Genomic DNA, 115,343 nt, shown 5'->3' with positions numbered 1-115,343 from the left:
TTGATGGTATCGCGTAAAATCAGACGGAATTCTTCCTGTTTTTCAACGGCATCAAAGGGTAAGGGTTTTCCCAGATAGTAGTCCCGGTTGATTAAAGGCAACTGTTGGGCTTTCTTTTGAAAAAAGTCTTTCTTGATGCTTTCATCCCATTTGATGCTGTCTAAAATGCGAATTTTACGTTGCGCTTCCACCAGCCTTCTGGAGATATCCTGAATTATTTCTGACTCATTGGTTTCCATAGACATACGGGTCAACCTCAATAGTTGGCCGCTCCTTGGCTGCTTTATTCAATCTTAGCAGATGGCGGCTCAATACTCACATTGGCTTTCTTATCCTGAGCGGGTAAATCATAAAAATGGCTGACATTGTCACTGGTCAGCGGCGATGGCACCACAAGGCCTGGTCCATTGCGGCTCTGCAGGTATTTCTGCTCGCTGTTGTTTTTAAAATGCGAACACCCGCTGGCAATCAAGGCTAAAAAAACGATAAAACTGACTTTCTTCACAACAAACCTCTTCATTATATCAATTGTAATTTTTGTAATACCTGCTCAAGTTCAGGCTGATGCGATTCACTCAAACACGTCATGGGCAGGCGTAATTCACTGCTGATTAAGCCCATTTTACTCAATGCCCATTTGGTAGGAATGGGATTGGACTCGATAAACAACAACTTGTGCAAGGGCGCTAACTGGTCATTGAGACGCAGGGTACCGGCCTGGTCATCATCAAAGGCCGCATCACAAAGCTTGGCCATCTGCCGGGCAGCCACATTGGCTGTGACGGAAATGACCCCTTTGGCTCCAGCTAAAAGCCATTGCGCCGCGGTTTCGTCGTCCCCGCTGTACACATCAATGCTGTCACCGCACAGCCTTAAAATCTGCTGCAGGCGCGACATATTACCCGTTGCTTCCTTAATGCCGATGATATTGGAAATTCTGGCAAGACGAGCCACGGTTTCCGGCAATAAATCACAGGCTGTTCTGCCCGGAACATTGTATAGAATAATGGGAATAGCCACGGCAGAGGCAATCCGGCTGTAGTGCTGATAAAGTCCTTCCTGAGTGGGTTTAATGTAGGCTGGCGTCATGATGAGCGCTGCATGGGCCCCGCATTCCATGGCCATCTGGGTTAAATGGATGCACTCTTTCGTCGCATTGGCGGCGGTACCGGCAATGACAGGAATGCGTTCACGCGCCTGGTCAATCACGGTCTTGATCACCAGCATTTTTTCATCGCGGTTTAATGTGCCGGCCTCCCCCGTTGTTCCGGCAGCGACAATGGCATGCGTGCCAGCGCTGATGTGAAACTCCACCAGTTCCCGCAAACGCTTCACATCCACTTTGTCATCCAGTAACGGCGTGACCAAAGCCACAATGCTGCCACGAAACATAACCACCCCTGATTCACGTTTGAATAACCCAATACTACTGGTGCCCCGATAATTTCTCAAGTTCGAATCCACAAGACCACAAAAACAAATAATGTACAATTTGATTTAATTTGTACTAATATGACTAATGAAGGAACAAAAAGAGAGGAACTTTACCATGAAAAAAACACTCCCTATAGTACTCTTTATAGGATTATCAACAACTATCCTTGGTGGATGCACCTCAACACAGGTAGGGACAGCCGCAGGCGCAGGTATTGGCGCTGGCGTAGGTTATGCCGTGTCTGGTGGTGACGCCCTGGGTACTGCCATTGGCGCAGGCGCTGGTGCATTGATCGGCAACCAAATCGGCCAACAGGAAGACAGACGCCGTTACTATCGTTACTATTATTACTGATAGTCATTTTTGCCTCAATCCTTAATCAGGATGTGTTGAGGCAAAATAAAAATTCATTGCTATACTGATTCTGTTACTGGTTTAATCGATAGGATAACGGAATAAATTCCAACCTGAAAAACCCACGGGTTTGTTCAGGTTGACGTATTGACAGCCGCTTTAAAGGGGCGCTTGATAAGAACGATAACAACAAGGAATGTTAGTATGCAATTAAAAAACAAAGTGTCTGTGGTCACAGGGGCTGCCAGCGGCATTGGCCGGGAAATTGCGCATCGTTATGCCCGCGAAGGCAGCAAGGTCGCCATCGCTGATTTAAATCTGAACCAGGCCCAGGCTGTGGCCGATGAAATTAATGCCAAAGGCGGCCAGGCCATGGCTGTCGCCATGAATGTAACCGATGAAGTACAGGTCAATAACGGCATTGATGCCGTCGCTGATCAGTTTGGCGGCATCGATGTGCTGGTCAGTAATGCCGGTATTCAGATCATTGAGTCCGTGGACAAACTGTCTTTTTCTGACTGGAAAAAAATGCTGGCCATTCATCTCGACGGCGCCTTTTTAACCACTCGCGCGGCGTTGAAATACATGTACCGAGCCAACGGCGGCAGCATTATCTACATGGGCTCTGTCCATTCCAAGGAAGCCTCCCTGTTAAAAGCCCCTTATGTGACTGCCAAGCACGGTCTTTTAGGCCTGTGCCGCGTTGTAGCCAAAGAAGGCGCTGCGCATGGCGTACGCGCCAATGTCATTTGCCCGGGTTTTGTCCGTACTCCGCTGGTTGACAAACAAATCCCCGAACAGGCCAAAGAATTAGGCATCTCCGAGGATGATGTGATTAAAAAAGTGATGTTGAAAGAAACCGTGGACGGTGAATTCACCACGACCGATGACGTGGCCGAGACCGCTTTGTTTTTTGCCTCTTTTAAATCCAATGCACTCACAGGCCAATCGCTTATCGTCAGTCACGGCTGGGTAATGGAATAGTGGCTGCGCGGCTTAGACCAAACCGCCAGCACGATTATCTGGCGTGTTCGTTACAGGGAGGCGGCGCCCTTGGCACTTATCAGGTGGGTGTCTTAAAGGCGCTGCAGGAAGCCAATTATTTTCCGGACTGGTTTGTCGGGACATCCATTGGTGCGATCAATGCTGCGCTGGCCGCAGGCAATCCGCCAGAGGACCGTTTCCAGAAAATGCTGTCGTTTTGGGAAAGTGTCACCACCCCCACCTTTTTTGATGTGGATGCCTGGCACAACGATCATGCCGGACGACGCTGGGAACATTTCATGTCCGCCCAATCCGCTTTATGGTTCGGGCAACCAGGGTTTTTTACGCCGCGCTACCCCCAGCCGGAATTGAGCCTGGAAAATGCCATTGACAAAATCAGCTATTACGATACTTCCACGCTGAAAGGAACCCTGGAGCGGTTGATTGATTTTGATCGCATCAATGCGGGTGAAACGCGATTGAGCGTCGGTGCGGTTGAAGTCTGCTCAGGCGCCGTGGTTTACTTTGATTCGGCGAAAGAAACCCTTGGCCCTGAACACATCATGGCCAGCGGCGCCCTGCCCCCCGGTTTCCCTGCCATTGAAATTGAAGGCAAATTCTATTGGGACGGCGGCATTTCCAGCAACTCGCCAATCAGTTATGTATTGAGCCAGAATCCCTCTAAAACCCTGTTGTGTTTTATGGTTCACCTGTTTAACTCACTGGAGTTAAAGCCTTCCTCCATGGATGAAGTGCTCAAGCGTAAAAAAGACATCGAGTATTCGAGCCGCTTTGTTGAAATTGTCAACATGCACAAAGAAATCCACTCGCTGAAATACCGCATTAAATTGCTGTCTGAATTTATTCCTGAACAGGCCAAAGAGAAAAATCCCGAAGTGGAGGACTGCTTAAGCTGCGGCTGTGATAAAACGGTCGCGCTGGTACGTTTCCTTTACCCCGGAGACGACACAGATTTAGCATCGAAGGATTATGAATTCTCCCGCAAATCAGTGATGGAGCGCATCGCCGCCGGCTACCGAGATGGCCGCCGCGGCCTTGAAAAATCACCCTGGCTTGCGGAAATACCCGAACTGTCTGGCATTGAAGTCTATGATATGGCGGTCACACCCACTCACCTCACAGGAGTTTTATCATGAAGGAATCCGATGTCAAAGATCAGGCCTTTGCAATGCCGTTTACCTGCCCCTGCTATCCCCGCGGCCCTTATCGGTTTATAAACCGGGAATATTTGATTGTGACTTATGAAACCGACATGGATTTGTTGCGCGAGGTGGTGCCTGAGCCGTTGGAGGTCACGGAGCCCCTGGTTAAATTTGAATTTATCCGCATGCCGGACTCCACCGGTTTTGGCGATTACACCGAATCCGGCCAGGTTATTCCTGTTCGTTTTCAGGGCAAAAGCGGTGGCTATACTCATGCCATGTTTTTAGACGATCTGCCCCCCATTGCCGGTGGTCGCGAAATCTGGGGATTCCCCAAAAAACTGGCCCAACCGACGCTGGTTGTTGACAAAGAAGTGTTGGTCGGTACGCTGGATTATGGCCACACCCGCATTGCCACTGCCACCATGGGCTACAAATTTCAGGCGCTGGACAGTAAAAAAGTGGCCGAATCCATGTCAACACCCAATTATTTATTGAAAATCATTCCTCACGTCGATGGCACGACCCGCATCTGCGAACTCGTGGAATACTATCTGAGCGATTTGACAGTCAAAGGCGCCTGGACAGGACCGGCGCAGCTGGAACTCTTCCATCATGCCTTAGCCCCTGTCGCGTCCCTGCCGGTTAAGCGGGTAGTGAATGCCGTGCATCTGCAATCGGATTTGACCCTGCCGTACGGCAAAGTGGTTCATGACTACATGAATCAGTAGCACCGTCAGAAAGGTATGTTTTTTGCTTTTAAAATGGAAATTGTATGTAAGCATCCTGCATTACGTTAGATAGGAAATTATTACATGCTTATTATTATCGGTTACATCGTGATTCTGCTTTGTGTCTTTGGCGGCTTTGCCTTAGCCGGGGGGCATCTGGCGGCCGTTTTTCAGCCGCTGGAATTGCTTATTATCGGTGGCGCCGCGGTAGGCGCCCTGATTGTGGGCAACAGCCCCTCCGTTTTAAAAGCAATCGGCAAAGCCTTGCCGGCGGTGTTCAAGGGCCAGAAATCAGAGAAAGTGATGTACATGGATTTGCTGGCGCTGCTTTATGCCCTGCTGAACAAATCCCGTCAGGAAGGATTGATGTCGTTGGAAACCGATGTCGATGATCCAGCGAACAGTCCCATTTTCACTAATTTTCCACGCCTGATGGCCAAACACCACATCATTGAATTCATTTGCGATTATTTTCGGTTAATCATTACCTCCAATCTCCAGCCTCATCAATTGGAAGCCTTGATGGACAGCGAGATTGAAACCCACCATAACGAAGAAATGATCCCGGCCCAGGCCATCACCAAACTGGCAGACGGGATGCCGGCTTTCGGGATTGTCGCCGCGGTATTGGGGGTGGTGCATACCATGGAGTCCATTCACCTGCCGCCTGCCGAACTGGGGGTTTTAGTGGCTCATGCACTGGTAGGAACCTTTCTGGGTATCCTGCTGGGTTATGGTTTCGTCGGTCCCGTCGCCAATGCCATGGAACAACGCGCCAATTCATCGCAACTCATGCTGAATTGCATTAAAGTCACTATACTTGCCAGCATGAACAACAATCCACCCATCATTGCCACCGAATTTGGACGCAAAGTGTTGTTTTCTGCTTCAAGGCCATCGTTTAACGAGTTGAATGAACAAATTAAATCGGCATCGACGATTGCCAAACCTGAAAGTGAATAACTAGCAAGAGGTTCGTGTGGACGGCAACGACAGCAAAGACAAGGATAAAGACGCCCATCCCCCGATTATCCGAAAAATCAAGAAACACGGACATGGTCATCATGGCGGCTCCTGGAAGATTGCCTATGCCGACTTTGTCACGGCCATGATGGCCTTCTTTCTTCTCATGTGGTTGCTGGCCTCTCTCAATAAAGCGCAGAAAGAAGGCTTATCCGAGTATTTCAAACAACCGTTAAAAATCGCCCTGCTCGGCGGCGACAGCATGGGTTCGCGTGACATCAGCGTGCAGGGCGGTGGACAAAACATTGAAAAGAAAGATGGCCAGGTTTCAGCCAGTAATCAGCCCATCAATGAAAAAAAAGAGTCGGCTAAAATCAAGGATCCCGGGAGTCAGGCTGAGGAGATGAAGCAGCTTGAAAAATTGAAATCCGACATCATGCTGGCCATGGCCAAAGATCCGGCACTGGCCGATCTTAAAGATCAGTTGCTCATGGATGTGGTTTCCGAAGGCTTACGCATTCAACTGATAGACAATAAAAACCGACCCATGTTTGATATGGGAAGCGATAAAATGGATCCGCAGATGCAGCAGATCCTCATTAAAATTGCCAAGCTCCTAAACAAAATGCCCAACAAGGTCAGCATTCAGGGTCATACCGACGGCCACCCGTATCAGAATCCTGAAGATTTGGAATTGACGAACTGGGAGCTGTCGACGCTGCGCGCCAACACCGCACGCCGGGCCTTGATTAAGGCTGGGATGAAAGAAGACAAGGTTCTTGAAGTCACGGGTTTCGCCTCAACGGTTCTGCTTGACAAAACCGACCCGTTTAACCCCAATAACCGCCGCATCAGTATCATTGTGATGAAAAAAGAAGCCGAAGAGCAATTGCTTAAAAACGTAGCACCAAAAGCCACAGATAAAAAGATCAGCCTACCCGACGCCTTGCCGGCCAAGACTCAGGTGACCCCCGTGCCAACCACCACCCCCACTCCTGCACCCAAGCCAACCCCTGCTAAAACGCCATAAGGCGGGGGTTAAGCAGTGACCTCGGAGCTCATGATGCATTCCCCCTGCTCACCCAGCATGAGCATAACGCGGGTTTTAAACGGTTTGTAAATATGAAAAATAATCCGATACACAATCACTTGCTCATCACCAATCGGCTGGGTGGTCGGGGAAATGTCCGACATGAAGGCATAATAGCTGCTTAATCCCAAAGGATGCAGGGTGTAATTGATTTTTTCTGATTTCAACTGCCTTAAGTAGGCCAAACCGCGGTTGCGTGAAAAATCATAATCGTAGTCAACCACCACATCGGCATTGCGGAGAAAGGAGGGGCATTGATTATCCCGTTCAATCCTGGTCAATTGGAGCTGCACACGTCCCTGTTCGGGCGCAGCCTCACCAGGCAAACTGGTGACGAGAAGTAACAGAAAAAGTAATTTTTTCATCATCCTGCTGTCTTTAACTCAAAGGTTAAACTTACTGCTCAGCAGGAAAAATAACAAGTCTTTAAATTCAGGCCATCAGCACTGGGGGCGAGAGCTCCTGGGTTTGAGCCACGTTTTTTTTATCCTGTCGACAGGTCTTCCCGAATACGCCTTGCGCTCGGGGGGCTTTAAGGGTGGGTTTCGCCAGTTCTTTATCCACGAGCTCAGTCAGGCTGACCTGGGTATGCGTACCGCCCAACAGGCCGCGAATCTGGCGGATAATCCACAGTTCGGAGCGTAATTGCCGGATGTATTGCAATTGCGGCGCTTTATCGACATTCAACGCCTTTCTGAAATCGAGCAACATCCTGCGCAGCTGAGGATTATCGGCCTGGGCCTTGATGAAGCTTTCCAACGCGGAAATGGCCAAATCCTTTCTCATTTTGAGGGTAAAGCGCTCGTCTTCGCCAATGGCTTGGAACACCGCCAGCAATTCAGGCAGACTGGCTGCCTTTTCTGCCTTGTTCAAATGGCTTGAAGGAAGGCTATAGTTTGACAATTGCCGGTAACGGTCACGGGGTATGGCGTGTTTAATCCCCTGCCTGAGCAAATGATTGGCTATAAAAAACGGGTTTTTTCTGGGATCGTCTAAGACCGGCTTTTTTTCTTTCGCCAGTAAAACCTGGTTCATCACCAGTTGCATGGGCGTCGTGCCGTCCTGATTTCTTTTGCGGGCAAACTGGCTGAACGCATCCCAGGTTTCGTCATAACGGTAATCACCCAGGCGGATGGCCGCATGCAGAGGGGTGTCTTTTTCCTTGAAACCATTGTCTTTATCCGTGCATAAATCGCGGTGAAAAGCCGTTTCCCTCTTAAAATCAACCTGTAATTTTTCTTTAATCAGCGGGTCGACACCGGTAAAAATTTCCTCTTCAATGGTATCGAGGGCCTTATCGCCGTCCCCATGAAGGGTTTCAACAAAAGTGCGAAATTCGGCAATGGAAAAAAGCACCGCCCGCAAACGAGCCTGCCTTGCCACAACCGCATTGGTAATTAAAGCGATTTGGGCGCAATCAGTGGGGTTATTGCGATCAAAGCCTTTTGCTACATCGTCTTCAATGAGTTGGCGCGGAATAAGAATATGCTTGTAAAATTCCTGCCATTTAGCGCGTATAAATTCAGGATTGGTCGATAAGGCCGAAAAAGCGGTAATTTCGTTGTTATCATTGTAGGCTTTCGGGTCAAAGGGTTTAACGAACAAACGACGGCTGGTTGGCCAGTAATGATTTTTTGAATCCAGCAGTTTAGGGAAATGAAGCAAATCCCGCTCAGTGATGCTAAACGCATTCTTTTGATAAAGCCAATTGGCTACCCGGGCATGCCCATGCGACATCACGCTGTCGGCCATCATCAGGTCATGATCGATTTTCATGAAAACAACGTGGGGTTTATAGCCTTTCTCTGTCAGTTTTTTTGTCACGTAAAAACAAAAATTACCCTTATGCAGATCATCTTCTTCAAGCGTGTAAGCCGCCGCAAGCACACTGGCCAGGGAAGCCATGTCGAATGTCAGGCTTCCGTCCTTAAAAGCGCTGGTTAAACGGGTAAAAAATCCGGACGGGAGGTCATTAAAAAAATGAATGGGAATTTGCTCGGGTTTATTATAAACACTGGGTTGAGGCGCGATGGTTCCATCAGGCTCAATCGCATAAAACTCAGCCCCTTCCCCTTCGCGCGCTGGCCGTGTAGCCAAGGTACTCTGACAACACCCCGGTAATTTTTCCTTCATTCGTAACCAGTGCCTGAGCCGCTGTCAGCTGGGGTTTTAGGAAACGTGAGGCCAGCCCACTGAAAGCCACCTCCATCTGCGAAGCCAGCGTTACTCCGTGTTTGTTTTCTTTATAAAAAATGCTTTTGGGGGTAGAGTCGGTCGTAAGCCTTGCCTTATAGATGACATGACCTGTGCGCTTTAATTCTTTTTTGTCGTTAATACGTTTTAGGTCTACCCATTCCAGCATGATACTCTAGGCTAATACAGCAATATTTGGATATTATTTTATCAGTTTCGGGCTTGCTTGAGAAGCCCCGTCTGATCAAAATTTGGATTTTTCATCTTCCTCGATGGTCAAATCCACCTCGCCGCCAAGACCGCGCTCTTCCGACAGGCGAATCTGCAGACCGACGTTATTTTTAGAATCAGCAAAGCGAATGGCATTTTCCTTACTGATTTTGCCGGACTTGTATAAATCAAACAAGGCCTGATCAAAGGTCTGCATGCCCTGTTCGCGGGAGCGCGCCATGACTTCCTTGATTTCGTCGACCTTGCCTTTTTCTATCAAATCGGCGATGTAAGGCGAATTAATCATGATTTCCACAGCCGGAACCCGCTGTTTATGCAAGCCCGGGATCAGCCGCAATGAAATGATGGCGCGTAAATTCAATGATAAATCCAGCAGCAACTGGTGTCTTGCATCTTCGGGGAAAAAGTTAAGGATGCGATCCATGGTCTGGTTGGCGTTGTTCGCATGGAGTGTGGACAAGCACAAATGCCCGGTTTCAGCATAGGAAATGGCATGCTTCATGGTGTTGCGATCACGGATTTCCCCAATGAGGATGACATCGGGTGCTTCGCGCATGGCATTTTTTAAGGCATTGTCGTAATCCAGGGTATCTATACCCACTTCCCGTTGATCGACAATGGATTTTTTATGCTTATAGAGGTATTCAATGGGATCCTCGATAGTCAAAATATGGCCGCGATGATTTTCATTGCGGTAATCAATCATCGCCGCCAGCGTGGTGGATTTACCTGAACTGGTTGAACCCACCACCAGCACCAATCCCCGCAGTTCCATGACAATGGAGTTTAATACCCCTGGCAGCTGCAATTCTTCAATGGTTGGAATAATGCCTTTAATGTAACGGACGACCATGGCGGTTTCACCGCGTTGTCTGAAGAGATTGACACGGAAACGACCTATCCCGCCGATGGAGATCGCCATGTTGAGCTCCATGGTGGCTTCAAATTCCTTGCGTTGCTCGTCGTTCATGATGGACGCCGCGATTTCAGCCATTTGCTGGGATTTAAGTGGTGCCTGCCCAATGGGTGAGGTGATGCCTTCAATTTTAATATTAGGCGGTGCGCCAACGCTGAAAAAGAGATCCGATGCCCCGCGATCAACCATCAATTTAAAGAAAGGTGTTATATCCATATAGTCAAACCCCTTGTTCTTTTTATATCTTAATTGTAGATAAAAAAATCAATTAAGCAATTTTTGCGCTAAAATTAACACGGGTGACAGAATTTTTCTTCAGTGGTTCTTTCCAGATGTACCGCGGATTTACAGGTTTATCATGATGAGACATTTTTCACGCGACTCAGTGCACATCCCTAATCCACGCCTGCTGGCTGCCGTTTATTTTGCCCTGATTGCCATTGTGTTGACGATTGTCGTCAGCACCGTGCTTTACGCTTTGGGATTTGACCAGTCGATGCATATCGTCAAGGCCATTTTTTTAGGGGGGGTGGTCGCTGCCTTTTTTGGCGCGTTGTTTGGGCGCCGACTTTTAAGCCTGAGGCAGCCCTGCTGGCATAAAGCCTTCCTGTTGGGCTTTTTAATGGCCCTGACCGCTATTCCTGTTTATGACGTGGGTCTTCTTTATCTGATGAAAGATCTACCGCACCACGCCTTTAATGAAGCCTCTTTTGAACAAACAATGGCGATGTATTTGTTTGTCGTGACCGAGAGCTATATACTGGGTGGGTTAGGGCTGGGCTTAATCATGGGATTGGCGGCGGTGTGCTTGCGAAATAAAATCATTTATACCCTGCTTCACATTGAAAGCAACCCACAACGGTTAAGGTACAACCGCAGCCAGAGAAGCTATAAACGCAAACTGCGGACGCATCACCATTAAAAGGGGCAACCATTGGCTAATCAATCATCGCTCAATAACCGGGTTATCGGGGCAGTGTTTTTTGGAGTATTCGCCCTGTTATTTCTTTTCTTTGCCAAATACACCGTCTTAAGCCTGTATGGGCGGCACATTCTGCCGCTATTTCCGGCTCTTTTTTATGCGGTATTCCTTGGCGCCCTGACCGGGACGGTATTTGGCGTAACACTGGCTCAACCTGGCCGCTGGTGGCGAGCGGTACTTTGGGGCATACTCATTGCTGTTCTCGTCCTGCTGGCAATCAGCCTGGGCACGTTTCTCCATACCTATTATTACGATCCTGCCTTCATGAGCCGCGCGCAGCACTGGCAGGACTATTTTGTCATTTTTGGCGTGATTTTCCTGTCCATGCTGCTGGTTTTAGGCTTATGGCTTATTCCCCTGCTTGCCTTGGCCGCCCTTTATTTTAATCAGCGTTTTATACCGGGCATCCGCGCCGTGGAACAACGCCAGATTCACGCATCAAAGGCAGTAAAGACCACGGATGACGACTCTCAATAATCGCCAGGAACTGCTGCTTAAGCTGGCGGAGGGGGCCTGCGTCATTACCCCCAATAACCGTCTGGCCATGCAATTACTCAATGACTACGCCTCAACGGCCTTACTCCCTGTTCTGGCCAAGCCAGCCTGTGTTGCCTATCAAGCGTTTTTAGTGTCTCTGTACAAACGTTTTGCCCAGAGCAATCACCCGGTCCCGCGCTTATTAAGCCAGGAGCAATGCCGTTTTTTATGGCAGCAGATTCTGACAGAACACCTAGGCTATGCCCCCAACCAGGGTTTGATTCAACAGGTGCAGGACAGCTGGGCCCGTTGCCATTTATGGCAGATAGACAACCCGCACCCTGCCTTTGAGAACACCGGGCAAACCCGTCTTTTTCAACAGTGGCGAACCCGGATGGAGCAGCGGCTGCATGCCCTTAACGCGATAACAGCCGAGCAATGGGTGCCTTATTTTTTAACGCAAGCCGGCAACACCCCCCTGCCTGACACCCTCATCTGGGCGTGTTTTGACGATTACACGCCACAGCAGCAGGCTTTGCAGGCGTCTTTTGCCACCCGGGGTGTCACGCAGCATCACGTCGACTGGTTACAATCGAATAATGAAACCCGGGTTTATGCGGCCAAAGACGATGGCGATGAATACCGGCAATTGCTTTACTGGCTTAATGAACAGTTAAGCCAGGGCCGGCAGCGAATTGGCGTGGTTGTCCCTGATTTGCAGCAACAGGCGCCAGCGCTTTACCGCGTAATGACCGACCATTTTCCCGCCGATGCCTTTAATGTGTCGCTGGGACGGACCCTTACCGATTACTCCCTGGTCAGCCATGCCCTGTGCTGGTTAAACCTCGAGTCTGACCTTTTGACCCGTCAAGAGGTCAATCTCTTGCTGTACTCTCCTTTTCTTGGCCATTCGCACAATGAATTTATGGAGCGCACACACTATGGGCAACACAGCGCACTGCTGCGGGAAACGCGGCTTGATTTTCCCCTGCTCATTCACGAATTGGCCTCTGAAACGCCAAAGCTCGCTGCGCTGCTGAAAAACCTCCACCCCTACCCTGCCGCGGCAACGCCGCAGCAATGGGTTCATCATTTTCATCAGCGGCTTAATCAATTGCAGTTCCCGGGCGAATACCCGCTGGACTCCGCGAATTACCAATGTTATCAGCGTTTTTTGCTGCTGCTGGATCAGTTTAAGGCCCTTGAATTTCTTTCCCCCCCCATGGGAAAAAAACAGGCCTTGAACGTGTTGACTGAGTTGGCAAAAGGGAGCATTTTTCAACCGCAAAAAAGCACGTCCGCTCCCATTCAGATTATGGGATTACTGGAAGCGGCAGGGCTTGCGTTTGATTGCCTGTGGGTCAGCGGTCTCACGGAGGATTGCCTGCCGCAGAAAACGAGACCCTCCGCCTTTATTCCGCTTTCCCTGCAACGTGACAGGCATATGCCCTATGCACTGCCTGACCGCGAATTTGATTTGGCGGAAAAAACCTTAAACAGGCTCCGCAACGCGGCGGCAGAGTGCATCTTGAGCTATCCCAGTCAGACACAGGACAAACCCAACCGACCGAGCCCGCTGCTGAAAGGCATTCCTTCCTGCGCGCCTTTTCCCACACCAGCGATTCAGGCTGAACCCTCCGCCCTGGAAAGCGTGACTGAAGAATACCTTTTCCCGGTCCAGGATGGAGAAGCCATTGCCGGCGGTACGGCCCTACTGGCCAATCAGGCCAAATGCCCCTTTCGGGCGTTCGCAGCCCACCGCCTTCATGCCAAAGCGGCTGCGGAAGTCTCCGATGGACCCGATGCCCGGGAAAGGGGACAAATCATTCATCAAGTGATGGAAATCATCTGGACTTTATTGAAAAGTCAGGCATCCCTGCTCAGTAAAACACGGGAGGCGCTGGATGAATTGATTGAAGGGGCGATCGAGCAGGCGCTTAAACCGTACACGCGGGTGAGAACACACTCATTCCCGCCCCTGATCCAGACTGTGGAAGTCCAGCGCCTTAAACGCCTCGTGCACGCCAGCCTGGAATGGGAAAGACAACGCCCCGCTTTTGCGGTAGAAGCCTTGGAGCAACGCTTCAACCTGCCTTTGTCGGGGATTGATTTTAAGGTGCGCATTGACCGCATGGACAGAATGGAAAACGGCAAACACTGGGTAATCGACTATAAAAGCAGTATTCAAAGCACCCCCTGGAATGAAGAACGTCCCACCGAACCCCAATTGCTGCTTTACGCGCTGCTCAGTGACAGCATCAATACCATTTTGTTGGCTGAACTTAAAAACGGTCAGTTGCAATGCCGGGGATTAAGCGAAGAAAAACAGGAACTGGCGGGCATCAGTTCCCTTAAAAAGGAAGAATCCTGGCCAGACTGCCGTGAGCGCTGGCGGCAGCAATTGAGCGCGCTGGCCGATGAGTTCGTCCAGGGCCATTGTCCCCCCAAACCGGCCAAAGAGAGCCTCTGCCAGTTGTGTGATTTTCAAAGCCTCTGCCGTTTTGGCATCGAAGAAGGTACATCGGTTGAGGCACAGTAAAATCCGTTTTCAATTTCTGTATAAAACAGCTTCATCCAATTGCATTCTCATTGCCGCCCTTTAATAATGTGGCCATAATAACTAAACAGGCCTCTCCTAAGGATTACTCCTTCCATGAAGCATTTAATTATCGGCTATGGCTATTGCGGCTATTACCTGGCAAAGCGTCTACTGGCTCAGGGACATGACGTGGTGGCTTTATCGCGAAGCAAAACCCTGCCTCAATTACCAGGCCTTAAGCACCTGAACAATGACGTTAATCAGGGGTTGACCTGGGCTGAGCAAGACACCGTGCTTTATTACTTTATCCCCCCATCACCCGAGGGCACAGAGGATAAACTGCTTGAGCAATTCCTTCAGCACGCGAAGCTGTCAGTAGGCAAGGTCATCTATTGCAGCACCAGCGGCGTGTATGGTGACCACCAGGGTGCCTGGATTGACGAGCAGGCGACTTGTCCTGGTCAATCGCCACGACAGTTGAGACGATTGGATGCAGAGAAGCAATGGCAGGCTTTCTGCCAACAGCACCGCATTCCCTGCCTTATTTTAAGATTAGCCGGCATTTACGGTCCGCATCGTTTGCCGACAGCCAGTGCGCTTGAGCAATCCCCATTGATTAATCCCGACGAAGCGCCATTCACTAATCATATCTATGTTCGCGATTTGGCAAACATCCTGGGAGCGCTGGGTGAAACGATAAACCAGTCCCTGATTTTAAATATTGCCGACGGTAAGCCCAATAAAATGGGCGAATTGCAACGGCTGACCGCTGAAATACGCCATCTCCCTCCCGCCCCCTACCTGCCTTTTACGCAAATCTGGCAAGCCGCGAGCGAGATGAAACGCGAGTTCATGCAGGCCTCCAAACGCTTGCTGATTACCCGGTTGCAAACAACACTTCCCCAGTGCATGCCGTTGACACCTCTAAGGGAAGCCATTACCGAAAGCCTTAAGGATGAGAGGAGTAGTCAATGAAACTGCTGATTGCCGGGGCCTCCGGATTCATTGGCCGTCAGTTGATCGACGCCATCAAAAACGAACATGAGGTCACAACCCTTGGACGGGACATCACTCGCCTGCAACGCCTGTTCCCCTCCTCCGTGACGCATGCAGACTGGTCTATGCTTGATAATTTGCCGGCAGCCGAATTTGATGCCGTCATGAATTTAAGCGGCCATAACATTGGGGCTTCGCGCTGGAGTGACACCGTTAAGCAGCAGATCATCCATTCACGTGTAGACACCACGCAAAGCCTGATACGCTGGATAAAACAACAGCAGGCTTCGCCTCATTTTTATTGTGCCAATGCCGTGGGCATTTATGGCGCGCAGGCGAATGGCGATCCCGTCGCGTACGATGAAGACAGTGTGATTGATGAGCAACATCCGAAAGATTACCTGCAGGAAGTGGGCGTGCGTTGGCAACAGGCACTGGACGAAGCCTATGACATCCAATTACCAGTCACCATCACCCGTTTTGGTGTGGTTCTGAAACGCCATGAAGGAATGCTAAAAAAACTGGCTCCTTCATTTAACTTAGGCTTGGGGAGTATCCTTGGCGACGGGACTCAGATTCTTTCCTGGGTACACTACCTTGATGTGGTCGAGGCCCTGCGGTTTTTGCTGGCTCATCCCGCCCTGCATGGCGCCGTCAACATCACCTCTCCCAACCCTGTCAGTCAGGCAGAATTTGCCCGTGCGCTGGCCAAAGCCATGAACCGGCCGCTTTTCTTAAAAACGCCGGCCCTGGCCATCAAGCTGTTGCTGGGTGAAATGGGCGAGATGCTGGTGTTGAAAGGCCAGCGCGTCGTTCCTGCGCGCTTGCTTAAAGCCGGTTATCGTTTCCGCTTTGCAGACATCACCAGTGCTCTGCGTGAAGAATACAGTGCTTAGGCGCGGGAAAAATCAAACGCCATGACATGGGCTACCGAGGGTTGATTAAACGCCAGCGCCAACAATCGGTCAACGCCCAGGGCCACGCCGCTGCACGGCGGCAAGCCATGCTCAAGGGCTGCCAGCAGGTAACTGTCCACCGCGGGCAACGGTAAACCTTTGCTCTGCCGACTGGCTAAATCCTGCTCAAAACGCTGCTGTTGCGCTCTGGCATCGGTTAATTCATGAAATCCATTGGCCAATTCGACACCGCGAAAATACACTTCAAACCGATCGGCAAACCCTTGCGCATTCAATTGCGCCAACGCCGCCTGAGAAGCGGGGAAATCATGGACAGCCACGGGTGCCGGCAATTGGCCCAACTGAGGTTCAACCACATGACTCATCAACAAAAACAGGTATTGATCCCGGTCTTCTTCCCCCTGATCCAGCACGTTATCCAGTTGATAACGGGCCAGGGTTGACTTGAAATCGTCAATTTCTGCTTCAAAAGGATTGAGGTCGCAGGTTTCAAGAAAAGCCTGGCAGTAGGTTTTTTTAATCAGGGGCGGGCAGGATAAAATCCGTTGTAACAGTGCGTCCACTTCGGTGAGCAAGGCATGGTGATCAATCCCCGGCTGATACCACTCCAGCAGAGTAAATTCCGGATTATGCCAGCGCCCCAGTTCATCATCGCGAAAAACACGGGCTAACTGATAAATCGGACCGCTGCCGGCAGCCAGCAAACGCTTCATGGGGTATTCCGGTGAGGTCTGCAAACAATAAGGCTTATTTCTAAAGGTGGCCACCACATTGCTTAAGTACACATCGGTAATGCCAAAACGACACATGATCGGTGTTTCCACCTCGAGATAGCCCCGATGATGAAAAAAATCACGAATGCCTTGCATGGCCTGTGCACGTTTTCGCAATAGATGAAGATCAGCCGATGGCTGCCAACGGCTGTCAGTCTCGTCTTGGGTCGTCATTTAATAAAAAATACCCAATTCCAGACGCGCCGCTTCGGTCATTCGCTCCTGAGTCCAGGGCGGATCCCACACCAATTCCACGGTGCAATCGCTGACGCCTTCCACCTTATTCACTGCCTGCTCAACCGTACCGGGAAACGTCTGCGCTACCGGACAGCCGGGCGTCGTCAGCGTCATTTTGACGTGGACGTGATGCTCATCATCAACACTGACATCATAAATCAATCCCAAATCATAAATATTGACCGGAATTTCAGGGTCATAGACGGTTTTTAAGGCAGCAATGGCATTGTCCTTTAACACATCCAGATCCTGCTTTTTTTTAAAACCAAACATGGCCTACTCCGTACTGACAACCACTGACTTTTTGTTCAATGCCGACTCCAGCGTATGCCAGGCTAAGGTGGCACACTTGACCCGGGCGGGGTACGCCCTGACACCGGCTAAAACGGCCAGTTTATCCAGAGAGCTTAAGTGGCCATCCTCGTCCCGAGTGACCATGGCATGAAAGCGTTGAAATAATTCATGCGCTTCGGTAACGGTTTTTCCCTGCAACGCTTCGGTCATCAGCGATGCGGAAGCCTGGGAAATGGCACAACCGCAACCCACAAAACTCAATTGTTTCAGGCAATCATTTTCCACTTTCAGATACAGGGTCAGCTTATCGCCGCACAGCGGATTAAAACCATTGGCGGTCGCCGTCGCATCGTCCATCGCATGATGGTTTCTTGGGTTACGGTTATGATCAATGATAATTTCCTGATATAACTCTCGCAGCTCCATACTCATGCAAACACCTCTTTAACGCGTTCAAGCGCACAGGCAAAACGATCAATTTCCTCTTTGGTATTATAAAATGCCAAGGACAGGCGCGAGGTGGCCGCCACATCAAAAAAGGCCATTAACGGCATCGCGCAATGGTGACCGCTGCGAACGGCAATGCCTTCGCTGTCAAGGATGGTGCCGATGTCGTGGGCGTGAATTTTTCCGTGAACAAAGGACACAATCGGCACTTTATGGCGGGCAGTGCCTATGATCCTGAATCCTTTAACCGATTGCACCGCCTGGGTAGCATACTCCAATAAATGGGCCTCATAAGCAGCAATGGCTTCCATATCCAGAGACCATAAATAGTCAAGGGTCGCACCCAGACCAATCACACCGGCGATGTTAGGGGTGCCTGCTTCAAATTTATGGGGAAGCGGAGCGTATTCCGTGGCCTCAAACGTGACATACTGAATCATTTCACCGCCGCCCTGATAAGGCATCATGTCATTCAGCAGATGCTCTTTGCCCCATAATACGCCAATGCCGGTTGGACCGTACATTTTATGACCTGAAAACGCGTAAAAATCACAATTGAGATCCTGCACATCAATAGGCAAATGCGCCGTCGACTGCGCGCCGTCCAGCAGCACCAGTGCGCCGTGGGCATGCGCCATGTCAATCATTTGCTTCACCGGATTGATGGTGCCGAGCGCGTTGGATACATAGCTGATGGCCACCAATCGGGTGTTGGCGTTTAATTTTTTTTCAAACTCATCAAGGAGCACTTCCCCATCCTGGGAAATGGGCGCCACCTGCAATTGGGCTCCGGTTTGCTGACAGACCATTTGCCAGGGAACAATGTTGGCATGGTGTTCCATGTGAGTAATCAGAATTTCGTCGCCGGCGGCAATGCGCGGACGAAGGTAACTTTGGGCAACCAGGTTGATGCCTTCCGTCGTACCCCGCACAAAAATGCATTCCTGCGGCGCGCTGGCATTGATGAAACGCTGGACTTTGCCGCGTGCCGCTTCATACTGGATGGTGGCGCGCGCCGAAAGCGTGTGCACGCCGCGATGCACATTGGCATTGTCCTGGGTGTAGTAATGGTTCATGGCCTCAATGACCGCCTTGGGCTTCTGGGTGGTGGCGGCATTGTCAAAATACACGTAAGGGCAGTCATTCACCTTCTGGTGAAGAATAGGAAACTGAGACCGTATCGTCTGTAATTCGAGATCGCTCATCAAGGCAGGGGCTGTATTCATGACAAGGTCCTCAACTGTTGACTGATGAGCGCGGCCATCCATTCGGCTAATTGGCGATGGGGAATCAGGCGTAAATTCGCCGCAGCAAACGCATGGATTAAATAATGAACCGCTTCTGAACGCTCAATGCCGCGTGTGGCCAGATAAAACAAGGCGTCTTCATCCAACTGCCCTACCGTGGCTCCGTGCGAGCAAATCACATCATCAGCAAAAATTTCCAGTTGCGGCTTGGTGTCGATTTCAGCTTGAGCAGACAATAAAAGATTTTTGTTCTGCTGATGCGCTTCGGTATGCTGGGCGTTTTTTGCAACAATGACTTTGCCATTAAATACGGCACGGCAACGACCGGAAAGAATGCCTTTGTAATCCTGTTCGCTATGGCAATGGGGCACGTCGTGATTCACCACCGTGTGATGATCCACATGTTGATTATCCGAAGTCATGTAAATGCCATTCATCAAAGCCTGTGCGTTTTCCCCTTTAAAGGTAATGCGGGTATCGCTGCGCGCCATTTTACTGCCAACACTTAAGGATTGGCTGTTGAATTGCCCCTGAGCGGCCACGTGAGCGGCCACTTCGCCGACATGGTAAGCCGCGCGGCTTTCATTCTGAATTTTATAATGGGTCAGGCGGGCGCCTGAATCAACATGGATTTCCGTCAGGGCATTGCTGAGATAACAGCAGCCTGAACGACCCTGGAAACACTCGACCACCGTGGCCTCGCTGCCGGCTTCAGCAATAATCAACTGGCGGGTATGCACCGCTTGATGTTCATTATCCTGCCAATGTTCAATTAGCAAGGGTTCTTCAAGGATGACGCCTGCCGGCAGGTAAATGACCACGCCGCGTTGCATCATGGCGGAATTTAAGGCCTGAAAGCCATGCTCATGGCGCGCGATTTGACCGAGCCAGGATTTGATACGCTCAGGATTGGTCTTTAGGGCATCCTGCAGGGATTGCACCATCATACCCGGCGGTAACTGCGATGCCAGAGCCTCAGCACCCAGCACGTGACCATTGTGCACCTGAAGACGCAGGGCACAGGGGCTGTCTGAACGCTCCGCGTCAACAGCAGAATACGAAGCACTGGCTTCAGTAAACGGCTGCTGCAAAAAGCCGTCCAGGCTGGTGTATTTCCAGTCCTCCTGGTGCTTTGCCGGAAATCCCTGACGGGTAAAATCACGCAAGGCTTTCTTCTGCAAATCAGCCAGCCAGGCAATGGGCGACAGGCCAGCCTGGGCTTGCTGTTGGTAAAAATTTAACACCTCGCTCATACCTGCTCCGTCTCCTCAAGCCAGCTGTATCCTTTTTTCTCAAGATCGAGCGCAAGCGACTTGTCGCCGGATTTAACAATACGGCCATTGGCCAGAACGTGGATAAAATCGGGTTCGATGTAATCCAGCAGCCGTTGGTAGTGGGTCACTAAAATAATCGCACGCTCGGGAGAGCGCATGGCATTGACCCCTTGCGAAATAATGCGCAAAGCATCAATGTCCAATCCTGAATCGGTTTCATCAAGAATCGCCAGTTTGGGTTCTAAAGCCGCCATCTGCAAAATTTCATTGCGCTTTTTTTCACCGCCGGAGAAGCCTTCGTTAATACTGCGGTACAGGAAGCTTTCATCCATGTCCAGCAACTGGCATTTTTCCCGGATAAAACTTAAAAATTCAATGGCATCCAGCGTGTTTTTCTGTTGGCCTTTGCGTACGGCATTCACCGAGGCTTTCAGAAAGTTGATGTTGGTGACGCCGGGAATTTCAACCGGATACTGGAACGACATAAAGACGCCAGCCTGAGCGCGTGCTTCCGGAGTCATGGCCAGCAAATCCTGATTCAGGTAGCTGACCTCGCCTCCCGTCACCTGGTAAGCCGGATGACCGGCCAGCACTTTAGACAAGGTGCTTTTCCCTGAGCCATTTGGACCCATGATGGCATGGACTTCCCCGGCCTTAATCGCCAGATCGATGCCTTTTAAAATCGGTTGCTCATTGATGGCAACATTTAAGTTCTTGATGGTTAACATATTAGCCTACTGCCCCTTCCAGACTGATACCCAGCAATTTGGTCGCTTCGACGGCAAACTCCATGGGTAACTCTTTTAACACTTGTTTACAAAAACCATTCACGATCATTGACACCGCATCTTCCGTATCAATGCCCCGCTGTTGGCAATAAAATAATTGCTCCTCGCTGATTTTGGAGGTGGTCGCTTCATGTTCAAGCTGCGCGGTGGGGTTTTTCACCTCAATGTAAGGAAACGTATGAGCTGAACACTCACTCCCCATCAGCATGGAATCGCATTGGGTAAAATTGCGTGCATTGACAGCCGTGGGCGCTATGCGGACCAGACCGCGGTAAGCATTGTGAGACCGCCCGGCACTGATGCCCTTGGCGATAATCGTTGAACGGGTATTCTTGCCAATGTGAATCATCTTGGTGCCCGTGTCTGCCTGCTGGCAATTGTTGGTGAGGGCTACCGAATAGAATTCACCCACCGAATCATCCCCCTGCAGAATCACGCTGGGGTATTTCCAGGTGATGGCCGAACCGGTTTCAATCTGCGTCCAGGAAATTTTCGACCGTTTGCCCCGGCAGGCGCCGCGCTTGGTGACAAAATTGTAAATCCCACCCTTGCCGTCTTTGTCGCCCGGATACCAGTTTTGTACGGTGGAGTATTTAATCTGTGCGCCGTCCAAGGCCACCAGTTCCACCACGGCCGCATGCAGCTGGTTTTCATCGCGCATGGGTGCGGTGCACCCTTCAAGATACGACACGTAACTGTCGCTGTCAGCCACAATCAGCGTCCGTTCAAATTGACCGGTGGAGGCGGCATTGATGCGGAAATAAGTGGATAATTCCATAGGACAGCGAACCCCTTTCGGGATGTACACAAACGAGCCGTCACTGAACACGGCGGAATTGAGAGCCGCATAAAAATTATCGCGATACGGCACAACAGAACCCAGGTATTGGCGAACCAGTTCGGGGTATTCGCGCACGGCTTCGGAAAATGGACAGAAAATGACGCCGGCTTCCGCGAGCTTGGCCTTGAACGTTGTGGCCACGGACACGCTGTCAAACACCGCATCGACGGCAACGCCCGCCAGCATTTCCTGCTCACGCAGAGGGATACCGAGTTTTTCATAGGTGCGCAGCAATTCGGGGTCAACTTCATCCAGACTTTTCGGCGCGCCCTTTTTGTTTTTTGGCGCGGAATAATAGGAAATACCCTGATAATCAATCGGCGGATAGTGGACGCTTGCCCATTCCGGATGCGGCATGGTCTGCCAGTATTCAAACGCTTTCAAACGCCATTCAAGCAAAAACTCAGGCTCCCCCTTAATCGCAGACAGACGGCGAATGATCTCTTCATTGAGACCCGGTTCAAAGGTATCCACTTCAATGTCGGTTACAAAGCCGTGCTGGTATTCCCTTTCAAGGAGAGAATGAATCTGTTCGTTGCTTTTAGCCATGACTAACTCCACTTGCTAATTGCCTGATGCGGTCAAGTTCCACCGCGGGCAGCGTGGGTTTCGCCAGTACTTCGAGACTGACACTGTCCAACGCCGCTTCGATTGCCTGGCTGATCAACTGCCAATTGCCCTGTATGTGACATACACTTTGCAGAGAACAGACATTCTGCTGCAGACTGCATTCGGTTAAACCAAGCCGCTCCTCCAGAGCACTGATAATCTGTCCTACGGATATCTCGGAAGCTGCAAGCTTTAACCGATACCCCCCGCTCACGCCGCGTACGGACGTGAGTAACCCGGCTGCCGTCAGCCGTTTGAGTAATTTGCTGACCGTGGGAACAGCGATGTGCGTATGCTGGGCAATATCCCTGGCATTACAAAGCGTCGGGGCGCGCCGGGCAAGATACACCATCATGACTGTTCCATAATCGGCCAATTTGCTGATGCGCAGCATATCACCCCCACATCAAATAATCTAGTACCAAATAGGTCTTAATTCGCTTTTGGCTACCTTTAATATAGTACTAAATTAGTTCTATTTAAAGCAAATGCGCAATGATACCTCATTTTAAGATGACATTGAAGGAAATTATCGTGATAACTGCAAGGCAGGGTATTCTGAAAGACGGCATGAGGCCCCTGATAAGAACATGACCTTAATGAAATCATATTGTACAATTGACAAACAAAATCCACATTATATAATACGCTCACCCTGATTTAGTAGGATCATGATGAACACCTTGTCTTCCTTTTTCCTGAAGTTGTTCCTGTCTTTTTCACTTCTTCTTTCTCTCACGCCTTCAGCGTTCGCTGAACCGCCGAACTTAAGCATTGTAAAAAATGAAATCAGAACCTACCATGATTCCGGTATTTATAACCAGGAACTGACCCAGGCGATTGCCAGGGCGCACGACTACATCATGGCTCAGGTCAAAGCCAACAACCACCATGCGATTAAACAAAAGCTGGCCATTGTGTTGGATATCGATGAAACCAGCCTCAGCAATTATGATGACATCATTAAAAATGATTTTACCGCCGACCGTCAGGCCATCCACCAGCAAATTCTGAAAGCCAGGGCACCGGCCATTAAGCCCATGCTTGCGCTTTACAAAGATGCCATTGAGCATGGCGTCAAGGTGTTTTTCGTCACCGGAAGAAATCAATCGGAATTGAAGGCCACTGAAACCAATTTACTGAAGGCAGGCTATAAACACTGGGCTGGGCTGTATGTTCGTCCTGACAATTACCAGCAACAATCCATTGTGCCCTTTAAAGCCCATGCCCGGGAGTTAATCAGTAAGAAGGGCTATACCATCATTGCCACCATTGGTGATCAATACAGTGACTTGATGGGTGGTTTTGCCAAAAAAGAATTCAAACTGCCAAATCCTTTCTATTTCCTGCCTTGATGTATCCAAGCCCCTTCCCCTCCGAGAAGGTGGGGAGGGGGCTTGATTGATTCGAAGGCTACTCAGCGGCGTAATGCACTTCAATGATGTCGTATTCGACGGTCCCACCCGGAGTTTGAACCACCACGGTGTCGTCGACCTGTTTGCCAATGAGCGCACGGCCAATGGGTGAGCTGTAGGAGATTTTATTTAATTTGATGTCTGCTTCGTCCTCGCCCACGATCTGGTAACAGATTTCCGTATTATTCACCAAATGACAGACTTTGACAGTAGCGCCGAAAACAACCTTGCCCTGATTAGACAGCTTGCTGATATCCACGATCTGGCAATTGGATAATTTGGCTTCCAGTTCCTGAATGCGGCCTTCATTAAAACTTTGCTGTTCGCGGGCGGCGTGGTATTCCGCATTTTCTTTCAGATCGCCATGGGCGCGCGCCGTGGCAATGGCCTCCACAATGCGTGGGCGCTCCACGGTTTTCAAACGGTGCAATTCACTTTTCAGCGCTTCGGCGCCCTTAACAGTCATTGGATGCTTTGACATAACCACCTCTAATGTAAATCCTGTAAACGAGAGACCGTTTCGCGGTCTTCATACTTCATAGCCAAACAGGCGGCCTCAGCTCCCGACAAAGTGGTCGTGTAGCTTACCTTGTGTTGCAAGGCACTGCGTCTGATCGCAAACGAATCGGCGATAGCCTGTTTGCCCTCCGTTGTATTGACGATAAAATCAATTTCATTATTTTTAATAAAATCTAGCACATGCGGTCGTCCCTCTGCTACCTTGAAAACACGCCGGCATTCCACGCCAGCCGCCTGCAATGCCAGGGCGGTACCCCGCGTGGCGATAATATCAAAACCTAACTGAATCAATCGTTTTACAATTTCTCCTACCCGCGTCTTATCCGCATCCCGAACCGAGACGAATGCACGGCGGCGCTTGACGATATTGCACCCGGCGCCCAATTGCGCCTTGGCATACGCCTGGCCAAAGCGGCGGGCAATTCCCATCACTTCCCCGGTCGATTTCATCTCAGGTCCAAGGATTGAATCCACCCCTGAGAATTTAATGAACGGGAAAACCGGTAATTTAATGGAATAAAACGAAGGCATGGGGTAATGCTGGCTCAATCCCTGCTGCTTTAAGGAGACGCCGATTTTACAAAGCGCGGCTATTTTTGCTAGAGGCAGGCCGGTGGCTTTGGAAACAAACGGCACCGTTCTTGAGGCTCTGGGGTTCACTTCAAGCACATAAATGTCATCGGCCTGAATGGCAAACTGGGCATTGATCAAGCCAACCACCCCAAGTTTTAAGGCCATTTGGCGAACCTGTTCAATCAAGTCCTGTTGCACAACCACGCTTAAACTGAAGGGCGGCAGCGTGCAGGCAGAATCGCCGGAGTGCACACCCGCCTGCTCAATGTGTTCCATGATGGCGCCAATCATCACATCCTTGCCGTCACAGACAGCATCGATGTCGACTTCAATGGCGTCACTGAGAAACTGGTCAAGCAGCACCGGCGAATCATTGGATACAGCCACCGCATGCTTAAGGTAATGCTTCAGATCCTCTTCGTGATAAACCACTTCCATTGCCCGGCCGCCGAGCACGTAGGAGGGCCGAACCACCAAGGGATACCCGATTCGCTTGGCCACTTCGAGCGCTTCTTCCTCGCTGCGCACGGTGCCATTGGCGGGTTGGTCAAGCTTCAGTTCAGCCACCAGCTTCTGGAAACGTTCGCGATCTTCGGCCTGATCAATGGCATCCGGCGAGGTGCCGACAATGGTTAGGCCGTTGGCTTCGAGATCCCGTGCGAGTTTCAGCGGTGTCTGGCCGCCGTAGTGGACAATGATGCCATCGGGTTTTTCCACCGCGGCAATGGACAAAACATCTTCCAGGGTAAGCGGTTCGAAATAAAGGCGATCGGAGGTATCGAAATCGGTGGAGACCGTTTCCGGGTTACAATTGACCATGATGGTCTGATATCCCGCTTCGCGCAGGGCTAAGGACGCATGGACACAACAATAATCAAATTCAATGCCCTGCCCGATGCGGTTGGGCCCGCCGCCTAAAATCATGATTTTTTTCTTGTCGGATTGCGGACGTGCCTCGCAAACGCTTTCATAACAGGAATACAGGTAAGCCGTGTCGCTTGGAAATTCACCGGCGCAGGAATCAATGCGCTTGTAAACCGGCACAACCCCGAGTTCCAGCCGACGCGCCCTTACCTGTTCTTCATTGCAGTAAAGCAAACGCGCCAGGTAGGCATCGGCAAAACCGCGCTGTTTCATTAAACGCAGGGTCTGGTGATCGAGTTCATTGATGGATTTGCCGTACAAGGAGCGCTCAAGCATCACCAGTTCCTGAATCTGGGACAAAAACCAGGGATCGACGCGGCTTTCCTGGTGGATGTCTTCAAGCGACATGTCCTGACGGAACGCGTCGGCAATGTACCACAGGCGATCCGGAGTCGGCTCATGCAAATGCCCCTGCAAACGCGGCAGGTCCCCTTTTTTAAAGAGGGGAATAAGTCCACTACGGCCAATTTCAAGCCCGCGGATGGCTTTTTGCAAGGATTCCTGAAAATTGGAACCAATGGCCATCACTTCACCCACCGATTTCATCTGCGTGGTCAGGATAGGTGAGGTTTGCGGGAATTTGTCGAAATTAAAGCGGGGAATTTTGGTTACAACATAGTCAATGCTGGGCTCAAACGAGGCCGGCGTCCGGCCGCCGGTAATCTCGTTGGCCAGCTCATCGAGGGTATAGCCCACGGCGAGCTTGGCAGCCACTTTGGCAATGGGGAAACCCGTGGCTTTGGACGCTAAGGCCGAACTTCGCGATACGCGGGGATTCATTTCCACCACCAGCATGCGCCCGTCTTCCGGATTGATGGCAAACTGGACATTGGAGCCGCCGGTATCGACACCAACAGCGCGCAGCACTTTAATCGCCGCATCACGCATGCGCTGGTATTCTTTATCCGTCAGGGTTTGTGCCGGGGCGACGGTAATGGAATCGCCGGTGTGCACGCCCATGGGATCAAAATTTTCAATGGTGCACACGATAATGCAATTGTCGTTTTTATCGCGAACCACTTCCATTTCAAATTCTTTCCAGCCCAGTACAGACTCATCGATGAGCAGTTCATGGGTTGGCGACAATTCGAGTCCACGCAGACAGATTTCCTCAAACTCTTCCCGGTTATAGGCAATGCCCCCGCCGCTGCCGCCCATGGTGAACGAAGGTCTGATGATGGCCGGGTATCCAAGCTGTGCCTGCACCTGAAAGGCTTCTTCAAGGCTGTGGGCAATGGCTGAGCGCGGCATGTCCAGGCCAATTTTTTTCATTAACTGGCGAAACTGATCGCGGTCTTCGGCCCGGTCAATGGCTTCACGGGTCGCACCAATCATTTCGACGTTATGGCGAGCCAAAACCCCTTCCCTAACCAGATCCAGGGCACAGTTCAGCGCGGTCTGACCACCCATGGTGGGCAATAGCGCATCCGGTTTTTCCTTTTCAATAATCCGCGCCACCTCCTGCCACTGAATGGGTTCAATGTAAGTGGCATCCGCCAACTCGGGATCAGTCATGATGGTGGCCGGGTTGGAATTGACCAGAATAACGCGGTACCCTTCTTCTTTTAAAGCGCGGACCGCCTGGGTCCCGGAATAATCAAATTCGCAGGCTTGGCCAATGACAATTGGACCTGCGCCGAGAATCAGGATGGATTGGATATCAGAGCGTTTTGGCATAGTGACTGCAAAAAAAGATAAAGTGGCTTATTTTACCGAGTTTTGACTAAAGTTTATACCCTGTCGCAGCAAGGAAATGCATCTTCAGGAAAATTAATCGAGAAATGAAAGAAAACGCACCGGCAGCGATTGCCAGACGCTGCCTTAGGGTCGTTGCAATGAGTCGCCTGATTGCCTGTTAATGAGTGGACGGTTGATGGTCTTGCTTAAAGTGAAACATGTCCTGTCCTATTTTTTCAAGCTGTTCCTCGCTCAGCAAGGTTTTAACTTTGGGAAACAGGATCTGCTCTTCTTCAGTGGCATGGTGTTCCACGTCTTTTTTAAACTTGGAAAATTGTTCTTCCCAGGTTTGAGTAGTCGCGGTGTCATCCAATTGTTTAATGGCTCTTTCAGCGCCTTTTTCTTCACTGACCAGGTGCTTTACTGTGTCATCCAATCGGTCTTTGAAATGCGGATACCAAACGGCATGCTCCATTTTTTCATGTCGGATTAAATCTTGAGATAACACAGCGAACAGTTTGCGCCGGGTTTCCTCACGGTGCGAAGCATCATTGATGTCGGCCAGCATCTTTCGTACGCGATTATGCTCTTTAATTAAAAAATCAATGGCGTTCATAATACTATCCTCTTTACTGTTATTCGTCCCTTATTCATTAGAAGTATAGTTTTATTTTCCAGAAACGGCGGTTATTTTATCTTAAGCCATTGAAATAACGATTATTTTTCATAATACCCCCTGCCCATCCCAGGACGGCGGGTGATGACAGGCGGAGGATTTTTGGCCAAAACTTCCGCCAGCATTTGTTTTTTCTGAAAAAAATGCAGGCTGTGATTGGCGTGATGAACAGACGGCTTTTCGTTGGCTGACGGCGAATCCGGGACAGGCGCAATCGTCACCACATCATTGGCGCTGTACGATTTTGGCAACGGCGGTAAGGGTTTTCTTTTTTGTTCAAGGTTAGACAGTGAGGGCGTTTTGGCAACCGGCGTCAGCTTCTCTGGGGGTGGCTCAGGCGTTTTTTCGCTGCTGAGCGGCCCGCTCTTTACTGTCACCGTCGTCTCTGCATTTTCCCGCGCAGGAATGCTGTTGTTTCCAGGCCGTTGATTAAGGAACTGCGGGGGGGGCTTATTCGTGAGCGTGGCGAGCGACTGAAAGGAACGGGCTAATTGGTCAGGAGCAACCGTGCAAGGCACGGTGTTGTCGTGATACTCCCGGATAAGTTGATAAAGGGTGTCCAACGACTCCTTAAAATAAGCCTCGGCCGGCTCATCCTTTTTTTTGATGTAGGCAAGGCACACATCAAGCGGGGTACTCTCCAGACACGATTCCATTTCTTTACACAAAACAGGGTAATCAGGATGCGCCGGATCGATCTTGTTTTCCTGATAAGCCGCGACAATTTTGACCGCGGCGATGCTTCTGGCCACGCGGGGATCAGGAAAAAGGCGTTCTTCCTGCGCCTTATAGAATACCTCAAATTCCTTTTGGTATTCAGGAGGATAATAGTCTGCCACCGATTTTCTTGCTGAATTCAACAGATCATAAAAATTGACAAGATTAGCGCCATAGGATTGCAGATTGTCACGAAACTGAAGCGGGTGCAGTTCAATACCGTAGGTGTCCTTCAAGTGCCTGGTTGCGCGGGTGAGCTTGACTTCCGAAGTTTCTGCAACACTCATGTTCAGGCATTTATCCATGCCTGAATCTCCATACTCAAGGAGCAGGAACTGAATCTGGGAACGCTGGTTGTTCGTCTCGATTTCTTTTTTGCGCTCGGCAATGAAATCGTCGTATTTCTTACGGTAATACTGAATCCTTTCTTCCGTGGCTAAAAAGAGGCGTTCCGCTCTGGCGGCGTTAAGATGATTAGCGGCTTTGGTATTGATAAGTTCCCTTAACGTCTGGCGATGTTTAGCACTTAAAATATCCCCCAAATCGGGCAGCGTTTTCGCTGCCTGCTCAAACCGTGAATCCGACATCGTAAAGAGACTGTGTACAAATGCAATGCGCGCCTCCGCCAATTTTTCGGGAATCTCGGTCACGGAATCATAAGCCAGAATGATGGCTTTCGCAGAAAGGAAATTGGAATACTCCTTTTCACTCTCCTCCTCGTCTTTAATCATTGAACCTTTGCGTATGCCCTCTTTAATCCTGTTTAAAAACACAGCCTCATCCCCTACTGATGGTTTAGAGAAATGCCTGACTCCTCCAAACACTGGTTAAGACAAAACGACTTAATTCAGATTTAGCGAGTGAAAAGTGTAATGGCTACAATGAGGTAGACGCAAGAATTCGAGCAAGTAATTTGACAACGGCGTACAAAATAAAAGGCGCCTTTAAAAGGCGCCTTTTTTAGTCAGTGAAATGCTATTTTTTAGGCAGATTGCTGTCGCGGCTTAAGTGAGACGGTATGTTCATGGAACCATACTTGTTGTGCTCACCAGTAACCGTTTTGTTATCGCGAACAGTAGCCGATGGGTTAATGATTGGCTTGCTCATGTCCTTGGACGAGGCCATTGACGAGCTAATCGGCTTGGAAGGCTGCATCCCGGGCCTTGTTGCCGTGCTGCCAACGGTTGTTCCAGGCTTGGTGGCAATCCCATGTTTCACGCCGCCATTGGAGCCATGCATCAGGCTGGATGACGTACCCGGTCTGCTGCTTGCGACGGAAGACGTGCTTTTTGCAGTCGTCGGTCTGGCTGTTGTTTTAGCGCGTGAGGCCGTGCTGCTCTTGCCAGTGGCTGTTTTTTTGATTGATGTGGACGGTTTGGCAATGGTTCTTGCCGTGGTGGTTTTGGCTTTGGATGCCGTTACTTTTTTAGCCGTAGTCGGCTTTCTGGCAGAAGCCGTTTTTTTAACTGAACTGCTTTTTGCAATGCCGTTTGCCGGTCTTGCTGACTTGCTCGTGGTGCTTCCGGCTTTTGAAACCGCCTTTTTCACTGAACTTCGGCTTGCGGCTGAGGCTGATTTTTTAGCCGATGTCGATTTTCTTACCCCAGACGTTGTTTTGGACGCAGCAGTGGTTTTTCCAGATGCCGTTCTACTGATTGAAGACGTCGTTCTGCTCGTTGAAGTGGACGGGCTGGAGCGCCTGGCAGCGGTTGTTTTGGAGCTTGACGTGCCGTTGCCTGTGCTCCTGATGCCTGAACTGAATGTGCGGGCAATGGATTGGCCATTTTGGATCGCTTCGCTGGTTTTAGTTTTGATGTCATCAGACATTGAAAGCCAATGTCTTTCAAAAATGGTGAAAGCCTGTTGCATAAAATCAAGTGCTTTGTGGCTGTTTTGAATGAACAGCTTGATATTTCGGTCCCAGATTTCTTCCGGATTTTGCATTCTGGAAAGTTCTTCGGGTTTGATATAAGACAGGTTTTGCAGTGTTCTTGCATGAAGCGCGGCTAATTCCTGTACTGGCTTCTGCAAATTATTCAACGTGTTTTTTAATTGTTCGAAATGTTCCGTATGCATGGCTTCCTCCTTTGTTGCAATGCACAATAAGATTAGTAATGATTGTCCAATTTGTCAAATTTCACCACCAAGCCTTTGAATTTTTTGTCCAATCATCCCTCCCAATCTCTTCTATAATTGAGAATAAAGCATTTTGCTTTGGTTTGGCGACTGACGGCTAGAGTAAGGGACGGGAATTCGATGATTTCCATATCAGGTTACGCATTACAGGAAAAACTGCGGCATAACCACAGTATTGATACTTATCATGCCCTGCGCCTGAAAGATAAGTGCAAGGTATTGTTAAAAATACCCAATAATTATTATGCATCGACCGACAATTTAGCCATCCTGCAGCATGAATTCCATCTTTTAAACAGCATTGAAGCACCAACGATCATCAAAGCCTATGATTTTCTGCAGCACACGCCAGCCCCAGTTCTGGTTTTAGAAGGGGTGAAAGGCCAGTTACTGCACGCCTACCTCATGACCAACCAGCTTAAAATCGAGGATTTTTTTAATCTTGCCATTCAATTGATTGATATTATCTGGGAGCTGCATCAGCGCAACATCATTCACAAGGAAATCAAGCCATCCAACATCATCATTGACCCTGAAAAATTAAAGCTTAAGCTGGTCGATTTAAGCGCCTCCACCCGGCTTTCCGAAGAAAACCTGGACTATTTGAATTTAAATGAGTTTGAAGACAGCCTGTCCTATATTTCGCCGGAACAAACGGGGCGCATCAACCGTCCAGTCGATTACCGTACCGATTTTTATTCCCTGGGAATCACCCTTTATCAGATGCTGACGAATCAGTTGCCTTTCCAGACCATGGATACCCTGGAACTGGTGCATTGCCACATTGCCAAAAAACCGCCTTCACTGACGGAATTGCGTCCCAACATCCCTCCCATGCTTGAAGCCATCATTAATAAATTACTGGAAAAAATGCCGGAAGAGCGGTATTCAAGCATTGTCGGCCTGCGCGCAGACATGCAGGAATGCCGCAATCAGTGGCGCAACAAGGGCATTGTCAGGGAATTTACCTTAGGCACCAATGACATCCGCGATCATCTGAACATTTCCCGCAACCTGTACGGTCGCGAAACGCAGGTGCAACAATTGATTAATACCTTCAAGCGCGTCAGCTTAGGCACCAAGGAAATTGTCTTGATTGCGGGTTATTCCGGGATAGGTAAAACCTCGCTGGTGAAAGAAATCCATAAACTCATTGTTCAGCACAAAGGGTATTACATTGATGGAAAATTTGATCAACTGCAGCGCAGCATGCCTTACAGTGCCATCGTCACTGCCTTTCAAAGCCTGGTGAAACAGGTGCTCTCTGAAAGCGAAGACCGCCTGGAACTGCTTCGCAACCAGTTAATTGCCGCGCTCGGCAATGTCGGGCAGGTGGTGGTTGATGTCATTCCCGACGTTGAATTGATCATCGGTCAGCAACCGCTGGTGCCCAAATTAAACCCCACGGATACCCAGATTCGTTTTAACCTGGTTTTCCAAAACTTTGTCCGTGTTTTCGCTCAACCCTCGCACCCCCTGGTTCTTTTCCTGGATGATTTGCAATGGGCGGATAATTCCTCCCTCAATTTCATTGAGAATCTGCTGCAGGATCATGACACCAACCATTTACTCATCATTGGCGCTTACCGCGACAACGAGGTGGATGAACGGCATCCGCTGCAACTCACCGTCAATAACCTGCATAAGCACAAGGTGTCGCTGACCACGTTAAAATTACAACCCCTGCTGTTTCAGGATATTCAGGAACTCCTGCAGGACACGCTGTCGACCTCGAGTGATAAAATTCAAACGCTGGCGCAATGCATTTACGATAAAACACAGGGTAATCCCTTTTTTATCAATCAATTTTTAAAGATTATTTATCAGGAGAAATTACTCACCTTTTCGTACGATAAGGGCCTGTGGGAATGGGATTTAACCCGAATTCAGCGAACCAGTGCCACGGATAACGTCATTTCTCTCCTGACTTCGAAAATTCATCTGCTGTCAAAACCGACTCAGGAAATTTTAAAACTGGCCGCCTGTTTCGGCCATCAGTTTGATTTCAGGACGTTACAGATTATTAATGAGCAAAGCACCAGTCAAATTGCCGAAAACCTGTGGCAGGCCATTAAAACCAACTTAATTTATCCGCTTGAAGAAAGCTATAAAACCATGGGACTGGTGGGACTTCGCGACAACCTGTCCAAAATCAATATTACCACCCTGAATTACCGCTTTGCCCATGACCGGATTCAGCAGGCGGCGTATGAGTTAATCGATGAAGAGGAAAGACCAGCACTTCATTTAAAAATCGGGCGGTTGTTATTAAAAGACAAGCCGCTGACGGAGGACGACGAGCGATTATTTGATGTCATGGAGCATTTCAATCAAAGCCTGACTCTGATTGACAACCCGGAGGAGCGCCTGCAATTGGCCCGTTATAATTTCTGGGCCGGGCAAAAGGCAAAACTGGCTTCCGCCTATTTTGCCGCCAACGACTACCTCTCCTCCGCCGTGTCGCTTTTGCAGCCGGTCAACTGGACAAAACACTACGACCTTGTCTTTCCAGTCTACCGTGAACAGGCAGTGTGCAAATACCTCATCAGCGATTTTAATGCGGCCGACGCTTTTTTTTCTGAACTGTTGGACAATACCAGGGATGAATTGGATCGGCTGGGCATTTATCGTTTGAAAATTGAAATGCTCTCCACCCTGGGCCAGCACACGGAAGCACTGGAAATTGGTTTGAATGCACTTCGTAAATTTGAAATCAGGATCCCTAAAAAACCCAAACTCATCCACCTGCTCACGGACATCTATAAAATCAAATTCAAGCTACGAAAAACACGGATTGAAAACATCGATCTGCCCTTGATGGAAGACCCCAAACAGCGGGCCATTGTCAATCTGATTACCCAGCTTTTAAACAGCGCCTTTATCACCAATCAACAGCTTTTTGTTATCCTCACCTGTAAAAACATCAGTCTGAGTTTGAAGTATGGGTACACGGACAGCACGTCCATGTCCCTGCCTGTGTTTGCCTTCATCATCATGCACTCACTGAACTGGTACGATGACGCCATTGCCTTCGTCAAACTTTACAATCGACTGAAACAAAAATACGGCGCGTCAAATTTTGAAGGCAAAAATCAGTTTGTCATCGGCGCGTTCATTGAGCCTTATCAGAATCCGCTCAGTGTTTGCAATAACACCGTGATTAATGCCTTCAGGCTTTGCTGCGAAGTCGGTGATTTAGTGTACAGCAATTACAGCAACCTGTTGCTGGTCGTCCATTCGCAGACCGCCGGCAAAAAACTCGACGAAATGAAAAAAAACATTCAATCGGCCCTGGCGTTTATGTCCCGGGTCACCATTTCCGACTTTTTTAACTTCATCAGTTTCTGGGAGTATGCCGCGCAATGCCTTGAGAACATTTCCTTGGTTTCTGACCATAAATTCAACGCCTTCGAACAGAGCATCATTCAAGGCAAAAACAAGACTGAACTTAGCTTTTTTTACAGCTCCCTGACCTTTCTGTATTTTATGCTCGGCCGTTACGAAGACGCCATTGAAGCCGGTGAAAATCACCTTCGATACGCGGAATACAATACAGGCATGCTGAGCCACCTCGACGGCAAATTGTTTTTAGCGCTGGCCATGTTTTATCATCTTCCGGAAATATCGCATGTGCAACGTCACAACTATTTAAAAAAATTACGAAGCCTCACCCGCTTCATCGAAAAATACGCGACCTGGTGTCCTGATAATTTCAAAGCCTACGCCTTACTGCTTCGCAGTGAATTTGCCCGACTGGAGCAGGGGTATGAACCCGTCATTGCCCTGTATGAGCAAACCATGGAAACCGCCACCCAAAATGGATTAAACCTGATTGCAGCGATTGCTTCGGAGCGCGCTGGTTTTCACTGCATGACCGCCAAAGTCAGCCGCATTGCCAACATGTACCTGCACAATGCCTACCGCCATTTTAAAGAATGGGGTGCGATTTCACGCGTCAAATTACTGGAAGAAAATTACCCGATGTTGACGTTTGATTACTCCCTGCCTAATTTCAGCATCACCCCCGCCACCGCGTCAGCGCCCAAGGTGAATACCCAAAGCATCGACATGCTGGCCATCTTGAAATTTACCCAATTGATTTCCAGCGAAATCCGCCTGGACAAATTATTGCAGAAATTTTTAGTCATCGTGTCTGAAAATGCTGGCGCGCAGCGCAGCCTGATCCTGACGCAGGTGCAGGATCAATGGATTGTGGAAGCCGAAGGCAATCTTGAGCAGCAACTCATTTATCTCAATCAGAAAAAAGAAGAAGGGCTGCTGCCGAAATACCCGGTTTCCATTTTAAACTATGTCCAGCACACCCAAAAACCCATCATTCTCAACGATGCCATCCAATCTGAACTGACGTTTCAGGATCCGTATGTGCAGCGTGAAAATCCTCGATCACTGCTGATGATGCCCTTGTTCTATAAAGGACAGCTTTCACGCATGCTTTACCTTGAAAACAACAGCAGCAGCCATACCTTCACCCCCAATCATCTGGACAGTTTGAACCTGCTGGCATCCCAGGCCATGACCTCGCTTGAAAATGCCAAATTGTATTATCAGGCGACCCACGACCCGTTAACGGGACTTGCCAACCGCAACATGCTGTATGAAATGTTCCAGCACATGACCAAACAGGCCTCGCGTTCGCAGGGTAAAATTGCCCTGGTCTTTTTAGACATTGACTATTTTAAGGTCATTAATGATACGCTGGGGCATGACAATGGCGACAAGCTTCTCATTCATGTAGCCAACACTTTGACGGCCAGCCTTCGGGAAGGCGACATTGCCGCAAGGCTCGGCGGCGATGAATTCACCCTGATTTTAGCCAATGTGTCGATCAGGTCACGGCCATCGTCGAACGGTTGTTTAAGGAAATGTCTAAACCCATCCCCATCGATGATCATTTGATTCAGATTACCTCCAGCATGGGCATCAGTATTTACCCTAAAGACGGCAATGACATCGAAACCCTGCTTAAACAGGCCGATACCGCGCTTTACCAGGCCAAGGAAAAAGGCAGGAATCAATACCACTATTATTCCACCGCCCTTTATGAGGAATACCAGCAGATTCACGGCCTGGGCAAGGAATTGCAGCGCGCGTATGACAAACAGGAATTTTTCATGGTCTATCAGCCCTTCTATGACGGGGTCACGGGTGAAATCATTGGTCTTGAATCCCTGTTGCGCTGGAATCACCCGGAAAAAGGGGTGCTGGCGGCCGGGGATTTCATCCATACGCTCGAAAAAAGCCCATTGATTATTCCAGTCAGCGAATGGATTATCAAATCCGTCTGTCAACAGGCCAAGATCTGGAAAGACAAGAAAATTCTACCCGGTCCCATTGCCATCAATGTCTCGACCGTGCAATTCCTGCGTCATTCATTAAGCAATGTCATTAATGCCATTCTCGATGAAATCCAGCTGCCCCCCTCCAGCATCGAACTGGAAATCACCGAAACCTTTTTTATTGAATACAATGAACGGCTGTACAAGGAAATCGATGCGCTAAAGAAAGGCGGCATTAATCTGGTGATTGATGATTTCGGCACCGGCTATTCCAGTCTGTCCTACTTAAAACATTTGCCGGTGAATAAAATTAAAATCGACAAAGCTTTCATTGACAATTGCCAGCATGACTACCTGGATCAGACCATTATCAGCGCCATCATCACCATCGCCCATAAACTGAACATCAGTGTCATTGCCGAAGGCGTTGAAGTCGAGGAACAGTTGGACACCCTCAAGGTACTGGGTATCGACGGCATCCAGGGGTATTATTACTCGCGCCCGTTGACCAGGGATGATTGTGAAATTGAACTGAAAAAATCCATCATCGAAAAATACCTGAAAGACTAATCAGACCATGTCCCCTCGCAGGGAGGCCCAGGCCATGCCCAGCAATTCATGCAGGGCAATAGTCAGATAAACCATGTTCTGGGGATTGGGTAGGTACCGTTTTTCCCAGCGTTCATCCTGCCAGTAAAGGGTTCTGTCCGCCGGGGCGGCGATTGGATTTAAGCCCTGGCGTCGGCATAAGGCCATGGCTCTCGGCATGTGGATGGCGGAAGTCACCAGATAAAACGGCTGGTCATGAACCCAGCGCTTGATTGCCTTCGCCTGTTGTGCGGTATTTAACGAAATCCTCTCAAGCACCACGGGCTTCAAAGGCTTGGTAAACCAGTCAGCCAGTTGCGCCATGCGCTCAGACTCTGCCCTCTCACCACCAAAGCCCCCGCCGGAAAGCAACAGGGTCGCGTCTGGCAATTGGCGATAAAGGCGCAGCCCTTCCAGCAGGCGCTTGATACTGGCATTGTAAAGCAGCAGATGCTCCGGTTGGCCTGCTTCCTCGGCCTGACCGCCACTCAAAACCACCACCCAGCGCACGCGGGGATCTGCTTGCTTCACAACCGGGTATTGCCGTTCAAGGCAGGCGGTCAGCGTTTTTGGCAACCAGCCTAAACTGACTGAAAGAAGCATCAGGTAAAGCAGTGTAAAACCCATCCTGCTGAACCGGTCCCCCTGCCGCCAAAGCCTTATCAGCAACAGGGTATAGACGATAAAAAAGAGACACAGGGGATTGAGCAGCGCTTCAAGCACATGTCGAATGCCGGCCATCATTTCGCCTTAGCCATCATGAATAGTCCAAGCAGCGCAAAGAGGATGGTCGGTCCGATGGCCGCCAGCACCGGCGGCCACTGAAACACCTGACTGACCGGGCCAAAAAAACGGTTAAGGATATGGAAGCCAAAACCCACCGTAATGCCCAGCAGCAATTTGGATCCCATGGTGGACGAACGCAGTGGACCGAAGATAAACGGAATGGCAAGAACCATCATCACCACCGTCGTCAACGGTTGGATCAGGCGCTGCCAATAAGCCAGTTGATAATTGCTGGCCGTTTGATGACTTTGTTTTTGTTCGCGCAGATACTGACGCAGCTCATGCAAGGTCATCTCATCCGGTTCGCTGCTGGTTAAATTCAAGAGCTTGGGCTTAACCGAGACATCCCAAACCATGGTTTTGGCGGTGCTGGCCACGGTCTTTGTTCGGAAAATGTCGGTTTGGGCAATCCCATACGCCTTCCACTGCCCATCCTGGTATTCAATGCGCTCCATGCGCCGGGCAAAGCGCAAATGATGCTGTTCGTCAAAGCGAAACTGAAAAACACTGTGCAGCGTATTCTTTTCGATGCTGCCAATGGTGATAAAGTCATTCTGATTACGAAGCCAGACTCCCTGCGCCGTACGCAAAGCCTGACCACCGCTTAAAGCCTGAGTCCGCAAATCATTAGCAAAATAGGCGAGTTTAGGCACCACGGTTTCGCCAATCAGGGTCACAAGAACAATGATGACAAAGGCCACCTTCAAGACCGCCAGTGTGATTTGGCCGATGGACATCCCCGCCGCCCGCATGACGATGAGTTCACGATGATTGGCCATCATGCCAAGGCCAATCAAACAACCCATGAGACTGGCCATGGGAAAAAAGAGATACACCTGATAGGGCATCTGCAGAAACACAAAAATGGCTGCATTGACAAGACCGAAATCGGCGCGGCCAAGATCATCCAGCTGGTTGACAAAAAGAATGAATACCTGCAGCCCCGCGAGCATCAAGGTGACTAAGCCGATGGAGGCAAGAACCGTTCTGGCAATGTAGCGTTCGATTAAGATCATGCCGGCTTCACCCGGTTATAGGCCATCAGCAACAGGCCGATGAGGAGAACCACGCCATGCAGCCACCACATGCCGACCCATTGCGGGACCTTGCCTGCCGCCACCCAATCACGGGCAACAAACATGAAATTGGCATACACAATATAGAGTAAAATGGCCGGCAGCAGTTTGGCGTATTTTCCTGACCGGGGGTTAACCCGGCTTAAGGGCACAGCCACCAGTGTCAGGGTGAGAACCATCAGGGGTACCGAGAGCCGCCATTGCAATTCCGCGGCTCTGCGGTTATCGCTGTTAATAAACGGCAGTAAATCGGCCGTTTTGGCGGTACGCAGGTCGTCTTTGATTTCAATGGTTGGGTGGGGCAGGCGGGCTTTGTACTGGTTAAACTCAGCCACCTGATAATTGGCCTGACCGGGTGCGCCTTCATATTCAGTGCCTTTGGCAAGAACAATGTAATCTTCAAGCGTCTCAGGATCCGTCTCTGCGAACGCGTGCTCCGCCCATAAGATATCCCAGCGCGTTTGATTGTCTTTAATCACCTGCCTTGCCAGAAAAATATTTTTCGCCTCGGTGTGTTCCCGGTTCATGGACTCCACGTAAAACACCTGCCGCCCATTGGAAATGGCGCGAAAGCGACCCGGCAGAATCGTCTGTATCAGGGTCTTTACGCCGGTGGCGCGCAGCAGGGAGGAGCGCTCCTTGGCAATGACAGGACTGACCCAGATCATGATAAACGCTACCAGCAAAGCCACCGCCAGGGCCATGTAAAGGCTGTGCTTTAATAAGCGGTCAGGCCCATACCCGCAGGCCTGCAGAACCGTCATTTCGCTTTCGGCATACATCCTGCCATAGGCAATCAGCAAGGCGACGAAAAAACCGAGGGGCAGCAGAAGGCCCATGAGGTTGGGCAATTCGAGCATCATCAGTTTCATGATAATCATGCCTGGGATTTGTCCATTGGCCGCACGATTTAAATAGCGCACAAACTGGTTGCTCATAAAGATAAGCATCAGGATAGTGGTCAGGGAAGCTAAAGTCACGAACACTTCTTTAGCCAGGTAACGAAAAATCAACACAGTCTGGCTCTCGGCAAAAGGCTTGGGTTACGGGTATTCACACGGATCTCGCTGTTTATGATCACTCTAGCTTACCATGATCTGCGTTGATCGTCAGGTTTTCCTTTGTGGAAATTCGCATCAGGGAGATGGCATTACAAGCCAAGCCTAGGTACACTAGCACTCTTTGTCTTTCACAAGGAAGCACAATGAATTATGGATTAATTGACACCCCCTCGCTGAACGACACCGAATGCCTGGTGCTTGGCCTCTTCAGCGACGGCGAGTGGGATGCCTTTGCTCAGGTGCTGGATGGCCAACTCCATGGCTTGATTTCGCGACTTTTCACCCGATTAAAGGACAAAGGCGATTCCGCCTGGCAGACGGACATCAATCATCACTGTTTACTGGTTTTGAATTGCGGAAAAAAAGCGGAATTTAATGGGGATGCCCTGCAAAAACGCCTGGGCGACATCATGGCCGCCCTGTTGAAGCAGCGCGTCGCCTCAGCAACCCTTTGTCTGCCGCCCGTGGCCGATAAAACCCCCGATTGGCAGCTTCAGCACATGCTGCTGCAAGTCGATGCCCAGTGCTATCAATTGAATGAATTTAAAACCAAAGAGAAAAAACCACTCATTCTGGAGTCCGTTAATTTCAGTCTCCCTGGCGTCAGTCATCAAACCCTTAAACACAGTGAAGCCATTGCCAAAGGCGTGCAACTGACGCGCACCTTAGCCGACTTACCCGCCAATCGCTGTACCCCGGCCTACCTGGGCGAACAGGCTCTGGCGCTGGCCAACGAACATGCCAATATCAAGGCTTTGGTCATGGGCCCCGATGAAATCCGCCAAATCGGCATGGGCGCGTTACTGGCGGTCGCGCAGGGGAGCAGTCAGGAACCGCGTTTTATTGAATTGCAATACCAGGGCGGCGGCAATGCCCAACCGATTGTCTTAGTCGGTAAGGGCATTACGTTTGACTCCGGCGGTTTAACCATTAAACCGGGCGATGCCATGATGGAGATGAAATACGACATGTCAGGCGCTGCCAGCGTATTAGGCACCCTGAAAGCCTGCGCCCTGCTCAAACTGCCTGTGAATGTCACAGGCCTCATTGCCAGCGCTGAAAACATGCCCAGCGGCACTTCGGTTAAGCCGGGTGATATCGTGACCACCCTCTCCGGGCAAACGGTCGAAATTCTGAATACGGACGCCGAAGGGCGGCTGGTTCTGGCCGATGCCTTAAGTTACGCGGAACGGCTTAATCCTGCCCTGGTGTTAGACATTGCCACCTTAACTGGCGCCATCATTATTGCCCTGGGCTTTATTACCACGGGCTTTATGACCAAAGACGACGCCCTGGCCGCCGATCTACTGGCAGCCGCTGACCGAAGCAATGAAAAAACCTGGCGTATGCCGCTTGATGACGCCTACCAGGAAGCGCTGGAGAGTCCGCTGGCGGACATGATTAACGGTGCGTTTGACCGCAGCGCCGGCGCCATTACCGCGGCTTGCTTTCTGTCGCGTTTTACTCAAAAATACCGCTGGGCGCATCTGGATATCGCGGGTACCGCCTGGGTATCCGGGAAGAAGCGTCAGGCCACCGGCCGTCCCGTCCCCTTACTTGTTGAGTTTTTGCGCCATGTCAGTTCCACGCGTTGATTTTTACCTGTTAAACACCAGCGAGCTTCAGGCGAAATGGCTTTTTGCCTGCCGCTTGCTGGAAAAAGCGTACCTGCGCGGTCATCAGGTGTTTGTTTATTGCCAGGATGAACAGGATGCCGAAAAACTCGATGAATTGCTCTGGACATTTAAAGAAGACAGCTTTATCCCCCATCATTTGCAGGGAGAAGGCCCGGAACCCCCGCCGCCGGTACAAATCGGCCATGGCCAGGAACCGCGCGGTTTTCGCGAAATTCTACTTAATCTGGCCGATTCTGTTCCCTCTTTTTACGGCCGCTTCAGACGGGTCATTGAAATTGTAACCGAAGAGGAATCCGCTAAAGACATAAGCCGCCTCCACTATCGCGAGTACCGTTCCAGGGGCTGCGAACTGCAAACCCATGCCATTGACATGGCTTGATTTATTCCTCCCACGGCGATTGTAAATATTGCGTAGGGATTGGTTGCAATTGTTTAATTATACGGCAGACTTGTTTATTTTACGGCTGCTTTTTCTAAAATACCCGCCTTTCACAACTCAGTAGGAAAACAATGAAAACCAATCAACCGAATCAAGACGGGAAAAGCGAGCAGCCAGCAGTCACCTCGACCAGCAAGACTCCGAAGAGTTGGGACCGGCTTCATGGCATACTCCACCACCTCATTACCTCAGAAAACACAGACTATGTCATCGATATAGTAGGAGGACTCGGGAACCATCTTCTTTATTTGGCCGCCATGTTCCCTGAAAAAAAATTCATCGCCAATAACCTCCATCCCAGCGTGAGAGGCCATATTGCCATAATCGAAAAAATGGACATTGATAGCCTGCTTAAAGACAAGATCAAGCCTTTGACCCCGCTGGCGAACCCTAACAGCATGACATTACACAAAGACATGCTTGAACTTGAAAAAAAGGTCCTTGAGCAGAAGAACATTCTGTTTGAAAAGGATGAACCGACAGCGAAGATCATTAGCTCGTATGATCCAAAAAATCTTTATGTTATCCCGTTAGCTCGCCTTACCCCTCAGGTGGCCACAAAAGTGCTTGCCGATTTTAAAGACAAAAAATGCCCTTATCTGGCCATTTTTCAAAGCAAGACATCCGATCCCCTACCCTTTGATGTTCAAGGAAATACTTTTTTTGACGTCATTGACTTCTCTGGTTCCACCCCGATTCGATGGTTCTTTTACACCAACAGTGCAGCGGCCAACGACATTAAAGCGTTATTCCTTGAGGCGTACGCCGCGAGTGAGCGATGGGCAAACAGCAGGATCATGACCATTCAATCTCAACTGAAAAAGGCTAAAGACCCTGCTGAAATAAAGCGTCTCAACGAGATGCTACAGTCCGCTACTGTTTCGTTGAATTTCATCACGGAGTCGTTTAAAAATTCAGCGCTTAATGAAAAACAATCGCTCAGCAAGACGTTACCTGCCTCCGAAGCAACAACGCCTGAAAACCCCAAGCGAAAATTCATTGGGCCGGAGCCTGCGCCTCGCCAGACGAAAGCGTCTCAACAACCGGCCAGTGCTCGACCATCGCCATCACAAAAAACTGCCCCGGCTTTTTTTGTAGGGAAAGGCTACTCTGCCGCTGAGATTAAAAATCAGACACTACAGGCAGAAATGATGGAGTTAGGCACCCAATTCCACCAGACTGCCACCCTATTGTCTAACGCAGACTTGACAAAACCGGGAGCGAGCACCCAGATAATGAAGGTGTTGGAGATACTAAAATCCAAGACGAACGAAACCGTTGAAAAAGCAAAAAAAGTGGTCAACGCCATAACGCCTGAGACGAGTGACTCTGTTGTCGAGATCACCGAAACACACCCTAAACGGCATAAATCAAAGAGTGGAGACGAACAGGTAACTGTTCATACCACAGAGCCGACAACTCAACCCGAAAAACTGAGCATTTCCTTTCTGATGAACTAGACCCGCATCACCCCGGCCGCGGTTTTCACTGCGGCCCGGGGTGTGCTTTAGCCGTATTTTTCCTTCAGGTAGCGAGCGATCGTGCGCATCCCCATGGCTTCACCGCCTTCCGGCTTTCCGGGTTTGCTCGCTAAATTCCAGGCCATGATGTCAAAGTGAATCCATTGTGTCGGGGAATGGATAAAGCGCTTTAAAAATAACGCCGCCGTAATCGCTCCAGCATAGGGCGATGGACTGGCATTGACGATGTCGGCCACCGAGGAATCCAGCATGTTGTCATAGCCTGAAAACAAGGGAAGACGCCAGACGGGGTCGTGAATGTCCTCACCCAGACGACTTAACGTCATGGCCAGTTCATCATTCCCCGTAAACAGAGCGGCTATTTCTGTTCCCACCGCTACCCGGGCAGCTCCCGTTAAAGTCGAAAAATCAATCAGTAATTCCGGCTCTTCCTCGCAGGCTTTAACCATGGCATCGGCGAGGATCAGCCGGCCTTCCGCGTCGGTGTTATCCACCTCCACCGTCAGGCCGTTGCGCATGGTCAGCACATCACCTGGACGAAATGCGCGTGAACCCACCGCATTTTCAACAGCAGGGATAAACACCTGCAGACGCACAGGCAATTGATTGGCCATAATCCATTGTGCAAGCCCTAAGACATTGGCGGCGCCCCCCATGTCTTTTTTCATTAGACGCATGTTAAGGGCCGGTTTAATATCAAGACCGCCGCTGTCAAAGCAGACGCCTTTGCCTACCAGAGCAATTTTTGGATGCTCGGCTTTACCCCAGGTTAACTGGATTAAGCGTGGTTCAAATTCAGAGGCACGACCGACCACATGAATGGCAGGAAAATTGGCCGCGAGCAATTCATCCCCCACCCACTGGCAGAAATCGGCCTGGTACTGCCTGGCCAATTCGGCCGCCACTTCAGCCAATTGCGCAGGGCCTAAGTCATTGCTTGGGGTATTGATCAAATCACGCACTAAAAAAACCGCTTCCACGTCGGTTTTAAGCGTCTTTATGGCTTCATTGCGTACGACCAGGCGACGCGGCGGCCGATCCTGCTTTTTGTATCGATCAAATCGGTATTGCGCCAAAGCCCAATTCACCTGCGCAAAAATCGACAGCGGACTGGCCGTTTCATAATGACCTTCCGGCAGCAGGGTTGCTGCATAAGCCATGGCCTGGGCATCACCGGCCTCCCCTTGCCCTAAAAATGCTTTGGTAAGCTGACCGGAGGGCGCGTAAATCAGGCATAACTGCCCCAGCTTGGCTTTAAATCCCTGAGACTGCAATTGACAGCGCTCGCCCTCGCTCAATTCGATTTTGCCGTCATGCCATTGGGGTGAATTAATGAGCACCAGGGGAACAGCCCCTTCGCTCTGAGTCTGATAAAACGCGTCAGCGTGCATAATCACTCCTTCATTGAACCACGAAATTGTGCCGGCCTTACTCCCGCAAGATACAGACACACCACGTAAATGAATAATACCCCAAAAACATGGGTGAATAAGGTACCTAGCCTCAATAAGGGCGGTTTTGCCAGCCACTGACTGACGTCACCCGCCATAAACCATAGATAAACAGCAATGACACCATTGGCAAAAAGCAGCTGAGCTATAAACTTAGGCCACCCCTTCAAGGGAGTAAAGAATCGCCGGCGTCTTAACAGGATCAACAATAAACCGCAATTTAAATACCCTGCCAAGGTCGAGGCCAGGGCTAAGCCGGCATGGGCCAGAGGCCAAATCAGCACCGCACACAACAGGCTGTTCACCACCATAGCGATGGCGCCAACTTTAACCGGTGTCTTGATATTCTGTCGGGCATAAAACCCGGACGCTAAGACTTTAATCATCATAAAGGCAGGCACGCCGGAACCCAGAGCAATCAAACTTTTTTGTGTCTGCAGCACGTCAACTGCTGAAAATTTGCCATACGCAAAGCAGCAGGCAATCATTGGCATGGAAAACAGCGCGAGCCCGATGCCCGACGGCAACCCAATCAGCAAAATGCTGCGCAGGCCCCAATCCAGGGCACGCGAGTATTTTTCAAGGCTCTGTTCAGCATGTTTTCGCGACAAATGCGGCAAGATGACTGTCGCGATGGCAACGCCAAAGACCCCCAAAGGAAAATCAGTGAGCCTGTCCGTGTAGTACAACCAGGACACACTGCCGACCTGAAGAAAGGAGGCAAAGATGGAATCAATCATTAAATTAAGCTGGGCAATGGACACCCCGAACAAGGCAGGAACCATTAGCTTCAAAACCCGCCTGACGCCTTCATCACCAAAGAACAGGCGCGGTTTAACCAACAACTGGCGTTGGTAAAGAAACGGAATTTGAAACAGGAATTGCGCAACACCGGCCAATAAAACACCCCAGGCCAGGGCGACAACAGGCGGATCGGTGTACGGGGTTAAATAAACAGCCGCCAGAATCATGAACACATTCAGCAGCACCGGTGTAAACGCCGGCACGCCAAAATAACCGTAGGTGTTCAATACCGCACCGGCCATGGCTGTCAATGAAATCAGCATTAAATAGGGAAAGGTCAGACGCAGCATTTCGGTGGCAAGCAGCGTCCTGGTACTGCCTTCGCCAAATCCCGGTGCGAAAATGAAAATAATGACGGGGGCCGCGATGACGCCAATGGCGGTGATTAACGAGAGCACGAGGCTCAGATGCCCGGTGATGCGGGCAATAAACAGCCGCACATCATGGACAGGCCGGGTCTGCTGGTATTCTGCCAGTACCGGCACAAACGCCTGAGCGAAAGCGCCTTCGGCAAAGAGGCGGCGCATGAAATTGGGAATACGAAAAGCCACGTAAAACGCATCCATTCCCGCCTGTGCTCCAAAAAAATAGGCAAGCAGCATGTCGCGGGCAAATCCCATCAGACGCGACATCAGCGTCATTAAGGAAACAAGCGATGTGGAGCGCAATAAACTTTGTCGTTTGGGAATCATGGTTTCTGTCGCTGACATAGTGTAAAATGGGTTTTTGACCTGCGACTATGATATACCCGATGAGGGGGAATTGCTTTCTTTTACGCAAGATTTTCTCATTTTCCCCTGTATCCAACCGTCTGTACGAGCTGTTAGGTCATTGCCTCGGTTTTTTTGTTTTGCTAACAGGCTGAAAAACCATGGTTTTTGTTTGCTAGTCTGCCAGAATATATTGACAAATTCTAAGGCATTGTGCATGATTAGCTTCTTTTGTGACATCTAAAAATGAGTGGAGATTTGTAAGTGGCAAATATTAAATCAGCGATCAAACGTGCTCGCCAAAACGAAAAGTTACGCAAGCATAACGCCAGCGCGCGTTCCATGTACCGTACTTTCATCAAAAATGTTCTGAAAGCTGTGGAAGCGGGTGATAAAGAAGCTGCACGTGCTGCTTACGCGAAAGCCCAGCCTATCATTGATAAGGCCGCCAGCAAAGGCTTGATCCATAAAAACAAAGCATCCCGAATTAAAAGCCGCCTCAGCGCACGCGTCAAAGCCCTGGCTGCTTAATCCCGGTGTTTCCGTCGCTCTAAGTCCGTAAACATCCGAACCGGCTTCTCCGGTTCGGACCCTAAACCCTAAAGTCAAAAATTTCATCTTGTGGCCTTAAAAAAACGTCTCTGAATGGTATTATTTCTATCCAAGGTTTGAGAGCTGCCCTCTCCCCAACCTCGCATCTAGAGAATAGTCTCGAGCGCTTTTGATCAATATAAAACCCACATGCCTCTTTACTTTCAATTTATGCAATTCGAATGCTTCTAAATTATCCCCAGTGAATAGAATGAAGATGAACGTATGCAATCCAAATTCGATGGGTTTAATAAATTACCCGATGAAACTAAAATTGACACCGCTCACCATTTATCAATCGGTGATTTAGCAATGAGTCTAAAAAACCATCAAAGCAAATCCTTGCATAACCCGTATGCTGCTCTTCTCACCCCCACCCTCAAGTAACGGATTGACATCCATTTAACATGCTTTGCGCAGGAGGACCATCAATCAATAACAATACTGTTGCAACGTACACCCGCCATAGTTCGTACAGACCTGGTAGGTTTTACAGGTGCGGATAATGCCTGGGTTGTACCAGTAATTGTTATAATAATTTCCTTGTTTATAGCGCCAGTGATTGTTGTACTGTTTCTGGTGGTATTTTTTGTAGTAATGATAATTAGGGCCACGGTAGATATTACCGCGATAATAGGGATTGTATTGGTTGTTATTATTGTAATAACCAAAATTTCCCCGGTTATACCCCTGATTTTGCCAGGCGGAACTGGCTGTACTGACCATCAGCCCTCCCAGCAGAACCAGTGCCTGCCAGGACATGTGTTTAATCCATGTATTCATAACGCTACCTCATGCGGCTTAAGCCGCAGGTTACTCCACCCTGTCGGATTGGCGGCAGCAGACCCCTGCGAAGGCATTGTAAAGCCATGCAATAATGACACCGCCGATAAAGAGATCAATGAATCCAATCACAGCCCCAATCAGGCTGCCGATTACGGTGGGTTCAAAACCGGGATAAAGAAGCCCCATTGACGCAACAAAAGGTCTGCCATAGGCATAATAAGTGGCAATTAATCCCATAATTAGAATGGAAATTCCCCAAAAGATGCCAAGCGCCAAACCCAGAGCGACTGGACTCAACTGTGCATTGTTCATCCTCATCTCCCCTGTAATCACCCTACTATTAATTATAGTTGATTACTCCTGACCAGGTTCCGCTACTCAGGGGATGGCGAATCTCTCAGCCAGAGGCAGCAGCTTAGGCCGTTGTGGATTAACTGGGGTAAGCTGCTCCTGGATCAGCGCGTATACTCTAGCCGATACGCCGGCTTGCAGGGGCGTGCTCATCCTGAACATCCAGCGTCTTGTCAAATGGCGATGGTTTAATCGAATGAGTCCGGCAGTAATCCATGATTTCTGCCTTCGTGCCCATCTTGTAATGATTGTCGCCGTCCGAAAAGGCATAGTTGTCAGAATGGGCTTCCTTAAAGAGAAAGGCATACCCAAGATTAGCCTGAGAATGAAAGAAAACATTCGCCCGTGAATGATCCTCAAAGCACAAATTATTATTTTTAATGTTTTCCTTGCCGTACTTGCGCTCAAAGTTTGCAGCTATCGCAGCAAATGACCGGTCGCTTTCCGATTGAATCTCAAACGAAGCAAGCCCTGGTTTATACATCTTTTGCAACGTTTCTACCGCAGGAAGTTCCTGCATACCTTCTTCATCCATCAATCGGGTTTGAAGCTTTTCAAAGGCTAATTGTTCCTTTAAATTCAGTTTCTGCTGCTGAGCTTTTAGTATTAACGCGGCCTCTTGCTCACTAATAATCTTTTTTAACTTATCCAGTGTGTCAGACATGATAACCTCGGTCATAAAATCAAAAGTATACCCATACACTGTCAATTCGAATTGCATTACGGATTAAATTTACTCTGTTTTAACACATTGCCCGGCTTAAAGCGCTCTGATCCCCTTTTCAGGGTTTGCGGGCCGATTCGTTATAAGCAGCCTTTGCCTTCATGCTGCTCACAGGATAACGTTGATTCCCCGCCGTTCATGTTCAAGCAGCCATTTTTTCTTGGCAATGCCTCCGCCATAACCGCCGAGTTCGCCATTGCTGTTAATGACGCGGTGGCAGGGAATAACGATGGCGAGTTGATTCGCGCCATTGGCATTAGCGACCGCACGGCAGGCGAAGGGTTTGCTCAAGGCTTGAGCCACCTGGGTGTAGGAACGGGTCTGGCCGGAGGGTATCTGGCGCAAGACGTCCCAGACCTGCTGTTGAAAGGGGGAGCCCATGAGGCACAACGGCGTGGTGAATTCGGTCAATGTCCCGGCAAAGTAAGCCTGCAACTCCCGATCAATCTGGTCGATCGGCGGTGCACTGCCGGGTACAATCGCTGCGCTCGCTTTCTGACGCAGGCGTTCAATTTCCCGTTCAAGACCTCGGCGTTCGATAAATTCCAGCAGATAAAGCTGGGTATCACTGGCAACCGCCATCATCGGGCCTAAGGGGGTATCCAGCAGTGCGGTTTTCAACAGGACGAAATGGCCTTTTTTGGATGGCGCCGCCCCCATGATTCGTGCGAACGCATCGCGAAACCCGCTGCCGGATTCATAGCCTGTGGCGAGTTGTGCTTCGATAACGGACTCGCCTTCCCTGATTTTTTTAACCGCAAGCCCCATGCGGCGTGCGCGTGCATACTCCACAAACGTCATGCCAAAGCGCTTTTTAAACTGCCGCCTTGCTTTGACCGCATCAGTCGACAGGGCTTGGAAATCGCCATTCTGCCAACGCTTTTCAGGATTCGCCTCGACCGCAGCCACTAAGTGTTGCACCACCTCGGAGACCTGATTGGGGTGCGACAGGGGACGGCAGCGTTTGCAGGGGCGGTAAGAAGCCAGCAAAGCCTGCTGGGCGGTCAGAAAAAACTCACAATGCTCGTATTTGGGTTTTCTTGCAGGGCAGGTGGGACGGCAAAAAATGCCTGTGGTGGTCACGCCCACATAAAAGACGCCCTCATAGTGCGGATTATGATCCAACAGCGCCTGGTAATAATGTTTTTTGATGGTTTCGGTCAACATGGCGGCCTCAATTCACTCCTCTACTCGTCAATAACAGTGTAGTGAATAATGACAATGACGCCGCCGAAAAGTGAACATTGAATTTTTTAGGTGCAATGCTCAAGCCCTGTGTCAGGACGGCACAATCTGGGTGTTCTCTGAATCCTCCTGATTCGAACTGGCATCCACACGGGGAGCTTCCGAGGTGAGCATTCGCCGATCAATCCACCCATTGCCGCGCATTGCACGCCAAAAACCAAACATGGGGTTGGCATAAAACGAAATGCCAAGCGCAGGGTCGGTCGGCGTTCGCCAATGGGCCAATTGATCCTGAAGTCTCATACGGCTAGTCATGCCACCCAGTTTCAGTTCAGCCGACGACAAGGCTCCTTTTATCTTTTCTTTGTAGTGGGCGACTTCGGATTGCAGTTGATGGCAGTCATCCGCCCTTCCCTCTTGTGCCGATTCAATCAGTTCATTAAGCCCATCGTCTAAGATTTTAAGGCTGTCGATGGACGGATGACGGCAGCTGGAACGGCCAAACAGGGCTTTTCCTGTCGCAATCACCACCGTTTGCCAGTGATCGTACATCACGTACTTAAAAACGCTGGTATTGGGATAACGGTGATACAGGGTTTGCAGTTCATTTTGCAGCAGGATCAGAATATCAATAAAATCCCTCTGACAATCCTGATGATGCTTTTCATATAAATACAGGGCAATAGCCGCCTCATGGTCAGCCACCGCAAAATCAGCCCGTGCTTTGGAGAGGCGTTGGTGGTAATCGGCAATAATATCCACATTCTCAGGCGCTTTATTAAGCTCCAGATCCATGTTGCCAGCCAGCAGGGCAAAGTAACTTAAATCCTCTAAATCGATTAATTGCGGAACGGTTGTGAGAATTTCTTCCGCACGAAGCAACAGTTCGTACAGATTAATCAGGCGGCAATATTGCTCATAGAACGCATCCCCGTTCACCCCATACTGACGTCTCACTACCGGTGGTCGGGCCTCGATGGTCTCCTCCTCGCCATAAACCTGATGGGCTTCGGAATCGTTTGCCACCAGCGGCAGGCCATTGTGGCGCGTGGCATTCAGTAAGGATTCTCGCGTGCGGCATTTAAAACAATCCCGCCATTTTGTTTTTTCTTCAAGGGGTATCGGTTGCTGCATCAACCAATCAGAAGCGGCTTTTCTGAAAGCCTGTTGAGCAGTTTGTATTTGTTCCTTTATTTGCAATAGTGATAAAACCATAATAATACTGCGCGTCCTTTTGTTAAAGTGCGCGCAGTTTACCTATCGCTTGGACATATTTCAACCAAAAATACTGATCTCGTTTTGCTGATTCAATTGTTCATAGGCCCGTTTGGCAGGAATGTAGTGCGGAAATTGACTCATTAAACGATTAAGAATCATACGCGATAAGGTTTCATCCCCGCGGTTCCACTCGCTTAAGGCATCGAGGTACATCAAATCAGCGGTTTGCCCTGCCAGAACCGGCGCGTGGTTTAAAATAACAGGCTCAATGAAACTGACGCGGGTCGCCTGCTGCGCGTCAAGCCATTGCAGCATTTTTTGGGCCTGCTGGCTGCCATTATTGCTGGCTTCTTTAAGCAGTTGTTTCCCTCTTTCCGGCATTTTTTCACCCAGAGCCCCGTCCAGGTACAGCATGGCCAGCCGGTATTGGGCATAGGCATTGTTATTGGCCGCTAATTCTTTGTAGAGATCACCGGCATGATTGATGTCTTTCTCGACCCCTAACCCATACTGGTACATGCGGGCCAGCGCCATTTTGGCCTTGGCGTTGCCGAGATCAGACGACTGCTGATAAAACCGGACTGCATCGCCAAAATCCAGTTTGGTCGCAACCCCGGTCTCAGACAACAATCCCAGCTGGTAATTGGCATCCCTGTCGCCCAGTTCAGCGGCTTTTTTATACCAATACAGGGCTTTCTGTTCATCGCGTTTGCCCTTATCGCCGCGGAAATAGATTCCCGCCAGCTGATTCATGGCTGGACTGTACCCTTTTTCAGCAGCATGCAGATAAAGAATCTCTGCTTTGTCGTAATTGACCGGTTGGCCTTTACCGTACTCATAGACCAGACCAAGATTGAACATCCCACGGATATTGTCGCGGTTGGCGGCGTGTTGATAATTGTCGGCTGCATTCAGGTAATCATCATCCACGGTGTCGTAGACGAATCCTAAAGCCACTGCTGCCGGTGCAAAGGATTTTTTCGCTGCGGCATACCATTGTTTGGCTTTGGCATAATCCGGTTTTAAACCGCCGCGTCCCATTTGATAAAACTGCCCCAACAGGTATTGGGCCACCGGTTGCCCCTGCTCGGCCGATGCCGTATAAAGCTGTTCTGCCAATTGGGCATTGGCTTCTCCACCCAGGCCGCGGTCATAAAGATAAGCCAGTTTCAGCTGCGCGTCTTTATCCCCTTTATCGGCAAAATGTTGATAAATATCGCGCGCCTGCTTCATGTTGTCCGGATTATCGGCTTTCTCAAGGAAATAATCCGCCAGGAGCAACCCGGCTAGGCTGTTATTCTGCTGTCTCGCCTTATCCAGTTCCGGAAGAAAGGATTCACCGGCCTGTTTCTTAAGGATGGCCAGGTTCAAGTTGGCATAGGAAAAACCGGCGTTGGCTGCCTGCTGCAGCAAGGCCCGCCCTTTCTCAATGTCCTTGTTGAAACCCTGCCCTTCCACGTAATAGGTACCCAGAATGAAAGCCGTTACCGGATTTAACGACGCTTTTTGATACCAGTAGCGTGATTCGATGGGGTTCTTAGGCACGGAAATGCCGCGCTCATAGAGGATAGCCAGCAACAACGCCGCTTCCGGATTGCCGGCATCCGCCTCGCGTCTCGCCGTTTCAAAAGCCTGTTTTTGTTTGGCCGGATCAGCATCCATGGCATGGTAGAAGGCGAGCGGCAATACCGCTTCAGCGACACCCTGTTTGGCAGCGCCCTGCAATAAGCGTTTGATTAACTGATTACGGTTTTGCCTGGCCGCCACACTTAATCCGGCATTGTTTTCCTTCACCAGGTAATCCGCCAGCCGGTATTGCGCCTCGCCGAACTGATTGGATGACGCCAGATAATACATGGCCATGGCCTGTTGGTGATCCGGTTGCACCACCAGGTTGCCCTGGGGATCCTTAAACCCTTTTTCATAAATATTGGCCAGTGCGTATTGGGCATAAGGGTTGCCTTTGAAGGCGGCATCGGTCATCCAGTCGATTCCTTTCTGATAATCAACCGGGTTGGTTTGCCCTTCAAGATAAAGTATACCAAGATTGTACTCCGCCCTCACGTCCTGCTGGGACGCCGCCAGTTCGAAATAGACAACGGCCTGTTGGGGATTTTTAGCCACGGCAATGCCGTACTGATAGAGCTGGCCTATTTCATATTGGGCATCGGACTCACCCAGAATGGCCTGATCATACAATTGCGTTAACACGGACTGATAGTTGGCCTGGTGCTCCCAGCCGTGAGTCAAATGCCCCACGTAATCAAACGTGGGTATTTCTTCGGAAACAGGGTAAGGCACGACCCCCTTGGTCACGCTGAATTGTTTTGGGTGTTTAAGGGCAAAGGCTTCACTGTCTTTCAACGCCTGAATCTGGCGGTTAATGGGGTAGCGCTTGAATGACCAGTCATTGGCTTCATTGCCGCTTAACATCGGCGCCAACACATCGAAATATTCACTGATGGCAATGTCCTGAGGATTGGCCAGTTTGAATTTTGGTTTGTAGAGGGATTGGCGTGTCACCTCGTCCATTCGCGGGTATTGATTGTAGTTATTTTCCTTTAATGCCATGGGGTTTTGCCAGGCGTTGTAAATGCCGCCCAGATTGTAATTGCTGGCCGCAAAAGTGTCTGCTTTGCCATTACTTAACCATCTGGCCACCAACAGGTGTGCTGGCGTCTGTTGCTCTTTCAATCGTGTGGCGGCAGCCTGCGCCTGCCATTGCTCGGCCAACTGGCTGTCAGCTCCCACCGCTTTCCCTTCTTTATACAAGGCAGAAAGACCAGCCTGGGCATCCGCCTTGTCGTTTTGCGCGGCCCGGAGCATCCACATAAATCCCACTTTGGCATCATACAATCCGCCTTTTTCATCGAGGTATAATTGCGCCAGCGCAAACTGCGCATCCGCATTGCCTTCGGCTGCGGCTTTTTCATACCAGGTCTTCGCCAAGTCAGGGTTGTTCGCTTTTTTAGCGAGATTACCCAATGCCAGCATGGCATTTAAATCATTTTGAGCCGCAGCCCTTTGTAACAGTTCCTGTGCCTTGTTGACGTCTTTGGCAACCCCCATGCCATTGGCATACAGGTCAGCCAGTTTGACTAAGGCATTCACATTGCCGTTTTCTGCCGCCTTGTTGAGCCAGATAGCGCCTAGTTTTTTATTGCGGTGATCACGACTGCTTGAGAATTCAAGTCCCAGAGCATACTGTGCAAGCGGATTGCCTTTTTTGGCTGCGTCAATGGCGTAACGACGCGCTGCATCGGTATTCTTTGGGGTGCCGTAACCAAAAAGGTAAGCAGCCGAGCTGTAAAGTTGTGCCTGAGTGTCGCCGCCGGCGGCGGCTTTTTTAAACCAGTAAAGGGCTTTTTCCGGATTTTTTTCTTTAATCAGATAATAATGGGCCATGAGCTGCTGGGCTGGAAGAAAGCCTTTTTCAGCCGACTGCAGGAAATAACGCAGCGCAAGATTGTCATTTTTTAATTCACCAAAACCATAGAGCCGCATGCGAGCCATGTAATAATCGGCAACCGGGTCTTTACCGATCTGGGGCGTTAAATTTTTGCCGGCAACGAAGTAATTCCCCTGACGGTAGTTGAGCAAGCCTTCCTCAGCCCACAGGGCTTGACTTCCCGTTGCAGCAACCAGACAAAACCATGGCACCAGTGATTTCATGGCAGTTCCCCTCTTTTTTTATTCGTTGCAATTGGCGCTGTTTTTTTACATTGTCATTGCAGGAATGATGCCATACCTGACAACTTCTCTGACAGCCGCATTCCTTGAATTACTTTTTACCAGCCAAAAGTTCCCTTTGTTATTCAAGCCATATTTCACGGTGGTGTATTCGCAAATCCTAAGGCTTTGGCTGCAATCCACGACACGGCCATAGCGAAGCTTGGGATCATCCACTGTACAAATGAATTTCACTTCCTTTTCAGTGCTCGAAAGCGCCGCCCACTGCCGGCTATTGATGGCATGATTTAAATAAAGGCTCCTTGAGCTCTCATCATCGCGCATCTGGTAAAGGTTAATTTTCTGTGACAGGGTGTTAAAGAAAAAATACAGGGATTGCTTGGCACCGGCTGCTTCCGGCAAGAGATGCAGCGCCTTCAATTCAAACTGGTAGCCGGTATCGAGGCAGCCTGGGGGGTTCCGGTTGTCTTTATCCGCCTTTTCCTCGGCAGTCATGGACAGACCTGGGGCAGATAATCCCAGACACACTATCATTGTCGCGTATTTGGTTATTGTTTTCATTGTGCTTTCCCGCTTGTGCTATCCAAAATAGGTCTGACTGTTACTTTAGTCCCCAGAAACCCGGTTTTATCATTGGATACGTCTACAAACTCTCGATTCATCCACAAGGCATCGCGAGTGAACATGCGGACACAGCCGTGACTTGCTCTGTAGCCGGGTATGTCATCGGAACCGTGCATGGCAAATCCTTTGTGAAAATACATGCAGTAAGGCATTTTTGCCCCACCTCGGCCGATAGGGAAGACCCCGGAGCGGCATTTTTCGTTTTCCTTGCTGAAGAAATAGAAGATCCCGGTTAAGGTGCGGCAGGAGTTGTTGCTGTCTGAGCATTTGTCGCGGCCTGACGAAATGGGACCCCATTTTACCAGACGACCATCGGCGTCGTAGGCAGCCCAGGCGAGTTTGTCCTGATCCACGATGATTTGTTTATTGCCTTCCGCCTTGATTTTCAAGGGGAACGGCGCAAAATCCAGCAGGGTTTTGTTGGCCAGATTGCGGGGTACGGCAATCTCCTTGCCAGCCCAGAGGTGGTTGTAGGTGCGGTTTATGCGTTGAACGATATCGCGCTGCTGTTCATCCGGGAAGAGTTTTTCCCAGCTTTGCCCGGAGGTCACTTTAATGCATTGGTATTGAGGATACGCACATAATCCGGTCCCATAATAGGGTGCCGCGTGAGAGGATATCGCCGATAAAAACGCTACCAGAGCCATCGTTATTTTTTTCATGACGTTATTCCCCGACTGTTTATAACGTTTAAGATGCAAAAAGCGTGCTTAAATTTCAGTGTGCTTTTGTCATTACTTCGACCCTCTGTTTAAAAAGTTTAGACTAAGGATAGGTTTTTTAAAATTCCTCTATACTTAGTATAAGTGGTCCTCTGTCTAACATCCATGGGTAATACGAGTCTCATCATTGAGGAGGCAATTGCTTCTGAAGTCGGTTTAAGCAATTTTGCGTCCCGTCACGATTTATCGCACGCCATTCAATTAATGAGCGACAGTATCTTTGTGCTTGATAAAAAAAACAAAATCCTCTTTCTTAACGAAATGGCCGCTCATCATTTTTTACTTGAAGATCCAGGCCGGGTATTGGGACAAACCTTACAGAAAGCGATTGGCATGAGGCAGTTAGGACCTAAACAACTGTTTACTGAATTGGCTCATCATTGCCATGAAACGCAAAAAGGGGTGCCGCAGCAGTTTACCTGGGTTGAGGAAACCGACAATCATCGTCCTAAACTTGCGTTTAATGTCATGGTCAGCACCCTGATGGTTGACAAGGAACCCAATGTGCTGATCAAGCTGGTGGACATCACCGAGTCGAAAATGCTCGAGTGGGTTTTACGCTCCCTGGCTGAAATTTCCAACCACGGCGGCATCAACGACGTGATTGATGATGTGACCAAACTGGCTTCGGATGCCTTCAGTGCCGATCATGCCTGCGTCGATTTGATCGACAGCGACGACATTGCTCACAGTGTCAGTTACTATTATCGCGGCCTCAAACGCAAAAATGTGTCCTATGCCCTGCAGGATACCCCCTGCAAGGAAGTGAAAGAATCCAAAAGCATCCATCATTTTGACGGCGACGTGCAGGAGCGGTTTCCCAAGGACATTTTATTGCAGGAAATGAGCATCAACTCCTACATTGGCGGCCCGCTGCTCAATTCCGAAGGGGCCGTTGTTGGCTTGCTGGTGTTGTTATCGGAAAAACGAATTATCCTTAATCACCACAGCAAAACCCTGTTTCGGCTGTTAAGCGAGCGAATCTGCCTTGAAATAGAACGTCTCCTCTCTCAACGTAAACTGCAGTTTTTAGCGAGTATTCCCCAACAGGATCCCAACCCGGTATTCCGCATTCAATACGATGGCAACATTCTTTACAGCAACAGTTCCGGACGGGAAATACTGGACTACTGGTATAAAGGATCAGCGAAATTACCGTTAAAACTTCAGGACGCCTGCCTAAAAGCCAAGCAGAAGCGTGAGGTGGTGCGTATCGAAATGGAAGTCAAAGACAAAATGTATCTGTTTACCGTGGTCTGGATTCAGGATTTTGATCAGATTAATGTTTACGCAACAGACATCACTGAATTGAAAATGGCCCAGCAGAAAATGCGGGATCTGGCCAGTTATGATCCGCTGACCAACGTTGGAAACCGCCAATTTTTTGAAACCACCCTGGATCAATGGATGGAAAAAGCCAGAAAAAACAAAGAGGAACTGGCGTTACTGTTAGTCGATGTGGATAATTTTAAAACCATCAACGACACGCTGGGACATCATGTCGGCGATCAGTTGCTGAGAAACCTGGCCAAACGAATGTCCGGTTGCATCCGCAAGACGGATTTCATCGCCCGTCTCGGCGGCGATGAGTTTGTGGTGCTGCTGAAACTAACCGAACAAACTGACATCGAAAAAATAGCGAGTAAAATCAATCAAGCCCTGTCGACGCCCTTTGAAATCGGCGAATACCACCTTGAAACCGGATGCAGTATCGGCATCTGCTATTACCCGACCGGGGGCCAGACAGCCAGTGAGTTGTTGCGCAATGCCGATACGGCAATGTACCGGGCCAAGAAAAACGGCAAAAATCAATACACTGTTTTTTCCAACGCAACGTACAATGAAATCAACAGCCGACTCATTTTGCTGAAACGCGACCTTCGCCAATCCATTGCCAAAAACGAGTTTTACATTGATTATCAGCCTTTGTTTGATTTAAACACCAATGAAATTGTCAGTTACGAGGCCTTTATTCGCTGGCGCCATCCGAAAAAAGGCTTAATTTCCCCCAGCGAATTTATTCCCCTGGCTGAACAAACCGGCTGCATTCAATCCTTAGGTTATTGGACCATCCAGCAGGCTTTAAAGGATTTCACGGCCATCATCGCCCCGCTTTCCGATGCTAAAATTGCGTTGAATATTGCCTTGTCGCAACTTAATGATCAGTATTTCATTGAAAATCTCCGCGACAGCCTGCTGAAAGCCAATATCCCGGCCCGCTCGGTGATTCTTGACATTGCTGAACAGATTTCAAGCCTGCAATACCGCCATCTCGATGCGAACCTTGAAGCCCTGCGGGCAGAGGGAATCTGTTTAAGCCTGGATAACTTTGGTACGGAACACTCCAACGTGTCCCGACTGCTGGAAACGCCGTTTGATTACGTCAAGATTGATCACAGCCTGCTGCATTCCCTGGCGCTTGAACCCAAACGAAGTGCATTCATCAGCGGGTTAATTGACTTTGCCCACAAGCTGGAGCTGACCGTGATTCAAAAAGGCGTTGAAAACGCGGAGCAGAATCAACTACTGAAACAATTGGGTTGCCGTTATGCGCAGGGCTTTTATTACTGCCGTCCCCTTCCCATTGAAACATTGAAAATTTTCATTAATGATTACAATAACAACTATCAAGCTTAAGCGTGGCCTGTCCCCCGGCAAGTTTTTGCCGTCTTTGGCAAGCCTCATTAATCGTCACGAAAATGCCTAAATATGCGCAGGGCTAATTGATCATTGATTCCGGTCACTTTGGCAATTTCAGCCAGAGGGGCTTTGGCCAGTTCGCGTAAGCCGCCAAAGCGGCGCAATAAAGCCTGACGCCGTTTCGGTCCCACCCCTTCAATGGTTTCCAGCGGCGACTCCAGTCGGGCAGTCTGTCGTTTTTTACGGTGAGCGGTTATTGCAAAGCGATGTGCCTCATCGCGAATATGCTGCAGCAGATGAAGGGCGGGCGAATCCTCCGGTAACATGATTTCTTCATTACGAGCCACCAGAATAAGGCGCTCGAGGCCCGCCTTGCGATCCGGTCCTTTGGCAATACCCAGGAGAAATACCCCTTCCACGCCAAGATCAGTGAGGACTTTCTGGGCGACATTCACCTGCCCCTTGCCGCCATCAATGATTAAAATATCGGGAAAATGCTGCTCCTCCCTAAGCCGCTTAAAACGGCGGGTCAGCACCTGCTGCATGGCCGCGTAATCATCGCCCGCCGTAATGCCTGTGATATTGAAACGGCGGTAATCTTTTTTGCGGGGTCCTTCCGTGTCAAACACCACACAGGAGGCGATGGTGGCTTCGCCCTGCGTATGGCTGATATCAAAGCATTCCATGCGCGCAATGGGGGCAGGACAGCGTAAAAAGGCGGCCAGCGCCTCGTAGCGGTTTTTCATGGTCAGGCGTGACGCGTCATACTCACTGACCGCCAACCGCAGGTTATTGACGGCAAAATCCAGCCATCGTGCCTTGATGCCACGCGGGTTAATCTGAATCTGACACTCCTTGCCGCGCAACTCAGAGAGCATCAGGCGAATCGCCTCAAGTTCCGGCAGCGGCTCTGCAAGAATCAGCAACCCCGGGATGCGCTCTGGCGCATCAACGTAATAAAAGGACACAAAGGCTTCGAGAACCTGCTGCCGCAAATCACGCGGCTCCTCCTCCACCACCAGAACCCGTTGCGGTACCGAGGGAAAAAAACTTTGGCTGGCCAGCACGTGCCCGTCACGAACAGTCACGCACTGAATGCAGGCAAACCCGGGTTTGGCGTCCATGACAATCACATCCGCATCGCCGCGCAACTGCACGACCCCCTGCTGCTCCTGCACCAGGCGCAGGCTTTTAATCTGATCCCTTAACAGGGCCGCTTCTTCAAAAGCCAGACGCTTGACGGCGTCCTCCATCCGCGCCCCCATTTCCTCAAGAATAGCCTGGGACTTGCCCTGCAGAAACCGCAGGGCGTCATCGACAGCCTGTTGGTATTCCGCTTCGGAAATATAACCGGTGCAGGGGGCGGTGCAACGTTTGATTTGATATTGCAGGCAGGGACGGGAGCGGGTGCTGAAATAACTGTCGCGGCAATTGCGGATTTTAAACACTTTCTGAATGCTGTTTAAGGTTTCCCGCACAGCGGTTGCGCTGGGATAAGGCCCAAAAAAATCGCCTTTTTGGGGTTTTTTCTTGCTGCGATAGAGCTCCATGCGCGGGTAGCCATTGCTGCGGACCACATGGATGTAAGGGTAGGATTTGTCGTCGCGCAACAGGACATTGTATTTAGGGCGCAGGCTTTTAATCAGATTGCTTTCGAGCAACAGGGCTTCCGTCTCGCTGCGGGTAACACTGACTTCAATACGGGCAATCTGGCTCACCAGCGATCGGGTTTTAGCGCCGGTAGTCTGTTTGCTGAAATAGCTGCTTACCCTTTTTTTCAGATTGGAGGCCTTACCGACATACAAAATGGTGTCTTCGACATCCATCATGCGGTAAACGCCAGGCTCACTGGTCAAGTTGGCAAGCAAAGCCGTTAACTCGGGGGAAGGTAAAAACTCGTTCATAATTTAACTATAGATGGTACAACCCGCGGGCGTCAGCCCCGGCCTCAGTCATCGTTCAAGGCATCCGTGGGTTTTTCAATGATTCGGTGTTTCATGGCCAGGAAGGTTAATTCCACATCGTTTTTAATGCCCAGTTTATCGAACATGCGGTAGCGGTAGCCGTTAATGGTCTTGCTGCTTAAAAACAGACGATCAGCAATATCCTGTACCGTCATGCCGCTGGTAATCATGAACATCACCTGCATTTCGCGTTCAGACAAACGGTCAAACGGCGACTCTTCAACGGCTTCGAGGCTGTTAATTGCCATTTTCTGGGCAATTTCGGCACTTAAATACTTTTCCCCTTTCGCCACCTTGCGGATGGCTGCCGCCATTTCCTGAGCACCGGATTCTTTGGTCAGATAGCCCATGGCTCCCAGTTGCAGAATGCGGGTAGGCAGAGGCTCGGCACACATGGCAGTCACAGCGATGATTTTAATTTGCGGATTGGATTTTTTAAGACGGCGTGTCACCTCCCAGCCGTCAATGCCAGGCATTTTCATGTCCAATAACACGACATCCGGTTTACAGGTCTTCACCAGGGTGAGAGCCTGCTCTCCATTCTCTGCTTCAGCGACCACTTCCATGTCAGGTAAGTCGTCTAATAATCGTCGAATACCCATTCTAACCAAGGCATGGTCATCAACAATTAGTACTTTGATCAATCGATTGCTCCTTGATAAGCCATCAATGAACACAAAACGTTCACCGATATTAACAAGACTGAACGCGCATTACAATTGCACCACCGCCTGCATGCTGTATGCGCAAATCAATCTCTACTGCCTGATTAACAGGCAAGGATATGAATACTGGGATTGTTGGTATCCACGGGGAAAAAAGGCGGGTACTCGCCCAGTTCCCGGGCACGGCGAATCAGGCTGCCAATATTCTGATTTACAAAATCGTAGAGTTGTTGATAAGCATCAATAACAAAATAAACCTTCTGCAGCATGTCAATGCGATAAGGGGTGCGAAAAGCCACCACCGGATCAAACAACACCCGCATGGGAATATCGCTTTCAATGCTGTAGGGGGTTTCACTGATGGAGGATAAAATACCGCCGCCATAAGCCCGTAACCCCTGTGGCGTTTTGATTAAACCAAATTCCACGGTAAACCAGAACAGGCGTTGCAGCAAAGGCCATTCATCCTCAGGAAATTCCAATACTTTACAGGCATAGTTATGTACAAATTCCGCATACACCGGATCGGTTAACATCGGACAGTGCCCAAAAATTTCATGAAAAATATCCGGTTCCTGCACGTAGTCCAACTCGTCTTCCACCCGAATAAACGTCGCGGCAGGGAAACGCCGTTGGGCCAGTAATTCAAAAAATTCACGTGCCGAGATCAGCGCAGCCACAGGAGCTACTTCCCAACCGGTCAACCCGCGCAGACGTTCGCTGACGTCCGGGAGTTGCGGAATGCGATCGCCAGTCAAGCCCAGGCTTTCCAACCCTCGCAGGAATTCATCGCAGGCCCTGCCCGGAAGAATCGTCATCTGTCGTTTGTAGAGTAACTGCCAGACGCGATGCTCTTCATCGGAGTAGCTCACCATGCCCTTAAAATCCGGTTGATGAGATACGTAACGGCTGACAAATTCCATAATCGCTCCTAAAGCATTCTATTTTTTTAATCGGGTTGTATAAATTATAGCTGCAAGCCAATTTAATCAACAGTTAAACGACTGTCAGCCTGCAAAGGCTTGGGTCGAGGCTCGAAATACAACCCCTGATTGGCAAAAAGCCGCTTATTGACACCAAAAAACACCAGGCTGCCAAGGCAAGCAATCAGGGCAGGTATTTTTATCGCGAGTAAAAGAGCGCCAAAGACAAGGGCACGCGCCAGCTCCGGCCAGTGAATAGTCCGCGCACCGTTACACACCCGCGCCAGGAGGTAAATGGTCATCAGGGAAAAGAAATGAAGCAGAATGACCCTTGCCCCGGCCGCACCGCTGCCCGCCAGAAAAGCCGTGAACCCCATCACCAAAACCAGGGCATTGACCAGCAGATAAGGCACAGGAACCGGCCCCTGATAGCGCCGCGATTCACGTTTCACCTGATTAAAACGCCGGTTTCCCAACAGGCTGATTATTTTTTCAGGCGGTTGGATAAACAAGGCCAGGCGTTGGCTGATTGTTTTTAAAAACTGCCCGTAATACATCATGTCCATCGCTACTTTAATATTGGCATAAAATGAATTCCAGGTTTGCAGCGGTTCCGTGACCCCATAATCCGGGGGCTCACGCTCCGGCTCAAAGGTGTTAAACAGCTTGTCCCAGAGAATGAGACTGCCGCCGTAGTTTTTATCAATGTATTGGGGATTGCGGCCGTGATGGACGCGGTGGTGCGAAGGGGTGTTGAACCATTTTTCAAACCAGCCTAAACGGCCAATGGCCTGGGTATGGATCCAGAATTGATAGAGTGTAATCAAACTCGATACCGTGACAAACATCCAGGTTGGAAAACCAATGAGGGCCAACGGCAGATAGATAAAGGGTGAAAACAGGGTCTGCACCACGCCCTGGCGTAAGGCCACTGATAAATTATAATGTTCACTCTGATGATGAACCGAATGCCCCATCCATAACAGAGTCATCCGATGAGTGGCCCGATGATACCAGTAATAAAGAAAGTCCACTGCAAGCCACAAAACAATCCAGGCCATGACGGAACGTGGATTGATGGTCATGAAGGCGGCGTTCTGATAAAGACTGTGGTATCCCCACAGAAGCAGAACCTGCAAAGGCGCGGTGCACAGCTGCTCCAGCGAACCGCTGCTTAAATTACTGACATAATCCTTGATTTCATACAGTGATTGCCGGCGAATTTTCGAAACGACGTATTCCATACCCATCAGTAAAAAAAACACTGGAATGGCATAAACAATAAAGTCACTTCCCATCTTAAGATCCCTCTGATTAAGCTGGTATGAAACACTACCATCAAATGCCTCAATGCGCACCCCTCTGTACCGGTGCGATCGAGTGCCAGTTCATTCGTTTTATACGCTTTATCGAACCTTGCGCTGAATGCTGGTTATGGGAATAAAAACCTCCCCGCTCTGTCCGGTTGGCTGTGCCTGTCCCTTGAACGCATGGCCATAAACCACTTCATAAGTCAGCGGGTATTTGCCTTGGTCGGTGCACAGTTGCTGATAAGCCGCCTCAAACGCCTGCCTCGCCCCCTTGCCGGTTAACCCCTTATTGCGGGCCTGATTGATATTGCGCACCCCCTGCGCCTTCAGGCTGTCAACCAGGGCCTTAAGGGAAGAATAATGCACCGTTACCCATTCCATATCCACCACGGGATTTAAGAAATGCTCAGCCAGCAGACAATCACCCACATCGTGCATGTCGGCAAAGGTGTTGGTGTGGGCATGGGAATCCACACCAGCCCAGGCTTGCTTCAGTTCTTTAAAGGTATCCGGGCCTAAGGTTGAAAACAGCAGGCTCGCATCTGGACTCATAACCCGGTTAATTTCGCGCATGACATCCTTAAGCGGCGAAACCCAATGAATGGCCTGATTGGCAAAAACCAAATCAAATAAACCGTCGGGAAAAGGCAGCGCGGTCATGTCGGCATTAACCAGCGCCCATTTACGTCGCCATCCCTGCTTCTTTCGGGCCTCGTTGAGCATCTTCTCAGCCAAATCAATACCGATGATGTGGGCATCGGCATAGCGTTTTTTAAGCAGGCGGGAAAAAATACCGGTACCACAGCCCAAATCGAGCACGTAACGCGGGTTTATTTTCAGGTAGTCGAGGCGCTCAAACAGGCGGTTGCCTATTTCATGTTGTATCTTGGCAGCACGGTCATACTCGCCGGCGTGGGTATTAAATGAGTTGCTAATTTCGTTTTTAAGATTCATTATGGCAAAGCTTTACTAATGGAAATCCAACACGCGTGTATCAGAAAATGAAGAGTATAACACAGCAATGGCGATTGCCTTCTGTTTGTGTGGTTTGCGGCCAAAACCATCCCGGCCCGTTTGCTGTGTGTTCGTTTTGCGAACAATTGTTAGTCCCGCTTGGGCCCGCCTGCCGCTACTGCCGGCATCCCCTGATTGATCCCGCCTTCCCCGTGTGCGGCCATTGCGTAAAAAAAAGACCCGACTTTGATGCCGTGTTCACTGCTTATCGCTTTAACAGCCTGTTACGCTGCCTGCTGCATGATTATAAATACCGCCAGGCCCTGCATCTTCGATCCTTTTTAGTTAAATTAATGAAAGCAGCCCTGCCTGAACATTACCGTTCGGATTGCCTGATTCCAGTCCCCCTTCATGCCCAGCGTTTGCGGCAACGCGGGTTTAATCAGACCGCGGAATTAGCCAAAAGGCTGGCGAGCGAGTTAATGATTCCCTGCGCCCTGACCCATTGCCACAAGCGAATCAATACGCCAACGCAGGCAGGACTCAGCGGCCGGCAACGCCGCAACAACCTGAAGCAATCCTTCACGGTTAAACCCATGCCCTATGCCCATGTCACGCTGGTGGATGATTTACTCACCACGGGCAGCACGGCCAGTGAACTCGCGCGCGGCTTAAAACAACACGGGGTACAGCGCGTGGATGTGCTTTGTTGCGCCCGGGCCTAATCAATGGGCGTAGCGTTTAAGATCATTGAGAATCAGCTGAACAAACACCAGCATGAAGAAAATCAGGGCAAGGCGATGCAGCAGCACTTCCATGGCGATGGAAACCGGCTTGCCGCGCAGTTTTTCAAGCACCGCATAAACCATGGAGCCGCCATCCAGTCCAGGTACAGGCAACAAGTTTACGAAACCCACCGTCAGACTGAGGGAGGCAATGAAATAAAGAAAGACGGAAAATCCCTGCAGAAAAGAGTGCAGGGAGGCATTTAAAAAACCCACAGGCCCCAACAGCAGGGTAAAGGGAATAAGCCCTGTGAATAACTGCTTGAGCATCACCATAAAAAAACCCGACAAATCAATTATTCGGCTTACCGCTTGCGTGGCGGCATTCAACAAAGACGTGCCCGGCACAAGGCGTTGACTCTGAGCCGGCGAGACCATTTCAAAACCCAACAGGGAAAACAGCGACCCCTTAACCGCTGGAAACCGCCAGCGGCTTAAATCCAACTGCAGTGACCGTTGCTGGTGCTGGTTTTCGACAGTGACTGGAATGTCGGCGTGCCCCAGGGACGCGATTAAGCGCATGCCGGCGTCCTGCAGCGACTGTGCCGCCTGGCCATTGATGGTCAGTAGGCGATCGCCGGCTTTAAAGCCGGCGGAGGCCGCGAGGCTTTGCGGGGTCACTTTGTCAATGACAGCGTCATACTGTTTATACCCCACCATCAGCATCAGCGTGAAGGCCACCCAGGCCACTAAAAGATTCGCCAACGCACCGGCCAATAAAATGACCAGGCGTTGCCAGACCGGTTTTTTATCAAAACAAAAGGGGTATTCGTCTTCCTGGACCGGTTGAATACGGGAATTCAGCAAACGCACGTAACCGCCCAGAGGCCACAACGCGAACACCCATTCGATGCCCCGCTTATCCCGCCGCAAAAGCAGGGGCTTGCCAAAGCCAATGGCAATGCGTTGAATTTTGACGTTAAACAGTAAAGCCGCCAGGGCATGCCCGGCTTCATGAAGACCGACAACCAAGAGTAATGTGAGTAGAAATGCCAGTAAGCCGGTAAGCATGTCATCCTGCTAGCGTGTGTTATCAACCACTAATTGCAGCATGGGACGGGGCTTTCGTCCAGTCTGAAGTTCCTGGCCTTTGCGGTAGACTTCAAAAACGCGGTAAACCTGCGAGGTCTGGCTATCCACAAGCTCGACATCATCGCCGTGATCATCCACCAGAGTCACCGTTAAATGCATCTCACGAAAATGGCTGATCTTATACCGTTCCTTGAACAGGCGCAGGACACTCAATAAATTTTCCGCCGCCTCTTCACTGTTGTGGTTGCCCTGGAAGATGATATCCATCTAACTCTCCTTAACAGGAAACGCCTTAAGGTTTACCTTGTTAACGGCAAATCAGCAAAGGACTTGAGTTTTCGGCGATTCATCCTCGCTTTACTCTACATTTTAAAAAAGTTATGGTTTACAATCTCAACATTGCCGGGTTAATAGTAAAACTTCGATGGTCTTTGTTGCCTGCGGACTTAATCATAAAACTGCCCCGCTGACTGTGCGCGAAAAAGTCGCGCTGACACCAGCGACACAGGATACACTGCTTCACAAGCTGGTGGGCCTTCCTGCAGTTAATGAAGCAGCCATCCTGTCCACCTGCAACCGCATGGACATTTATTGCGACACCAACGATCCGGAAAGTCTCATTCCCTGGCTTGCTCATGAGCATCAGCTCTCGCCAGAAGTCCTGTCACCCTATATTTATCTTCATCACGGGCATCACGGCATACGCCATACCCTCCGAGTGGCCAGCGGCCTCGATTCGATGATGCTCGGAGAACCACAGATTCTTGGGCAAATGAAACAAGCCTACCAGCAGGCCTGCCGTTTAGGCGCGGTCAAAAGTAATTTACGCCATGTCTTTGAGTACGTGTTCAGCGCCAGCAAACGCATCCGCAGCCAAAGCGGCATTGGCACGAATCCCGTCTCTGTCGCTTATGCGGCCGTGCAACTGGTTAATCAGTTTTTCAGCGACATCCAGTCCCTGCGCGTTTTTTTAATTGGCTCAGGGGAGACGGCCAACCTGGTGGTGAAATACCTGCACGAGGAAGGGGTCTCTGATTTTTTAGTCGCAAGCCGTACCCGCGAAAACGCCATGCAACTGGCCACCGCCTATCAGGGCAAAGCGCTTACCATTGGCGATATCCCCGAGCATCTGGCCGAGGCCGATGTCGTGATTTCAGCCACCGCCTGCCCGCTCCCTTTTATTAACCGCAGTCTCGTGGCTCATGCCCTTGAAAAACGACAGGGCAACCCGATGTTCTTCCTTGATCTGGCTGTGCCCCGCGACATTGAACCCGATGTCAGCGAATTGGCGAATGTCGCCCTTTATAACATCGACGATTTGCAATCCATCATTACCAAAGGAATGGACGAACGCCGCAGCGCCGCGCTTCAGGCTGAGCAATTAATTGATTGTGAGCTTGACAATTACATTCGCTGGCATCGCACCCTGCGCGCAAAAGACGTCATCTGCCATTACCGGGATACCATGGAAAACCTGGCGGCTGAAGAATTGCAACGGGCCATGAAAAAGCTCTCTTTGGGCATAAACCAAACCGAAGTGTTGCAGGAATTCAGTACCCGTCTGGTGAATAAATTAACCCATTTCCCGACTGTCGGATTAAGGCAGGCGGCTTGGGATAACCGCGAGGAATTGCTGGATCTGGTGCACTATTTATTTAATCCTTCCAAAGCGCCTATACCCTATGAAGAAATCTCTTGAACTGAAACTCGAACAGATGCTGGAACGCTTTGAAGAAGTGGGCCGCCTGTTATCCGAGGCATCGATTATTGCCGATCAGAACCAATTTAAAAACCTGTCTAAAGAGTATGCCCAACTCGAACCGGTTGCCACCTGTTACAATGACTACGTGACTGCCCGCAACAATGTCGCCTCACTTCAGGAATTGATTGACGGCAACGATGCCGAAATGGCCGCCATGGCGAAAGAAGAAATCGACGAGGCGTTGCTTCGTGTTGAGCAACTGGATGAGGCTTTGCAATGGCACCTTATCCCCAAAGATCCCGATGATGAACGCAACGTCTATCTGGAAGTGCGTGCCGGTACCGGCGGCGACGAAGCGGCGATTTTCGCAGGGGATTTGTTTCGCATGTACAGCCGTTATGCTGAAACCGTGGGATGGCAAGTCGAAGTCATCAGTGCCAGTCACGGCGAACACGGTGGTTATAAAGAAATCATTGCCCGCATCAGCGGTAACGCCGTTTATTCGCAGCTGAAATTTGAATCCGGCGCCCATCGCGTGCAACGGGTACCTGAAACCGAATCACAGGGCCGCGTCCATACCTCCGCCTGCACAGTCGCCATCATGCCGGAAGTGGATGAAATTGATGACATTAATATCAGCCCGGATGATCTGCGCATTGACACCTATCGTTCCTCCGGGGCGGGTGGTCAGCACGTGAACAAAACGGATTCCGCCATCCGTATCACCCATATTCCCACGGGCGTGGTTGTCGAATGCCAGGATGAACGTTCGCAGCACAAAAATCGTTCCAAAGCCATGGCCCTGTTAAAAACGCGCTTACTGGACGCAGAACAAAGCAAGCAGCGTCAGCAACAGGCAGAGACCCGCAAATCCCTGGTTGGCACCGGCGATCGATCGGAGCGCATCCGGACTTACAATTTCCCGCAGGGACGTCTGACGGATCATCGAATTAACCTCACTCTTTACCAGTTAACCGACATTATTGCCGGCGATCTGACTCCGGTTATCGATGCGTTGCAGCGTGAATACCACGCCGAACTGCTCGCGGAAATTGGGCGTCATGACGGACATTAAGCAAGCCCTGACCGAGGCCATGGCGATACTTCAGCCGGGTAATCCGGATTGCCGTGTTGATGCCGAGGTGCTTTTAGCCCATGTCCTTATCCGCTCCCGCAGCTTTCTGTATTCACACCCGGAAGTCGCCTTAACGCCCCTGCAATGGAATCGATTCAAAGCACTGGTGGAGCAACGCCGGCAGGGCCATCCCATTGCTTACCTTACTGGCATCAAGGAATTCTGGTCCTTACCGATTCGAGTGACGAAAGACACGCTTATCCCTCGGCCGGAGACGGAGTTGCTGGTGGAAATCACCCTGTCGCAATTGCACGATGTGCCGGAGGCCAGAGTTCTTGATCTGGGAACAGGCAGTGGCGCCATCGCCCTCGCGCTGGCCAAAGAAAAACCCTCATGGCAGATTGTTGCCAGTGATTTCAGCGAAGACGCACTTAAAACAGCGCGTGAAAACGCGGCCAGTTTAGGCCTGGATAACATTCAGTTCATCCATTCCGACTGGTTTGCCGACATTCACGAACCCGCCTTATTCCATGCCATTGTTTCCAACCCACCCTACATTGCCAGTGCCGATCCCCATTTGCACGAAGGCGATGTCCGCTTCGAACCGCAAACTGCCTTAATCAGCGGTGAAACCGGTTTGCAGGCTTTACACCACATTATCAGTAAGAGTCTTGCGAGGCTTTGTCCAAACGGTCTATTATTAGTTGAACACGGGTACGATCAAAAATCAGCGGTAGAGTCTATGCTTAAAGATTATGGGTATAAAGCGATACATTGTTGGCAAGACTGGCAAGGGAATGACCGTGTAAGCGGTGGAAAACGTAATAATGGTTGAAGCTGCGTGTAATTTTTGATATACCTAACGCCCTTCATTCGCTTGCATGAATGAGTTAGATGACAGGATGTAGACAGTGGGAGGCAACGATGCCAGCGCATAGAGTGGATACAACTAACGAGAGTAGACATAACGTGAAAACCAACGCCGTGACAAGCATGGGTATTACACCTTATCAGGAAACTGAGGGTGAGGAATACATGAATGACAAACAAAAGGCACACATGGAGACCATATTGTTAGCCTGGCGTCAGTCCCTTATGGAAGAAGTGGATCGCACAGTAACCCACATGAAAGATGAAGCGGCTAATTTCCCCGACCCGTCTGATCGCGCCACCCAGGAAGAAGAGTTTAGTGTCGAACTGCGCACCCGCGATCGCGAAAGAAAGCTGATTAAAAAAATTGAAGATGCGCTGGAACGCCTGCGCGACGATGATTTTGGCTATTGCGAAGCCTGCGGTATCGAAATTGGCCTGCGTCGCCTTGAAGCACGCCCTACAGCAACGCTTTGCATTGATTGTAAAACGCTCTCTGAAATTAAAGAACGCCAAAACCAGGGCGGTTAATCCCCTGCTCTCTTTAAGATTAATTCCTGTCCTCAGGAGTTAATCTCTTTCAATCGATTGAGAATCAACGATAGACATACCCTCTTTGAGTGCACTGGCACACAGAGAGGGTTTATATTCCAGGAGTCGATGGCTCATTCCGCTGTTAACCGGTTGGGTTACTCACCCAGGCATTCCTTTACAACAGCAACGTAACGCGCCACAGCGCCGCGGTTGGCGTTCAGCACATTGCTGGCATTTTTGATTAATTCGGCTCTTTCACCGGGATTCGCATGAAGGCGGGCCAGACCGTCCATCAACTCATGGGCGTTATCAACGACTTTCACCGCCTTTTCGGCAACAAGCGCTGCCATGATCATTTTAAAATTATGCGTCTGGGGGCCGCTGAATACCGGCACGTCCATGGCGATGGGTTCAAGCACATTGTGGCCGCCAACCGGCACGAAACTGCCACCGACAAACGCGTAATCAGCAATCTGATAACAGGCTAATAATTCGCCGGTGGAATCAATCACTACCACCTCGTTGTCAGGCTGGATACTACCCAAATCACTGCGTTGGCCAGTATTAAAACCCATTTGTCTGGCTAACTGAATGACTTTTGGAAAACGCTCAGGATGGCGCGGCACAACAACTAACACGACCTGAGGAATGGCCTGCTGCAATTGTTTTAAGTGAGACAGGATCAACTCTTCTTCGTTTTCGTGTGTACTGGCAATAACCACCACTGTTCGCTCGCTGCCCCAACGGGTTTTCAATTGCCAGAAGATATCGGCATTGACATGCTTTGTTTCCAAATCAAATTTAATGTTGCCCAAAACGCTCACTCGACCCGGTTCAGCGCCTAACTCAATAAAGCGTTGAGCGTCTTCCTGCCCCTGGGCATAAATGCCTTGAAACTGGTTTAAGTAAGGCTTGAAAAAGGACGCCGCCTTTTTATAGGAGCGCATTGAGCGTTCAGATAAACGGGCATTGAACAGAACCAGGGGGACACCCGCTTCCGTTGCATAATGGATCATGTTGGGCCAGATTTCGGTTTCAAAAATAATACCCATACGCGGTTTGAACGTTTTAAAAAAACGACGCAGGGTCAATGGCAGTTCATGAGGGACATAGCGATGCGTGACCTGATCACCAAACTGCCGGGCTACCCGTTCAGCCCCTGTGGGCGTCATGGTGGTGATTAGAATCCGCTTCTGCAATCGCAGTAATTCGTCGACCAGCGGCGTCGCAGCAATCACTTCGCCCAGTGACACAGTATGCAACCAGATGTCCACGGGGAGCGACGGCATCCTGTCTAAGCAGAATCGTTCGGCCAGACGCTGACGATAAGCGGGTAAGGTCCTGCCCTTCCACCAGTACCGCAGAAGCAGGAAAGGAACTAATAGATACCAGATTGTTGAATAAATAACCCGCATACACTAACCTTAAAAAGAGCAAGTATATAATTCTTACCGGTGCAAGGATACTGCCTGAAGTAAAAAGACGGCAATGGAAATGTCCAAAAAATTCCCTCCCCCGCTAAAAAACGCTAAAATAGTAATATTGGTTGGGAATGGCAACTGGGGCCAAACGCCTCTCGCCGGCCTCTCAACCTGATTTAACGAGATAACGGAACGCTGATTTTAATGAATTTTCGCCAATTTTTTACCACCCACACCTGGTGGGGGAAAATCCTCGGAGCCTTCTTTGGCTACCAGATTGCAGGGCCTGTCGGTGCCTTTTTAGGTATTTTAATTGGCAACGTGTTTGATCGCGGATTAGTCGAGCATTTTTCCCGTCCTCACTGGCGATACCACGAAGAAAAGCGTCAGGCCGTGCAAAAGGTTTTTTTTGAAACCACGTTTCTGGTAATGGGACACATCGCCAAATCAGACGGCCGGGTTTCCGAGCGTGAAATCGCCATGGCCCGCACCTTAATGGATGAAATGCGTCTAGGTTACGAACAAAAAACCCTGGCCAAGCGTTTTTTCCGTGAAGGAAAACAACCTGATTTTGACCTGGGCCGTACCCTGAACAGGCTGCAACTGACTTGCCGGGATAATCCGGAACTGCTTAAACTGTTCATGGATATCCAGTACCGGGCGGCCATGACCGATGGCCTGTCACCGCCAAAAATCAAAGCACTGGACATGGTTTTCAGCCGTCTTGGCTTTGCCCCCCTGCACAAGCAATACCGCTTTTACGAGGATTTTGGCCCTCAGGCGACGCGTTCCTATTCTTATTCGGGTGCCAATGCCGGTTCCACCCAATCAGGCGCCAGCGGATCCAACGGTTATTCGTCGCAAAACCGACAATCCTATAATCGCCATTATTCCGGCCGGCAGCAGAGCGGTTATTCACCCCAAAATAACCTGACCTTAGCCTACGCCCTGCTTGAGGTATCACCGCAGGCGAGCAAACAGGATATTAAACGGGCCTATCGCCGCCTGATCAGCCGCAATCACCCGGATAAACTGATTGCCAAAGGATTGCCGGAAGAAATGATTAAAATGGCCAATGACAAAACACAGAAAATCACCAAGGCCTATGAATTAATCTGCGAAAGCAAAGGGTGGTAGATTAACGCAGCGAGATTGGCGGCTTCACCGGCTCTTCCGCTTCCTGTTTCAACATCCAGCCATTGAGGTAGGCCACTAACAGGGGTGTGGAGTACCAGTATTGATGGCGCGCCCCCGGCATGCTTAAGTTCTGATAGTTTTTTTCTTCCCAACCCACCTGATTGCGCCGTTCTTTTGCCTGCTTAAGCACAAAACCATAATCAAATTGCCCGACGACATCCATCATGGGGAAATTCACTTTTTTAAGCAGGTCAAGGACGTCTTTTTGTTCCGGCTTATCGTAAGCCGAGATCAGGATTAAACCATTCACTTTCTTTGACTGGGGTTTGGAAAAATAATCCAGAGTCACACGCAGTTTGTTGCCGTAATGCACCACCATCATGCGGTTGTTGTTTTTCTGGCGCAAAGCGGCCAGGGCTTCCGGCACCTGATCAATCCAGCTGTCTTTACCTGTCCCTGAATCAGCCGTAACCACCACCGCCGACCAGCCCCGTTTAGCCAACTGTTCGGCTAAGGATTTACCAAACTGAATGCCGTACAAGGGCGGATCACCAAAGAGAATCACCACACCGCCTTTGGATTTCATGTCAGGAGCCCAATACGGCAAGGCCACCTTTTTTTGGTTGACATTGATTTCCAAAGTCGATACTTCTGCCCTGGCAAGCAATAAAAAGCCCAATAAGAGACATCCCCAAAGGACACGCATAGTCGGCGCAGAACGAGAAGTTGTAAGGGAATTAATGCAAAATTCCTGCCGAAATGTTAGGCAGCTTCAGCGCGGGACACAGGCAATGGAAGCAGCCGCGGCAGCCTTACGCGCCGCGGCAGAGAGTATTAATCCGCAAATTGAATACCCGCTGCATTCAGCAGGTCATGGACTCGCAAGGCCATCATGTCATGCGCCGGTGCGGAAGGATGCACGGGATCAAAAAACAGGTAGCTTGAGCAATCCACCTGACCCTGAAACTTCAGACGTTGCGCGATTTTTAGCATGGACTGTTGAGACGGCTTGTCTACGATCACGTCATAACAGGTTTCAAGCGTATTACTGAAACCATATTGGCCTGGATCAGCCAGCACCTCTCCCATCATCTGATAGACATCGTATTGCAGCCACTGAACGTCCTTGTACTCTTTTTTAAGCGCTTCCACGGTTTGCATCAAGCGGTCGTTGTGATCAAGGGAAATGGCCGATAACACCTCGGTGGCATCAAACAAACGGGCCACAGGAATTTTACCCAGATCAGGCAGGTTCAGCACGAGCACATGCTTGGCTCCGGCTTGGGCCAGACGCTCAAGGCCACGCTTGATGCCCGCATTAACTTCTGTCACCGTCTTGTCGGCATCGTCAGGGATACCCAGGTAATTATTCGCCCCAATCCAGACGATGAACAGGCTGTTCTCATCCGCTTTATCCTGGTGCGCGAGCAGGTAGCTGTCGATTTCCCGTTTCAGGGTAAACAAAATGCCATCGTCTTCACTGTCATTAGACACCCCAGCCCCGCCAAAGGCATAATCGAGCAAACGGCCATTGCCGTCTTTTGGGAAAGAAAGCGCAGCTAGTTTTTCCACCCACACCGGTCCATTGGTGAAACGGCCTTCATAATAAGGCGGCGATTCCGGCAGTTTACGCTCCATGTACTCAAACAGATTGCCGTTGTCCGATAAACTGTCACCAAACACAACAATATTTTTTACGGGTGCGGCGGACACAAAACCGGAAAAAAGCAGAGTAAACAACAGGATTAACACATTCATTTAAAGCCTTATTTTTTTAAAAAAACTCGAGGATTATAGTATAGGGCGGACAAAATGATCAATTTAATTTACATTCAGCCCCAATAATTGACACTGACGCGGCGATTCGCATCGCCTGTCAACAATCCCTTGCAATTTAATTCCTCTATCCACATTATAATGATTTGATCTTCACGTTGAACGCCATGCACAACGAGGCTTATCAAACCCAGCTCCTGCTTTTCAAAAATAAAATCGATTGCCTGCCCAGTCATGAAATCAAGTATTTTCTTCTGCTTTTAGCCACAACCCTTAAACAAAAACCAACGCCCTATGCCAGCAACGTGCTTAAAGCCGCCATGGCACTCACGGATCAGTGCCATGCCTTCCTGAGCGTGAATGATCCCTCCCTGGTGGATGCGTCTTTAAAAGCAGTGCAGCAACGTTATCAGGACCTGGTTCAGATTGCCGGCACAAACAGTGCCCAGACTCAACTCATCCAGGGTATTTTGAATGTGGGCGGCGCCCTGGCCGCATTGATACTGGGGATATTGGGCGGTTTGATAGGTGGTTTTTCAGGCCTGCTGCGTGCTGGAGCACGGCTTGAAAATCCATTCAACCATGCCCTGATCGGTTTTATTACCGGTTTTTTTGTCGGTGCGATGATAGGCTTTCGCGCCCCTAAAAAGCTGTTTAAAGAAGAAACGTTCAGGCAGATTAAATACACACTCGATGGCCTTGGGCGTTCACTGAACCATTTAGCCAGCAGCCAATACCAACCCTTAAACCATTACCTGGATAAGGTTAAAAATCGCTTGCTCATCGAGTATTTCAACATGAATCAGGATGCCTTGGACCGGTTTCTGGAAAGCCCACAGACTTATGAAATCGTGACCTTCGAGGCCCGGTTCATCAGTGATGCCTTAAGGGGTTATGTCGGTCATCATGCATTGATCAAGTTGGCCATTGGCGATAAGCACCTGGCCCTTGAATTTTCACTCGGCGGTTCTGATCTTAAACAAGCCCCCGTGCAACGCGAAAATCGACAGGTAGACGGCAGGCAATTGGTACGCATGATGGCCTTGCATGAACACCTTCAGACGACTCATGCCTGCACCAAACGCTTCATCGCCACGCGCATGAAACCAGGAGAAACGGACTGCCTGAGTTATGTCAACCTGATTTTAACCGGCACCAATCAGCCCGCCACCACCCTCAAGCGACTGACTGCTCAGGATTCGCTGCCTGGAAAAATGATCGGCTTTTTCGCCACCTGTTTCAGTCCTTTTCCGCAAACGGCGTTGGCCGCACAGGACGCGCCGTTGAGTGCCTTAACCCCGGATTGACTGCCTTGGTTACTTGACGTGGTGGCCTGTCGGCTTCGCACTGATTTTTGCTGGAATCAGGTTGTTGCTGATACGCGACACGCTGCTATCAACCCGTCGTTGAAGTTTGATTTCAACCATGACGGTTTCATTCGGATGAAGGATTTTGTTAATGTCCGCGAGCGACGAATGGAAATCAAGCAGGCGGTAATACGCCAGAGCCCGATCACTTGCCTCGGGGTAGGCCCGGATGCGAAATCCCAGATTACCCTGCATTTTGGGGGTATTAATGCCGGTTTCCATGATGTCGTAGTTGAGAAAATAAGTGAGTTTTCCCGGGTTGCGCAGATTTCGCTGGCGATCAACAAAAAACCCTTTGGGCAGGGCCCCTTCGCTGTATTGCGGTCCGGCTGTCAGGTAGAGATCATAATCATCAAGGGGATTGCCCCGGTCATCAATCAGTTTAAATAAAATCATGGAATAGCGATTGGTGACGTATTCGCGCTTATGGAGAAGCGTCCTGACCTGTTCGATCTGTTCGTTTCTCTGGGTTTCTTCCGTCAGCCTGGTAAGCGCATTCGCCAGCGCAGTATAACCGTCACGGGTTTTAACCTTGAGGCATCGCAAAACCCATACCGCCGTCGGGTGAGTAGCGGCATTGGCCATCGTCACGCTGCGGATGATGCCCCTCTTTTTTCCAGAATGGGCGCACCCGGGCAGAATGCCCATGGCCATGGGCCGTGATCGTGTCATTTGGGTTACAACGAGGTTTTCGCCGTTATTCCCCTCCTGATGCAACTGCAGCAGACTGTAATTCATATTCGCCGCCGCGACACGGACAACACCATCCGATCCTGCTTCACCGGTATACGAATTCAGCGCATCATACAGTTGGCGATCAATGGTCTGACCGGTGAGAACAAAGCAATAAATGCCATGCGCTGTGCAATCATAATGCAACCAGCTTTCATTGAGTTGCCAACTCCTCTCGCTTCCAAGTTCAAGCCAGTCCAGCACAGGTTGTCCGGGTTCAATGCCTTCAAAAAAACACTTAATCCGAGCTAACCGGGATTTACCCAATTGCGCCAGCGCCGAACCGTGGTTAGCCGGAGCAAGCATAATCAGATGGCTTAAGGGGCATGCTGCAAGATTGTTTTTATAATATAAATCCATCCATAGACGCACAACTGGCCCGCCGGTGGAATGGGTGATGCAGGCAAAACGTTCCCCCTGACGCAGCTTGTCGGCCATCTCCTCGCGCACAGCATGCTCAAAGGCGCGGGCTATGTCATCGAGGGTCACGGTGTCGTTGAAACTGATGTAGCGCCCAAGATAGATATTCCCCACTTGAATAGCCAATGCGCCCTCCCTGCACTGACTCTCAAGCCATTGAGGCAGTTCGCCATACGTGTTGGTATGGGTCACACTCCAGCCATGGACAAAGATTACAATCATCGTCTTCCTTAATGTGTAGGCCACAAGGGGTATTGTTGCTCAGTCGGATGATATTGGATTTTCGTGCAATAAAAAACTCCTGAACTGCGTTTCGGGTATGTTATTCGCTAGCTCCCCCGACCAATCCCTGTTTAAAATAGGCTTCCTCCATTTTAAGGATGTCTGTTATGGATTTTAAAAAAAATTTTACACGTCAGTTTCTTATGGCCCTGCTTGCGATTCTCAGCGATGTTCAGGAGATGAAAAAAGCGCGTGCAGGTTATACGCAGCAAGAAAAGGATGAGCGCCGCTACAATTGTCAAGCCAGCTTTGGCCTGAAAAACTGGGATAAGGAGACAGCGGTTGATTTTTCCGCCACGGTGTTTGAAGCCCTGGCGCGTGCTTCCGAACACTTCGTGAATCATGTTCAGATGGTTGAGCAGGTGCAGATGCTGAATGAACACATCCTGAAGGAACTGGTGCCTGGTTTGATTAAGGGCCTTGATTGCAACCAACCGCTGGATAAGGTCAGGGACGTGATTACGCAGCGAATCGAATCAATGAAAGAGCCATCGCTGGCCAATAACCCTTACGTATTCTACGGCGGTCTTGCCGCAACGGCTCTGGCTGCAGTGGCTGTCGTGGCTTTATTGCCCTCCAACGGCCCCAGACAGTAAGGGGTAAAAGCCGATTAGGACCATTAAAAGCGCCCTAATCGGCTTTAAAATCACACCGTGCCCAGGGACGTTAACTTCAGTTGACGGCCGCAAACCCAGGCTTTATTCAAGTCCTGGAACACTTCTTTGGGCATGTTCTGGGGTAAACGCACGGTGGAATGATCATCATGGATTTTCAAACCGGAAATGAACTTGCTCTGCAAGCCGGCTTCATTGGCAATCGCACCGACAATATTACCGGGTTTTACACCATGGATACGGCCCACATCGATGCGGAACAGTTCCTGCGGGTAATCGTCGCGGATGTTTTTCTTGCCAAAGCCTTTACGCTCCGAACCCTGGCGCTGTTCGTAAGCACGGGCGGATTTAAACTCGCTTTTAAACTCGCCATCCCGCTGCCGGGTTTCTTTGACCGGTCGAGACGGTTTCGGCAACTCCTGCTGCCAGGCTTTATCCTGATTAAGCATCAAGGCCAAGGACGCTGCAACATCCATCGCGGAAGCCTCAGGATTGGCTTTGAGGAACTCTTCGATGATGCGGTAATAACCCGGGGCGTGTTCATGTCCAAAACGCGATTTGATATTGGCCATAAACCGTTCCTGCCTGGCCTGTTGAATCATGTAGTCATTGGGCACCACGACTTTCTCAATGCGCTGACGCGTATGACGCTCAATGGTATTGAGGATGCGCGATTCCCTCGGCGTAATGAATAACACCGTGACGCCGCTTCGACCGGCACGTCCGGTACGGCCGATGCGGTGTACGTAGGTTTCGCAGTCATGGGGGACATCGTAATTGATAACATGCGTTACCCTGTCAACGTCCAGACCACGTGCCGCCACGTCCGTCGCCACCAGAATGTCAATGGCGCCCTGACGGAACTGGGCAATGATGCGCTCACGCAAAGCCTGGGTTATATCGCCGTGAATCGCCATGGCACGGTATCCCTGCTGCTGCAGCAAGGCGGCCACTTCTTCGGTGCTGCTCTTGGTGCGCACAAACACAATAACACCCTGATAATCTTCAACCGCTAAAACCCGAAGCAAGGCATCCGGTTTTTGGGCCGGGGAGGCGAAAAGGAAACGCTGCTCAATGGCTTTGACCGTGGCCGTGGCGGCTTTAATTTCAACCGAGACCGGATCATTGAGGTAGCTGTTGGCAATTTGACGAATACGATACGGCATCGTCGCTGAAAACAGCGCAATCTGTTTCTCGTCAGGGAGCTTGGCAAGAATGGTTTCCACGTCTTCAATAAAGCCCATACGCAACATCTCGTCGGCTTCATCGAGCACGAAGGTTTTCAGTTGATGAAGCTGCAGGGTGCCGCGATCGATGTGATCGAGGATACGTCCCGGCGTTCCAACCACAATGTGCGCACCGTCACGCAATTGCTTCAGCTGACGGCTGTACTCCTGCCCCCCGCAAAGAACAGACACGGTCGTGCCCTTCTGGTGAACGCTCAACGCTTCAAACTGTTCAGCCACCTGAATGGCCAGTTCGCGTGTTGGCGCCAGGATAAGCGCCTGAGTTGCCCTGGATTTTAACGATAAACGCTTAAGAATAGGCAAAGCAAAAGCCGCCGTCTTCCCCGTACCCGTCTGTGCCTGCGCAATCACATCCCTTCCTTCAAGCAGATACGGTATCGTCTGTGCTTGAACAGGAGATGGCGCTTGAAACTTCATGTCCTCTAGGGCTTTCAGTAAAACATCCGATAGGTCGAGGGCAGCGAAGCTTGCTAATTCTTGTGTCATAAATGGTTCCAAAATATAAATCGTAACTGAAAAAATGGGTTAACTAATGTAAAAATTGCTCACTATAATAGCAAAATCAGCGCAACGATGCACTAAATTTGTTAGTGTGTGCAATTCTTGGCGTGGAATATTACTAAAAAAACAGGAAGATACATTTACAAAAAATTTAAAAACTAATCTAACTGACAATTTTTTAATCTAAATTGACCCTCTTAATTATGATACAACTTTTTAAATAATCAACTGCAATTGCATGGGAATTAATTCAAAGCGAGCCGGTAGGTAACCCAGTACCTCCCCATCCGCCTCCACCGGCACCGGTCTTCCCAGTGTCTCGATTAACACGGTTTTCGCCTGCCGATAATGCACTTTCGACTCCTGCAGATGCCGGCCGGAATAAATTTTTCGAAATTTCAACAACGCGCGTAAAGGCGTCGCATCAAGGAACATCACCACATCCAGCAAGTCATCATCCAGCCTTGCCATGGGCGCTACGTGCATCCGTCCCCCAAAAAACTGGCCATTGCAGAGGGCAATCATCGACATTTTAGCCTCTTCGGCGGGATGATTATCGTATTCAATGCGGACATCCACCGGTTTTAAGGACAACAACGTTTTAAAGCCATGGATAAAATAATAAATTCCGCCCCCGACTCGTTTCAGCCACGGGGTTTTCGACGCACTGACAACCACTTCGGCCGATACCCCGCAACTGGCGATGTTGATGAAATAGCGGATTTTATCGTTGAACGTGATTTTTCCCACATTGGTGTTAATGGTCTGATTATGGACGAGGCGATCGAGAAACTCCGTGATGTGCTGGGAAGGAAACTGCCTGCCAAAATCACCGCCGCACCCGCAATTGAAGTAAGCTGTCTTGAGGTCAGGATAAGGCAATTGATCCGCTGCGATAATGCCGTTGATGGCCTGGCTTAGGGTGCCGTCGCCCCCGATGATAACGAGGTAATCAGGCCGCTCGCTTAACAGATCACGGGTTAACCCGCTGATGTCATCGCTTAAGTTCGACATGCGATGCGTGATTTTTTCAGACAGGGCGTTGAGCCCCGGCTCCAGAGCCTGCCAGATTTTCTTCCCGGCACCATTGCCCGCAATCGGGTTAATAATGACCGCAATGTGCTTCATAGCAGGGCCGCCAGACGACAGGCCTGATCAATGGCATGGCGCGCATCCAGTTCCAGTGCTTTGAAGGCTCCGCCGATTAAATGCACGGATTGACCGCTTTCGCGTAAGGGGTCGTACAAATCCCGCAATTCATTCTGTCCGGCACAAATGACTACGGAGTCAACCGGCAGGACTGTTTTTTCCTCGCCAATGCGGATATGCAGGCCTTCATCGTCAATGCGCTCGTAAGTCACCCCCGCCAGCATCTTGACCTGCTTGTGTTTAAGGCTTAACCGGTGGACCCAGCCTGTGGTTTTACCCAGGTTTTTGCCGTGCTTTTCTTTTTTGCGCTGCAGTAAATACACCTCGCGCGGACTTGGACTCACCTCCGCGTCGTCAAGCCCGCCGCGATGGCTGACAGTCAAATCAATTCCCCATTCCTTGTAAAAATGTTTCGCTTCATGGCCATGGTGCTCGTGCGTCAGCCATTCCGCCACATCAAAGCCAATGCCGCCGGCACCGATAATGGCCACCCGTTGGCCGGGCACACGCCGCTCCATGATCACATCAATGTAGGTCATGACTTTTTCATGATGGATGCCGTCAATTTGCGGAATCCTTGGCGTGATGCCAGAGGCCAGCACCACCTCGTCAAACCCCTGCAGCAAGGCCGGCGTCGCCTCCGTATTGAAGCGGATATCCACCCCGAGTTTAGGCAATTGATGGGCAAAATAATTGATAGTGTGCTGAAACTCCTCCTTGCCAGGGATGCGCCTGGCCAGATTAAACTGGCCGCCGAGCACATCGCTTTTTTCAAACAGGGTGACGTCATGCCCGCGTTCAGCGGCTACTGCCGAAAAAGCCAGGCCTGCGGGTCCAGCGCCAACCACCGCGATGCGTTTGGGATGATGGACTGTCTGATAAACAAGCTCGGTCTCATTGCAGGCTCTGGGATTCACCAGACAGGACGCCGTTTTATTGACAAAGACCCGGTCGAGGCACGCTTGATTACAGGCAATGCAGACGTTAATCGCGGCACTTTCACCGCGTTTGGCTTTTTCCACAAAATGCGCATCCGCTAAAAAAGGCCTGGCCATGGACACCATGTCCGCATGGCCCTCCGCCAGTACCCGGTTGGCCAATTCCGGCGTGTTGATGCGGTTAGAGGTAATGACAGGAATTCGCAATTCCGGTTTCAGTTGTTTAGTCACTGCCGTAAACGCCGCGGGAGGCACCATGGTCGCAATGGTGGGAATACGGGCTTCATGCCAGCCAATGCCGGTATTGATTAATGTGGCTCCTGCGTCTTCAATGGCTTTGGCCAACAGAACAATTTCTTCCCAGCTGCTGCCCTGGCTTATCAAATCCAGCATGGATAAACGGTAAATGATAATGAATTTCTCACCGACAGCCTGCCGCACTTCACGCACAATCTCGACCGGAAAGCGAATGCGATTGGCGTAACTGCCGCCCCACTCATCCAAACGGTGGTTGGTGTGAGCAACGATGAACTGATTGAGCAGATAGCCTTCGCTGCCCATGATTTCGACGCCGTCATAGCCCGCGCCTTGGGCAAGCTTTGCACAGCGGGCAAAGTGCTGGATGGTTTTGGCAATACGGCGCTTGGTCATAACCCAGGGTTTGAATGGACTGATTGGCGATTTAATGCCGCTTGGCGCCACAATGAAAGGGTGATAGCCGTAACGCCCGGCATGGAGAATCTGCAGGGCAATTTTCCCGCCCGCATCGTGCACAGCATGGGTAATGACTTCATGACGCTGCTGTTCTTTGCTGTTGGTGAGTTTGGCGGCAAAGGGCGCTAAACGGCCGGAACGGTTGGGGGCAAATCCGCCGGTTACAATCAACCCTGCTCCGCCCAAGGCCCGTTCACGGTAAAAGGCAGCGAGACGGTCAAGTCCTTCCTTGTCTTCTTCAAGTCCTGTGTGCATGGAGCCCATCAGAATGCGGTTTTTAAGGTGGGTAAATCCTAAATCCAGCGGCTGAAAGATGGCTTTAAACGGGGTATTGTCAATTCTCAATTCCATGAACGGTAATCCATCGCGGCAACTTAAAAAAAAGAGTATAAGGTTTTCAAAAGCATAACGACAGCATTACTTTAAACGCAGCGGGGAATTCCAGTTGCCTTTTTAGCTTAACTTGCTACCATGCTTTTTAATCCACCTGCCCGGCCCACGATGAGCATTAAAAAATACCCGACCTGCATTGGCTATTGCGCCTTGATTTTCTGGGTATTGGCTGCGCCATTCACTGCCACGGTCAAATCCCTGCCCCTGTTTGAAACCTTAAGCCTGACTTTTCTGGTGAGCTTCCTGTTTTCAGCCATGCAACTCACCCTGCGCAGGCAATGGGCCGCGCTCAAACAACCCTGGCCGCTGTACCTGCTGGGTTTTATCGGTATTTACGGCAATCAAATCCTGTACGTGGCGTCATTCAAATACGCCCCGGCTTCCCATGCGGATCTGATCAATTACCTCTGGCCGATTCTCATCCTGGTACTCACCGGCTTTTTACCCAACGAACAACGCAGCAGCAAGCACCTCCTTGCCGCCTGCTTTGGTTTTGCCGGTGTCTACATTCTTCTGTGCCAGGGAGAAACAGGCTTTGATCGCCAATACCTGCAAGGCTATCTTCTGGCGTTTACGGGTGCACTGGTCTGGGCGCTTTACAGCGTGACAGCACGCTTCTTCAATGAGGCACCGGTGGACATGATTGGTCTTTGTTGTGGATTGGCTGCTGTGTCGTCCGGTGTGCTTCATGTGACTTACGAAACCACCGTACTCCCCCAGGGCAGGGAATGGGCCGTTCTGCTGTTGATGGGGTTAACCACTCAGGGTCTGGCTTATTTTTTCTGGGATTTCGGCATAAAAAAAGGCGATTTTAAACTGTTAAGCCTGCTGTCTTATGGTAATCCCGTGCTCTCCATGCTGGTATTAATCCTCCTTGGGATGGCAAGTCCTACCCGGGAGCTGCTCATTGCTTTTAGCTTGGTCGCTCTGGGCGGGGTCATCGGCATGGTGTCCTGGAATAAAGAGGACTAGCCTCGATTTGACAGAAAATGCTAGACTTATCAACTCACTACAGCCTAAGGAAAATCATGAAAACCAACTCATTGCTTGCTGTCAGTCTCTTTTTTCTGTCCTCAGCGCATGCTGCGGCATTAACCAGCGAGGTTTACGCCACCGAAACCGGCGAAAAAATAGGTGAGGTCGTTTTTGAAGACAGTGAGTACGGTTTACTGATCAAACCAGCGCTTCATGCACTTCCTGCAGGGAAAATGCACGGCTTTCACCTGCATCAACAGGCGGATTGCGGGGATAAGGGCATGAAAGCAGGAGGACACTATGATCCGGCCAACACCAACGCGCATGCCGGCCCTTATGGCAACGGGCATTTAGGCGATTTGCCCGTTTTAGCCGTCGACAGCGAAGGGCAAGCCAATACCCCTCTGCTGGCCCCTCGATTAAAAACCAGTGATTTGAAAGGTCTGGCGGTGATGATTCATGCCGGAAGCGACAATTACAGCGATAACCCACCCCTGGGCGGCGGCGGAGCCCGCATCGCTTGCGGTACCCTTAATTAAACACGGGCCGATGGCTTGGTCAGCATCAGCCCCGCATCGTGTTACTTTTGGGCGATTTGGGTATACGCTGGATTATCGGTGCGAACAAAAATCTGCGTGTAATAAATGTATCCGCGTTTATCATGCGCAATACCGACGCCAGTCATATTGAAATTGCCTTCAATGTTGCGGCGATGGCCGGGGCTGGTGAGCCAGCGACGCACAACTTCCCGGGGCCCGACTTTAAAATACGCAACGTTTTCTGAACCCGAACGACACAGCTGAATGGCGTCATAAATGCGCTTAATGCGTTTGTTAAAATCGATATGGCCAAACGCCATGCGTTTAGACGCCATGTCCTGACTGTGGATAGCCGCCTCATGCGACATGAATTTATTCATTACCAGCGGCTTTAACCCTTTCGACTGCCGGTATTTATTCACCTCATCAAGAACCAGTTGCTGATCATGGGCGTACCGGTCTTCAAGCGCCGCGGCACCCACCGACTGGGCGAAAACGCTCATTACCAGGAGGACAAGCAGGACGGCATTTTTTCTCATTATGATTCTTCCTCATTCGTTGAAAAGGGCAAATTTTAACCCTGATGATCTTTTTTTGCCAGATAAAAGTGAAACACCATGAACTATACTTGCAAATAATGACAACAGGGAGACGCGTGCATGATAAGCACAGAATCAGGACCTAGCGATCGTCGCTTACAACTGGCTCAATGCGGAAGTCATTGGGGTGAAGACATCGATTTCGGCGACTCTGACCATACGGGCAAGGACGAATGGTTTGAGACAGCCGTACCCGGTACCGTGGGATTAAACGGCAGTGAACCCGGTCCCGGACCCGGCATCGTTTTGAAAGACATCGAACACAACCCGGTTGAAATGGTGTGGACGGAAAGCCTTATTGGGTGCATGGGGCTGGCTATTATCGGCCAGGACAAAGACGGAAAAACGGATGCTTTTTTTGCCCACGCACGACAATACGACAGGGCAGACGCTGCCACCACGCCCGACAATCCCATTCACTTAGCCCGGGAATTTGTCAAAAGCCATGATAATGTCCGCGTCTTTTGGGGAACTGATTTTTTACACGGGTGTCGAACAACAGAAGATTACAGCATGGCGGCAGGTTGCCCGCGAGAATGCACAACGAAAATTATCTTCCGATTTGGGCTGTTGGGTCAGGGCCAATGATTGCCTGCCGTCAAGCAGCATGACGTTCCTGCCCAAAGAGGGATTGCTTCGGCCGGGAAAACCGCTTGAAGTGATGAGCAAGCTTGCGAAAGAAGACCACCTGGCTGAAAAACAAGCGTTTTCCAACAGCAAAGCCTTAAGCAAATTCACCCCGGACACTGGCATTCTAGGACGCATGGAAATGCATCTCGCGGAAATCAGGATGCAGCGTCAATGCAAGATGCGGTTGTATCATCAGGACGCCAAGCGGGATTATAAAATCCTCATTTTAAGCCAGGCCATTGAAGCGTATCGCGTCGGCAATATTGACGTATTACGTCGTTATGCCCAGGATGCGGAAAGAAATGTCGCCTCCTTTGTCGATCCTAAAAGCGTGGATGCCTGGCACAAGACCTCCGGCGAGAGTGTTACCGCCAGACTGGTTCAGGACGCTTTTGCTGATGCACGCGACAAAACACGGAGAATGAATGACACCGGATGCGGCCTTAGAGAAGATGGTAATGATGTCCACGATTACAAAGAATATGCCACTGTCGTGCCATCAACAACCAGTCGGGCAGAACTATAGCCTCAGGCGCCCTGCCCGGCATTAAGACAGAAAGGGCTGCTTTAAGCTGAATAAATGGCGCACATGATGCGCATATTATGGTATTATTGAATGAGTGTTTTAAACCCATTCATGACCATGACCCCTTCTCTTCACCGTGATCTCCACCAGCAAGTGCCAGGCTCCTGGCGCATTCGCCTGCAAAATTGGTTCAGTTTCCTACCCGGCATTAAACCCGTTGATCCCCGGGTCGTGACGTTGCGAAAAAAATTAAATCAGGCCCATGATTTCCAATACCTTGACTACTACCATTGTCATGCGGATTATTTTAATCGCCGTTTTAAAAATAAAGCGTTCAAGCATTCCTCTCCGGAAACCAACTACCTGGTCAAGGCCTATCCACCGCCTCCGCTGATTGATCCCGCATTCGCGGTTCTTGGAAGCGGCTCCGTAAATGAAGCGGCATCCGAGCACTTCAATGACGATGAGATGCAGGCTGAATCCATTACTCCTCCCGAAACCCTGGATTGGATTGTAACCGAGGCAGACGCCAGTCAAACCGCCTCGCCCAGTCAATCCGCGGCGTTTTAGCACGCGGTGTTTTACTCCCCTTAAGTCATCTGGCGTCAGGCCGTATTTGCCCCTATGATGGAATGAGAATCGCCACTGAAGGAACACCCATGACTGCCTTGCCGCATTTTGTCTGTACTCACCCCTACCTCAGCATGCTGGTCTTTGCCTGCATTGGTTTTCTTCTGCGCGGCATGGTACGCGTCAACTTACAGGCTGTGCGTTTTGCCATTGACGATCTGGAGATGGCCTTGCAGGACAATGATCTTGAACAGGCGAAGCATTGCGTAGACCGGCTTAAAGCCGGATTTGGCTGGCGATAATGGGTGGCAACGCGCCAACGCGCGTTGCTTTTTTATAATTTGCTGCTGACGTGCACGGCATGAATCACGGCGCTGATTCGTCCGACGCGGGCAATGGCCGCAGGCGTTAAACCATGTTCCAGCAATTGCCGACCATGGGCACTGATGCAGGCACCGCAACCATTTAACACCGACACAGCGAGACTCAAGACCTCAAATGTCACTTTATCGGTCCCGGGATTCATCATGCCCTGCATGCGAAGCCCCGCAGGGATTTTTCCCAGTTCCGGTAGTTCGCTGAGATGAACAAAACGGTAATAAATGTTGTTCATCGCCATGATGCTCGCGGCATTTTTTGCAGCGTCCTCCATGCTAAGATCACCCTGCAAGGCTTTAATGCCAGCCACCAGCGGCTGATTATCAAGGTGATAGGCAACCGCCAACGCTGAGCCTATGATTTGCTCTTTACTCAAACCGTCTGTCTGCTCAAGATCAAGGACCTTGCCCACATTGATACGGGCATCTTTGGCAAATTCCGGCAACAGATCTTTAATGGATTGCAACATGGTTCTCTCCGTTATGATGACTTGTCTTCTGCCCATCAGACATGGATGGTTTCTTCCCCTTTTTTCCAATTGCACGGGCACAATTCATCCGTTTGCAGGGCATCGAGTACGCGGAGCACTTCCTGTGGATTACGGCCCACATTCAAATCCGTGACCATGACAAAGCGGGTAATGCCTTGCGGATCAACGATAAAGGTGGCCCGTTGCGCTACCCCTTCCTGCTCATCCAGGATGCCTAAGGCCTGACTCAGTTCCCGTTTAATGTCAGCGAGCATGGGAAATGGCAGGTTTTTTAAATCCGCGTGATTGTTACGCCAGGCCAGATGCACGAATTCGCTGTCGGTACTTCCGCCTAAAATTTGCGCATCTCTATCGGCAAATTCACCGGCCAGTTTGCCGAATTCAGCAATTTCAGTCGGGCATACAAAGGTAAAATCTTTAGGCCAGAAAAAAACCACCAGCCATTTTTCTTTGTACGTGTTATTGTTGATGACAGTGAACGCATCATGCACATCGTTCCCTACCGTTGCCTTTAATTCAAACGTTGGAAATGGATTACCGACTGTGATCATTTTATTCTCCTCAATTATTCGGTTTCACTGTAAATTTAGCCGCATGGTAGCAATAAGTAAAATTGAATATTACTATGATATTAATAGATAATATCTATTGAATGGTGCCTTGTCTTGGGTTGATTACTGATCAATTGGATGCTTAAATGACTGTCTGTGCAATTAATAAAAATAAGAGGACCTCATGAGCAAACAAGAAAAAATCTGCCGCATCGTGCGCTTCATTACCAATAAAAACTGGCAGGGAACCTGCTGCCGCTGATGGACGTCCCGGCACTGCAGGCTGTTTTGCATTATCAAAATCCAACCGTGGTGCGCCATTTTGCGCACCACCATCCGGAGTTTAATCTTAAAGCCAGCCAGCAGCTTTTTAGCGATTTACTGGCTTGGCTATGGCTAAACGCTTACCGGCAAAAAACGAATCGGCACACTTATTTTTTTGGTCCGCTGCTGCCTCTGGATGCCATGTGGCATACCTTTATCCTTCATACCCGCGACTACACGGATTTCTGTCAGGCGTTCTTTAACGCGTATTTTCATCATGAGGTAGAGCCTCCGGGCGAAGAACATCAATTAACGCCGGACGAACTGGCGGATTTTCTCACCGACTGCTACGACCACCTCGGCGAAGCATGGGTTAATCGCTATTTTTCTGAAGCATTGGAACCCTTCGAATAAGACCAACCTGTCTTTCATCATTGTCCGCTTCGCCATATCGACAAGGCATTGGAGATAACGTATTATCCTTAGGATTGTGTTGGTGTAACTGGCCAAACAAGAATAACAATCAGCCTCCCCAGAGGACAACTGCACAATTAATTGGGAGTGAAGCCATGGCAGCCGAGCATTATTCGGCCTCTCTTGTGAGTCAACTGTCATTACCGGGCACTCAGCAAATGCCTCAAGGCTATTTTCGCTCCAAATTATTTGTTGCTCCTTTTACAACCAATCCGCTCGTTGCCGCAGCAGGACCTGTTTTATCTCTTCTGGAACGATTGGGTGTCAGTCCTTCTTTGCCGCCGGTACAAACCATCCGCGGCAATATTGAACATGAGTTACTGGCCTTTCATAGCCGGGTGCTCGGCAAATCCTATAGCGATGAATTCATAGCCATAGCCCGTTATTTGCTTTGCGCCACCATTGATGAATTGCTGGGAAAGAGCTACCTGCGCCTGCATAAAGAACCCGCCATCTTTGCGGCGTTCACCCCGGCATCTCAGGATGGCACGGGTCCTGAACAGCGCTTTTTTGATGTTGTTCATTTCATCAAGGAACGGCCCCACCAATACCTGGACTTGATTGAGTTGGCCTATTACTGCCTGATTGCCGGCTTTGAAGGCATACAGCATGGGCAGGCCAATGGTCGCAGCGTGCTGGATAACCTGATCGAAGAACTCTATCAATTAATTCAACAGCACCGGGTAAATCAATCGCATCACCTGTTTAAAGAACAGAAAAAGGCCGATTTTAGCCCCGCGAGCCGCAAACCGCTACTGAGGGTGTGTTTTCTCTCGTTGGGATTGCTTATTGCCGGTTACCTTGTGAGTTACCTCCTGCTGGAAAATAAAGCCAAAACCGTCCAGACAGGACATCATCTCATAGCCAAACTGGATGACTAATGGATAAATCGCTACACCTGCTTTGCGAAGCATTAAAACGAATTTTCGTACAATTAAAACCGCAACAAACGCCGTTGTCTTTCCTGTTATTGATTGGTAAAACCGGCCAGGGTAAAACGGCGCTTTTAAAGCAGGCCAATCTTATCCATTGCCCCATCGAGAACGAGCAGGGTGCCAATCTGTTTTACAATAATCAGGGGGTTATTCTTGAGTTGGGCGAAACCTGGCTTCACAGCAGTGAAAGCTTGTTAACCAATACGCTCAAGCAATTGAACCGCTGCCACAGCAATGTCAAAATCAATGGCCTCATCCTTTGCATCAACAGCAGTGAATTGTTGCTGATTGAACCGGCACAGCTTGTCGAGCATTGCAAATCACACATGCAATTACTTGAACGTTTCGGCAGCGCCCTGGGGTATTGCACGGACATGGCCCTTCTGTTCACGCAACTGGATACGCTGGCCGGTTTTTGTGAATTTTTTCAGTCTGAGCACCCCAGCGAACTCGCCAAACCCCTGGGTTTTTCATTGGAAAACACGGGGACCCGCAACAAATTCATTGAAAAGTATCAATCCCAGTTTGACCAGATGATCGAAGTCCTGGGTCAGCAAATTATCAATAAACTGCACCCCGCCCGTTCCAGCGCCAAGCGGACATTAATCCGTGAATTTCCCCTGCAATTAGCCTGCCTGCGGGTGCCTGTGCAGGCCTTGATTCAACAGTTGAACCATCAGCTCTTTCGTCTGCAGGGTTTGTATTTTACCAGTGCGCAACAGGGCGGTTTAACCATTGATCGTTTAAACCGTAAGATTCAGCATGAATATGCGTTAACCGTGCAGGACCGGTTTCAACAGTCCAGCAACTACCGCCCCTATTTTATCGAAGGAGCCATCAAAGCCCTGCAGGAACACACAAAAAGCCATGTGCCGGGCATGAGCGGGCGGCATAAACTGATTGCAGGCATTGCGGCAGGGGTTGTCGGCCTGGCGCTCTGCGGCGTGTCTTATCAACATTGGACGACCTCAAGACTGCTTGATGAGGCCAGCAAGGAGTTACTGGCGTATGAAACGCTCATAGGTCAGCCCAATGGCAAAACATCGGCACTGTATCATCTGTCGCTGGCGGAGACTAAAATAGACTCCATTCCTGTTAATCTGTTGTCGCTGACCATCATTGAACAACTGAAAAGCCAACTGCATTCCAATGCCCAGAGCAGACTGCACCACAATTTCTTACCGGACATGATAGCCAGCCTCGAAGCAATCATTGCCAATCCGTCACAAAGCCAATTGGCCCGCTATCAGGCTTTAAAAATTTACCTGATGCTGGCTGAGCCGGAGCATTTTTCAGAAACGGCGGTGATTGACTGGTTCAGAAGCACTCATGAAGCAAGCCATGCCGCGCCAATGAATGACAAAGAGCTTCTGCTTCTTAAAAAAGCATTGAAGCAGCCGCTGCAGCCCATCGCCATTAACCGTCAACTGGTCAGTGATGTTCGCAATTACCTCAACGCCCTGCCTGCGGCTTACCTGTATTATTCTTTGGCAAAGGACAATTTCCCTAAAGACAAAAAAATCATCGACATACCCGGGTTTGATCTGACCAACAGGGAATTGCCGGTTTATTACACCAAAAAAGGCTTTAACGAGGTTATGGCAAAACTGCCAGCGATCAGCGCACAACTCCAGGACGAAAATTGGATTTTGGCTCGACAGGATTTGCAAAACCTGCCCTCGCAACTCGAACAGGCTTATTGTTTTGAATACGCAACCTGGTGGCAGAATTTCATTCGCCGCACACACCCTCAGCATTACCAGGGCTATCAGCAGGCACGTCTGCTGACTCAAACGCTGACGAAAACCAATGCCATTGAGCGTCTCGTTGAGCTGATTCAGGAGCAGACCAGCCCGTCGCCGGATCAAAGCGCCTCTGTTTTCAATCAACAGGTGGCAAGCCAGTTTACTTCTCTTAACTTAATGAGCAATTCCGCCACGCATGATTTGAGTTTAAACATCAGCGAACTGGAGAAATTCATTACTACGCTGGCGCTGGTCAATGATCAGGGACGCACCGTTTTTGAACTGACGCGCTCACGCTTCAGCGGCGAATCCTTATCCGATCCATTAAGCGCACTGTACAATCGCGCCCGTCAGCTCCCGGAGCCTGTATCCACTTGGGCGAAACAAATTGCCGATGACACCTGGTTTATTTTTATCACGGAAAGCCGTACCTATTTGAATCACCAATGGCAGCGGCTGGTTTTTACGGATTATCAATCGGCCATCGCCAACCGTTACCCACTGGATGCCAATAACCCGGACAATGAAGTATCGCTTATGGAGTTTGATCGCTTTTTTGCACCGGAAGGCACCTTGAATTCCTTCGTGAATCATTATTTAAAACCCTTCCTGGATACCTCCAAACCACAATGGCAATCAAAAGAATTAAACGGCTACGTCATGCCGATTTCCACCGATTTGATTAATGAATTGATACGGGCCAATGTCATCAGTAATATGTTTTTCCCTGAGCACGCCAAAACCAGCAAAATCGACTTCACCCTGCAAAAAATCAATCTGGATCCAGTGGTGGCGAATTTACAGTTATCCATCGGTGAAACCAAACTCACCGACAGCCAGACGAGCGACTCCTACACCCTTTTCAGCTGGCCTCAATCCGATGCCAAACTGGCCATTTACTCCATTGAAGGCAACCATTTTGAACTGGAAGAGAAAGGCCCCTGGGCCTTCTTTAAAATTCTCCAGAAAGTCAATGTGCTGGTCGACAGCAACGACAGCGCGAGCCTTCAGATCCTGTTTGAAATCAACGGCAATTCAGGACGATACCAGCTCAAAACTGAAAATCAGATCAATCCGTTTAGTCCGGGCATTTTAACGGGGTTTAATTTAAATGAAGAGATAGCCTGACGTGTCCATGTTCGGCAACCAGGCATTGACAGGCTGATGTTCTGATAGCATGACGGCGTTTGTGGGTACTGCACAACACGGAAGAAGGCCATTGATGATTCCTGAACTTCTAGCGTACCCTGCCCGTGCAGGCCTCCATGAGAGGATTATTACATCTAACTCATTACAAACCGCTTTCAAGCGGTGCGTGGGAAATTCGATACTCTAATTCATGCAGAACACGCCCGGACTCGCTGCACTTCACATACTCATCCTGAGGCGTACCCCCCAATTTTTCAATGAGCTTTCGGCTGGGGTAATTGCTTTTATCCACCGGGTATTTCAGGTAATCATAGTGAAGCGTCGCCTCCGCCCACTCGATCAGAGCTGACAGTGCCTCATAGCCATAATAATGACCCTGCGCGCTTTTCTTAAGCCAGATGCCGAGTTCCCGGGAGCGGGATTGAACCTCGTGAAGACTGGCATAGCCTAAGAATTCCCTGTTGTCTTTACGGATGAGAATCAAGGCTATTTCCTCGCCTTTGCGCATGGCCAATTGCTTTAACAGCACATGGTCGGCAATTTCCTGGCGGGTTTTGGGCGCGGAAGGCCACATGTAACGGGTAATCTCAGCAGTAAAATGCTCGCAGACAGCGCCTGTGTGCTCTTCGCTAATGGGGACTAATTTCATTCTGGGCGTATCTAAACGCAATTGGCTAAAATCCATTCTTTAATCCCATTAGTCTGTCGTTGCACTGCCCAAATTCTGGATTAATTTTTGGGCAGCATTTTTACGTTAGGATCTTTGGTGTACGCGTTGAGAATATCACTGACCAACTGTTCAATGACACTGTTCTTGGCATCCTCTTCGATCAAACCGACTTCGGCCTTCATGGCAGCCAATCGTTCCTCGATAATTTTAGCCACAGAACCATTAGGGAACAAGGCAGCCAGCAATCGGCGTGCTTCCGCAGGACCGAGATGGCGGTAAAGCTGATTACGAACCGAGGCATCTTCCGCCGTGGTACTGAAGGCCCACAATTCAACCGGCCCCAGAGTCAGCGTCAACAATTGGATGTTCACCCCGTTCTTGGTGGCGTATTGCACAAGAAACGTCGCCCCGCCCTGACGCGGCCCATGGACGCGGGTGCGCAAGGCGGTCTTTGCCGTCTCTGACAGGCCGAAAATCTGAGTGGTTTTTTCCACGGCCTGGGAGGGACCGGCATCCATAATGTAAATGGCGGTACTGAATTCAATCATTACGGAATCGAAGTCGTCAACGGATTGAGAGAGCAGGGCAATCTGCACTTTCCACTTTCGACCTTCCCGCATGTCAATGATAACCTGGTCGCGCACCGCAGCAGACTTGGATGTGCGGTGGAATTCGTCATAGACAATGCGTTTGGGATCTTCACGGATTTCAAGCACCCGCGTCTTATGGTATTCCCGGTACTGATCCGGCACGTTGTTCATGCTTTCTTCCGTTAAATAGTAATGACGGGCAAGAACATAGCGTGCCAGCATGTACATCACGGACGTTTGCCGATCGGCTGCATCACCCCCGCTTTTAGCCACTTCATCGAGGTCAAGCGATACAACACGGGCATCGCCGATATCAAAACTGGTGACCCGGGATAAAATGGAGTATTCGCGTACCGCGCCGGATATCATACGAGAAAACGCGCTGATGAGCGACTCGCCTGTGGGAGCGACGACCTTCTCATACAAGTCCTCAATGGATGGCGTTCGGCAGATCGACGCCGCATCTGCCAGCAGCGGCATGGCATAACGTTGTGCGAGCATGGCTTCATGGACAAACCCGGCGGAATACAAGGCGTCGGTCACTTCCCACCAGGTGGACTTCGAATCCCTCACAAAGCCAATTTCCTCTAAAATACTGTCGATAAATTCTTCAACTCCAGGCGCATACGGGGTTGGGTTGAATTCATCAGCCAGGCTTTTATACAACTCGTCAACCACCATACCGGCCAGATCCGGCATCCCATCATAGGGTTTATTTGCTCCGAGTGGTGTGGTTAACAAGGTGAGGAAGTTCACTAAAAAGGAGCGCTCTGTCGCAGTGGGGTAACGGCAGCCTAATTGGGTGTCAAAGGGGTTAATGGAGTATTCCGGTGTCATGCGCAAACGGTAATAGGCCACAAGGTGGCGCTTGGCAGCGGGCAATGCCTCTTTAAGCAGGGAAATTAACCCGCTGCTTGACGGGCCGATATCAATGATGGCGATGCGGGGCAGGCGCGTTAAGCCTCCCTGCAGGCAAAGGGCTAAGTTTAACGCGTTGGATAACACGGATTTACCAGAACCCGGGCGTGCGTACACCAGATCGATCCAGGTTGTCTGCTGGGTCGAACCGGGTTGAAACGGCCAGGGTTTACCATCGGGAGTGCGGAACAATAACGCACCGGTCTCCCAGGGAGACGCCGGGCGTGTGATGGGGAGCATGGTAATCACATCCGACAAGGGCGCAACGGAAGGTACCGCCGCACTCCGTGTCGTCACCGCCAACATGCTGGATACAAAGCCGGCAAAGGGATCACCGCAGATTTCCGAGACATCGGTGGATCCCCAGCCCTGTATCGCCTTTACCAATTCCGAACTGCGCCGGCGTAATAACGGAATATTGCCTTCCGGCGCCCAGGTGGTGGCAACCACACGCAAACGCACAATGGCGTCATCGGTATTCAATTGCAGGTATTTTAATAGATTCACGGAGTCGCTGATGAGGCGATTTTGTGCGGATGTAAAGGATAGAATGGCTGACAGCATGCCTTTTAATTTGATGGTATTTAAGCCCTCGCTTTCAACGAGGAACGAAATACGCCAGGGTATATGTGACGGTAATATGCGTGCAAACAGGGTCAGGAAAGGACGCACATCTTTGGGAAAAAGATCAATAAACACCGAAGAATAGATTTTCGTACCCACTTTTACCGTGCGCAGATCAAGGCTTTCCGCGTCGCGGGGTATGACCTGTTTAGCCAGTGAAGGCCAAAGCAAATCGGACACATCGCCTTCAAAGCGATTAATCTCGCGAGGAAGAATCTTATCGCCCGGTAAGGTAGCCCGCCAGTCATCGGCTGTAAAATCGGGATCAGCGGTCATGCGGATAGCCTGCACGGCATCATGCACTTCAACCAGACGGGCATAAATGTTCAAGGCATCCAGATCATTTAAGACCGAACGCACATACGCATCATGAGTATCCCTTAACTCAGGAATAGCGGCATACACTGTCTGGGTATTTTTAAAGGAAGGGGCCTTCATGTCCCTCAGCATTTTCAGTTTGGCTTTATTGGCCGCTTTCAATTGATCCTGCGCGAGGTTAAAAGGCCTGGTAAATAGCACAAAGTAAAGCCGCTCTTCCGCACAATATTGCGAAAGGTAATCCACACGCTCGATGAATAAATCGTCAAGTGTTAATTCCAGCCGTTTGGCCGTCGCTTCCGCTGGCGCATAAATGTCTTCAATCACTTTGCGGATGTTCTGCTTGTCATGACTGAAATACACCTGAAAAGCATGGCCAGGCCGGCTCATGGCGCCCTGAAATGCATTCGATAAGCCCTCCACCAGCTGTTCGAATTCTTCGGCACCTGCAAGCGCTGTCACCCCTTCCACTTTAATTAAGGAAATCAGCGACCCGTCATGGTTAACCAATACCGTGGGGCTGTCCGCGGTTTCGAGTTCGCAATACGATTCAGTGGTTTGTTTTAGCGAGGTACTCAACCAGGCAAAAAAGGTATCTATACCTTCAAAAAATGATTCAGCCCAATTCCCCATGGTTATTCCCTATTCTTTACCAGTCATCGTTACTATTGACTATGAACATCAGCTTGACTCCGTAATCTCTTCAAGTGCACTCGCCGCCCAGCGTTCAATTTGCTTGCGAAACTTAGCCCTTGAAGGCAGGAGTCGAATATTATTAAACAGTTTATCCAATGTCTCTGGCGCGGTAGCGCCGGAGTCAATGATCAGCTGGCCGAAGATGGCCGGATCACTGGTCCCTTCCCCAAATTTCTCTTCAACAATCTGGGATCGGAATTTAAAACTGCGATAGATATTCTGGGCACTGCTTTTGTAACCGGTATCATTGGTAATCGCACAGAAAAGCACATGACATAAACTGTTCAGTTCCGTCTGCGACAATTCCGGCAGATAAATCAGCGTACCGCCGCCATAACCACCCACACCCACGGATTCAATAAAGAAGCATTGAGCACAAAAACAACAGGCGGTAACCAGGTTGGATAAGCGGTTGTTGGTGTAATCATTATCCAGATTAACCACTTCCTGGAATAGCCTTGCCTGAAACCCACAAAATTGACAGGTATAGCGATCGCGCTGAAAAACCTTCAGTTCAAAAGCACGAAAACGTTCATCCGCCTTTCTGGCGGAATACAAGCGCCAGGCTCCAGCACTCGCTACTAATTTAAGCTTGCTTTGTTCCTGATTCATAACCATCAATCTTGCCTGTTTGCTTTCATTATAAATCAGGAAGCACTGGGCTTCCTGATTTAACCGCGATGTTATTGTTGATTAAGACTAGCCGCCACTGCTGGTGAAAACAGTACCAGTAGGACCGGCCGTTGTACCACCAGAACCACCGAACATGGTCACCCCAGCCACACCCAGGATAGTGGGCAGGAAGAGAAGCGCCGCGGCAATAAACACCAGAGCAATCGGTGTACCGATTGGGATTTGGGTTGGGTTATCTTTATGTTGTTTGAACTTCATAATGGCGCCCACGGAAAAGCCCAAACCCGCCAGGTAAGAACCGGCAGTGATTAATTTCGCCAATTGCCCGAATGAACCATAAATGGTCGAAGCCATGCCGCCAATGGACTGGCTCGACGCTGCCATGGCGTCCCCTGCTATGCCTAGGCACAAAAACACGGTCGCCATCACAGCGTAATTAATGTAACTGTTTCTTTTCGCTGGGGTATTCACTTTCATCTCTCCTGTTTAAACACACTTAAAATTATGAACCATAAATTGTTGCATTAATGACATTAACCGTTCCCACAATATTAATTGCAAGAATCCCGCCAAACACGTGCATTAATCCTTTGCCCGTACCGCCAGGCGGTTGTCCCTGCGAAGCCGAGCGGGCAATAAGCACCCAGCCTCGTATAAAGGCTGCCAGGCCGATGGTCTGAATGATGATCCTCAAGGCCCAGGCGACAGGACTGCCGCTGCCAAAAAGAGCATTGGTACTTTGATTGGCGCTGGCATTGGCATAGGCCAAAATGTTGGTATTTCCAAACGTGGTCATGAGCATCACGTCCATCGCAGTCGGGAAATAAATAAATACCGCCGCGACAATAAAATAAACCACAGGCTCCTTGACACTGGTATTGGAAGACATCATCGTTCTGGCTTCACCATACACCTTTAAACTATATATGGCCTTAAAGGCAAAGGACAAGCCTATCAGATAGGCCGCGCCGGTTAATAGTCTCTGAACAGGAGCCAGGTTGGAGGCGATATTGTTTAGAATATCGGCCTGACTTGTAATCCAGTTCGTAATTGATTGGTTAGCCATATTCGTCTCAACTGTCTTGCTGGCTAAATCGAATGATCTGACCAGTACTCATAACAACTCGTCCCTGGGTCGCATCAATCAGCTTTACAGTTCCATACCCTGCTATAACAGAACCCTCTCTTACCGTAAGTGTAGACCCATTTGTGGCAATTAACCACGCCCGGCCGGGTATCACAGCCTGAATATAATAGACTGGACGAGGGGTTACTTTTCGCACTATGTGCGGAACAGGTTTCGGTTTGGCCCGAACCGTTAATACCGCAATTTGCTGAGATTGTTGCTCAACTTTGGCCGCCAGTAAACTGACAGATTGACTTAAGGCCGCAATTTTATTAGTTAAATCGTTCACATTGCCTGAAAGGCCATTTAACTGATTATTGATGGTCGTGATTTCCGAACGCATCCCCTGCTGGGCCAACTCAAGCGCGGACAGTTTCTGGTTGACCTCATCAGACACCAGCGTCGTCGGTTGGGGCTGGGTAGGAACAGGGGTCAAAGTAGACGGCGTGGGTTGAGTAACCACCGGTGTGACAGGCGTTGGCGTCACCGGAGCAGTCACCGTTTGTGGCGGCGTCACAGGCTCCGGTTTTTTGGAGAACATGGCTCCCATGAATTTGTAAATAATCATGGCGACCACAATCAAAGCTATCACAATCAATGCATTTTTTCGGACATCTTTTTTAGGAGCCCGCTGCTCGCCTTCCGCACGCATGGCTTCTAAATCATCGTCACCGCCATCCGGATTGACCACATCCAAATCAGCAAACTGATATTCATCGTTGTTTTGATTATTGTCAACCATTTCTTACCTTCTCTTCACGTTAAAGGGAGGTTAAATCCTGAGTAAATAATATACCCACCCCTGTTCCAGAAAATACCTCAACCGTAGTTGGGCGGTTAAATTGCTGCTGTGCGACCTGTCCCCATTGCTTACCCAGGGTAGCCAGACCAATGACCGCATTCTCCAGCGCCGAACGCCCTACGCCATTCTGAATGGTAATGTTATCACCGCCTCCGGTACCGCCAATGGTTACTGTCGTATTGGCTGACTGGAAGGCATTTCCGAAGCCTTCAAGGAAAGAGGAAGCGAACAGCGAACCGTAACGCATCAGGTAATGGTGATTGGTGCGGCTTGATAAAGCCGTTCGCGCGGTGTTGGGGTCAATGGCAAACGCACTGATGGAGGTGGTTTTTGCTGCGCCAGGAACGGACATGGTATTAAAACTAATGACCATCTTGTCCGAATTGCTGGGCAGGTTAAAACTGCCAATAAGCTTCGCCCCTTTAAAACGCCCGGATACGATGGTTGCAAGAATAGGCCCGGGCTCATCGCTGTTAATCGAGGTATCGAGCACCGCAAAGAGAATATCGCCGGTCTTGATTAATGCTTTTGGCGCGGGACCTGTTGCGGTAGTGGCCTGAGGAATGGCGGAAGCCCCCGCCTGATTCGGGCCAAAACCAGCCAAACCAGCCTGTGCCGCGTCTTTTTTGTCTTCTTCTTCGCCGCCGGTATAAACCTGCACCCCGATTTTTTGCCAGGTCTGCAACGACTGGTTTGCCACAGACAACATTTCCGAGGTGCGTTGCTGAATCTGCTGCTGGTAGCGTTGATCGGCTAACTGCTCGTTCTGCTTCTTGAGAATGGCCTGCAGCTGTTGCGCATTGGCGGCCTCCACCGAGGCAGCCGTTTGGGGACGGCCCTGCCCTGCAGGCAGGCCGATCATGGTGGACGGCAGTCCTGGCTGTGTTATTCCATCCAGCCCCGGAACTTGCGCCCCGGTATCCGTGCCTGCTCCCAACTCAGCTGCAGTAAAGCCCGCTTCTTTCAATTGATCATTGCTGAAACCGGCGCGTCGTAATTGCGCCGCGGTAAAGCCGGCTTCTTTCAACTCCTTGGCAGAAAAGCCTGCTTTCATTAACTCTTCAGGGGTGAAACCGGCGTCTTTAAGCTCCTTGGCACTGTATCCAGCGGCCTTCAACTGAGCGGCTGTAAAGCCTGCATTTTTTAATTCCGCCGCACTGAATCCAGCGTCGCGCAATTGACTGGCGCTGAAACCGGCGTCTTTTAATTGCTGCGCGGTAAAACCGGCTGCGCGCAATTCTTTCGCAGAGAAACCGGCGGCTTTCAGCTCAGCCGCTGTAAAACCAGCGTTTTTTAGTTCCGCTGCCGTATAACCGGCTGCGCGAAGTTCCGCTGCCGTATAACCTGCGGCTTTCATCGCCGCAGCACTGCATCCCAGTGTTTGCTTAATGGTAGCGGCAGAAACTCCGGCTGCCCGTGCCGCCTGCAGGGAAGCAACACTGCAATCGGCGGTGCGCCCTGCGGCAATGATCGCGGATGGGTCGATGCCGGCTGCGGCCAACTGCTGGGGAGTAAATCCGGCAGCCAGCAATTCCTGAGGAGTAAAACCGGCGTCTGACAGCGCTTTGGCATCGAAGCCGGCTGCCTTGAGGGCGGCGGCGCTGCAGCCGTTTAATTCACGAATGCGCTTGGCAGAAACGCCGGCTTCAAACAGTTGACGCAGTTTAGCGGGGTCACAGCCTGCGGCACGGATGGCCGCATCGGAGGTGGCAGCCGCCTGTTTAATCTCCTGCGGTGTAAATCCGGCAGCCAGCAGTTCCTGAGGAGTAAAGCCGGCATCCAGCAGGGATTTGGCATCATAACCGGCTGCCTTTAATGCCGCTGCACTGCAGCCGTTTAATTCCTTGATGCGTTTGGCGGAGACACCCTGATTGAATAATGCTTTTAACTTATCCGGATCACAACCGGCCGCACGAATGGCATTGTCATCCAATGGATTTGCCGCGCTGATTTGAGCCGGGGTAAAACCGGCATTGGCCAAATCATTGTCGGTGAAACCCGCTTCCTTCAGTGCTTTTGCACTGCATCCTGCGTATTGCCTGATTAATTTGGCGCTGACACCCGCCAGCCGTTCCTTGCGCAGGGCTTCTACATCGCAGCCCGCCTTCTTGACGTCATCCGGCGTAATGCCGGGAGGCAACTCCGACTCAGCCGCCATGATTTGAGCCGGGGTAAAGCCCGCTTTCGCCAAGTCATCGGGAGTAAAGCCGGCATTAAGCAAATCCCGCGCGCTGAAACCAGCCGCTTTTAATTCGGCCGCCGTAAAACCTGCGTTTTTTAACTCCGCAGCACTGAAGCCGGCATTGCGTAATTCGGCCGCGGTGTAACCGGCGGCCTTCAGTTGCGCGGCGCTGCAACCGCTGATGCGGCGAATGGCGGAGGCACTGACACCGGCTGCCCTGAGTTTCTGCAAAGCGGCGACCTGACATCCGGCATTGCGAACGTCCGCTTCGGTTATTCCTTCCGGCAAACCGCTGGCCCGGGCAATGTCGTCATCCGAAAAGCCGGCGCCTTTCAATTCGCCGTCACTGAAACCGGCATCTTTCATTTCCTGAGCAGTAAACCCGGCGTTACGCAATTCGCAGGCATCAAACCCACAGGCACGCAAACGGGCCGCACTGTAACCGGCGTCTTTTAATTGCCGGGCATTGTATCCAGCTGCCCGCAATTCTTTACAGGAACAAACGGGTTCAAGGTCACCAATCTGATAGCCATTGTCTTTTAGTTGAGCACAGGTACAGGCTCGCTTCAGGTCAGTCATGGCCGCGCCCTGACTAACCACTTGCTGAACAGTGGCTTTGCTGCAATTGCTGTTTTTCAGATCCTGCAACCACAGGCTTTGTTGCGGTCCACCCTCTTCCTCACGGGCTAAGGTAGAAAATCCGACACTGCCTTCACCCTGCGGAGCACCGACAGCTTGCACCCCCGCCCCTAACTCCTGAGTGCGGATGATGGTAGGAATCGCACTTCCGCCGCTTTTAAGCGCGGTTTCGGCCTGGGTGACGTTCTGTATCTGCTGCAGCTTGGCGTATTGCGCTGTAGGATCAAGAGCGCCCGGAATCGATTGAATGTTTCCTGGTGCACTGGTCACTGTGGAGGTGCCCAACGGCCCGACATCCGTTGACGAGCTGAATTTGACCAAGCCAATCACGACGGCAATCACCAAAAGCAGGGAAGTGAATATAATAATGACCCTGGATCGGGTGTTGGTGAACAGCGCTTTCAGATTTTCTTTTTTTCCTGCCATTGCTATAACCCTTCTACCTTGAGTTGCATGACTTTCCCATGCCAGGACACTAATAATACAGGCGACTTCTGCATCTCGTAGGCATGCATGCCATCGGCGCTGGTCATGCTGCTGATCCACCCGGGGGATAAAATAGTCAAATTGGTACGCACAAACATTTTATCGCCTAACAGCCAGGCTCTGGCATCGCCGCCGCTGACGGTTAACCGCTGACTGCCTTGTGGAGGAACGCCATCCAGCACATGTAGCAGGACATCATTGGCGCTTGGCGGTATGCCTTCCTCAATCGGCGTAGTATTGGCATTGGGACCATAGCCCTGAACGCGTAAATCCACACGATAATCCACGGCTTTCTGCCCTGGTATTAATGTCAGCATGACTGGAGTATTAAGTCCTTTTAAGCGGACAGCCAAATTACCATAGTTATAGAGTTTTTGTGCCTGAATCATCAAGGTGTTGCTGGTTTTGTCCCATTGAATATTAAACGCTGTTGGATCGCCCAGATCGTAAGCGCTGATCGGCCAGGGAGCCCCCGTGGAATCTAAAAAGACCAGGGATGACACAAAGCCCTGCGACAGACGAATCACGGGCGGGGTGGAACCGGGTGATAAATTCACGAATTGGGAAGTGGCCGTCGGCTTGGGCGGGGTTCCCGCCGGGGAGGCTTCCGCAAATTCCGAGGCTTCGTAAATCTGCTTCAAACGCAGAATCTGCTCAGGAGTTAGAGGAAAGAGTTGCCGGGTAACCCCTTCAAACGCCTTGGCATCGATTAACTCTTTGTCGTTAGCGGTGATGGTCGGATCCTGTGGGTTGTTTTGCGGTGGCGTCTGGCCCTGATTGGCCGCAGCAGTGGCCGTGGTGGTCATCGGCGGCCGATTGCCCGCCTGCCCGCCCTGAACAGCCTGTGCCCCTTCCGGCAGGCCGGCCTGATTGCCTTGATCAGTCTGAGACAAGCGTTGTTGCAGTAATCGCAATTGTTGCAAAGCCTGTTGAGCCGAATCAGTCTGATCGGCAGCATAAGGGGTAACGGTCAGGGCATTGACTGCCAAAAGACCGGATAGACTGACCCACTGAAGTAAAACTTTTGTTTTTTCCATCAAGTGACTCCACCGCTGGCTTGTCCTACAACAAATTGTGCAATACCAATTCCACGAGGCGAATCAAGCGTTGAAATCCGCGTAATGAGCATAGTGACCACATTGTTTTGCTGAAAAAATTCGCTCGCACTCTGATAGGTAACCAAAATCGGCATTTGCACGCGCCACGAGAAGCGGCCGCTTAAAACCCCTTTTTGCAAAATAATCGGCGCTCGTGTCGCAACGGCGGAAACGATCAATTTTTTTGCCTTCACCTGATCAAGAATGTTGGAATCCTGCAGGGCTTGAAGAAACTGCTGCCAACCATCGGTTGTAAAAAAGCCCGAGGTCGATTCCAGTTCATCCCGGTAATTGACGAAGTTGTAAGTAAATGCCGCAATGGCTGCCTGGTTTGCCCATTGTAAAACCGCGGAATCCGATTGGTTCGGCTCATCTAAGGCAGTCAACGGGGTGATCCGGCCATTAATACTGGTTGCAAAATATTTAGGCTCAGGCGGGTGCGTAACAATATAGGCAAGCATGGAGCCAATGATAAAAATAATAGCCACAGAGACCAGCAGCGCGAACATCAATTTCTGCTGACCATCTCGCGCAAACTTCTCCTGAAAGCGGACTTCTTTTAACTCTTGTTGAGCCATATCTTCCTCGTCTTATTCCGGTATCACTTTAACGGGCGGCGCGTTAACAGGATCCGGCGGCAATAATGCGACTGATGAATCATTAGGGGTATCCCGCGGTGACAGGATGACAGGCGGTGTTACCCCGTTTGAGGCATAGTATTCTCGCTCGGGCTGAGTAAAATAGGCGTAGTAAATCCCACTAATCAAAGCCAGATTGATTACCAGGGAACCAATAACCATAGTACAGGCACGCCTGTAACTTGAGACGTAGAATGATTTGGAATTTTTTATTGACAGCCAAGTCTCTCGACTCATTTTTTCCCCATTAAACCATGACTTCTTGATTTACTTATTTTTCAGCAACATGATGGCTCATTTTCCCGAAGGAATGCAACTATAGATTTATCATCCACCCCTGCTTGCTGTAAAGCGAAATCCGATATTCCTACCTATTTTCTTTAACTGCTTAAAGGACTAACCACGAATTGGGATATACCAATACCTCGCGGAGAGTTCAATGTGGATACACGTGTAACCAACATGCTCACCATATTGGCTTGTTGTGTGTATTCAGTCACGCTCTGGTAGGTTACCAGAATAGGAATCTGCACACGCCAGGTAAACCGATCATTTACTAGACCTTTACGCAAAATCGTCGGCGGGCTTATTGCGGCGGCTGAAACAATGAGTTTTTTAGCCTGCACGGCATCCAGGTTATTTGATTCTTCCAATGCCTGTAAAAACAAACGCCAGCCATCGGCGGTAAAAAATCCGGAAGAAGCCTGTAATTCCTCGCGGTAATTGACAAAATTGTAACTGAAAGCCGCCACAGCCGCCTGCCCTGCCCAGGCGAGCATCGCATCGTCGGACTGATTAGGTTGATTTAAAGGAAAAAGAGGCATGACTCGCCCATTTAAACTGGTTGGGAAATAGCGTGGGGCCGGCGGGTTGTTGACAATCCAGATTAACAGAAAGGCCAACAGAAGATTAATCGCCAACGAAACCAAAAGAATACCCATGACCTTTCGGTGGCCTTTACGGTAATATTCATTGCGAACATGAACGGCCATTAACGCATCTTGTGGCATCTTATCCTCTATACAATTGCATCTCTGAATGTAATTTCAATTCTGGAGTTGGGTGATTTGTCTCCTCCCTGATAAAATGAGACCACCGGTTTGTCGCTCCCCGCCCCTTCAGTGAATATAAAACGGCTGTCGATACCCTGAGACCAGAGGTAATTCGCCACCACTCTGGCCCTCGCCAGTGTCAGCGCCTGTTCACGTCGTGAAGAAACGTATTGGCTGCTGTAGCTGGTTACATTCACCCCGACTTTTCTGAATTGTTTTAAAAACAACACCACTTGATTCAACAAGGCATAGGATTCCCAGCGGATGCGGGGCGATTGATCAGCAAAGAGCGCGGCTGAAGGGATGCTGACTAAATAATCGGAGCCGATAGTAATGACTTTAACGCCGCGTTTATTGAAATTCTTCTGCATGGTGATGACAGCATAATCGGATGTTCCCGCTACTTTTTTAGGGAGACGGTAGGCGTCTTCCTCCAGGGGCTGGTAGTTGCCGCGCTGGCAGCTCGATAACAGCAGCACACCAAACAATACGGCCTGCCCGGTTAAAAAGGCTTTTGAGGTCACACGCCAAAATCTCACTATAGCCCTCTTTCTTGTATGGATTGATTGAGTCTTATCAAATAAAAACATACAAATCATTGCGTTACAAGCACTTCCTGAAAAAACAGGGCTGGGACCGGATTTGTGGTCAAATTTAAATCGACATGGGTGCTGTTTAATGGCAATGTGGCGCTTCAAAGCGCGCTACACTTATTCTGCGGATTCCGTAGTGTTTGCCTTTTCGCGTTCGTTGACGATTTTATCGGCAAGCGAAAGGGTCATTTCCGCAAGAATCTGAGCTGAAACCTCATCGCGTTCGGCCGGCGGATAACTTGTTGCCATCTGGAAGTCTTTAATTAATTCATTGGCCACAGTGCCTGAATATTTATCTTTCGCCCCGCTCACCCGTTCAATAATGGACAGGTAATTCCGCGTTTCATTGATGGGCAACAAGGGCTGAGAAAATTCTTCGGCATCCTTGACCAGGAGCGGTAAGGCATTCGCGCTGCGACGCAATTTGCTGAAAATGGTAAGAACCCCATCCTCTTCCTCTTCGATGAGTTCTTCCACCGGTTCCGGTTCATTGTAGCCGTGGAATGCCAGCAGGGCACTGACGCCGCGTTCAATCGGTTCCACGACGTTGGATTCACGCAAGGCCTTGGTAATCAGTGAAATCTCTTCATTTTCCACTTCTTTTTTAATGCTCAAATCACCACTGTCCAGCACTCGCTGGAAACTGGACAATTGTTTTTGCAGTTTAGCCAGGTAATCATCCGGCGGCGGCTCCACCTTCAGGAATTGATTCAGTTTTAATTGTTTGACCGGTTTAGGATTGGCATAAAACATCCGGGCCCGTACAATTTTGGATTTGAAAAAGATATGGGCCTCACCCTCGGTTTGCTCCTTTAGATCCAGCAAATCAATACGGGCGCGTTTCTCATAGGAGGAACTTTTGGTATCCATGTAACTGTTGGAGAAACTGGTATCCTTCGTCTGGAAGGAATCCACCTTGGTGACATAAGCTTCACCCGCCGTCTTCGTAAAGAAGTCCCAGGTCTCTGTCGGATCTTCAAGCTTCATGCAGATCTTGATGTTGGTGTTTGCACCGATGGAAGCCGCCTCTTCTTTCGAGGCTTTCTGGAAGGCGGGCAAATCCTGTCCGGCGAAAATGGCTGAGAACCCTAAGGAACGCGCCTGGGCTGGCACCACAGCAAACCCCTGCACCGCATAATAACCGTACTCATCGAGGATGCACATGTAGGGGGTTGGGGAATTGGTCGGTTTACGTTCGATAACATCCCGGTAATCCCCCTCCACTTCCTCCCCCAAACCAGCGGCCATCATGGCTTTAAGAGAAGAGACGATCACTTTACCCAGGTTGGCCAATTCATCCGGCGATTTTTCAAGCGCCGGCAACAGCACCACCAGAATACGGCGGTTTAAAACCACATCCTTGAAATCCACTTCCGCGAGGTTTGTCCGGATAATATGGCCGTAAGTATCGGCCAGTGATGAAAACACCCGCACTAACTGCATGGTAATAAAACCGTGCTGCTCCAGAACCTGTGAAACCTGTTTGCCCTTTTTCTCCTTGTTGTAACCCGGGAGGTTGAACAGGTAGTTCCGCAGCGGATCGGTAACCAGCTTGGGCACGGATTCAATATTAACGCTTTCCTGTTCATCGCGGGGGAAAACCTTGTCGATGACAATGGCTTCAAGACGGGTTAAATCAAAGTAGTTACGGATAGTATTGGCATCGAGCAGAATAGCGCCCTCATCCCGCATGTACACCAGCAGCTTCATCAGGGCTTCCACGAAACTGATGGCGCGGCCTTTCCACATATCCCCATCGGACGATTGCCCCGAGGATCCCATGAGGCTGACGACCAATTGGGTCAGCATGCTGGATGACCCCTGGCAAAACGGATTAAGAGTATTGGAAAGACGTTTTTCCTGCGGGCCCACGATGTCACGCGCGCCGGTCATGAAATTGATTAATAACAAATCGTCTTCGCGTCCCATACTGCGAACCATGGAAAATACTTTGGCATAGAGTGAGTTATCCCCTTTACCATCGACATAAATAAAACCGCTGGCCTGCACCAGGGCATTAAAGGCTAAGGAAACCAGTGCTTCGGTTTTACCGCTACCGGTGGATCCGAAAATCAGGGCATGGGTACGCAGGTCTTCATTGGCAAACCACAATTCTTCGTTGGTTTTGCGGTCGTTACCAAAAAACGCAATGCCGCGAGCAATATTGGGCGTTTTGATGCCGGGTTTTAAATCATTGTAATCTTTCACCCGCGCGATTCGGGGCAAGCGGAAAGGCAGCATCTGTTTGCGGGTATAGCTGTAGAGGAAACTGATGCCGCCTAAAATCAGAATGAGGCTTGCGGCCTGAGAAAGGTAGTAACCGACAGCGGCCAGGGAAATCAGCACGATGGAGATATTGCTGGGATCAGCAAAAAAATCCGCTATCCGCTGCCCCATGGTTCGTGTATCCCGGAGCAGCTGCGAAGGATCTATTTCATGTCTTGTATCAATACCGCGCATCATGGCTTTAATTCCTGCAATTCTTTCGGCGACAGTTTGACCTCTTTGATGGCCACTTCAAGCGCTTTGATGGCTTCATCTATCATCGGGACCAGTGAGCGTCTTCCCATCGCCTGTTCCGCGCGCCAATGGGCAAACGGGCCTGCGACTTCGGAAAAAGGAGTTTGTCGGCCTACACAATTAAGCATATACCATAATCGCCGATCAATGGGCTTCAGCCATAAAAATTCCGAGCTTGGCACCACCCCGTCTTCCCGGGCTTCCTGCAATAAGGAGGCCATAACCGTCAGCAGATAGGCATGCTTGGCCAACACTTCCTGCACCAGTTCGGAATTCAGGTATTTTTTAATCACGGGTTTGGCAATGGAAAAGTCAATCTTCCCTTCGGAACTGCCTTTATCGATGCCCTCAAGAATGGCAGCACCCGCCCCCCTGTCCCGATTCATGCGGGCCATGAAGACAGCCGCCAAGGCCATGGCATGCTGGGGGCAACGATCAAAGCCGTCAAAATAGGGGCCCAACTGCAGGGTAAACACCCGTTTGGCGTCGCCGCGTCGGATACCGGCCGTCATTTCCTGACCCGGTACCGGGTTATCCAATATGGCGTCGTCTTTTTTTAACAACTGGTATTTGCGGGCAAACTCCATGGGTGTCAGTGCCATCGCCCAGGGCCCTTTATTCACATCCTGCGAAACCAAATCTTCCTTCACCACCGGCATGATGGCCGGCCAGTTATGCTGCTCCTGCGCCCGCAAGGATTTCATATCATGCGCACGGCGAAATTTTAAGGTGATGTTGGATTGATAAAGAAAAATAGCGAGAAGCACCAGAATCACCACCACGGGGTAACGGATGTAATCACCGACGCTGCCGGTCAGCTCAAGAAAGCGATTCCAGTCAACGGATGCCGGATCCAGTGTCTGCATTAGATAAATGTTATCCTGCAGGGTCTTGTCGGTAATAAAAAAGGAAACCAGCTTCGCCTGCCAGATGTTTAATTTAAACACAAAAGCAACAATGTATTGATGCCCCGTTGCCCAAATAATGTAGGCAGTAACAAAAAGCAGGATCATAATCCAGACCGGAGCCATTGAATTATCGCCGCTGCCGCCTTGTTGCTGTGCTTGCTGAGCCATTGAAGTCAGAAATAAAAATTACCTAGTCCAAGTATATACATACTTTAAGCCGGGTGCGACTATCTGTCTGATTCTGTTGCAGGATTTTTAATAAGCCGCCCTTTCAGGTAAGTGTAGACGCCAGAAAAATGAACAAAACGGACGATGTTGTCGAGATTAATGGCTTTGTCTTTGAGTGTAATCAACGGCCGTCCCAGTTTATCCAGAGGGGTTTTATCAGATGGCAGAAGCAGCAAATCACTTTGGTTAATAAAAATCGCCAGATAGGCTTCGTTGATTTTTTTCTCTTTCGACTTGATGAGATTAACGATGTCTGCTTCGTCAGCATAAATAGGGCGTGAAATAATCTGGCGCTGCAGATTGGCGATAATTCGTTCCCAGGACTGCAAATTCTGGCCTTCACTGGAGTAGAGACTGACGAAAACCAATTGTTGGTCATTGTGCAGGTTGCGCTGCAGGGCATTGACGGCAGATTTTAATTTCTCTTCGGGACTTAATCCCACCTGCCGAATGAAATTATCACGGATTTCCCGTAAATTTTTGCCGACGACCCGTAAAAAATTAGAATCCTCCCATGGACCATTATCAATCGCTTCATTGAGGGTCTTTATAAGAATATCTATTTGTTCCTGAACGTCATCGTCTCTCATACGGCAAGGCTAGCAAAGTGCTTTTTCTTATTTGGAAGAGTATTGGAAAGTATAACAGCATTCACGGGGATTAGTGAGTGAATGCTGTATAAAGATCGGTATCAGCGATTGTAGCCTAAGCCTGAAGAATGGGTTTCTTCTTCCTTGTGTACCAGATGCTCCTGGCTTTCAAGCGTTTTCAGGTTGTTGGCCGCCGTAAGGAAGGCTCCGCTCATCATGTCAACGCGCCTTAACGCCTCGACATTACTGGTATTGGGGCGCATGGCGATAATCTTTTCTATCGGACCTTTCATTTTTTCTGCATCATTTAAACCCTCATGACAGTACCCGGCTATTTCAGCAGGGCTTAGCATTTTATGGGTTGATGCCTGCGGCTTAGGAGTAGAAAACAGCCCTAAAGTGGAAGCGCGACTATTATTTTCGTTTGCCATGTTGTCACTCCTAAAACTTGATGCTTACAGATTAACAGATTTGCCCTTAAGGGAATCTTAACAACGCTGCTTTTTTTACTATTTTTTATAACGACTGCGTTTTAGTCATACATTAACTCGTCCAAAGGCGTGTAATCCCGGCTTGGTCCGCCCTGAATGAGTTCATTCACGACATCCGTCATACACAGTAACCTTAGAGCATTGGGTGTCACTTCGTCAAATGTGACGCGGATGCCAAGCAGGGCATTTTCCGCTTCGTCAAATGTCGCCCCCAACCCATAACCTAAACACAACGAACAAAGCTGATCGGCCCGACGAGCAATGGCAGGCAACAAACCCGTGTCAGAAAAAACCTCTTCGAAGCTGACAAAACGATCATTTAAATAGAATTTGGCATTCATGCCGGCGGCAATTAAAGCCATGCTTTTACGGATATCAGTTTCCATTTATCGCCACCAGGGTTGGGAGGATTTAACCCGGCCAGCCGCAAAACTCCTGAGCCAGCGTAAAAAAACGGGGACAGTAAAGCCATAATGCTCAATCACACCAAAAAAAACGGCGGATATCAACACCAAAACGGCTGTCCAAACGCGAATATGCATAAGAAAAAGAAAAATGGGAAAGGCAGCTCGGGCATCGACGATAAAAAAGCGGGCGCTTCTCGCTGAATCACGCCAATGAGAAGTAGGGGAAAAACCGCCTGCCATAAGAACCTCATTATTATCCGGGATATATCAAGTATATCGCTCAGGATTGATAATTCAAGAGAGACGGCAATCAGGAAAAAGGCGTGAGATCGTAATTATCCTTCTTGGTGAGGCAATTCATGAAATCAGCCAGGCTAGGCGATTGTATTTCTGCCTGGGCTTTAGCAGAAGAATCCGATTCAGGCGATACTGCTTTTTGATTCACTTCAGTACGGCTCATACGGCTTAACATCTTTTGCGTGCTATTGATCATGCATAGCTCCTGCGGTAATTCTTACACATAGACTAACTCTACAATATTAAGGTTTTATTAATTTTCCAACTGTTTTTTAAAAAAAAATTGCAATGACCCTGACGAGCTGCCGGCCGTCCGCCGCCACTTAAGCAAATGATGCAAAGCCTTACAATAACTTTACAATGACCGAACGCGATTTGAGTTATTATAATTAAATCGAATTGAACATTTCTGACGCACAATGAACCTTATCCAAAAAAAAGAGCTTCTGAAGCAATGGAATACAAAAATTGCCAACGTTCCTACCCGTCGAATAGAGACAAGGGATCAGTTACTTAAACTGACCACGATCAATGACAATGACAAGGACAAGGTTGAGAAAAACTACGCTACCTTTTTACACAAACGCCAAGAGTTATTAAGCGACAATCACCAGCAGGGATTCACCTGGGAACCCCACTTTCAATGGGCATTGGGTTTTTTGACTTATTTTTTACCAACTGACTGGCTTTTTTTTAAAGGCTCCAAATTAAGACAAGCATTACTTGAAACGCCCTCGCTCGATAAATTCGACATTCTGAATGAGACTGATCTTGTTATGCCTCCAGCGGGCGTAAAGACAGAACAAATCAACATGGAACAGCCCCTGCCCAGCAACACGGACGCGATGCTTCAGACCACGACCTCTGCGATGCCTCAACTTGATCTTTCTGAAGGATCACCGACAGAACAGGCAACCACTCGTCAATTCGAAGAGGAAGAGGAAGAGGCAGTGATGCACACCGTTCATCCATCCCAGGACGTTTCGTTAAAAAAAGAGACCAAGGACGAAGTCTTCATGACTGAATTGGAGTTTGAACAGGCTCTGCTGCATAATCCCCGCGAAGCCTTGAAGGATCTTAATCAGCAATTGGACGCCCTATCCGAAACCATCGGTGAGAAAGAATTAGTCTCTCTCTTTGAACGCATGGATCTAATTAAAGCAAGCGTGGATCCCTTGGTTTACTATCGTCTGCTGGAAAAACTCTATCAGCTTCAACCCTTAAACACCCTGAGATATTTCTACAGCCTCTATCAGAACGATCCGAAAGAGATGCCGAATTCACATGAATTCATCGAGCAGCATCTCTGGGCAAAAACCGTCGTGAATTTGTTTGCGAAAAACAGCATCACACCGGTGTATGCCATTCAAATCCTGTTGATTTTATTAAGCGCTATTCCACCCCGTCCCAACCTGATGACCAGTAACAACTCAACTGCGCATTTACTTTTAGACAAAGGAAACCGCCCGATTGATTTTTTTGGCGAGTTATTTAAAGTGTGGTCTAAAGAACCCGGCAAGTCACCCATTAACTTACCACTCACGGTCTATAGCGACAAAAAACGCCACCTGCAGGCACAAATTGAACCACTGCTCGACACCAACACCAAACAGAACCGCGAACTGAAAAGCCGCTTTTCGATAACCAAGGGCGATGGGGCTTCCTACATTCAAATGCTTGAGGACATTCTCGACTACATCAAGCCGGAACAGCATCCCTTTTTAAAGCACCTGGCCAGGCAGGCAGCTGAACTGTTACTCGCGATTTATTACCAAAATCCCGATGAACAAAAGGAATTAATCTGGCACGAAGGACACGAAGGTGCGGAAACCTTTCGGTTAATCGCTAAAGTACTAGGGAAACCCGCTATTATTCCTGCCATACATAAGACACTTCTTCGAGGCCTTGATCCGTTTTCTCCTACTATCCCCATATTCCCACATGGCGATTATGATTTCCAGCATGCCGAACGTTATGCTGTTGAGATCATCCTCGGCGCGATTATCAGCCCGGAAATGGCCTTGCTCAATGCACGCCACATTAGACAAATGTATGTCCAAATCAAAAACCCCAGCCCTTTTGTTATCAGTTGGATAGTGAAACGGGTTACCCCGTTTTGTCCCGACATCGTGGCGGATTTAAAGTACGTGTTAGGTGAGGTGGCTATTTACGGTACGGAGGACCTGCCGTCCCATGAACTAACCGATTTCCCTTCTTCCCCCGCTGAGCTTGAAAAGCAGATCAGGGGGCAATTGATAACACTCCTGGATGTTTCGAACACCCAGCGGGGTAAAGAAGAAAATGAGGCGTCTGCTGTTCTTTTCAATCATCTTATCCAGTTAATCAACCACCCAAACAGCCGCCCTGACAACTTCGACAAGGCAAACCAGTTCATCACGCAATTTAAAAATTACCTGACGGATAGCCTTGAGACGGCCCTGAGGAAGCAAATCAAGCTGAGGAAGAACGAATTGTGCCGATGGGAAAAAAGCACGCTCGGTGCTTTTGAAATAGGGGATGAGGCATGGACTATGGAAAAAGTGATGTCCTATAAATCAAATGCTTCCTTGGCTGGATACAATGACCAATTTCACCAGGAATACATTGATTCACAGACCGCAGTCAATGCGTTTGTCGTGGCGATGGAGAACATCAAACCACACGACTTGCATGCCTTAAGGGAGGCCCATGTTGTTCTTACGGAGCTTCAGGTTTATTTGACAGCCAACCAATACAAGGAATGGCACCAACAGCTCACGAAACGAATCCATGACTGCTCCCGTGATTTAAAGCCTGCCCAAAAGCCGCAGAGTACTCACTCACCACAGCTGTTTGCACCCTCGGCTAAAATTCCCCGTTCCCCTTCTGACTTCGTGCCGGATGAATCCAAGAATAGAATATAACACCCTTGCTCAAATGGCTCGACTGTAATAAAGTGTGCAGCATGTTGCCTCGCCATGCTGGTTAATGAGAAGCGTATTCATCGTTTTTATCCTGGTGGTATTTGTTGCTTGCGCCTGCAGTTTCCAACAGCACGCTCCCTTTCTGCTGAACCAGATTAAGAGCCTCGGATGGCTTGGGCCTTTATTTTTTCTTCTGATCTATTGCCTGGCTACCCTTCTTTTTTTACCCACCATGGTGCTTACTTTAGCTGGCGGCGCCCTGTTTGGTCCGGTGATGGGGACCTTATTAAATCTCGCAGGCGCAACCTTGGGCGCCGGTTGTGCTTTCTGCATCAGCCGTTATTTAGCGAATGACTGGTTTACTCATAAAAAGGGAATTCGTCACAACAGGCTGATTCAAGGGGTTGAAAAAAGGGGCTGGCAGTTTGTTGCTGTGCTGCGGCTGGTTCCTCTTGTGCCTTTTAATCTGGTCAATTATGGCCTGGGGATGACTCGAATCCGGTTGAGCCATTATTTACTGACGACCCTGATATTCCTTGCACCGGGTGAAGTCATTTATACCTATTGCGGTCATGCGGGAATGGATGCGCTGATCAATGCTCACTCCATTTACAGCTATGTCTGGC

Annotated in this window: 107 protein-coding genes and 1 pseudogene (2 of these 108 cut by a window edge); 40 read left to right on the top strand and 68 right to left on the bottom strand. The window is 49.9% G+C overall.

Annotation, left to right across the window (positions count from 1 at the left end; all coding sequences use genetic code 11):
* The 3 genes in view from DYE45_RS04870 to dapA are tightly spaced (at most 38 nt apart) and all read right to left on the bottom strand, a layout consistent with a single transcriptional unit that may run on beyond the window.
* Positions 1-245 carry the start of a flavohemoglobin expression-modulating QEGLA motif protein gene (locus tag DYE45_RS04870; protein WP_108292188.1) on the bottom strand. The gene continues 1,045 nt to the left of window position 1, outside the view, so 245 of the gene's 1,290 nt are visible here — the first part of the coding sequence; the start codon lies at positions 243-245; its stop codon lies beyond the left edge, outside the window.
* A gap of 38 nt (positions 246-283) precedes the next feature.
* Positions 284-505: a hypothetical protein gene (locus DYE45_RS04865; RefSeq protein ID WP_108292488.1), complete on the bottom strand. Its 222-nt coding sequence runs from the start codon at positions 503-505 to the stop codon at positions 284-286.
* A 14-nt stretch (positions 506-519) separates the two neighbouring features.
* Positions 520-1,392 carry a 4-hydroxy-tetrahydrodipicolinate synthase gene (gene dapA / locus DYE45_RS04860; RefSeq protein WP_108292190.1) on the bottom strand — a complete coding sequence of 291 codons (873 nt, stop codon included), beginning with the start codon at positions 1,390-1,392 and terminating at the stop codon, positions 520-522.
* 157 nt (positions 1,393-1,549) lie between these two features.
* Between dapA and DYE45_RS04855 the strand changes: the two genes are divergently transcribed.
* The 6 genes from DYE45_RS04855 to motB all read left to right on the top strand — a co-directional run bounded on the left by DYE45_RS04855 (position 1,550) and on the right by motB (position 6,660).
* Positions 1,550-1,789 carry a YMGG-like glycine zipper-containing protein gene (locus DYE45_RS04855; RefSeq protein WP_108292192.1) on the top strand — a complete coding sequence of 80 codons (240 nt, stop codon included), beginning with the start codon at positions 1,550-1,552 and terminating at the stop codon, positions 1,787-1,789.
* A 204-nt stretch (positions 1,790-1,993) separates the two neighbouring features.
* Positions 1,994-2,773 carry a 3-hydroxybutyrate dehydrogenase gene (locus tag DYE45_RS04850; protein ID WP_108292194.1) on the top strand — a complete coding sequence of 260 codons (780 nt, stop codon included), beginning with the start codon at positions 1,994-1,996 and terminating at the stop codon, positions 2,771-2,773.
* On the top strand, positions 2,773-3,930 hold the full coding sequence (locus DYE45_RS04845; protein WP_115300544.1) for a patatin-like phospholipase family protein: 1,158 nt from the start codon (positions 2,773-2,775) through the stop codon (positions 3,928-3,930). The genes DYE45_RS04850 and DYE45_RS04845 overlap by 1 nt, the downstream gene beginning before the upstream one ends.
* The gene (locus tag DYE45_RS04840) at positions 3,927-4,667 is read left to right on the top strand and encodes an acetoacetate decarboxylase (RefSeq protein ID WP_108292198.1); all 741 of its coding nucleotides are present in this window, start codon (positions 3,927-3,929) and stop codon (positions 4,665-4,667) included. The genes DYE45_RS04845 and DYE45_RS04840 overlap by 4 nt, the downstream gene beginning before the upstream one ends.
* 84 nt (positions 4,668-4,751) lie before the next feature.
* On the top strand, positions 4,752-5,630 hold the full coding sequence (motA, locus tag DYE45_RS04835; protein WP_108292200.1) for a flagellar motor stator protein MotA: 879 nt from the start codon (positions 4,752-4,754) through the stop codon (positions 5,628-5,630).
* 16 nt (positions 5,631-5,646) lie between these two features.
* Positions 5,647-6,660: a flagellar motor protein MotB gene (gene motB, locus DYE45_RS04830; RefSeq protein ID WP_108292202.1), complete on the top strand. Its 1,014-nt coding sequence runs from the start codon at positions 5,647-5,649 to the stop codon at positions 6,658-6,660.
* Positions 6,661-6,668: 8 nt separating this feature from the next.
* On the opposite strand, the gene DYE45_RS04825 is transcribed toward motB, so the two are convergent.
* The 4 genes from DYE45_RS04825 to DYE45_RS04810 all read right to left on the bottom strand — a co-directional run bounded on the left by DYE45_RS04825 (position 6,669) and on the right by DYE45_RS04810 (position 10,276).
* Entirely contained in the window at positions 6,669-7,088 is a 420-nt protein-coding gene (locus DYE45_RS04825) for a hypothetical protein (protein WP_133138173.1), read from the bottom strand.
* 64 nt (positions 7,089-7,152) lie between these two features.
* Positions 7,153-8,817: a Dot/Icm T4SS effector AnkK/LegA5 gene (gene ankK, locus DYE45_RS04820; protein WP_115300543.1), complete on the bottom strand. Its 1,665-nt coding sequence runs from the start codon at positions 8,815-8,817 to the stop codon at positions 7,153-7,155.
* On the bottom strand, positions 8,780-9,082 hold the full coding sequence (locus tag DYE45_RS04815; RefSeq protein ID WP_115300542.1) for a hypothetical protein: 303 nt from the start codon (positions 9,080-9,082) through the stop codon (positions 8,780-8,782). The genes ankK and DYE45_RS04815 overlap by 38 nt, the downstream gene beginning before the upstream one ends.
* 75 nt (positions 9,083-9,157) lie before the next feature.
* Positions 9,158-10,276 carry a PilT/PilU family type 4a pilus ATPase gene (locus tag DYE45_RS04810; RefSeq protein WP_108292208.1) on the bottom strand — a complete coding sequence of 373 codons (1,119 nt, stop codon included), beginning with the start codon at positions 10,274-10,276 and terminating at the stop codon, positions 9,158-9,160.
* Between the two features lie 142 nt (positions 10,277-10,418).
* Between DYE45_RS04810 and DYE45_RS04805 the strand changes: the two genes are divergently transcribed.
* The 5 genes from DYE45_RS04805 to DYE45_RS04785 all read left to right on the top strand — a co-directional run bounded on the left by DYE45_RS04805 (position 10,419) and on the right by DYE45_RS04785 (position 15,950).
* Positions 10,419-10,982: a hypothetical protein gene (locus DYE45_RS04805; protein ID WP_133138172.1), complete on the top strand. Its 564-nt coding sequence runs from the start codon at positions 10,419-10,421 to the stop codon at positions 10,980-10,982.
* Positions 10,983-10,994: 12 nt separating this feature from the next.
* Positions 10,995-11,519, top strand: a complete 525-nt coding sequence (locus DYE45_RS04800) for a hypothetical protein (RefSeq protein ID WP_115300541.1) — start codon at positions 10,995-10,997, stop codon at positions 11,517-11,519.
* Entirely contained in the window at positions 11,503-14,058 is a 2,556-nt protein-coding gene (locus tag DYE45_RS04795; RefSeq protein ID WP_115300540.1) for a PD-(D/E)XK nuclease family protein, read from the top strand. The genes DYE45_RS04800 and DYE45_RS04795 overlap by 17 nt, the downstream gene beginning before the upstream one ends.
* A gap of 114 nt (positions 14,059-14,172) precedes the next feature.
* Positions 14,173-15,033, top strand: coding sequence for an SDR family oxidoreductase (locus DYE45_RS04790; RefSeq protein ID WP_108292216.1), 861 nt, complete (start codon positions 14,173-14,175; stop codon positions 15,031-15,033).
* Positions 15,030-15,950, top strand: coding sequence for a TIGR01777 family oxidoreductase (locus DYE45_RS04785; protein WP_108292218.1), 921 nt, complete (start codon positions 15,030-15,032; stop codon positions 15,948-15,950). The genes DYE45_RS04790 and DYE45_RS04785 overlap by 4 nt, the downstream gene beginning before the upstream one ends.
* On the opposite strand, the gene epmA is transcribed toward DYE45_RS04785, so the two are convergent.
* From epmA to DYE45_RS04745, 8 genes are read right to left on the bottom strand one after another with little or no spacing between them, the layout of a single operon-like run.
* Positions 15,947-16,918 (bottom strand): elongation factor P--(R)-beta-lysine ligase, encoded by a 972-nt coding sequence (epmA, locus tag DYE45_RS04780; protein WP_108292220.1) that lies wholly within the window; start codon positions 16,916-16,918, stop codon positions 15,947-15,949. The two genes, DYE45_RS04785 and epmA, sit on opposite strands and share 4 nt — an antisense overlap.
* The gene (locus DYE45_RS04775; protein WP_108292222.1) at positions 16,919-17,254 is read right to left on the bottom strand and encodes an SUF system Fe-S cluster assembly protein; all 336 of its coding nucleotides are present in this window, start codon (positions 17,252-17,254) and stop codon (positions 16,919-16,921) included.
* A 3-nt stretch (positions 17,255-17,257) separates the two neighbouring features.
* Positions 17,258-17,707: a Fe-S cluster assembly sulfur transfer protein SufU gene (gene sufU / locus DYE45_RS04770; RefSeq protein WP_108292224.1), complete on the bottom strand. Its 450-nt coding sequence runs from the start codon at positions 17,705-17,707 to the stop codon at positions 17,258-17,260.
* Entirely contained in the window at positions 17,704-18,948 is a 1,245-nt protein-coding gene (locus DYE45_RS04765; RefSeq protein ID WP_174703685.1) for a cysteine desulfurase, read from the bottom strand. The genes sufU and DYE45_RS04765 overlap by 4 nt, the downstream gene beginning before the upstream one ends.
* Entirely contained in the window at positions 18,945-20,222 is a 1,278-nt protein-coding gene (sufD, locus tag DYE45_RS04760; RefSeq protein ID WP_108292226.1) for a Fe-S cluster assembly protein SufD, read from the bottom strand. The genes DYE45_RS04765 and sufD overlap by 4 nt, the downstream gene beginning before the upstream one ends.
* On the bottom strand, positions 20,219-20,971 hold the full coding sequence (sufC, locus tag DYE45_RS04755) for a Fe-S cluster assembly ATPase SufC (protein WP_108292228.1): 753 nt from the start codon (positions 20,969-20,971) through the stop codon (positions 20,219-20,221). Before sufC ends, sufD begins: the two co-directional genes overlap by 4 nt.
* A gap of 1 nt (position 20,972) precedes the next feature.
* Complete coding sequence (sufB, locus tag DYE45_RS04750) at positions 20,973-22,421, bottom strand: Fe-S cluster assembly protein SufB (RefSeq protein ID WP_115300539.1); 1,449 nt, start codon at positions 22,419-22,421, stop codon at positions 20,973-20,975.
* The gene (locus DYE45_RS04745) at positions 22,414-22,875 is read right to left on the bottom strand and encodes an SUF system Fe-S cluster assembly regulator (protein ID WP_108292232.1); all 462 of its coding nucleotides are present in this window, start codon (positions 22,873-22,875) and stop codon (positions 22,414-22,416) included. The genes sufB and DYE45_RS04745 overlap by 8 nt, the downstream gene beginning before the upstream one ends.
* 280 nt (positions 22,876-23,155) lie before the next feature.
* Between DYE45_RS04745 and DYE45_RS04740 the strand changes: the two genes are divergently transcribed.
* Positions 23,156-23,836, top strand: coding sequence for an HAD family acid phosphatase (locus DYE45_RS04740; RefSeq protein ID WP_108292234.1), 681 nt, complete (start codon positions 23,156-23,158; stop codon positions 23,834-23,836).
* Between the two features lie 58 nt (positions 23,837-23,894).
* Here the strand turns inward: DYE45_RS04740 and greA are convergent, their stop codons facing one another.
* The 4 genes from greA to DYE45_RS04720 all read right to left on the bottom strand — a co-directional run bounded on the left by greA (position 23,895) and on the right by DYE45_RS04720 (position 29,755).
* Positions 23,895-24,377 (bottom strand): transcription elongation factor GreA, encoded by a 483-nt coding sequence (gene greA / locus DYE45_RS04735; protein WP_108292236.1) that lies wholly within the window; start codon positions 24,375-24,377, stop codon positions 23,895-23,897.
* Positions 24,378-24,385: 8 nt separating this feature from the next.
* Positions 24,386-27,589 carry a carbamoyl-phosphate synthase large subunit gene (gene carB / locus DYE45_RS04730; RefSeq protein WP_108292238.1) on the bottom strand — a complete coding sequence of 1,068 codons (3,204 nt, stop codon included), beginning with the start codon at positions 27,587-27,589 and terminating at the stop codon, positions 24,386-24,388.
* A gap of 178 nt (positions 27,590-27,767) precedes the next feature.
* Positions 27,768-28,205, bottom strand: a complete 438-nt coding sequence (locus tag DYE45_RS04725) for a hemerythrin domain-containing protein (RefSeq protein ID WP_108292240.1) — start codon at positions 28,203-28,205, stop codon at positions 27,768-27,770.
* Positions 28,206-28,306: 101 nt separating this feature from the next.
* Positions 28,307-29,755 (bottom strand): hypothetical protein, encoded by a 1,449-nt coding sequence (locus DYE45_RS04720; protein WP_133138171.1) that lies wholly within the window; start codon positions 29,753-29,755, stop codon positions 28,307-28,309.
* A gap of 251 nt (positions 29,756-30,006) precedes the next feature.
* Here DYE45_RS04720 and DYE45_RS04715 point away from each other — a divergent pair, with 251 nt between their 5' ends.
* The 3 genes and pseudogenes from DYE45_RS04715 (at position 30,007) to DYE45_RS14880 (ending at position 36,985) form a co-directional block, all read left to right on the top strand.
* Complete coding sequence (locus tag DYE45_RS04715) at positions 30,007-30,879, top strand: hypothetical protein (protein WP_147286226.1); 873 nt, start codon at positions 30,007-30,009, stop codon at positions 30,877-30,879.
* Positions 30,880-31,238: 359 nt separating this feature from the next.
* Positions 31,239-36,103, top strand: a pseudogene (locus tag DYE45_RS04710) (AAA family ATPase); the annotation flags it as partial.
* Positions 36,104-36,250: 147 nt separating this feature from the next.
* Positions 36,251-36,985: an EAL domain-containing protein gene (locus DYE45_RS14880; protein ID WP_242602682.1), complete on the top strand. Its 735-nt coding sequence runs from the start codon at positions 36,251-36,253 to the stop codon at positions 36,983-36,985.
* Here DYE45_RS14880 and DYE45_RS04705 read toward each other — a convergent pair whose 3' ends face one another.
* From DYE45_RS04705 to lptF, 3 genes are read right to left on the bottom strand one after another with little or no spacing between them, the layout of a single operon-like run.
* Positions 36,986-37,744, bottom strand: a complete 759-nt coding sequence (locus tag DYE45_RS04705; protein WP_108292248.1) for an ElyC/SanA/YdcF family protein — start codon at positions 37,742-37,744, stop codon at positions 36,986-36,988.
* A complete protein-coding gene (gene lptG / locus DYE45_RS04700; protein WP_115300537.1) occupies positions 37,744-38,805 on the bottom strand; it encodes an LPS export ABC transporter permease LptG in 1,062 nt (353 codons plus the stop codon). The genes DYE45_RS04705 and lptG overlap by 1 nt, the downstream gene beginning before the upstream one ends.
* Positions 38,802-39,881, bottom strand: coding sequence for an LPS export ABC transporter permease LptF (gene lptF / locus DYE45_RS04695; RefSeq protein WP_115300536.1), 1,080 nt, complete (start codon positions 39,879-39,881; stop codon positions 38,802-38,804). Before lptF ends, lptG begins: the two co-directional genes overlap by 4 nt.
* A 188-nt stretch (positions 39,882-40,069) precedes the next feature.
* Between lptF and DYE45_RS04690 the strand changes: the two genes are divergently transcribed.
* The 3 genes from DYE45_RS04690 (at position 40,070) to DYE45_RS04680 (ending at position 43,462) form a co-directional block, all read left to right on the top strand.
* Positions 40,070-41,521 (top strand): leucyl aminopeptidase, encoded by a 1,452-nt coding sequence (locus tag DYE45_RS04690; protein WP_115300535.1) that lies wholly within the window; start codon positions 40,070-40,072, stop codon positions 41,519-41,521.
* On the top strand, positions 41,502-41,942 hold the full coding sequence (locus DYE45_RS04685) for a DNA polymerase III subunit chi (protein WP_108292256.1): 441 nt from the start codon (positions 41,502-41,504) through the stop codon (positions 41,940-41,942). Before DYE45_RS04690 ends, DYE45_RS04685 begins: the two co-directional genes overlap by 20 nt.
* A 131-nt stretch (positions 41,943-42,073) precedes the next feature.
* On the top strand, positions 42,074-43,462 hold the full coding sequence (locus tag DYE45_RS04680; RefSeq protein ID WP_115300534.1) for a hypothetical protein: 1,389 nt from the start codon (positions 42,074-42,076) through the stop codon (positions 43,460-43,462).
* 47 nt (positions 43,463-43,509) lie between these two features.
* Here the strand turns inward: DYE45_RS04680 and DYE45_RS04675 are convergent, their stop codons facing one another.
* On the bottom strand, positions 43,510-44,874 hold the full coding sequence (locus DYE45_RS04675) for a leucyl aminopeptidase family protein (protein ID WP_115300533.1): 1,365 nt from the start codon (positions 44,872-44,874) through the stop codon (positions 43,510-43,512).
* A gap of 2 nt (positions 44,875-44,876) precedes the next feature.
* Entirely contained in the window at positions 44,877-46,448 is a 1,572-nt protein-coding gene (murJ, locus tag DYE45_RS04670; protein ID WP_108292262.1) for a murein biosynthesis integral membrane protein MurJ, read from the bottom strand.
* A gap of 264 nt (positions 46,449-46,712) precedes the next feature.
* Here murJ and rpsT point away from each other — a divergent pair, with 264 nt between their 5' ends.
* Positions 46,713-46,979, top strand: coding sequence for a 30S ribosomal protein S20 (gene rpsT / locus DYE45_RS04665; RefSeq protein ID WP_058532043.1), 267 nt, complete (start codon positions 46,713-46,715; stop codon positions 46,977-46,979).
* A 285-nt stretch (positions 46,980-47,264) separates the two neighbouring features.
* Entirely contained in the window at positions 47,265-47,426 is a 162-nt protein-coding gene (locus DYE45_RS14670; protein WP_160160680.1) for a hypothetical protein, read from the top strand.
* 45 nt (positions 47,427-47,471) lie between these two features.
* Here the strand turns inward: DYE45_RS14670 and DYE45_RS04660 are convergent, their stop codons facing one another.
* The 8 genes from DYE45_RS04660 to DYE45_RS04625 all read right to left on the bottom strand — a co-directional run bounded on the left by DYE45_RS04660 (position 47,472) and on the right by DYE45_RS04625 (position 56,279).
* Positions 47,472-47,822, bottom strand: coding sequence for a hypothetical protein (locus DYE45_RS04660; protein WP_108335292.1), 351 nt, complete (start codon positions 47,820-47,822; stop codon positions 47,472-47,474).
* Positions 47,823-47,852: 30 nt separating this feature from the next.
* A complete protein-coding gene (locus DYE45_RS04655; protein ID WP_115300532.1) occupies positions 47,853-48,137 on the bottom strand; it encodes a bacteriophage holin in 285 nt (94 codons plus the stop codon).
* Between the two features lie 157 nt (positions 48,138-48,294).
* Positions 48,295-48,840, bottom strand: coding sequence for a hypothetical protein (locus DYE45_RS04650; RefSeq protein WP_133138169.1), 546 nt, complete (start codon positions 48,838-48,840; stop codon positions 48,295-48,297).
* A 168-nt stretch (positions 48,841-49,008) separates the two neighbouring features.
* The gene (locus DYE45_RS04645) at positions 49,009-50,067 is read right to left on the bottom strand and encodes a bifunctional transcriptional activator/DNA repair enzyme AdaA (RefSeq protein WP_108292270.1); all 1,059 of its coding nucleotides are present in this window, start codon (positions 50,065-50,067) and stop codon (positions 49,009-49,011) included.
* A 111-nt stretch (positions 50,068-50,178) separates the two neighbouring features.
* Positions 50,179-51,300, bottom strand: a complete 1,122-nt coding sequence (locus tag DYE45_RS04640; RefSeq protein WP_108292272.1) for a hypothetical protein — start codon at positions 51,298-51,300, stop codon at positions 50,179-50,181.
* 60 nt (positions 51,301-51,360) lie between these two features.
* Positions 51,361-54,975, bottom strand: coding sequence for a tetratricopeptide repeat protein (locus tag DYE45_RS04635; protein WP_115300531.1), 3,615 nt, complete (start codon positions 54,973-54,975; stop codon positions 51,361-51,363).
* Between the two features lie 45 nt (positions 54,976-55,020).
* The gene (locus DYE45_RS04630; RefSeq protein WP_108292276.1) at positions 55,021-55,554 is read right to left on the bottom strand and encodes an endopeptidase IV; all 534 of its coding nucleotides are present in this window, start codon (positions 55,552-55,554) and stop codon (positions 55,021-55,023) included.
* A complete protein-coding gene (locus DYE45_RS04625) occupies positions 55,551-56,279 on the bottom strand; it encodes a L,D-transpeptidase (RefSeq protein ID WP_108292278.1) in 729 nt (242 codons plus the stop codon). Before DYE45_RS04625 ends, DYE45_RS04630 begins: the two co-directional genes overlap by 4 nt.
* Positions 56,280-56,444: 165 nt before the next feature.
* Between DYE45_RS04625 and DYE45_RS04620 the strand changes: the two genes are divergently transcribed.
* Positions 56,445-58,976, top strand: coding sequence for a bifunctional diguanylate cyclase/phosphodiesterase (locus tag DYE45_RS04620; protein ID WP_120047357.1), 2,532 nt, complete (start codon positions 56,445-56,447; stop codon positions 58,974-58,976).
* Positions 58,977-59,023: 47 nt separating this feature from the next.
* Here the strand turns inward: DYE45_RS04620 and uvrC are convergent, their stop codons facing one another.
* From uvrC to bioC, 5 genes are all read right to left on the bottom strand, one after another.
* A complete protein-coding gene (uvrC, locus tag DYE45_RS04615) occupies positions 59,024-60,883 on the bottom strand; it encodes an excinuclease ABC subunit UvrC (RefSeq protein WP_115300530.1) in 1,860 nt (619 codons plus the stop codon).
* A gap of 44 nt (positions 60,884-60,927) precedes the next feature.
* Positions 60,928-61,587, bottom strand: a complete 660-nt coding sequence (letA, locus tag DYE45_RS04610) for a two-component system response regulator LetA (RefSeq protein WP_115300529.1) — start codon at positions 61,585-61,587, stop codon at positions 60,928-60,930.
* 125 nt (positions 61,588-61,712) lie between these two features.
* Positions 61,713-62,531: a phenylalanine 4-monooxygenase gene (gene phhA / locus DYE45_RS04605; protein WP_108292284.1), complete on the bottom strand. Its 819-nt coding sequence runs from the start codon at positions 62,529-62,531 to the stop codon at positions 61,713-61,715.
* A 62-nt stretch (positions 62,532-62,593) separates the two neighbouring features.
* On the bottom strand, positions 62,594-63,829 hold the full coding sequence (locus DYE45_RS04600) for a sterol desaturase family protein (protein WP_115300528.1): 1,236 nt from the start codon (positions 63,827-63,829) through the stop codon (positions 62,594-62,596).
* 108 nt (positions 63,830-63,937) lie between these two features.
* Entirely contained in the window at positions 63,938-64,795 is an 858-nt protein-coding gene (gene bioC / locus DYE45_RS04595) for a malonyl-ACP O-methyltransferase BioC (protein ID WP_108292288.1), read from the bottom strand.
* A 47-nt stretch (positions 64,796-64,842) separates the two neighbouring features.
* On the opposite strand from bioC, the gene DYE45_RS04590 reads away from it, so the two are divergent.
* The gene (locus DYE45_RS04590; RefSeq protein ID WP_242602674.1) at positions 64,843-65,520 is read left to right on the top strand and encodes a ComF family protein; all 678 of its coding nucleotides are present in this window, start codon (positions 64,843-64,845) and stop codon (positions 65,518-65,520) included.
* Here the strand turns inward: DYE45_RS04590 and DYE45_RS04585 are convergent, their stop codons facing one another.
* Positions 65,521-66,591: a M50 family metallopeptidase gene (locus tag DYE45_RS04585; protein WP_115300527.1), complete on the bottom strand. Its 1,071-nt coding sequence runs from the start codon at positions 66,589-66,591 to the stop codon at positions 65,521-65,523.
* A gap of 9 nt (positions 66,592-66,600) precedes the next feature.
* Positions 66,601-66,879 carry a hypothetical protein gene (locus DYE45_RS04580; protein WP_108292292.1) on the bottom strand — a complete coding sequence of 93 codons (279 nt, stop codon included), beginning with the start codon at positions 66,877-66,879 and terminating at the stop codon, positions 66,601-66,603.
* 157 nt (positions 66,880-67,036) lie between these two features.
* Between DYE45_RS04580 and hemA the strand changes: the two genes are divergently transcribed.
* From hemA to dksA, 4 genes are all read left to right on the top strand, one after another.
* Complete coding sequence (gene hemA, locus DYE45_RS04575) at positions 67,037-68,311, top strand: glutamyl-tRNA reductase (RefSeq protein ID WP_108292294.1); 1,275 nt, start codon at positions 67,037-67,039, stop codon at positions 68,309-68,311.
* On the top strand, positions 68,295-69,389 hold the full coding sequence (prfA, locus tag DYE45_RS04570; RefSeq protein WP_108292296.1) for a peptide chain release factor 1: 1,095 nt from the start codon (positions 68,295-68,297) through the stop codon (positions 69,387-69,389). Before hemA ends, prfA begins: the two co-directional genes overlap by 17 nt.
* Entirely contained in the window at positions 69,376-70,224 is an 849-nt protein-coding gene (prmC, locus tag DYE45_RS04565) for a peptide chain release factor N(5)-glutamine methyltransferase (RefSeq protein WP_108292298.1), read from the top strand. Before prfA ends, prmC begins: the two co-directional genes overlap by 14 nt.
* Before the next feature lie 158 nt (positions 70,225-70,382).
* Positions 70,383-70,790 carry an RNA polymerase-binding protein DksA gene (dksA, locus tag DYE45_RS04560; protein ID WP_310790366.1) on the top strand — a complete coding sequence of 136 codons (408 nt, stop codon included), beginning with the start codon at positions 70,383-70,385 and terminating at the stop codon, positions 70,788-70,790.
* A 158-nt stretch (positions 70,791-70,948) separates the two neighbouring features.
* Here the strand turns inward: dksA and waaA are convergent, their stop codons facing one another.
* The gene (waaA, locus tag DYE45_RS04555) at positions 70,949-72,208 is read right to left on the bottom strand and encodes a lipid IV(A) 3-deoxy-D-manno-octulosonic acid transferase (RefSeq protein ID WP_115300526.1); all 1,260 of its coding nucleotides are present in this window, start codon (positions 72,206-72,208) and stop codon (positions 70,949-70,951) included.
* A 210-nt stretch (positions 72,209-72,418) separates the two neighbouring features.
* On the opposite strand from waaA, the gene djlA reads away from it, so the two are divergent.
* Entirely contained in the window at positions 72,419-73,351 is a 933-nt protein-coding gene (gene djlA, locus DYE45_RS04550; protein ID WP_108292302.1) for a co-chaperone DjlA, read from the top strand.
* A gap of 1 nt (position 73,352) precedes the next feature.
* Here the strand turns inward: djlA and DYE45_RS04545 are convergent, their stop codons facing one another.
* Both DYE45_RS04545 and plaA read right to left on the bottom strand, forming a co-directional pair.
* Positions 73,353-74,030, bottom strand: coding sequence for a type 1 periplasmic-binding domain-containing protein (locus DYE45_RS04545; RefSeq protein ID WP_108292304.1), 678 nt, complete (start codon positions 74,028-74,030; stop codon positions 73,353-73,355).
* A gap of 155 nt (positions 74,031-74,185) precedes the next feature.
* Positions 74,186-75,109 (bottom strand): GDSL family lysophospholipase PlaA, encoded by a 924-nt coding sequence (plaA, locus tag DYE45_RS04540; RefSeq protein ID WP_108292306.1) that lies wholly within the window; start codon positions 75,107-75,109, stop codon positions 74,186-74,188.
* Positions 75,110-75,294: 185 nt separating this feature from the next.
* On the opposite strand from plaA, the gene DYE45_RS04535 reads away from it, so the two are divergent.
* A complete protein-coding gene (locus DYE45_RS04535; protein ID WP_108292307.1) occupies positions 75,295-76,434 on the top strand; it encodes a YtxH domain-containing protein in 1,140 nt (379 codons plus the stop codon).
* Between the two features lie 9 nt (positions 76,435-76,443).
* Here DYE45_RS04535 and plaB read toward each other — a convergent pair whose 3' ends face one another.
* A complete protein-coding gene (plaB, locus tag DYE45_RS04530) occupies positions 76,444-77,868 on the bottom strand; it encodes a phospholipase PlaB (RefSeq protein ID WP_108292309.1) in 1,425 nt (474 codons plus the stop codon).
* 167 nt (positions 77,869-78,035) lie between these two features.
* Here plaB and DYE45_RS04525 point away from each other — a divergent pair, with 167 nt between their 5' ends.
* Complete coding sequence (locus DYE45_RS04525; RefSeq protein WP_108292311.1) at positions 78,036-78,524, top strand: hypothetical protein; 489 nt, start codon at positions 78,036-78,038, stop codon at positions 78,522-78,524.
* 50 nt (positions 78,525-78,574) lie between these two features.
* Here DYE45_RS04525 and DYE45_RS04520 read toward each other — a convergent pair whose 3' ends face one another.
* From DYE45_RS04520 to DYE45_RS04510, 3 genes are all read right to left on the bottom strand, one after another.
* On the bottom strand, positions 78,575-80,275 hold the full coding sequence (locus tag DYE45_RS04520; RefSeq protein WP_108292313.1) for a DEAD/DEAH box helicase: 1,701 nt from the start codon (positions 80,273-80,275) through the stop codon (positions 78,575-78,577).
* 231 nt (positions 80,276-80,506) lie between these two features.
* Positions 80,507-81,418 carry a diacylglycerol/lipid kinase family protein gene (locus DYE45_RS04515; protein WP_108292315.1) on the bottom strand — a complete coding sequence of 304 codons (912 nt, stop codon included), beginning with the start codon at positions 81,416-81,418 and terminating at the stop codon, positions 80,507-80,509.
* Entirely contained in the window at positions 81,415-83,442 is a 2,028-nt protein-coding gene (locus DYE45_RS04510; protein ID WP_115300525.1) for an NADPH-dependent 2,4-dienoyl-CoA reductase, read from the bottom strand. The genes DYE45_RS04515 and DYE45_RS04510 overlap by 4 nt, the downstream gene beginning before the upstream one ends.
* A 150-nt stretch (positions 83,443-83,592) precedes the next feature.
* Between DYE45_RS04510 and DYE45_RS04505 the strand changes: the two genes are divergently transcribed.
* Both DYE45_RS04505 and DYE45_RS04500 read left to right on the top strand, forming a co-directional pair.
* Positions 83,593-84,456, top strand: a complete 864-nt coding sequence (locus tag DYE45_RS04505) for a DMT family transporter (protein ID WP_160160679.1) — start codon at positions 83,593-83,595, stop codon at positions 84,454-84,456.
* A 53-nt stretch (positions 84,457-84,509) separates the two neighbouring features.
* On the top strand, positions 84,510-84,998 hold the full coding sequence (locus DYE45_RS04500) for a superoxide dismutase family protein (RefSeq protein ID WP_115301067.1): 489 nt from the start codon (positions 84,510-84,512) through the stop codon (positions 84,996-84,998).
* Between the two features lie 41 nt (positions 84,999-85,039).
* Here the strand turns inward: DYE45_RS04500 and DYE45_RS04495 are convergent, their stop codons facing one another.
* Positions 85,040-85,537, bottom strand: a complete 498-nt coding sequence (locus DYE45_RS04495; RefSeq protein ID WP_242602672.1) for a CAP domain-containing protein — start codon at positions 85,535-85,537, stop codon at positions 85,040-85,042.
* Between the two features lie 120 nt (positions 85,538-85,657).
* Between DYE45_RS04495 and DYE45_RS04490 the strand changes: the two genes are divergently transcribed.
* From DYE45_RS04490 to DYE45_RS04475, 4 genes are all read left to right on the top strand, one after another.
* Entirely contained in the window at positions 85,658-86,185 is a 528-nt protein-coding gene (locus DYE45_RS04490) for a hypothetical protein (protein WP_115300523.1), read from the top strand.
* Positions 86,160-86,753: a hypothetical protein gene (locus DYE45_RS04485; RefSeq protein ID WP_133138167.1), complete on the top strand. Its 594-nt coding sequence runs from the start codon at positions 86,160-86,162 to the stop codon at positions 86,751-86,753. Before DYE45_RS04490 ends, DYE45_RS04485 begins: the two co-directional genes overlap by 26 nt.
* 90 nt (positions 86,754-86,843) lie before the next feature.
* Positions 86,844-87,323, top strand: coding sequence for a hypothetical protein (locus DYE45_RS04480; protein ID WP_133138166.1), 480 nt, complete (start codon positions 86,844-86,846; stop codon positions 87,321-87,323).
* 89 nt (positions 87,324-87,412) lie between these two features.
* Positions 87,413-87,625 carry a hypothetical protein gene (locus tag DYE45_RS04475; RefSeq protein WP_108292325.1) on the top strand — a complete coding sequence of 71 codons (213 nt, stop codon included), beginning with the start codon at positions 87,413-87,415 and terminating at the stop codon, positions 87,623-87,625.
* A 32-nt stretch (positions 87,626-87,657) separates the two neighbouring features.
* Here DYE45_RS04475 and DYE45_RS04470 read toward each other — a convergent pair whose 3' ends face one another.
* Together DYE45_RS04470 and DYE45_RS04465 are read right to left on the bottom strand one after the other, a co-directional pair.
* Positions 87,658-88,170 (bottom strand): carboxymuconolactone decarboxylase family protein, encoded by a 513-nt coding sequence (locus tag DYE45_RS04470; protein WP_108292327.1) that lies wholly within the window; start codon positions 88,168-88,170, stop codon positions 87,658-87,660.
* A gap of 35 nt (positions 88,171-88,205) precedes the next feature.
* Entirely contained in the window at positions 88,206-88,742 is a 537-nt protein-coding gene (locus DYE45_RS04465; protein ID WP_115300520.1) for a peroxiredoxin, read from the bottom strand.
* Positions 88,743-89,003: 261 nt separating this feature from the next.
* On the opposite strand from DYE45_RS04465, the gene DYE45_RS04460 reads away from it, so the two are divergent.
* The 3 genes from DYE45_RS04460 (at position 89,004) to icmF (ending at position 93,288) form a co-directional block, all read left to right on the top strand.
* Positions 89,004-89,420, top strand: coding sequence for a UCP032817 domain-containing protein (locus tag DYE45_RS04460; protein WP_108292331.1), 417 nt, complete (start codon positions 89,004-89,006; stop codon positions 89,418-89,420).
* A 155-nt stretch (positions 89,421-89,575) separates the two neighbouring features.
* Positions 89,576-90,361, top strand: coding sequence for a type IVB secretion system protein IcmH/DotU (icmH, locus tag DYE45_RS04455; protein ID WP_108292333.1), 786 nt, complete (start codon positions 89,576-89,578; stop codon positions 90,359-90,361).
* The gene (gene icmF / locus DYE45_RS04450) at positions 90,361-93,288 is read left to right on the top strand and encodes a type IVB secretion system protein IcmF (RefSeq protein WP_115300519.1); all 2,928 of its coding nucleotides are present in this window, start codon (positions 90,361-90,363) and stop codon (positions 93,286-93,288) included. Before icmH ends, icmF begins: the two co-directional genes overlap by 1 nt.
* Positions 93,289-93,451: 163 nt before the next feature.
* Here the strand turns inward: icmF and DYE45_RS04445 are convergent, their stop codons facing one another.
* From DYE45_RS04445 to DYE45_RS04355, 19 genes are all read right to left on the bottom strand, one after another.
* Positions 93,452-93,994, bottom strand: a complete 543-nt coding sequence (locus tag DYE45_RS04445) for a GNAT family N-acetyltransferase (RefSeq protein WP_115300518.1) — start codon at positions 93,992-93,994, stop codon at positions 93,452-93,454.
* Positions 93,995-94,038: 44 nt separating this feature from the next.
* Positions 94,039-97,062, bottom strand: a complete 3,024-nt coding sequence (locus DYE45_RS04440; RefSeq protein ID WP_108292339.1) for a putative type IV secretion/conjugal transfer ATPase — start codon at positions 97,060-97,062, stop codon at positions 94,039-94,041.
* A 48-nt stretch (positions 97,063-97,110) separates the two neighbouring features.
* Positions 97,111-97,743: a type IVB secretion system protein IcmJDotN gene (icmJ, locus tag DYE45_RS04435; protein ID WP_108292341.1), complete on the bottom strand. Its 633-nt coding sequence runs from the start codon at positions 97,741-97,743 to the stop codon at positions 97,111-97,113.
* Positions 97,744-97,824: 81 nt separating this feature from the next.
* The gene (locus DYE45_RS04430) at positions 97,825-98,184 is read right to left on the bottom strand and encodes a hypothetical protein (protein WP_058532280.1); all 360 of its coding nucleotides are present in this window, start codon (positions 98,182-98,184) and stop codon (positions 97,825-97,827) included.
* A gap of 76 nt (positions 98,185-98,260) precedes the next feature.
* Positions 98,261-98,824, bottom strand: coding sequence for a hypothetical protein (locus DYE45_RS04425; RefSeq protein ID WP_058532001.1), 564 nt, complete (start codon positions 98,822-98,824; stop codon positions 98,261-98,263).
* Positions 98,825-98,831: 7 nt separating this feature from the next.
* Positions 98,832-99,626, bottom strand: coding sequence for a type IVB secretion system protein IcmG/DotF (gene icmG / locus DYE45_RS04420; protein ID WP_108292343.1), 795 nt, complete (start codon positions 99,624-99,626; stop codon positions 98,832-98,834).
* A 19-nt stretch (positions 99,627-99,645) separates the two neighbouring features.
* Positions 99,646-102,933 carry a type IVB secretion system protein DotG/IcmE gene (dotG, locus tag DYE45_RS04415; protein WP_108292345.1) on the bottom strand — a complete coding sequence of 1,096 codons (3,288 nt, stop codon included), beginning with the start codon at positions 102,931-102,933 and terminating at the stop codon, positions 99,646-99,648.
* Between the two features lie 2 nt (positions 102,934-102,935).
* Positions 102,936-104,030 (bottom strand): DotH/IcmK family type IV secretion protein, encoded by a 1,095-nt coding sequence (locus DYE45_RS04410; RefSeq protein WP_108292347.1) that lies wholly within the window; start codon positions 104,028-104,030, stop codon positions 102,936-102,938.
* Positions 104,030-104,668 carry a type IVB secretion system apparatus protein IcmL/DotI gene (locus DYE45_RS04405; RefSeq protein WP_108292349.1) on the bottom strand — a complete coding sequence of 213 codons (639 nt, stop codon included), beginning with the start codon at positions 104,666-104,668 and terminating at the stop codon, positions 104,030-104,032. The genes DYE45_RS04410 and DYE45_RS04405 overlap by 1 nt, the downstream gene beginning before the upstream one ends.
* 12 nt (positions 104,669-104,680) lie before the next feature.
* Entirely contained in the window at positions 104,681-104,965 is a 285-nt protein-coding gene (gene icmM / locus DYE45_RS04400) for a type IVB secretion system protein IcmM/DotJ (RefSeq protein WP_108292351.1), read from the bottom strand.
* A gap of 143 nt (positions 104,966-105,108) precedes the next feature.
* Complete coding sequence (locus DYE45_RS04395; RefSeq protein ID WP_058531995.1) at positions 105,109-105,738, bottom strand: type IVB secretion system apparatus protein IcmL/DotI; 630 nt, start codon at positions 105,736-105,738, stop codon at positions 105,109-105,111.
* 8 nt (positions 105,739-105,746) lie between these two features.
* On the bottom strand, positions 105,747-106,304 hold the full coding sequence (gene icmN / locus DYE45_RS04390) for a type IVB secretion system protein IcmN/DotK (protein ID WP_242602671.1): 558 nt from the start codon (positions 106,302-106,304) through the stop codon (positions 105,747-105,749).
* Positions 106,305-106,490: 186 nt separating this feature from the next.
* A complete protein-coding gene (locus tag DYE45_RS04385) occupies positions 106,491-108,836 on the bottom strand; it encodes a TraM recognition domain-containing protein (RefSeq protein ID WP_108292355.1) in 2,346 nt (781 codons plus the stop codon).
* Positions 108,833-109,969 (bottom strand): type IVB secretion system coupling complex protein DotM/IcmP, encoded by a 1,137-nt coding sequence (gene icmP, locus DYE45_RS04380; protein WP_108292357.1) that lies wholly within the window; start codon positions 109,967-109,969, stop codon positions 108,833-108,835. Before icmP ends, DYE45_RS04385 begins: the two co-directional genes overlap by 4 nt.
* 59 nt (positions 109,970-110,028) lie before the next feature.
* The gene (gene icmQ, locus DYE45_RS04375; RefSeq protein ID WP_115300517.1) at positions 110,029-110,619 is read right to left on the bottom strand and encodes a Dot/Icm secretion system protein IcmQ; all 591 of its coding nucleotides are present in this window, start codon (positions 110,617-110,619) and stop codon (positions 110,029-110,031) included.
* Between the two features lie 101 nt (positions 110,620-110,720).
* The gene (locus DYE45_RS04370) at positions 110,721-111,050 is read right to left on the bottom strand and encodes a hypothetical protein (RefSeq protein WP_108292361.1); all 330 of its coding nucleotides are present in this window, start codon (positions 111,048-111,050) and stop codon (positions 110,721-110,723) included.
* Positions 111,051-111,151: 101 nt separating this feature from the next.
* Complete coding sequence (locus DYE45_RS04365) at positions 111,152-111,496, bottom strand: type IV secretion IcmS family protein (protein WP_058531990.1); 345 nt, start codon at positions 111,494-111,496, stop codon at positions 111,152-111,154.
* Positions 111,497-111,757, bottom strand: a complete 261-nt coding sequence (gene icmT, locus DYE45_RS04360; RefSeq protein ID WP_058531989.1) for an IcmT/TraK family protein — start codon at positions 111,755-111,757, stop codon at positions 111,497-111,499. It abuts the gene before it with no gap.
* Positions 111,758-111,827: 70 nt separating this feature from the next.
* Positions 111,828-112,010, bottom strand: coding sequence for a hypothetical protein (locus tag DYE45_RS04355; RefSeq protein WP_108292363.1), 183 nt, complete (start codon positions 112,008-112,010; stop codon positions 111,828-111,830).
* A 223-nt stretch (positions 112,011-112,233) separates the two neighbouring features.
* Here DYE45_RS04355 and DYE45_RS04350 point away from each other — a divergent pair, with 223 nt between their 5' ends.
* A complete protein-coding gene (locus DYE45_RS04350; protein ID WP_115300516.1) occupies positions 112,234-114,717 on the top strand; it encodes a hypothetical protein in 2,484 nt (827 codons plus the stop codon).
* Positions 114,718-114,781: 64 nt separating this feature from the next.
* On the top strand, positions 114,782-115,343 hold the 5' portion of the coding sequence (locus DYE45_RS04345) for a TVP38/TMEM64 family protein (protein WP_108292367.1). 116 nt of this gene lie beyond the right edge of the window; 562 of the gene's 678 nt are visible here — the first part of the coding sequence; it begins with the start codon at positions 114,782-114,784; its stop codon lies off the right edge, out of view.

It is taken from the genome of Legionella taurinensis, assembly GCF_900452865.1.
Classification (GTDB): Bacteria; Pseudomonadota; Gammaproteobacteria; order Legionellales; family Legionellaceae; genus Legionella_C; species Legionella_C taurinensis.
The sequence above is the reverse complement of the archived record's forward strand: the minus strand, read 5'-3'. Positions and strand labels throughout refer to the sequence as shown.

Excerpts from the sequence above, each read along its gene's own strand:
- dapA (WP_108292190.1), bottom strand. The coding sequence starts at position 1,392 with ATGTTTCGTGGCAGCATTGTGGCTTTGGTCACGCCGTTACTGGATGAC.
- DYE45_RS04855 (WP_108292192.1), top strand. The coding sequence starts at position 1,550 with ATGAAAAAAACACTCCCTATAGTACTCTTTATAGGATTATCAACAACT.
- DYE45_RS04850 (WP_108292194.1), top strand. The coding sequence starts at position 1,994 with ATGCAATTAAAAAACAAAGTGTCTGTGGTCACAGGGGCTGCCAGCGGC.
- DYE45_RS04840 (WP_108292198.1), top strand. The coding sequence starts at position 3,927 with ATGAAGGAATCCGATGTCAAAGATCAGGCCTTTGCAATGCCGTTTACC.
- motA (WP_108292200.1), top strand. The coding sequence starts at position 4,752 with ATGCTTATTATTATCGGTTACATCGTGATTCTGCTTTGTGTCTTTGGC.
- DYE45_RS04825 (WP_133138173.1), bottom strand. The coding sequence starts at position 7,088 with ATGATGAAAAAATTACTTTTTCTGTTACTTCTCGTCACCAGTTTGCCT.
- DYE45_RS04815 (WP_115300542.1), bottom strand. The coding sequence starts at position 9,082 with ATGCTGGAATGGGTAGACCTAAAACGTATTAACGACAAAAAAGAATTA.
- DYE45_RS04810 (WP_108292208.1), bottom strand. The coding sequence starts at position 10,276 with ATGGATATAACACCTTTCTTTAAATTGATGGTTGATCGCGGGGCATCG.
- DYE45_RS04805 (WP_133138172.1), top strand. The coding sequence starts at position 10,419 with ATGATGAGACATTTTTCACGCGACTCAGTGCACATCCCTAATCCACGC.
- DYE45_RS04795 (WP_115300540.1), top strand. The coding sequence starts at position 11,503 with ATGACGACTCTCAATAATCGCCAGGAACTGCTGCTTAAGCTGGCGGAG.
- DYE45_RS04790 (WP_108292216.1), top strand. The coding sequence starts at position 14,173 with ATGAAGCATTTAATTATCGGCTATGGCTATTGCGGCTATTACCTGGCA.
- DYE45_RS04785 (WP_108292218.1), top strand. The coding sequence starts at position 15,030 with ATGAAACTGCTGATTGCCGGGGCCTCCGGATTCATTGGCCGTCAGTTG.
- epmA (WP_108292220.1), bottom strand. The coding sequence starts at position 16,918 with ATGACGACCCAAGACGAGACTGACAGCCGTTGGCAGCCATCGGCTGAT.
- DYE45_RS04775 (WP_108292222.1), bottom strand. The coding sequence starts at position 17,254 with ATGTTTGGTTTTAAAAAAAAGCAGGATCTGGATGTGTTAAAGGACAAT.
- sufU (WP_108292224.1), bottom strand. The coding sequence starts at position 17,707 with ATGAGTATGGAGCTGCGAGAGTTATATCAGGAAATTATCATTGATCAT.
- DYE45_RS04765 (WP_174703685.1), bottom strand. The coding sequence starts at position 18,948 with ATGAATACAGCCCCTGCCTTGATGAGCGATCTCGAATTACAGACGATA.
- sufD (WP_108292226.1), bottom strand. The coding sequence starts at position 20,222 with ATGAGCGAGGTGTTAAATTTTTACCAACAGCAAGCCCAGGCTGGCCTG.
- sufC (WP_108292228.1), bottom strand. The coding sequence starts at position 20,971 with ATGTTAACCATCAAGAACTTAAATGTTGCCATCAATGAGCAACCGATT.
- sufB (WP_115300539.1), bottom strand. The coding sequence starts at position 22,421 with ATGGCTAAAAGCAACGAACAGATTCATTCTCTCCTTGAAAGGGAATAC.
- DYE45_RS04745 (WP_108292232.1), bottom strand. The coding sequence starts at position 22,875 with ATGCTGCGCATCAGCAAATTGGCCGATTATGGAACAGTCATGATGGTG.
- DYE45_RS04740 (WP_108292234.1), top strand. The coding sequence starts at position 23,156 with ATGAACACCTTGTCTTCCTTTTTCCTGAAGTTGTTCCTGTCTTTTTCA.
- greA (WP_108292236.1), bottom strand. The coding sequence starts at position 24,377 with ATGTCAAAGCATCCAATGACTGTTAAGGGCGCCGAAGCGCTGAAAAGT.
- carB (WP_108292238.1), bottom strand. The coding sequence starts at position 27,589 with ATGCCAAAACGCTCTGATATCCAATCCATCCTGATTCTCGGCGCAGGT.
- DYE45_RS04725 (WP_108292240.1), bottom strand. The coding sequence starts at position 28,205 with ATGAACGCCATTGATTTTTTAATTAAAGAGCATAATCGCGTACGAAAG.
- DYE45_RS04715 (WP_147286226.1), top strand. The coding sequence starts at position 30,007 with ATGGAACCATACTTGTTGTGCTCACCAGTAACCGTTTTGTTATCGCGA.
- DYE45_RS14880 (WP_242602682.1), top strand. The coding sequence starts at position 36,251 with ATGGTCTATCAGCCCTTCTATGACGGGGTCACGGGTGAAATCATTGGT.
- DYE45_RS04705 (WP_108292248.1), bottom strand. The coding sequence starts at position 37,744 with ATGGCCGGCATTCGACATGTGCTTGAAGCGCTGCTCAATCCCCTGTGT.
- lptG (WP_115300537.1), bottom strand. The coding sequence starts at position 38,805 with ATGATCTTAATCGAACGCTACATTGCCAGAACGGTTCTTGCCTCCATC.
- DYE45_RS04690 (WP_115300535.1), top strand. The coding sequence starts at position 40,070 with ATGAATTATGGATTAATTGACACCCCCTCGCTGAACGACACCGAATGC.
- DYE45_RS04685 (WP_108292256.1), top strand. The coding sequence starts at position 41,502 with ATGTCAGTTCCACGCGTTGATTTTTACCTGTTAAACACCAGCGAGCTT.
- DYE45_RS04680 (WP_115300534.1), top strand. The coding sequence starts at position 42,074 with ATGAAAACCAATCAACCGAATCAAGACGGGAAAAGCGAGCAGCCAGCA.
- DYE45_RS04675 (WP_115300533.1), bottom strand. The coding sequence starts at position 44,874 with ATGCACGCTGACGCGTTTTATCAGACTCAGAGCGAAGGGGCTGTTCCC.
- murJ (WP_108292262.1), bottom strand. The coding sequence starts at position 46,448 with ATGTCAGCGACAGAAACCATGATTCCCAAACGACAAAGTTTATTGCGC.
- DYE45_RS14670 (WP_160160680.1), top strand. The coding sequence starts at position 47,265 with ATGCAATCCAAATTCGATGGGTTTAATAAATTACCCGATGAAACTAAA.
- DYE45_RS04660 (WP_108335292.1), bottom strand. The coding sequence starts at position 47,822 with ATGAATACATGGATTAAACACATGTCCTGGCAGGCACTGGTTCTGCTG.
- DYE45_RS04655 (WP_115300532.1), bottom strand. The coding sequence starts at position 48,137 with ATGAACAATGCACAGTTGAGTCCAGTCGCTCTGGGTTTGGCGCTTGGC.
- DYE45_RS04650 (WP_133138169.1), bottom strand. The coding sequence starts at position 48,840 with ATGTCTGACACACTGGATAAGTTAAAAAAGATTATTAGTGAGCAAGAG.
- DYE45_RS04645 (WP_108292270.1), bottom strand. The coding sequence starts at position 50,067 with ATGTTGACCGAAACCATCAAAAAACATTATTACCAGGCGCTGTTGGAT.
- DYE45_RS04640 (WP_108292272.1), bottom strand. The coding sequence starts at position 51,300 with ATGGTTTTATCACTATTGCAAATAAAGGAACAAATACAAACTGCTCAA.
- DYE45_RS04635 (WP_115300531.1), bottom strand. The coding sequence starts at position 54,975 with ATGAAATCACTGGTGCCATGGTTTTGTCTGGTTGCTGCAACGGGAAGT.
- DYE45_RS04630 (WP_108292276.1), bottom strand. The coding sequence starts at position 55,554 with ATGAAAACAATAACCAAATACGCGACAATGATAGTGTGTCTGGGATTA.
- DYE45_RS04625 (WP_108292278.1), bottom strand. The coding sequence starts at position 56,279 with ATGAAAAAAATAACGATGGCTCTGGTAGCGTTTTTATCGGCGATATCC.
- DYE45_RS04620 (WP_120047357.1), top strand. The coding sequence starts at position 56,445 with ATGGGTAATACGAGTCTCATCATTGAGGAGGCAATTGCTTCTGAAGTC.
- uvrC (WP_115300530.1), bottom strand. The coding sequence starts at position 60,883 with ATGAACGAGTTTTTACCTTCCCCCGAGTTAACGGCTTTGCTTGCCAAC.
- phhA (WP_108292284.1), bottom strand. The coding sequence starts at position 62,531 with ATGGAATTTGTCAGCCGTTACGTATCTCATCAACCGGATTTTAAGGGC.
- DYE45_RS04600 (WP_115300528.1), bottom strand. The coding sequence starts at position 63,829 with ATGGGAAGTGACTTTATTGTTTATGCCATTCCAGTGTTTTTTTTACTG.
- bioC (WP_108292288.1), bottom strand. The coding sequence starts at position 64,795 with ATGAATCTTAAAAACGAAATTAGCAACTCATTTAATACCCACGCCGGC.
- DYE45_RS04590 (WP_242602674.1), top strand. The coding sequence starts at position 64,843 with ATGAAGAGTATAACACAGCAATGGCGATTGCCTTCTGTTTGTGTGGTT.
- DYE45_RS04585 (WP_115300527.1), bottom strand. The coding sequence starts at position 66,591 with ATGCTTACCGGCTTACTGGCATTTCTACTCACATTACTCTTGGTTGTC.
- DYE45_RS04580 (WP_108292292.1), bottom strand. The coding sequence starts at position 66,879 with ATGGATATCATCTTCCAGGGCAACCACAACAGTGAAGAGGCGGCGGAA.
- hemA (WP_108292294.1), top strand. The coding sequence starts at position 67,037 with ATGGTCTTTGTTGCCTGCGGACTTAATCATAAAACTGCCCCGCTGACT.
- prfA (WP_108292296.1), top strand. The coding sequence starts at position 68,295 with ATGAAGAAATCTCTTGAACTGAAACTCGAACAGATGCTGGAACGCTTT.
- prmC (WP_108292298.1), top strand. The coding sequence starts at position 69,376 with ATGACGGACATTAAGCAAGCCCTGACCGAGGCCATGGCGATACTTCAG.
- dksA (WP_310790366.1), top strand. The coding sequence starts at position 70,383 with ATGGGTATTACACCTTATCAGGAAACTGAGGGTGAGGAATACATGAAT.
- waaA (WP_115300526.1), bottom strand. The coding sequence starts at position 72,208 with ATGCGGGTTATTTATTCAACAATCTGGTATCTATTAGTTCCTTTCCTG.
- djlA (WP_108292302.1), top strand. The coding sequence starts at position 72,419 with ATGAATTTTCGCCAATTTTTTACCACCCACACCTGGTGGGGGAAAATC.
- plaA (WP_108292306.1), bottom strand. The coding sequence starts at position 75,109 with ATGAATGTGTTAATCCTGTTGTTTACTCTGCTTTTTTCCGGTTTTGTG.
- DYE45_RS04535 (WP_108292307.1), top strand. The coding sequence starts at position 75,295 with ATGCACAACGAGGCTTATCAAACCCAGCTCCTGCTTTTCAAAAATAAA.
- plaB (WP_108292309.1), bottom strand. The coding sequence starts at position 77,868 with ATGATTGTAATCTTTGTCCATGGCTGGAGTGTGACCCATACCAACACG.
- DYE45_RS04525 (WP_108292311.1), top strand. The coding sequence starts at position 78,036 with ATGGATTTTAAAAAAAATTTTACACGTCAGTTTCTTATGGCCCTGCTT.
- DYE45_RS04520 (WP_108292313.1), bottom strand. The coding sequence starts at position 80,275 with ATGACACAAGAATTAGCAAGCTTCGCTGCCCTCGACCTATCGGATGTT.
- DYE45_RS04515 (WP_108292315.1), bottom strand. The coding sequence starts at position 81,418 with ATGAAGCACATTGCGGTCATTATTAACCCGATTGCGGGCAATGGTGCC.
- DYE45_RS04510 (WP_115300525.1), bottom strand. The coding sequence starts at position 83,442 with ATGGAATTGAGAATTGACAATACCCCGTTTAAAGCCATCTTTCAGCCG.
- DYE45_RS04505 (WP_160160679.1), top strand. The coding sequence starts at position 83,593 with ATGAGCATTAAAAAATACCCGACCTGCATTGGCTATTGCGCCTTGATT.
- DYE45_RS04495 (WP_242602672.1), bottom strand. The coding sequence starts at position 85,537 with ATGAGAAAAAATGCCGTCCTGCTTGTCCTCCTGGTAATGAGCGTTTTC.
- DYE45_RS04490 (WP_115300523.1), top strand. The coding sequence starts at position 85,658 with ATGATAAGCACAGAATCAGGACCTAGCGATCGTCGCTTACAACTGGCT.
- DYE45_RS04480 (WP_133138166.1), top strand. The coding sequence starts at position 86,844 with ATGAGTGTTTTAAACCCATTCATGACCATGACCCCTTCTCTTCACCGT.
- DYE45_RS04475 (WP_108292325.1), top strand. The coding sequence starts at position 87,413 with ATGACTGCCTTGCCGCATTTTGTCTGTACTCACCCCTACCTCAGCATG.
- DYE45_RS04470 (WP_108292327.1), bottom strand. The coding sequence starts at position 88,170 with ATGTTGCAATCCATTAAAGATCTGTTGCCGGAATTTGCCAAAGATGCC.
- DYE45_RS04465 (WP_115300520.1), bottom strand. The coding sequence starts at position 88,742 with ATGATCACAGTCGGTAATCCATTTCCAACGTTTGAATTAAAGGCAACG.
- DYE45_RS04460 (WP_108292331.1), top strand. The coding sequence starts at position 89,004 with ATGGACGTCCCGGCACTGCAGGCTGTTTTGCATTATCAAAATCCAACC.
- icmH (WP_108292333.1), top strand. The coding sequence starts at position 89,576 with ATGGCAGCCGAGCATTATTCGGCCTCTCTTGTGAGTCAACTGTCATTA.
- icmF (WP_115300519.1), top strand. The coding sequence starts at position 90,361 with ATGGATAAATCGCTACACCTGCTTTGCGAAGCATTAAAACGAATTTTC.
- DYE45_RS04445 (WP_115300518.1), bottom strand. The coding sequence starts at position 93,994 with ATGGATTTTAGCCAATTGCGTTTAGATACGCCCAGAATGAAATTAGTC.
- DYE45_RS04440 (WP_108292339.1), bottom strand. The coding sequence starts at position 97,062 with ATGGGGAATTGGGCTGAATCATTTTTTGAAGGTATAGATACCTTTTTT.
- icmJ (WP_108292341.1), bottom strand. The coding sequence starts at position 97,743 with ATGGTTATGAATCAGGAACAAAGCAAGCTTAAATTAGTAGCGAGTGCT.
- DYE45_RS04430 (WP_058532280.1), bottom strand. The coding sequence starts at position 98,184 with ATGGCGACCGTGTTTTTGTGCCTAGGCATAGCAGGGGACGCCATGGCA.
- DYE45_RS04425 (WP_058532001.1), bottom strand. The coding sequence starts at position 98,824 with ATGGCTAACCAATCAATTACGAACTGGATTACAAGTCAGGCCGATATT.
- icmG (WP_108292343.1), bottom strand. The coding sequence starts at position 99,626 with ATGGTTGACAATAATCAAAACAACGATGAATATCAGTTTGCTGATTTG.
- dotG (WP_108292345.1), bottom strand. The coding sequence starts at position 102,933 with ATGGCAGGAAAAAAAGAAAATCTGAAAGCGCTGTTCACCAACACCCGA.
- DYE45_RS04410 (WP_108292347.1), bottom strand. The coding sequence starts at position 104,030 with ATGGAAAAAACAAAAGTTTTACTTCAGTGGGTCAGTCTATCCGGTCTT.
- DYE45_RS04405 (WP_108292349.1), bottom strand. The coding sequence starts at position 104,668 with ATGGCTCAACAAGAGTTAAAAGAAGTCCGCTTTCAGGAGAAGTTTGCG.
- icmM (WP_108292351.1), bottom strand. The coding sequence starts at position 104,965 with ATGAGTCGAGAGACTTGGCTGTCAATAAAAAATTCCAAATCATTCTAC.
- DYE45_RS04395 (WP_058531995.1), bottom strand. The coding sequence starts at position 105,738 with ATGCCACAAGATGCGTTAATGGCCGTTCATGTTCGCAATGAATATTAC.
- DYE45_RS04385 (WP_108292355.1), bottom strand. The coding sequence starts at position 108,836 with ATGATGCGCGGTATTGATACAAGACATGAAATAGATCCTTCGCAGCTG.
- icmP (WP_108292357.1), bottom strand. The coding sequence starts at position 109,969 with ATGGCTCAGCAAGCACAGCAACAAGGCGGCAGCGGCGATAATTCAATG.
- icmQ (WP_115300517.1), bottom strand. The coding sequence starts at position 110,619 with ATGAGAGACGATGACGTTCAGGAACAAATAGATATTCTTATAAAGACC.
- DYE45_RS04370 (WP_108292361.1), bottom strand. The coding sequence starts at position 111,050 with ATGGCAAACGAAAATAATAGTCGCGCTTCCACTTTAGGGCTGTTTTCT.
- DYE45_RS04365 (WP_058531990.1), bottom strand. The coding sequence starts at position 111,496 with ATGGAAACTGATATCCGTAAAAGCATGGCTTTAATTGCCGCCGGCATG.
- icmT (WP_058531989.1), bottom strand. The coding sequence starts at position 111,757 with ATGGCAGGCGGTTTTTCCCCTACTTCTCATTGGCGTGATTCAGCGAGA.
- DYE45_RS04355 (WP_108292363.1), bottom strand. The coding sequence starts at position 112,010 with ATGATCAATAGCACGCAAAAGATGTTAAGCCGTATGAGCCGTACTGAA.
- DYE45_RS04350 (WP_115300516.1), top strand. The coding sequence starts at position 112,234 with ATGAACCTTATCCAAAAAAAAGAGCTTCTGAAGCAATGGAATACAAAA.